87 protein-coding genes (1 of these 87 running past the window's edge) are annotated in these 115,343 nt (G+C 64.3%); 44 read left to right on the top strand and 43 right to left on the bottom strand.

All coding sequences use genetic code 11. The features are described 5' to 3' along the window. Positions 1-14 carry the 3' portion of a YgaP family membrane protein gene (locus BLR25_RS06815; protein ID WP_091935804.1) on the top strand. Its footprint begins 196 nt before the window's first position, so 14 of the gene's 210 nt are visible here — the last part of the coding sequence; the start codon falls outside the window, past its left edge; the stop codon is at positions 12-14. 10 nt (positions 15-24) lie between these two features. Next, on the top strand, positions 25-1,401 hold the full coding sequence (locus BLR25_RS06810) for a TolC family outer membrane protein (RefSeq protein ID WP_091936074.1): 1,377 nt from the start codon (positions 25-27) through the stop codon (positions 1,399-1,401). Between the two features lie 19 nt (positions 1,402-1,420). Here BLR25_RS06810 and BLR25_RS06805 read toward each other — a convergent pair whose 3' ends face one another. The 3 genes from BLR25_RS06805 to BLR25_RS06800 form a co-directional block, all read right to left on the bottom strand. Further along, positions 1,421-4,828: a response regulator gene (locus tag BLR25_RS06805; RefSeq protein ID WP_091935800.1), complete on the bottom strand. Its 3,408-nt coding sequence runs from the start codon at positions 4,826-4,828 to the stop codon at positions 1,421-1,423. A 101-nt stretch (positions 4,829-4,929) separates the two neighbouring features. Beyond that, the gene (locus tag BLR25_RS21760) at positions 4,930-5,058 is read right to left on the bottom strand and encodes a hypothetical protein (protein ID WP_281245569.1); all 129 of its coding nucleotides are present in this window, start codon (positions 5,056-5,058) and stop codon (positions 4,930-4,932) included. A gap of 78 nt (positions 5,059-5,136) precedes the next feature. After that, positions 5,137-6,132 carry a DctP family TRAP transporter solute-binding subunit gene (locus BLR25_RS06800; protein WP_091935797.1) on the bottom strand — a complete coding sequence of 332 codons (996 nt, stop codon included), beginning with the start codon at positions 6,130-6,132 and terminating at the stop codon, positions 5,137-5,139. 253 nt (positions 6,133-6,385) lie between these two features. Here BLR25_RS06800 and BLR25_RS06795 point away from each other — a divergent pair, with 253 nt between their 5' ends. From BLR25_RS06795 to BLR25_RS06765, 7 genes are all read left to right on the top strand, one after another. Further along, the gene (locus BLR25_RS06795; protein ID WP_091935794.1) at positions 6,386-7,984 is read left to right on the top strand and encodes a ShlB/FhaC/HecB family hemolysin secretion/activation protein; all 1,599 of its coding nucleotides are present in this window, start codon (positions 6,386-6,388) and stop codon (positions 7,982-7,984) included. A gap of 52 nt (positions 7,985-8,036) precedes the next feature. Beyond that, complete coding sequence (locus tag BLR25_RS06790) at positions 8,037-13,112, top strand: beta strand repeat-containing protein (RefSeq protein WP_176785780.1); 5,076 nt, start codon at positions 8,037-8,039, stop codon at positions 13,110-13,112. Beyond that, positions 13,069-13,830 (top strand): FecR family protein, encoded by a 762-nt coding sequence (locus BLR25_RS06785; RefSeq protein WP_091935787.1) that lies wholly within the window; start codon positions 13,069-13,071, stop codon positions 13,828-13,830. The genes BLR25_RS06790 and BLR25_RS06785 overlap by 44 nt, the downstream gene beginning before the upstream one ends. A 175-nt stretch (positions 13,831-14,005) precedes the next feature. Next, positions 14,006-14,425 carry a hypothetical protein gene (locus BLR25_RS06780; RefSeq protein WP_091935783.1) on the top strand — a complete coding sequence of 140 codons (420 nt, stop codon included), beginning with the start codon at positions 14,006-14,008 and terminating at the stop codon, positions 14,423-14,425. A gap of 158 nt (positions 14,426-14,583) precedes the next feature. Next, positions 14,584-15,300 (top strand): response regulator transcription factor, encoded by a 717-nt coding sequence (locus BLR25_RS06775; protein ID WP_176785779.1) that lies wholly within the window; start codon positions 14,584-14,586, stop codon positions 15,298-15,300. 47 nt (positions 15,301-15,347) lie between these two features. Further along, a complete protein-coding gene (locus BLR25_RS06770) occupies positions 15,348-16,193 on the top strand; it encodes a phosphate/phosphite/phosphonate ABC transporter substrate-binding protein (protein WP_176785778.1) in 846 nt (281 codons plus the stop codon). Positions 16,194-16,214: 21 nt separating this feature from the next. Next, positions 16,215-18,098, top strand: a complete 1,884-nt coding sequence (locus BLR25_RS06765) for an ATP-binding protein (protein WP_091935775.1) — start codon at positions 16,215-16,217, stop codon at positions 18,096-18,098. Between the two features lie 34 nt (positions 18,099-18,132). On the opposite strand, the gene BLR25_RS06760 is transcribed toward BLR25_RS06765, so the two are convergent. After that, the gene (locus BLR25_RS06760; RefSeq protein ID WP_091935771.1) at positions 18,133-19,422 is read right to left on the bottom strand and encodes an ATP-binding protein; all 1,290 of its coding nucleotides are present in this window, start codon (positions 19,420-19,422) and stop codon (positions 18,133-18,135) included. Positions 19,423-19,899: 477 nt separating this feature from the next. On the opposite strand from BLR25_RS06760, the gene BLR25_RS06755 reads away from it, so the two are divergent. Genes BLR25_RS06755 through BLR25_RS06745 form a run of 3 tightly spaced genes read left to right on the top strand, consistent with a single transcriptional unit; the run spans position 19,900 to position 27,722 of the window. Then, a complete protein-coding gene (locus BLR25_RS06755) occupies positions 19,900-21,036 on the top strand; it encodes a response regulator (protein ID WP_091936070.1) in 1,137 nt (378 codons plus the stop codon). A gap of 17 nt (positions 21,037-21,053) precedes the next feature. Continuing rightward, entirely contained in the window at positions 21,054-21,761 is a 708-nt protein-coding gene (locus BLR25_RS06750) for a histidine phosphatase family protein (protein WP_143009790.1), read from the top strand. 21 nt (positions 21,762-21,782) lie between these two features. Further along, positions 21,783-27,722: a PAS domain S-box protein gene (locus tag BLR25_RS06745; RefSeq protein ID WP_091935765.1), complete on the top strand. Its 5,940-nt coding sequence runs from the start codon at positions 21,783-21,785 to the stop codon at positions 27,720-27,722. Between the two features lie 6 nt (positions 27,723-27,728). Here BLR25_RS06745 and BLR25_RS06740 read toward each other — a convergent pair whose 3' ends face one another. Both BLR25_RS06740 and BLR25_RS06735 read right to left on the bottom strand, forming a co-directional pair. After that, complete coding sequence (locus BLR25_RS06740) at positions 27,729-28,964, bottom strand: caspase family protein (protein ID WP_091935760.1); 1,236 nt, start codon at positions 28,962-28,964, stop codon at positions 27,729-27,731. Positions 28,965-29,057: 93 nt separating this feature from the next. After that, a complete protein-coding gene (locus BLR25_RS06735) occupies positions 29,058-29,888 on the bottom strand; it encodes an amidohydrolase family protein (RefSeq protein ID WP_091935756.1) in 831 nt (276 codons plus the stop codon). 157 nt (positions 29,889-30,045) lie between these two features. Between BLR25_RS06735 and BLR25_RS06730 the strand changes: the two genes are divergently transcribed. Further along, positions 30,046-33,210: an EAL domain-containing protein gene (locus BLR25_RS06730; RefSeq protein ID WP_176785777.1), complete on the top strand. Its 3,165-nt coding sequence runs from the start codon at positions 30,046-30,048 to the stop codon at positions 33,208-33,210. Between the two features lie 11 nt (positions 33,211-33,221). On the opposite strand, the gene BLR25_RS06725 is transcribed toward BLR25_RS06730, so the two are convergent. The 3 genes from BLR25_RS06725 to BLR25_RS06715 are packed head-to-tail and all read right to left on the bottom strand — an operon-like array spanning position 33,222 to position 35,883. After that, positions 33,222-34,094, bottom strand: coding sequence for an AEC family transporter (locus tag BLR25_RS06725; protein ID WP_091935746.1), 873 nt, complete (start codon positions 34,092-34,094; stop codon positions 33,222-33,224). A 37-nt stretch (positions 34,095-34,131) separates the two neighbouring features. Further along, a complete protein-coding gene (locus tag BLR25_RS06720; RefSeq protein WP_091935742.1) occupies positions 34,132-35,097 on the bottom strand; it encodes a 2-hydroxyacid dehydrogenase in 966 nt (321 codons plus the stop codon). Between the two features lie 45 nt (positions 35,098-35,142). Next, positions 35,143-35,883: a GntR family transcriptional regulator gene (locus BLR25_RS06715; RefSeq protein WP_091935740.1), complete on the bottom strand. Its 741-nt coding sequence runs from the start codon at positions 35,881-35,883 to the stop codon at positions 35,143-35,145. Positions 35,884-36,062: 179 nt separating this feature from the next. Here BLR25_RS06715 and BLR25_RS06710 point away from each other — a divergent pair, with 179 nt between their 5' ends. Next, the gene (locus BLR25_RS06710) at positions 36,063-37,460 is read left to right on the top strand and encodes an NAD(P)H-dependent oxidoreductase (protein WP_091935737.1); all 1,398 of its coding nucleotides are present in this window, start codon (positions 36,063-36,065) and stop codon (positions 37,458-37,460) included. Positions 37,461-37,702: 242 nt separating this feature from the next. On the opposite strand, the gene BLR25_RS06705 is transcribed toward BLR25_RS06710, so the two are convergent. After that, entirely contained in the window at positions 37,703-38,878 is a 1,176-nt protein-coding gene (locus tag BLR25_RS06705; protein WP_143009789.1) for a methyl-accepting chemotaxis protein, read from the bottom strand. A gap of 587 nt (positions 38,879-39,465) precedes the next feature. On the opposite strand from BLR25_RS06705, the gene BLR25_RS20925 reads away from it, so the two are divergent. After that, complete coding sequence (locus BLR25_RS20925; protein ID WP_176785776.1) at positions 39,466-40,272, top strand: flagellar brake protein; 807 nt, start codon at positions 39,466-39,468, stop codon at positions 40,270-40,272. Positions 40,273-40,296: 24 nt separating this feature from the next. Here BLR25_RS20925 and BLR25_RS06695 read toward each other — a convergent pair whose 3' ends face one another. Then, positions 40,297-42,090 (bottom strand): sensor histidine kinase, encoded by a 1,794-nt coding sequence (locus BLR25_RS06695; RefSeq protein WP_176785775.1) that lies wholly within the window; start codon positions 42,088-42,090, stop codon positions 40,297-40,299. 342 nt (positions 42,091-42,432) lie between these two features. On the opposite strand from BLR25_RS06695, the gene pruA reads away from it, so the two are divergent. The 4 genes from pruA to putA all read left to right on the top strand — a co-directional run bounded on the left by pruA (position 42,433) and on the right by putA (position 49,852). Further along, complete coding sequence (gene pruA, locus BLR25_RS06690; protein ID WP_091935728.1) at positions 42,433-44,064, top strand: L-glutamate gamma-semialdehyde dehydrogenase; 1,632 nt, start codon at positions 42,433-42,435, stop codon at positions 44,062-44,064. Positions 44,065-44,197: 133 nt separating this feature from the next. Continuing rightward, complete coding sequence (locus BLR25_RS06685) at positions 44,198-45,484, top strand: MFS transporter (protein ID WP_091935726.1); 1,287 nt, start codon at positions 44,198-44,200, stop codon at positions 45,482-45,484. A gap of 255 nt (positions 45,485-45,739) precedes the next feature. Then, complete coding sequence (locus tag BLR25_RS06680) at positions 45,740-46,216, top strand: Lrp/AsnC ligand binding domain-containing protein (protein ID WP_091935723.1); 477 nt, start codon at positions 45,740-45,742, stop codon at positions 46,214-46,216. Positions 46,217-46,237: 21 nt separating this feature from the next. Beyond that, a complete protein-coding gene (gene putA, locus BLR25_RS06675) occupies positions 46,238-49,852 on the top strand; it encodes a bifunctional proline dehydrogenase/L-glutamate gamma-semialdehyde dehydrogenase PutA (RefSeq protein ID WP_091935720.1) in 3,615 nt (1,204 codons plus the stop codon). Positions 49,853-49,885: 33 nt separating this feature from the next. Here the strand turns inward: putA and BLR25_RS20920 are convergent, their stop codons facing one another. After that, complete coding sequence (locus BLR25_RS20920; RefSeq protein WP_143009787.1) at positions 49,886-50,353, bottom strand: hypothetical protein; 468 nt, start codon at positions 50,351-50,353, stop codon at positions 49,886-49,888. Between the two features lie 210 nt (positions 50,354-50,563). Between BLR25_RS20920 and BLR25_RS06665 the strand changes: the two genes are divergently transcribed. Continuing rightward, entirely contained in the window at positions 50,564-51,520 is a 957-nt protein-coding gene (locus BLR25_RS06665) for a LysR substrate-binding domain-containing protein (RefSeq protein ID WP_091935714.1), read from the top strand. Here the strand turns inward: BLR25_RS06665 and BLR25_RS06660 are convergent. Further along, positions 51,517-51,891: a response regulator gene (locus BLR25_RS06660; protein WP_091935710.1), complete on the bottom strand. Its 375-nt coding sequence runs from the start codon at positions 51,889-51,891 to the stop codon at positions 51,517-51,519. The genes BLR25_RS06665 and BLR25_RS06660 overlap by 4 nt on opposite strands. A gap of 257 nt (positions 51,892-52,148) precedes the next feature. Continuing rightward, positions 52,149-52,454 carry a DUF2934 domain-containing protein gene (locus tag BLR25_RS06655; protein WP_143009786.1) on the bottom strand — a complete coding sequence of 102 codons (306 nt, stop codon included), beginning with the start codon at positions 52,452-52,454 and terminating at the stop codon, positions 52,149-52,151. A gap of 262 nt (positions 52,455-52,716) precedes the next feature. Between BLR25_RS06655 and BLR25_RS06650 the strand changes: the two genes are divergently transcribed. Further along, on the top strand, positions 52,717-54,171 hold the full coding sequence (locus tag BLR25_RS06650) for a PAS domain-containing protein (RefSeq protein WP_176785774.1): 1,455 nt from the start codon (positions 52,717-52,719) through the stop codon (positions 54,169-54,171). Positions 54,172-54,183: 12 nt separating this feature from the next. Here the strand turns inward: BLR25_RS06650 and BLR25_RS06645 are convergent, their stop codons facing one another. Then, positions 54,184-55,797 carry a methyl-accepting chemotaxis protein gene (locus tag BLR25_RS06645; protein ID WP_091935700.1) on the bottom strand — a complete coding sequence of 538 codons (1,614 nt, stop codon included), beginning with the start codon at positions 55,795-55,797 and terminating at the stop codon, positions 54,184-54,186. Between the two features lie 250 nt (positions 55,798-56,047). On the opposite strand from BLR25_RS06645, the gene BLR25_RS06640 reads away from it, so the two are divergent. From BLR25_RS06640 to BLR25_RS06630, 3 genes are all read left to right on the top strand, one after another. After that, a complete protein-coding gene (locus BLR25_RS06640; RefSeq protein ID WP_091935697.1) occupies positions 56,048-56,488 on the top strand; it encodes an Hsp20/alpha crystallin family protein in 441 nt (146 codons plus the stop codon). A gap of 15 nt (positions 56,489-56,503) precedes the next feature. Further along, complete coding sequence (locus BLR25_RS06635; RefSeq protein ID WP_091935695.1) at positions 56,504-56,881, top strand: Hsp20/alpha crystallin family protein; 378 nt, start codon at positions 56,504-56,506, stop codon at positions 56,879-56,881. A 76-nt stretch (positions 56,882-56,957) separates the two neighbouring features. Then, entirely contained in the window at positions 56,958-57,464 is a 507-nt protein-coding gene (locus tag BLR25_RS06630) for an Hsp20/alpha crystallin family protein (RefSeq protein ID WP_091935693.1), read from the top strand. 37 nt (positions 57,465-57,501) lie between these two features. Here BLR25_RS06630 and cowN read toward each other — a convergent pair whose 3' ends face one another. Continuing rightward, positions 57,502-57,819, bottom strand: a complete 318-nt coding sequence (gene cowN, locus BLR25_RS06625; RefSeq protein ID WP_091935689.1) for a N(2)-fixation sustaining protein CowN — start codon at positions 57,817-57,819, stop codon at positions 57,502-57,504. A gap of 349 nt (positions 57,820-58,168) precedes the next feature. Here cowN and argG point away from each other — a divergent pair, with 349 nt between their 5' ends. Both argG and BLR25_RS21755 read left to right on the top strand, forming a co-directional pair. Continuing rightward, the gene (argG, locus tag BLR25_RS06620) at positions 58,169-59,515 is read left to right on the top strand and encodes an argininosuccinate synthase (protein WP_091935686.1); all 1,347 of its coding nucleotides are present in this window, start codon (positions 58,169-58,171) and stop codon (positions 59,513-59,515) included. A gap of 253 nt (positions 59,516-59,768) precedes the next feature. Next, a complete protein-coding gene (locus tag BLR25_RS21755) occupies positions 59,769-61,748 on the top strand; it encodes a methyl-accepting chemotaxis protein (RefSeq protein ID WP_091935683.1) in 1,980 nt (659 codons plus the stop codon). Positions 61,749-61,811: 63 nt separating this feature from the next. On the opposite strand, the gene BLR25_RS06610 is transcribed toward BLR25_RS21755, so the two are convergent. The 3 genes from BLR25_RS06610 to BLR25_RS06600 are packed head-to-tail and all read right to left on the bottom strand — an operon-like array spanning position 61,812 to position 65,345. Beyond that, positions 61,812-63,059, bottom strand: coding sequence for an NADH-ubiquinone oxidoreductase-F iron-sulfur binding region domain-containing protein (locus tag BLR25_RS06610; protein WP_091935680.1), 1,248 nt, complete (start codon positions 63,057-63,059; stop codon positions 61,812-61,814). Positions 63,060-63,069: 10 nt separating this feature from the next. Next, complete coding sequence (locus BLR25_RS06605) at positions 63,070-64,695, bottom strand: FAD-dependent oxidoreductase (RefSeq protein ID WP_091935677.1); 1,626 nt, start codon at positions 64,693-64,695, stop codon at positions 63,070-63,072. Next, positions 64,692-65,345 (bottom strand): 2Fe-2S iron-sulfur cluster-binding protein, encoded by a 654-nt coding sequence (locus BLR25_RS06600; RefSeq protein WP_091935674.1) that lies wholly within the window; start codon positions 65,343-65,345, stop codon positions 64,692-64,694. Before BLR25_RS06600 ends, BLR25_RS06605 begins: the two co-directional genes overlap by 4 nt. A 216-nt stretch (positions 65,346-65,561) precedes the next feature. Between BLR25_RS06600 and BLR25_RS06595 the strand changes: the two genes are divergently transcribed. Continuing rightward, positions 65,562-66,452, top strand: a complete 891-nt coding sequence (locus tag BLR25_RS06595) for a LysR family transcriptional regulator (RefSeq protein ID WP_091935670.1) — start codon at positions 65,562-65,564, stop codon at positions 66,450-66,452. A gap of 43 nt (positions 66,453-66,495) precedes the next feature. Here BLR25_RS06595 and BLR25_RS06590 read toward each other — a convergent pair whose 3' ends face one another. Then, the gene (locus BLR25_RS06590; protein ID WP_176785773.1) at positions 66,496-67,395 is read right to left on the bottom strand and encodes a polysaccharide deacetylase family protein; all 900 of its coding nucleotides are present in this window, start codon (positions 67,393-67,395) and stop codon (positions 66,496-66,498) included. Next, positions 67,385-67,582: a hypothetical protein gene (locus BLR25_RS20915; protein ID WP_143009785.1), complete on the bottom strand. Its 198-nt coding sequence runs from the start codon at positions 67,580-67,582 to the stop codon at positions 67,385-67,387. Before BLR25_RS20915 ends, BLR25_RS06590 begins: the two co-directional genes overlap by 11 nt. On the opposite strand from BLR25_RS20915, the gene BLR25_RS20910 reads away from it, so the two are divergent. Both BLR25_RS20910 and pta read left to right on the top strand, forming a co-directional pair. After that, positions 67,581-67,781: a hypothetical protein gene (locus BLR25_RS20910; RefSeq protein WP_143009784.1), complete on the top strand. Its 201-nt coding sequence runs from the start codon at positions 67,581-67,583 to the stop codon at positions 67,779-67,781. The genes BLR25_RS20915 and BLR25_RS20910 overlap by 2 nt on opposite strands. After that, a complete protein-coding gene (pta, locus tag BLR25_RS06585) occupies positions 67,778-69,877 on the top strand; it encodes a phosphate acetyltransferase (RefSeq protein WP_091935663.1) in 2,100 nt (699 codons plus the stop codon). Before BLR25_RS20910 ends, pta begins: the two co-directional genes overlap by 4 nt. A gap of 344 nt (positions 69,878-70,221) precedes the next feature. Here pta and BLR25_RS06580 read toward each other — a convergent pair whose 3' ends face one another. Next, positions 70,222-70,764, bottom strand: coding sequence for a DUF2799 domain-containing protein (locus tag BLR25_RS06580; RefSeq protein ID WP_176785772.1), 543 nt, complete (start codon positions 70,762-70,764; stop codon positions 70,222-70,224). A 542-nt stretch (positions 70,765-71,306) separates the two neighbouring features. Here BLR25_RS06580 and BLR25_RS06575 point away from each other — a divergent pair. Then, positions 71,307-72,473, top strand: coding sequence for a GGDEF domain-containing protein (locus tag BLR25_RS06575; protein WP_176785771.1), 1,167 nt, complete (start codon positions 71,307-71,309; stop codon positions 72,471-72,473). 44 nt (positions 72,474-72,517) lie between these two features. On the opposite strand, the gene BLR25_RS06570 is transcribed toward BLR25_RS06575, so the two are convergent. The 13 genes from BLR25_RS06570 to BLR25_RS06515 form a co-directional block, all read right to left on the bottom strand. Next, positions 72,518-73,657, bottom strand: coding sequence for a DSD1 family PLP-dependent enzyme (locus BLR25_RS06570; RefSeq protein ID WP_091935654.1), 1,140 nt, complete (start codon positions 73,655-73,657; stop codon positions 72,518-72,520). A gap of 31 nt (positions 73,658-73,688) precedes the next feature. After that, on the bottom strand, positions 73,689-74,651 hold the full coding sequence (locus BLR25_RS06565) for a threo-3-hydroxy-L-aspartate ammonia-lyase (RefSeq protein ID WP_091935651.1): 963 nt from the start codon (positions 74,649-74,651) through the stop codon (positions 73,689-73,691). Between the two features lie 47 nt (positions 74,652-74,698). Beyond that, positions 74,699-75,685, bottom strand: coding sequence for an ornithine cyclodeaminase family protein (locus BLR25_RS06560; RefSeq protein ID WP_091935648.1), 987 nt, complete (start codon positions 75,683-75,685; stop codon positions 74,699-74,701). Between the two features lie 24 nt (positions 75,686-75,709). Further along, the gene (locus tag BLR25_RS06555; protein WP_091935645.1) at positions 75,710-76,351 is read right to left on the bottom strand and encodes a helix-turn-helix transcriptional regulator; all 642 of its coding nucleotides are present in this window, start codon (positions 76,349-76,351) and stop codon (positions 75,710-75,712) included. A 273-nt stretch (positions 76,352-76,624) separates the two neighbouring features. Further along, the gene (locus BLR25_RS06550; protein ID WP_091935642.1) at positions 76,625-79,447 is read right to left on the bottom strand and encodes a hypothetical protein; all 2,823 of its coding nucleotides are present in this window, start codon (positions 79,445-79,447) and stop codon (positions 76,625-76,627) included. Next, the gene (locus BLR25_RS20905) at positions 79,378-79,980 is read right to left on the bottom strand and encodes a hypothetical protein (protein ID WP_143009783.1); all 603 of its coding nucleotides are present in this window, start codon (positions 79,978-79,980) and stop codon (positions 79,378-79,380) included. The genes BLR25_RS06550 and BLR25_RS20905 overlap by 70 nt, the downstream gene beginning before the upstream one ends. A gap of 207 nt (positions 79,981-80,187) precedes the next feature. Continuing rightward, the gene (locus BLR25_RS21515; protein WP_143009782.1) at positions 80,188-80,457 is read right to left on the bottom strand and encodes a hypothetical protein; all 270 of its coding nucleotides are present in this window, start codon (positions 80,455-80,457) and stop codon (positions 80,188-80,190) included. 42 nt (positions 80,458-80,499) lie between these two features. Next, a complete protein-coding gene (locus BLR25_RS06540) occupies positions 80,500-80,961 on the bottom strand; it encodes a GNAT family N-acetyltransferase (protein WP_091935636.1) in 462 nt (153 codons plus the stop codon). 6 nt (positions 80,962-80,967) lie between these two features. Then, positions 80,968-82,044, bottom strand: a complete 1,077-nt coding sequence (modC, locus tag BLR25_RS06535; protein WP_091935632.1) for a molybdenum ABC transporter ATP-binding protein — start codon at positions 82,042-82,044, stop codon at positions 80,968-80,970. Then, entirely contained in the window at positions 82,041-82,709 is a 669-nt protein-coding gene (gene modB, locus BLR25_RS06530; protein ID WP_091935629.1) for a molybdate ABC transporter permease subunit, read from the bottom strand. Before modB ends, modC begins: the two co-directional genes overlap by 4 nt. A 165-nt stretch (positions 82,710-82,874) precedes the next feature. Continuing rightward, on the bottom strand, positions 82,875-83,618 hold the full coding sequence (gene modA, locus BLR25_RS06525; protein WP_091935625.1) for a molybdate ABC transporter substrate-binding protein: 744 nt from the start codon (positions 83,616-83,618) through the stop codon (positions 82,875-82,877). Between the two features lie 16 nt (positions 83,619-83,634). Next, positions 83,635-84,429: a TOBE domain-containing protein gene (locus tag BLR25_RS06520; protein ID WP_091935622.1), complete on the bottom strand. Its 795-nt coding sequence runs from the start codon at positions 84,427-84,429 to the stop codon at positions 83,635-83,637. A 197-nt stretch (positions 84,430-84,626) separates the two neighbouring features. Beyond that, on the bottom strand, positions 84,627-86,195 hold the full coding sequence (locus BLR25_RS06515; protein ID WP_091935619.1) for a patatin-like phospholipase domain-containing protein: 1,569 nt from the start codon (positions 86,193-86,195) through the stop codon (positions 84,627-84,629). A 588-nt stretch (positions 86,196-86,783) separates the two neighbouring features. Between BLR25_RS06515 and BLR25_RS06510 the strand changes: the two genes are divergently transcribed. The 8 genes from BLR25_RS06510 (at position 86,784) to BLR25_RS06475 (ending at position 99,577) form a co-directional block, all read left to right on the top strand. After that, complete coding sequence (locus tag BLR25_RS06510) at positions 86,784-90,140, top strand: transglutaminase family protein (RefSeq protein WP_091935615.1); 3,357 nt, start codon at positions 86,784-86,786, stop codon at positions 90,138-90,140. Positions 90,141-90,159: 19 nt separating this feature from the next. Further along, the gene (locus tag BLR25_RS06505) at positions 90,160-92,697 is read left to right on the top strand and encodes a circularly permuted type 2 ATP-grasp protein (RefSeq protein ID WP_091935612.1); all 2,538 of its coding nucleotides are present in this window, start codon (positions 90,160-90,162) and stop codon (positions 92,695-92,697) included. A 5-nt stretch (positions 92,698-92,702) separates the two neighbouring features. Next, positions 92,703-93,605: a transglutaminase family protein gene (locus BLR25_RS06500; protein WP_091935609.1), complete on the top strand. Its 903-nt coding sequence runs from the start codon at positions 92,703-92,705 to the stop codon at positions 93,603-93,605. A gap of 232 nt (positions 93,606-93,837) precedes the next feature. Beyond that, the gene (locus tag BLR25_RS06495) at positions 93,838-94,722 is read left to right on the top strand and encodes a DUF4384 domain-containing protein (protein WP_143009781.1); all 885 of its coding nucleotides are present in this window, start codon (positions 93,838-93,840) and stop codon (positions 94,720-94,722) included. Positions 94,723-94,729: 7 nt separating this feature from the next. Further along, a complete protein-coding gene (locus BLR25_RS21510) occupies positions 94,730-95,350 on the top strand; it encodes an OmpA family protein (RefSeq protein ID WP_218122650.1) in 621 nt (206 codons plus the stop codon). Positions 95,351-95,356: 6 nt separating this feature from the next. Further along, on the top strand, positions 95,357-96,877 hold the full coding sequence (locus BLR25_RS06485) for a DUF4384 domain-containing protein (protein ID WP_091935603.1): 1,521 nt from the start codon (positions 95,357-95,359) through the stop codon (positions 96,875-96,877). A gap of 325 nt (positions 96,878-97,202) precedes the next feature. Then, a complete protein-coding gene (locus BLR25_RS06480; RefSeq protein WP_091936066.1) occupies positions 97,203-98,642 on the top strand; it encodes a circularly permuted type 2 ATP-grasp protein in 1,440 nt (479 codons plus the stop codon). Then, complete coding sequence (locus BLR25_RS06475; RefSeq protein ID WP_091935601.1) at positions 98,636-99,577, top strand: alpha-E domain-containing protein; 942 nt, start codon at positions 98,636-98,638, stop codon at positions 99,575-99,577. Before BLR25_RS06480 ends, BLR25_RS06475 begins: the two co-directional genes overlap by 7 nt. Before the next feature lie 14 nt (positions 99,578-99,591). Here BLR25_RS06475 and BLR25_RS06470 read toward each other — a convergent pair whose 3' ends face one another. Beyond that, positions 99,592-100,521: a LysR family transcriptional regulator gene (locus tag BLR25_RS06470; RefSeq protein WP_091935597.1), complete on the bottom strand. Its 930-nt coding sequence runs from the start codon at positions 100,519-100,521 to the stop codon at positions 99,592-99,594. Positions 100,522-100,642: 121 nt separating this feature from the next. Between BLR25_RS06470 and BLR25_RS21225 the strand changes: the two genes are divergently transcribed. Beyond that, positions 100,643-100,819 (top strand): hypothetical protein, encoded by a 177-nt coding sequence (locus BLR25_RS21225; RefSeq protein WP_176785770.1) that lies wholly within the window; start codon positions 100,643-100,645, stop codon positions 100,817-100,819. Between the two features lie 20 nt (positions 100,820-100,839). On the opposite strand, the gene pdxR is transcribed toward BLR25_RS21225, so the two are convergent. Beyond that, positions 100,840-102,273 carry a MocR-like pyridoxine biosynthesis transcription factor PdxR gene (gene pdxR / locus BLR25_RS06465; protein WP_091935594.1) on the bottom strand — a complete coding sequence of 478 codons (1,434 nt, stop codon included), beginning with the start codon at positions 102,271-102,273 and terminating at the stop codon, positions 100,840-100,842. Positions 102,274-102,380: 107 nt separating this feature from the next. Between pdxR and BLR25_RS06460 the strand changes: the two genes are divergently transcribed. From BLR25_RS06460 to BLR25_RS06450, 3 genes are all read left to right on the top strand, one after another. After that, positions 102,381-103,109: a glutamine amidotransferase-related protein gene (locus BLR25_RS06460; RefSeq protein WP_091936064.1), complete on the top strand. Its 729-nt coding sequence runs from the start codon at positions 102,381-102,383 to the stop codon at positions 103,107-103,109. Further along, positions 103,106-103,591, top strand: coding sequence for a pyridoxamine 5'-phosphate oxidase family protein (locus tag BLR25_RS06455; RefSeq protein ID WP_091935591.1), 486 nt, complete (start codon positions 103,106-103,108; stop codon positions 103,589-103,591). The genes BLR25_RS06460 and BLR25_RS06455 overlap by 4 nt, the downstream gene beginning before the upstream one ends. Before the next feature lie 175 nt (positions 103,592-103,766). Continuing rightward, positions 103,767-105,659, top strand: a complete 1,893-nt coding sequence (locus BLR25_RS06450) for a methyl-accepting chemotaxis protein (protein WP_176785769.1) — start codon at positions 103,767-103,769, stop codon at positions 105,657-105,659. Positions 105,660-105,720: 61 nt separating this feature from the next. Here the strand turns inward: BLR25_RS06450 and BLR25_RS06445 are convergent, their stop codons facing one another. Continuing rightward, positions 105,721-106,596, bottom strand: coding sequence for a glutamate cyclase domain-containing protein (locus BLR25_RS06445; RefSeq protein WP_091935582.1), 876 nt, complete (start codon positions 106,594-106,596; stop codon positions 105,721-105,723). Positions 106,597-107,068: 472 nt separating this feature from the next. Between BLR25_RS06445 and BLR25_RS06440 the strand changes: the two genes are divergently transcribed. Next, complete coding sequence (locus tag BLR25_RS06440) at positions 107,069-108,037, top strand: TAXI family TRAP transporter solute-binding subunit (protein ID WP_091935579.1); 969 nt, start codon at positions 107,069-107,071, stop codon at positions 108,035-108,037. A gap of 95 nt (positions 108,038-108,132) precedes the next feature. Then, a complete protein-coding gene (locus tag BLR25_RS06435; protein WP_245715490.1) occupies positions 108,133-110,721 on the top strand; it encodes a TRAP transporter permease in 2,589 nt (862 codons plus the stop codon). 184 nt (positions 110,722-110,905) lie between these two features. Here BLR25_RS06435 and BLR25_RS06430 read toward each other — a convergent pair whose 3' ends face one another. From BLR25_RS06430 to BLR25_RS06410, 5 genes are all read right to left on the bottom strand, one after another. Further along, positions 110,906-112,183, bottom strand: a complete 1,278-nt coding sequence (locus BLR25_RS06430; RefSeq protein ID WP_091935573.1) for a TRAP transporter large permease subunit — start codon at positions 112,181-112,183, stop codon at positions 110,906-110,908. After that, positions 112,180-112,743, bottom strand: coding sequence for a TRAP transporter small permease (locus BLR25_RS06425; RefSeq protein WP_091935569.1), 564 nt, complete (start codon positions 112,741-112,743; stop codon positions 112,180-112,182). Before BLR25_RS06425 ends, BLR25_RS06430 begins: the two co-directional genes overlap by 4 nt. A gap of 84 nt (positions 112,744-112,827) precedes the next feature. Then, positions 112,828-113,817 (bottom strand): DctP family TRAP transporter solute-binding subunit, encoded by a 990-nt coding sequence (locus tag BLR25_RS06420; protein WP_091935566.1) that lies wholly within the window; start codon positions 113,815-113,817, stop codon positions 112,828-112,830. Positions 113,818-113,953: 136 nt separating this feature from the next. Then, positions 113,954-114,790, bottom strand: coding sequence for a shikimate dehydrogenase family protein (locus tag BLR25_RS06415; RefSeq protein WP_091935562.1), 837 nt, complete (start codon positions 114,788-114,790; stop codon positions 113,954-113,956). Between the two features lie 13 nt (positions 114,791-114,803). Then, on the bottom strand, positions 114,804-115,343 hold a 540-nt coding region (locus tag BLR25_RS06410; protein WP_143009780.1), incomplete at its 5' end, for a sugar phosphate isomerase/epimerase family protein.

Here is a 115,343-nt window from a genome sequence, read left to right as displayed (position 1 = left end):
CGCCGGGATGCTGAAAGGATGCTCATGAAACGATTCCTGGGACAGGGTGCCTGGCTGCTGGCCGGTGCCTTGCTGATGCCGTCGGCCGGGGCGATCAGCCTGCAGGAGGCCTGGGAGGCGGCGCGCGATGCCGATCCCGAGTTCGCCGCGGCGCACGCCGATGCCGAGGCCGGTGCCAAGCGCCGCGACCAGGCGCGGGCGCTGTGGTTGCCGTCCGTGAGCGCCAGCGCCGCGTCGGGACGGGCGAACAGCCAGTCGACGACGCGCGACGCCGGTTTTTCGGCGCCGGGTTTCGGCAGTTCGCGCAACGTCGATTTCCAGACCTCGGTCAATAACGGCAGCTTGAATCGCTGGACCGTCAACGCCGTCCAGCCGCTCTACAGTCGCGACCGGCTGGCGCAAAGCCGGCAGCTCGACGCGGCGGCCGAAGCCTCGGACGCCGGCTGGCAGGCGGCGCGACAGGCGGCACTGCTGCGCACGGCCGAACGCTATTTCGCCGTCCTCCAGTCGGAAACGGCGCTCGATCTCGCGCGTCGCCAGCAGGTCGCCGTCGAACGCGCCCTGGTCGAGGCCAAGGATCGTTACCGTCTCGGCGACAAGCCGATCGTCGACAGCCACGAGGCGACGGCGCGCGCCGAGGCGGTACGCGCCCAGGTGCTGCTGGCCGAGAGCGACCTGACGCTGCAGCAGCAGGCGTTCGAAGACCTGGTCGGCCGCCGTCCGACCGATCTGTGGCGGCCACGCACCCAGGCCGGCGAGGCGCCCGGCACGCTTGAGGACTGGCTGCAGAAGGCCGTCGACGGTAGTCCGACGCTGCGCATGCTGGCTGCCCGCCTCGTTGCGGCGCAGGAGGAGGCGAGCCGCCACAGCGTCGCCGCCGCGCCGAGCGTCGATCTCGTCGCCCAGTCGGGGCGTGAACGTCTGGCCGGCAGCGGCGATTACGGCGCCAATGCCCTCAACGACCTGCGCACGAGCATGATCGGCGTGCAGGTGACGATTCCGATCTTCACTGGCGGCATGCGCAGCGCGCGTCAGGAGGAGGCGCTCAAGCTCGCCGACAAGACGCGCTTCGAGAACGATCGGGCGCGGCAGCAGGTCGAGCAGGCGACGCGCGCGGCCTGGCTCGGCGTCACCGTCGGCGCGACGCGGGTGAAGGCGCTGGAAGCCAACGTCAAGGCCAGCCTGGCGCGGCTCGACGCCACCCGGCTTGGCCACCAGGTCGGCGACCGGACGATGCTCGACCTCCTCAACGCCGAGAACGACGCGTCCAACGCCCAGCTCGAATTGCTCAAGGCCCGGCTGGGTGTCATCCTCGATCGTTTGCGCCTGGCGGCGTCCGCCGGAATGCTCGACGAGGCGCTGCTCGAAACGGTCAGCCGCAGCGCGCTGGCGCGGGAATAGAGGACGCGCCTGCCGGCACTCAGGCGGCGGGTGCGTCGGGCGCCCGCCATTTCAGCAGCATGGCTTCGAGCTGCTTGGGGTCGATCGGTTTGCCGAGGTGATCGTTCATGCCGACGTTCAGGCAGCGTTCGCGGTCGCTCGTCGTCGCATTGGCCGTCATCGCGATGATCGGCACCGCCGCCAGTTGCGGGATGCGTCGCATCGCCTCGGTGGCTTCGAGTCCGTCCATCTCCGGCATCTGCATGTCCATCAGGATGAAGTCATAGTCGGCCTGCAGTGCCATTTCGATGGCTTTCTTGCCGTTGTCGGCGATATCGACGCGCAGGCCGAGGTCTTCGAGCAGCGCCTGGCCGACTTCCTGGTTGAGGTCGTTGTCTTCGACGAGCAGCACGCGCTGACCCGCCAGCCGCGTGTTCCGGAATGACGTGATGTCGGCGGGCGCGGCGGCACCCGGCTGGGGCGTCTGCTGTTCGAGCAGGCGTCCCAGTGCCTCGCGCAGCACCGAGGCCGTGAGCGGCTTGATCAGCACATCGGCGATGGCCTCGCTGCCCGCTTGGGCCATCACCTGGTCGCGCTCGTAGGCGGTGATCATCATCAGCAACGGCGGCTGTTCGAGCGCCAGCCGCCGGACTTCCGTCGCGGTCTGCAGTCCGTCCATCTGCGGCATCCGCCAGTCGATCAGTACGGCGTCATAGGGGTGGCCGGCGCCTTCGGCCCGGTTGAGCATGAGCAGGGCTTCGCGCCCCGACGCCGCGGTGGCATTGGCGACCGACAGGCTGTCGAGCATGGCGCCGAGCACCCGGCAGGTGGTCGGGTTGTCATCGACGACGAGCACGCGCAGGCCGGCGCCGGCGAGCACCGGCACCGTCGGCGGGGACGCGTCGGCGGCGATCCCGACACGGGCGGTGAACCAGAAGGTCGAACCCTGTCCGGCGACGCTTTCGACGCCGACCTCGCCGCCCAGCAGCGCCGCCAGGTTGCGCGAGATGGCGAGACCCAGGCCGGTGCCGCCGTGCTTGCGGGTGATCGAACTGTCGGCCTGGTGGAAGCTCCGGAACAGCTGCTCGCGCTGCGCCGTGTCCAGGCCGATGCCGGTGTCACGGACCGAGAAGCGCAGCAGCACGCCATTGTCATCCTTCGCCATGCGGGTGACGCGCAGGGTGATGTCACCGCGCTCGGTGAATTTCACCGCGTTGCTCAGGTAGTTGGCGAGGATCTGGCGGATTCGCATCGGGTCGCCGACGATTCTCGGCGGCACGTCCGGCGCGATGTCGATGATGATTTCGAGCCGCTTTGCCGCGGCCTGTTCGGCGGACAGGTTGGCGACGTCGTTGACGGCGTCCTCGAGCGTGAAGGCGATGTGCTCGATCGACATCTTGCCGGCTTCGAGCTTCGAGTAGTCGAGGATGTCGTTGAGGATGCCGAGCAGGTGTTGTCCCGAGGCCAGCATCTTCTGCATCTGGTCGCGCTGCTGCGGCGCCAGTTCGCTGCGCAGCAGCAGGTGCGCCATGCCGAGGACGGCGTTCATCGGCGTGCGGATTTCATGGCTCATGTTGGCGAGGAAGGCGCTCTTGGCACGGTTGGCCGCCTCGGCGGCATCTTTCGCCTGCTCGAGTTCGCCGGTCCGTTCGGTGACTTCGTGTTCGAGGTGATGCCGATGCTGATCGAGTTCGGCGATGATGCGCTTGTGCTCGGAGATGTCGCGCACGATGCCGATCGCCATCCATTCGTTCTGGTAGCGCAGCACCGACATCGACACCTCGATCGGGAATTCCTCGCCGTTCTTGCGCCGCGCGATCAATTCCAGCGTCTTGCCGACGGCGCCGTCGTTATCGTCGTCACGCAGCCGCGCCAGTCCGCTTTCGTAACTCTGTCGATAGCGTTCTGGAACGACGTGATCGTGCAGGACCTGGCCGAGCATTTCGTCCGTGTCGTAGCCGAAGATGCGGCTCGCCGCGTCGTTCCAGAACTGGACGACGTCTTTCTCGTCGAGAATGACAATGGCGTCCTGGGCGGCGGCGCTGACCAGCCGGAAGCGGGCTTCGCTGTCGCGCAGCGCCTGTTCCGAGGCGACGCGCTCGCTGATGTCGGTGGCGATGCCGCAGAGCGCATAGATTTCGCCGTCGGGGCGGCGCAAGGGCAGCCGGGTCGTCCAGTAGGTGCGCGTCTGGCCGCTCGCCCGGTCGACGCGCGTCTCCTCGGCCTGGATTGTCCGCCCCGCTTGCAGCACCGGTGTGTCATCGATGGCGGCGGTGCCGGAGTGCGCAAGGAGTTCGTCGTCGCGGCGCCCGATGATCGCGTCGAGTTCGGCACCGAGCAACTGGCGCAAGGGGCGGTTGGCGTAGAGATAGGCGCCGGCGGCGTCCTTCAGGTAGATGAGGCCATTGACGTTGTCGAGGATGTCGCGGAGTTTTTGCTCCGAGGCCATCCGTTCGCGTTCGGCGGCCTCTTTTTCTTCGACGCGTCTGGCCAGGTGCCGGGTTTGCCGGTCGAGTCGCGCGCCGCCCCAGAGCAGCAGGGCGGTCATCGTCAGCGCCAGCGTCGCCAGGATCGCGATGTTGCGTTGCCAGGCCGGCGCGAAGTCGGAGATGGCGCGGCCGACGGTCATCCAGAACGGCGCGTTGTCGAATTTCTGGTAGGCGTAGACGCGCTCGACGCCGTCGAGCGGCGCGACGGTTCGATAGACGTACTGGGTTTGTCCCGGCGCGTCCTGCATCATGTCGCGGATCGTTTTCGAGACATTGCGGTTGCCGATGTCCTGGTTGGCGCCGCCGAGCGCCGGGTGGCGGGCCACCTGCGCCAGGTCGCCGGTGCGGAGATTGACGACGCCTGAACTGCCGAGGTCGAGGCCGGAAAACTGTTGTCCGATCATGTCGACCGGCAGGATGGCGAAAATGACGCCGACAAACGCGCCGCGGCTGTTCTGCAGCCGCCGCGCCAGGACGATGACCCATTCGTCGGTCAGCCGCGATTGCAGCGGTCCGGCGTAGAGGCGGCCCAATTCACCGCCCTTGGCGCGACGGAAGTAGTCGCGGTCGGAGAGGTCGGTCGGCGGGCGGTTCTGGTCGGCGAATCCGCTGTTGACCACGACGATGCCATTGGCGTCGGTAATGCCGATGCGCGATACCGCGTCGTAGTGAATGATTTCGCGATGGATCTGGCGGAGCAGCATGTCGGCGCCGGCCGGACCGCGATCGGCGGCATCGAGATAGCGGATGCCGACCGACAGCAGGAAGGCGTCGGTGTGTTCGAACGCCGTATCGATCTGCCGCGCCAGCACCTGGGCGGTGTTGGTCACCGAGATCCGGGCCATGTGGTAGCGCTCCTGCCACTCCTGCCAGCCGATGAAGGCCGAGAGTGCCAGAATCGTCGCAACGGAAAGCCAGGTCAGTCCGGTGTAGATCGAACGTTCGCAGGGCACGCGCATGTACTTCTCCACGGATGCCGTATCGGCAAGCGTCCTCCTGATGATGAATCAATATAGCCGGTTTGCTCTCCGGACGACACTACAATCGAGCGGCCACGGGCTCAGAATCCGGTTTCGCGCAGCAGCACCGACAGCGCGTTGCGCAGGAAGGGGCCGGCCGGCGCTTGCCAGGCGCCGCGGATGACGCGACCAGCATACTGCGACTTGAGTGCGGCGTGGCAACGTGGCACTCCCGCCGCCGAGACGAGTCGCCCGGCGGCGGGTTATGGCTGTGGCATGAGCCCGGCAGGTTTTGCCGGGGTGCTGGTTTACTTCCTGGCGGCCAGTGCCGCGTTGACCTTTTTCAGCCAGGCGTCGCCATTCCTGGCGATGAAGTCCTTCTCGATCTCGGGGCGCAGCTTGTCGCGGAATGCCTTGGGATCGACGTCGTTGACCTGCATGCCCTTTTGCTTCATCTCCTCTACGAACTTGGCCTCGTTTTCGTTCGAGAACTTGCGCATGGCGACCGCACCGGCGTAGGACGCCTTGAGCAGGATGTCCTGTTGCTGCTTGGGCAGGGCCTTGAAGGTCTTGAGGGTCATGACCTGGATCAGCGGGCCGTACAGGTGGTGCGTCAGCGACAGGTATTTCTGTACCTCGTAGAACTTGCGTGCGTAGATGGTGGCGATCGGGTGTTCCTGGCTGTTGATGCGGCCTTCCTGGATCGCCTTGTAGATGGCGCCTGACGGCATCGGCGTCGTTTCGGTGCCGGCGAGCTTCCACAGTTTTTCGTAGACCGGGCTGCCCGGCATGATCCGCATTTTCAGCCCTTCGATGTCCTCGGGGCGGGTGATCGGCTTGGTGTTGTTGGTGATCGAGCGGATGCCGTTTTCCCAGAAGCCGAGTCCCTTCAGTCCGTGCGGCTCGAAGACGCCGAGCATTTCGCGACCGAATTTGCTGTCCATCACCTTGTAGGCCTGCTCGACGTTTTCGAAGAGGTAGGGGATGTCGAAGATGTTGATCCGGCTGTCGAGTGCGGCGAAGTAGCCGGCGCCGCCGAAGAAGATGTCGAGTTCGCCTTTCTGGACCATTTCGATCATTTTCGGACCGCTGCCGAGCTTGCTGTCCGGATAGAACTGGAAGTCGATCTGTCCCTTCGACAGTTGTTCGGCGACCCGCGCCATTTCCTTGGCGCCGACGCCTTGCGAGCTTGCCATCGAACTCTCGAAGCCCATGCTCAATACCAGTTTTTCACCCGCCATCGCCCCGGCCGTGGCGATGCCAATTGCAATCGCCGCCAGAGCCTTGCCGAACCGCTTGTTCATCGCCCCCTCCTTGTCGGATAACCGTCGTGTTGTCGATGTGCTTCGATATTTATCTGTTTTCGGTAGCGCGCAGCCTGTCCGGGCTGTGCAATTTATGCAATGCAAATGAAGGCCGGGCAGGTACTTTGTATTGACATGGGCATGAACGGTGAACTAACTTTACACAAATTAGCAATGCTATTCGTATGGTTATATTTTTGGGGCGGCCGGTTGCCGGCGATTGCCCTTTTCTCGAGCGGATCAGGGTGGCGATATGGGCAAGGCAGGGGCCTGGCGGACGGGCGTGACATGCGGTTTTTTTCTGGTAGCCGCGTTGCCGCTGTCGGCGCAGGAAACGGCGAAGTTTTCCATCGATCGCTTCGAGATCGTCGGCAATAGCCTGCTGTCCGCCGACGACATCGCCCGGCGGATCGCGCCTTACACCGGGCCTGGCAAGGTTTATGGCGACGTCCAGAAGGCGCTGGAAGCGGTTGAGGCGGCCTATCGCGAGCGGGGTTTCGGCGCGGTCCAGGTGACCGTTCCCGAGCAGGAGATCACGCAGGGGGTTGTTCGTCTCGACGTGGTCGAAGCGAAGATCCGGACCATCGCGGTGAATGGCAACGCGCATTTCGACGAGGCCAATATCCTGGGCAGTCTGCCGAGCCTGGCGCTCGATACGACGCCGAACGCCCGCATTCTTTCCGAACAGGTACAGCTCGCCAACGAGAATCCGGCCAAGAAGGTCGATGTCGTGCTGGCGCAGGGCGAACAGGACGACGAACTCGATCTGCGGATCGACGTCAAGGACCAGAAGCCGTGGTCGGGCTTCCTGACGAGCGACAACACCGGCAACCTGTCCACCGGTCGCGATCGCAGCGGCTTCGTCCTGCAGCATGCCAATCTCTTCGACCGCGACCAGGTCGGGACCTTGTCCTACACGACCTCGCTCGAACATCCCGATCGCACCAAGGTGTTCGGCGCCAGTTACCGGCTGCCGATCTATGCCCTTGGCGACAGCATGGACGTGATCGTCGGTAAATCCGACGTTGCCGCGGCAACGGCGACGACGGTGGCCGGACCGCTGCAGTTCTCCGGCAAGGGGATGGTCTACGGCCTGCGCTACAACCACATCCTGCCGCGGCGCGGTGAATATTCGCATCGCTTCGTCTTCGGTATCGACCAGCGTGAGTTCGACAATTCCTGCACCTTGAACGGGCAGGCGGTGTGCGGCTCCGGTGGCGCCGACATCACGCTGCGGCCGGTCAGCGTCACCTATACCGGGCAGTTCGATCATCCGGGCCGGACGAGCCTGTTCAGTCTTTCGGCGGCGACCAACCTGCCCGGCGGGAAGAATGCCCGGCAGGAGGATTTCACGCTCAACCGGACCAATGCCAAGGCAGGCTACACGGTCTTCCGCGGCAATCTGTCGCACACGCAGAGTTTTGCTCGCGACTGGCAGTTCCGTGTGCTGGCGGCCGGCCAGTACACGCAGGACGCACTGGTCGCCGGCGAGCAGTTCGGCATGGCCGGATCGACGGCGGTGCGCGGCTTCAACGAGCGGGCCGTGACCGCCGATCGTGGCTACTACGGGACGGTCGAGCTTTACAGCCCCGATCTCGCGGCCTCGGCCAAGCTCGGCGGCAATCTGCGCCTGCTCGGCTTCTACGATCACGCGGCGGGCAGCTTCAACCAGTTCGCGCCGGGCGTTTATTCGGCCGCGCATATCAGCAGCGCCGGCGTCGGCTTCCGTTATTCGATGGGGCAAAAGCTGGCCTTGCGTGGCGATCTGGCCCGCGTCACCGACAGCGGGCCGAAGGACACGGCGCTGGAAGGTTCGTGGCGCGGCCATGTCGGCATGGTCATCGGTTTCTAGGGATTGCGATCCGGTCGGGGCGGTTCCCCGGGGATCGGAGAGGCGGGATATCATGAAGAAGCGGCATAGCAAATCGGTTTTCGCTCCACGGGCGATCGCCTTGGCCGTCGCTGGTTGTTTCAGCGCCAGCCTGTCGTTGGCCAATCCGGTCGGTCCGGTGGTGGTGTCGGGGAGCGCCGCCTTCGCGACGCAAGGCAATGTGCTGACGGTGACGAACAGTACCGGCGCCGTCATCAACTGGCAGGGATTCTCGATCGGCGCCAACGAAACGACGCGTTTCGTCCAGCCGTCGGCGGCGAGTTCGGTGCTGAACCGCGTCGTCGCCGCCGATCCGTCGGTCCTGCTCGGGACGCTGCAGTCCAACGGTCGCGTCTTCCTGATCAATCCGGCCGGCATTCTCGTCGGCGCCGGTGCGGTCGTCGATACGGCCGGTTTCGTCGCCTCGACGCTCAATCTTTCGAACAGCGATTTTGCCGCCGGAAAACTCAATTTCACGGCGACACCGGGTGCCGGTGCCGTCAGTAATTACGGCACGATCACGACGCCCTCGGGCGGTGCCGTCTATCTTGTCGGCACCCAGGTCGAGAACCACGGCATCATCAAAACGCCGAACGGCGAAACCCTGCTGGCGGCCGGTCAGACCGTGCAACTCGTCGATACGGCAACGCCCGGCGTGCGCGTCGAGATCACCGCCGACAAGGAGCAGGCGCTCAACCTCGGTCAGTTGCTGGCGGAATCCGGACGCATCGGCGTCGTCGGCGCCGTCGTCAGGAACAGTGGCCGGATTTCGGCAAGCAGCGTGACGCAGGCCGGCGGGCGCATCTTCCTCAAGGCGACGCAGGACGTCGCCGTTGCCGGCAACGGCAGCGTCGAGGCCACCGGCGTCACCGGCGGGCAGGTCGATATCCTTGGTAATGCCGTTGTCCTGGCGGATCAGGCGCGCGTCGACGTCAGCGGCGCGCAGGGCGGCGGGACGATTCGCGTCGGCGGCGACACGCAGGGCAAGGGGAGCGATGTTCAGAATGCCCTGACCACGACGGTTGGCGGCGATGTCGTGCTCAAGGCCGATGCGCTGACGCAGGGCAACGGCGGCAAGGTCGTCGTCTGGTCGGACGAGGCGACGCGCATGAACGGCAGCATTTCCGCGCGTGGCGGCAGCGAATCCGGCGATGGCGGCTTTGTCGAGACCTCGAGCCGGACGCTCGATTTTTCCGGGGCGCGAGTCGATGCCTCGGCCACTCGCGGACAGGCCGGGTCGTGGTTGCTCGATCCCGATAGTCTGACGATCAATTCGAGCGGCGCCAGCGCCCTGGGTTCGGCGCTCGATGCCGGGACGTCGGGCACGAATGTGCATCTGTACAACAACACGTCGGCCTATGGCAGCGTCGTCGGTGATGGTTACGGCAGTATCAACGTCAGCAGTCCGGTCAGCTGGACCAAGGCAAGCGAACTCTGGCTCGACGCCGCCAGTTCGATCAACCTCTACGCGGCGATCTCGGCCAGCAATTCGGCCGCGCGTCTCCGTCTCAACGCCGGTTCCGGCGGTATCTATCAATCGTCATATGGCTCGAACACGATCGGTGTGGCGAATCTCCTGATCGAATCGGCGGGCTATGTCACCCTGCCGTATCTGTCGGTCGACACGCTCGCGGGGGCAGTGACCAGCGGCTCGGCGTCCTTCTCGAACGCCAAGGCAATGAGGATCGGCAGCTACACGCCGACGGACGGCGGTGGGACGATCAACGGTTTGAACGTGAGCGGTTCGCTTTCGATCGATACCGGCGCGAATGGCCTGACCATCGATCGTCCGCTTGCAAGCGCCTCCATGGTGTCCCTGAACGCCGGTGCCCTGACCAACAATTCGACGGTGACGGCGAGTGGCAATATCAATGTCATGGCCGACAAGGTCGAGCTCAACGCGCCGACGAGCGCGACTTACAGCCTAGATGCGGGTAGTGCCGGAAACGTTAACATTTCGCCGCGAACCACGGCGCAGACCATTGAACTCGGCGGAAGCAGCAAGAACGCTTCGGCAACCGTGCAGAGTCTCACGCAGGCCGAGTTGCAGCGCATCCGGGCGAATTCGCTGACCATTGGCAGCTACGCCAATGCCACCCCGCCGGACATCACGGTGGTCGGCGACCTTGACCTGACGACCGGTGGCCTGAGCTCGCAACTCGCCTTGTATTCAGCGTATTCGAGCACGGTCGGTGGTACGGTGACGGTCAATGGGGTCGTTTCGGTGCCGAACGGCTTTTTTGCCAACGCCGGGACGTTCACGAACAACTCGGTCATTCGCAGCACGGCGACGAGCAGTTCGAGCGGTTCCATCCTGAACACGATCGGTATCAGCGCCGGCAAGATCAACCTCAACGCGCCAGCCGGGGCGACCTACAGTCTCGACGCCGGCAGTAACGGAGCGGTGGCGCTCGCGCCTTATACGGCCGACGCCCAAATCGAAATTGGCGGGAATACCAAGAACGCAGCGGCGGGCGTGCTCAGTCTCACGCAGGCCGAGTTGCAGCGTGTGCGGGCCAATTATCTGAATGTCGGCACCAATTATTGGATTGGCAACGGTTCCTATTACTGGAACCTTGGCAATTACTACTACTACAACTGGAGCGGCGGCGGCGCCGTCACGGTGGTCGGCGATCTCGATCTGACGACCGGCGGGCTGGTCAGCTCGCAGTACATGTACTATCCGGGACTTCGGATTTCCACCGGTTCGCAGGGGTCGGTGACGGTCAACGGCATCGTTTCCGCGCCGAGAAACATCTCGATCAGTACCGGAACCTTCACCAATAACTCGGTAATCAGGGCGGTCAGTTCAGGGGATTCTTCGAACGAATATTCCTGGATCTCCATCAACGCCGACAAGATCAACCTCAATGCGCCGACCAATGGCGCGCTCTATGGCGTCGATGCCGGTGTCGGTGGTTCGGTGTCGATTTATCCGAGCTACTCGAGCCAGACCGTCGAACTCGGCGGCTCAAGCAAGAATGGCAACAGCGGTGTGCTGAGCCTGACCGAAGCCGAATTGCGCAGAATCCGCGCCGACTATCTGAGCATCGGCAGTTACTACTACGTCAGCGAGTCTGCTTCGTACGGCGGGGCGATCAACGTTGTCGGCGACCTCGACTTGACGAAGAGCAACGACAGCGCGCTGGCGAGCGGCGGGTTGAGCAGCGGGTTGGAACTGTATGCCGGTCCGCTCGGATCGATCACCATTGGCTCGGGGGTTACCAAGGTGGCGGCGCCGGACGAAGTGCGTCTCTATGCCGGCACTGTCCAGAACACGGCAGCCACTATCCAGGCTCCCGGAAACGGCAGCGAGTCTCCATCGATCTCGATTGTGGCCGATACGATCAATTTCGGCAGCGGTCGGATCTTGACCGGCACCGGCGGTTCGGTTGACCTGTCGCCGATGAGTCCTTCGAGAAACATCCAGGTGGGTGGGAGCAAGGTGACGACCGCGCTGAGCGTGACCGAAGCCGAACTGCGGCAGCTTGCCACGGACAATACCTATCTTTCGATCGGGAGCGCTTATCTGGGCGGGCAGTTCGTGCAGGGGAGCGCACTTGACCTGACGGGTACTCAGGCGAGCATGGCGCTCGTTTCCACCGGTGGTTTCAATGTTGCCTATCCGATCACGACGCCGCATGCCCTCGTGCTGGCATCGAGTAACGGCGCCATCAGCCAGTCGGAATCGGCGAAAATCACCTCGCCGTATCTGGTCGCGCTTGCTGCGAGCGGCATCGCCCTCGATAACACGCTCAATCAGGTCAAGAACGTGACGATGCAGACGGCGACCGGGTCCGTCGCTTTCCGCAACCAGGCGTATGACGCGACGGGCAAACTCACCGTGCTGCCTTTGTCGACGCTGTGTTCGAACTACGACGTCGACTGTTACACCTATACCGACAGCCTCACCAATACGACAACGAAATATCTGTCGATCGGCAGGGCCGGCTATCCGGTCACGTCGTTCACGGCAGGCATCAAGACGAATCAGGGGAACATCACGCTCGCGAACCAGGGCAGCATCGCGCTGGCGGCGCCGGTTGCCACCAACAAGACCTCGACCGATGGCCTCGTCTTTATCGAAGCGGTCGGTACCGGTGCGGCAATCACCGATGAAGGAAGTTCCGCCGATGTCGTCGCCAATCGTCTCTACGCGACCGCCGATGGCGGCATCGGCAGCGCGACGAGGCCGTTGTGGACGCAGGTATCGCTTCTGTCGGCCGAAGGCGGTGCCGGCAGTCTGTACCTCGCCAATACCGGGGCCTTGACGACCGGCGGCATACGCGCCACCGGCGACATCTCGATCACGGCGAAAAGTCCGCTGACGATCGCATCGGTCGGCAGCGTGACGAGCACCGGCAATAATTCGATCACCCTGGTCGCCGGCGCCACCGGCAGCACGGCGACGACCGACGTGCTGACGATCGACGGACCCGTGACGACCTCGGGCGCAATCAAGCTGCGTGCCGGTAACGGCATCACTGGCACCCAGGTGCCGAGCGGATCGAACGTCGTGGCGACGGGCAATATCAATTCGATGACGACGGCGACACTGAGCCAGTGCCAGGCGGATGCGGGATTGCCGGGATGCTCTTCGGTGCTGGCGGCTGCGACGCCAAGCATTACCGAGCCTTCGGTGACGACCACCGTGCAGACGACGCAAACGCAGACGGTAACGACGCTCAGCACGACCGAAAGCAAGACGGGAGCATCCTCGACCTCGTCGGTGGTCGCCGCGGTTTCCTACACCGCAACGACCGCGCAGACCACGACGACAACGGCGACGACCACCCAGCCGACCCAGACGCTGGCCGGCGGCGTCGTCGGCGGCGAGACGTCCAACAGTTTCGGATCGACGTCGTCCGATAGCGGCAGCAGCAGTTCGAGTACGACGACCGTTGCCAGCAGCGCTTCGTCGTCGGGATCGTCCTCGAGCAGTTCGACCAGCGACAGTAGCGGTTCGAGTTCGGGTTCAAGTTCCAGTTCAGGTTCGAGTTCGTCCGAATCAGGGCAGTCGTCGAGCGGCTCATCGAGCGGCTCATCGCGCAGCGGAGATCAGAAAAATGCCAAAGGCAAGACCGGTTATGGCCAGTGCGTCATTCGTTAGCGTCCGGCGATTCTTTTTCCTGGCCGCCTGCTGTCTGGCTTCCGTCGCCGGCGCGCAGGAGGTCGTGATCGGCACGGTGACGCACCTGTCCGGGGTGTTTTCGGTGCAGCGCGCCGACGGTGCGGCCAAGATGCTCTCGGTGAAGTCGGAAATCCGCGAGGGTGACCTGCTCAAGACCGAGGACGATACCTATGCGCGCATCAAATTCGTCGATGGCGGCGAGGTTGTGTTGCGACCGAATACCCAGTTCAAGGTCGAGAAATACGGATTCGCCCCTGACGATGCGGACAAGGACAATGTCGCCGTCAGCCTGCTCAAGGGCGGCATGCGGGCGGTGACCGGTCTCGTCGGCAAGCGTTCGCGCGACAAGGTGAACTACTCGACCGCCGTGGCGACGATCGGGATACGCGGGACCAATCTGGGCGCCTTGTTCTGCCAGAACGATTGCGGCGGGATTCCTACCGTCACCGGCGCGCCGCCGCCCAACGGCTTGCACGTCGATGTCGCGCAAGGTGCGATCGTCGTCACCAACGGCGCCGGGACGCAGCAGCTGAATGCCGGTCAGTTCGGTTTTGTCGGAGGCCCGGCTCAGCCGCCGGTGATCATGCCGCCGAACCAGGGTATCCAGGTGACGATACCGCCGGCGATCGCCATCAACAGCGGTCGCGGGCTCAGTCCCGCCGCCGCCGCGGGCGGGTCGGCGGGCTGCGCGCCGTAAGCGCCATTGCCGCGCCGCCCTGGCGCTTTCTCTGCCCGAATGCCGGCGCCAAGCCGGCAAGCATAAGTGCGAACGCGTATGGATTTGCACGGATAGGCGGCGGATACTTGTTCGCACGTATATCAAAAGTGGATCCGGGCAGTGTCTCCGCGTCGGGCGGAAAGCAGGTATTTGAATGCCATATCAAAGCGAGTTCGAATCAAACGGCATCTATACGAAGTTCTATGGCCGTATTCATGCCGGCGAGATCGAGGAGGCCAGTCGGCGTTTGCGAAATCATCCGCTCGCCCTCGGCCGCATCGACTATTGCGTTTGCGATTTTCTCGACGTCGATGAATTTGTCATCACCGATTTCGAGGTGCTCATGCTCGCGGCGCATGACCATCAGGCCATCGACATCAATCCGGAATTGAGGATCGCCATCGTCGCCGCCGACGCGCGCGTCAAGGCGATTGCCCGCTTGTATGCCGGTTCGCCGTTGATGCGTCGCAATGCCGGGATCTTCGCTAGCCTCGACGAGGCGTACGAGTGGGTCGACTCGGCCTATGGCGCCCATCCGGGGAAGACCGGCTTCGTCGACGTCCGCGTCGCGTAGCGTTCCGTGACGTCCTTTCCCCGCCACTGCGCCAGCGGTGCTGTCTCGCGCTGCCGACGCTTCGGTGCGGGAATCGGCCGAACCGCTCGCGTAAGCATTGACGAAGCACATGCAGGCGGACTATCTTCGGTCTGGTCATGTATCTTGGTTGCATGCCAATGAAACGCACGATGCTCAGGGAGAGCTCGCCTCAATGTGACCCGGCGCCGGCGGTTGGACCGTCGGCGCCGGCGAGCGATACCGTCGCGCCTGGCGACGCGGCCGTGGCATGGGTCGTTGATGATGACAAAATCATTCGTCGGCAACTGGAAGGGCTGCTTGTCCGCGAGGGGCTGACAGTCAGGGCATTTGCGTCTTCGGCGGATTTTTTGGCCGAAGTCGACGATCGGCAGCCGGGCTGCATCCTGCTCGACGTCGAGCTTCCCGATCGTTCCGGCATCGAGTTGCAGGCGGATCTGAATGCCCGCAGCATCGGCTTGCCGGTGATTTTTCTTACCGGCCACGGCACCATCCCGATGGCGGTCGATGCGCTGCGCTCGGGCGCCGTCACTTTTCTCGAAAAGCCGGTGGCGGCGGGGCCGCTGCTGCAGGCGGTGAGGCAGGCGCTGGCGGTCGATGCGAAGAGCAGGAAATCGCGGGCGCGGGAGCAGAATCGCTTGCAGAAACTGCAGAAGCTGACCGGGCGCGAGCGTCAGGTGCTCGATCTGGTGGTGCAGGGCTTGTCCAACAAGGAAATCGGTCGTGTGCTCGGCATCAGTTTTCGCACGGTCGAGATTCATCGTTCACGTATCATGACAAAGCTGGAAATCGAGTCGGTCATCGATCTCGTCGAACTGGCCAGACCCCCGACGACGGAGGGTGTAGGCGGCCGATAGTCGCAATGCATCGGCGCGTGGCGGGGACAGAATATTCCGGAGAAATTATGGGACGAAGACTGCTTATCTTGATCGTGCTGGTGCTGACCTGCGGCCTCTGCGTCGCCGCGCCAACTGCGGCGACGCCGCAGGGAGCGACATCCTTCAGGATCGGCGTGGCGCCGCATACCAGCGCCCGCGTCATCCTGCAGATGTATCAGCCGTTGCGCGCCTATCTCGAGCGGACGCTCGGGCGGCCGGTGTCGATCGTGACGGCGGCCGATTTCACCGAATTCGCGAAGCGCGGCCTCCAGAACGAATTCGATCTCGCCATCACCACCGGACATCAGGCGCGCCTGTTCGAAAGCGATGCAGGCTATCTGTCGCTGCTGACCTACAAGGCCGATTTCAAGGCGGTCGTGCTGGTCGAGCAGAAGAGCCGCCTGCAGAAGCCCGCCGACCTCGCCAACAGTACCGTCATCGGTCTGTCGCCGTCGTCGCTGGTGACGATCTGGGGCCAGCACTGGCTGTTTCGCAACGCCATCCCCAATGTGCAGATGCGTTATGTCAGCGCCTCCGATAGCGCGGTGCAGCTGGTGCTCAACGGCGAGGGCAGCGCCGGCATGACCTCGCTCGCCAACTATCAGAACCTCAAGCCCGAGGTCCGCGATCGCCTGCGCATCCTGGCCGAGAGCCTGCCGCTGGCGGGCCGGGTGTATATGCTCAACAAGCGTCATGCCGAACTCAAGGACAAGATCGTCGCGGCGCTGTGGAGTTTTGCGGCAACGCCGGAGGCCGCCGAGTATTTCGAGAAATACAGCCTCGAAGGTTATCGCAAGCTCGAACCGCGCGAACTGGTGGCCATGGAGCCGTATGCCAACGAAGTACGCAAGACCTTGCGTCAGGAGAAATGACCGGATGAGCCGGGGGCGGCCATGATGCACGGACCCTTGCGGACGATCCGCGGCAAGCTCCTGCTGCTGGCGTTGTTCGTCGAAGCCGTGATGCTGTTCTTCCTGGTCAGCAACAGCCTGAGGTTGCTGCGCGACAACATGGGCGAGCAGGCGCAACGCAACGCCGAGCTGATCGTGCCGGTCCTGCAGGCGGCGCTGGTCGCGCCGCTGGCACAATCCGACTATGCGACGATCCAGGCGATTCTCGACGAGAGCCTGGCGACCCGGAGCATCAACTATCTCGCTGTCATCGATGCCGACGGCAACAAGGTGGCGAGCGTCGGCTTGCCGAAGAACGGCCAATTGCCGCGTCCCGACGCGCAGTTCGTTCTCGACGAGGACGAGAATCCGCCGCAATTCGACGTCCAGCGTCCGATCATGCTGGCCGGTCAGACGCTCGGCACGCTGCATTTCGGACTCGATCTGCGCCAGATCATCGAAGCGCGCAACAGCCTGTTGTCGCAGGGCATGCTGATCGCCCTCGGCGAACTGCTCTTGTCAGCCTGCCTGCTGGCGCTGATCGGGCGGCTCATGACGCGGCAACTGTCCCTGCTGACGGCGGCCAGCATCGAGGTCGCCGCCGGCAATCTGACGCCGCCGACGATGCCCGAGGGCGACGACGACGTCGGGCGTCTCGGGGCGGCCTTCAATGCGATGTCGCATGCCGTCGCCGAACGGGTGACCCAGCTGACCGTGGCGCGGGAGACGGCCGAGCACGCCAACCTCGTCAAGAACCAGTTTCTCGCGACCATGTCGCATGAGATCAGGACGCCGATGAACGGTGTCATCGGCACGGTCGGCCTGATGCTCGACGGCGACCTCTCGCCGCGCCAGCGGCATTATGCTGAAATCATCGCGAGCAGTGCCCAATCGCTGTTGTCGATCATCAATGACATCCTCGATTTTTCCAAGATCGAGGCCGGCAAGCTCGAACTCGAATCGATCGATTTCAACGTCTATCACCTGGTCCACGAACTGGAGCAGTTGTATTCGATCCGGGCTGCCGAAAAAAGCCTGGCCTTCCGCCAGACGATCGCGCCGGAGGTGCCGCGCTGGATCAATGCCGATCCGACCCGCTTGCGCCAGATTCTCAACAATTTCCTCGGTAACGCGCTCAAGTTCACCGTCGAGGGCGAGGTCTCCCTGAGCGTCTCGGTCGAAACCGACGATCCGGCCGAGTTCCGCTTGCGCTTTGCCGTCAGCGACACGGGCATCGGCATCAGCGACGAAGTGCAGCAGAAGCTCTTCGTCGCCTTCACGCAGGCCGATTCCTCGATGGCCCGGCAATTTGGCGGCACCGGCCTGGGCCTCGCCATCAGCCGGCAGCTTGCCGATCTGATGGGCGGGCAGGTCGGCGTCCAGTCGGGCGAGCGGGCCGGCGCGACCTTCTGGCTTGTCGTGCCGGTGCGGCCGGCGGCGCCGCCGGAGATCGTCGTCGTCTCCTCGCCACGCGACGCGGCGGCGGAGGGCCGGCCGTCCTGCCCGATCCTGCTGGTCGAGGACAATGCGGTCAATCAACTGGTCGCCCGCGGGCTCCTGCGCAAGCTTGGCTATTCCGATATCAGCATCGCGAACAACGGACAGGAAGCGCTTGAGGCCATTGCCGCCGGCAATTACGCTGTCATTCTCATGGATTGCCAGATGCCGGTCATGGACGGTTATGCCGCGACCGAAAAGCTGCGGGCGATGGGCTGCCGGGTGCCGATCGTGGCGATGACGGCAAACGTCGTCAAGGGCGAGCGCGAGAAGTGCCTGGCGATCGGCATGAACGATTACATCGCCAAGCCGATTTCGCTCAGCGTGCTGTCCGCCGTGCTCGAACGCTGGCGCGGCGCCGGTCAGGAGCCGCCGGACGCGTCGGCCTGAGAGGCGCGCCGGACGGGCGTCCGGCGGCGAAGCATCAGCTGCGGTTGCGGCCCTGCGGGCTGGCGTCGACCGGCAGCGTCATCGAGAAGGTCGCGCCCTTGCCGGGTTCGCTGACGACCGTGAGGGTGCCGCGATGCCGTTCGACGATCCCCTTCGAGAGCGACAGTCCGAGCCCGGTGCCCTTGCCGACCGGTTTGGTCGTGAAAAATGGCTCGAAGACCTTGTCGATCGACTCCGGTGCAATGCCCTTGCCGGTATCGGCGATCATGACGCGCACCTGGTCGGCACCGCAGGCTTCCGTCGTGATCGTGATCGTGCCCGTGCCTTCGATCGCCTGCGAGGCATTGACCAGCAGGTTGATGAACACCTGGTTGATCTGCGACGACAGGCAACGGACCAGCGGCAGTTCGCCATAGTGCTTGACGACCGTGCAATGGTATTTGAGTTCGTTCCGGACGATGTTCAGCGTCGATTCGAGACCGCGATGCAGGTCGCTCCATTCCCAGTCGCTGTCGCTGATGCGCGAGAAGTCGCGGAGATCGGAAACGATCTTGCGCACGCGTTCGACGCCGGCTTTCGATTCGGATAACAGCGTTATCGTGTCCTGCTGCAGGAAGCTGTAGTCGATCGCTTCTCGCTGTGCCTTGGCTTCCGAGAAATTCGCCGTGCCGACGCCGTTCTCATACGCGTCGACCAGCGAGAAAATGTCTTTCAGATATGCTTCAAGGGTATTCAGGTTCGAGCCGATATAGCCGACCGGATTGTTGATTTCATGGGCAATGCCGGCAGCGAGCTGGCCCATCGCCGACATCTTCTCGGCCTGGAGCAGTTGCCGCTGGACCTGTTCGATGGCCTGCGCGTCCTGGCTGACCTGGTTCTTGAGCAGCAGGTTGTTCTTGCGCAGCATTTCGCGTGCCGCGCGGGCTTCGAGCTGGGCGCGAATCCGCGACAGCACGATCAGGCCTTTCAGCGGCTTGTGGATGTAGTCGGCGGCGCCCATTTCGAGGCCGCGCTGCTCGGTATCCTCGTCGTGCAGCGCGGTGATGAAGAGCACCGGGATATCGACGGTGGTGTCGTTTTCCTTGAGTTGCTTGAGGACTTCGAAGCCGTCGATGTCGGGCATGAGCACGTCGAGCAGCACGAGGTCGGGGGTCGGTTCGGTGGCCAGCGCCTGCAGGGCCTTCTGGCCCGAGTTGGCGGCGCGCACGTGGTAATACGGATTCAGCAGCTCGCCCAGGGCTTCGAGGAAAATAGGCTCGTCGTCGATGATCAGGATGGTGTGCGCCTTCTTGCCGTTGGCGCGATCGATGTCGTTTTCATTCATGTGAAATGCCCGGTGAGAAGTCCGATCATGCAATCGTCTGGCAAAAGCATAGTGTCTATCATATTATCTTAGAGCCTATTTCGGTAGGGCTCGCGGGTCGCGTTGTCGATACGGGCGGAAGGATGCAAGGCGCAAGGCGCAGCGCATGGTTGTTCCATGCGCAAGCTGAGCAACGCCGCAGACGCCGCCCGTATCGGCAACCCGGAGGGCCGTTTCGTTGCGGGCGTATCGCTACGTTGTGGCCGATTCGTGGAGAATAACTCCACTTCATCGCCCACGCCTTGCGCTACATCCCGCAACGAAACGGCGCGGCCCACGATCCCTACCGAAATAGGCTCTTGGTTAAATAAGGCAACTGCCTTAAATACGGCAAAACCGCTATTCCCGGCGTTTCGAATCAATCGATTGTCGTACAATGATGTCTTCATACTCATGACGGCAGACTCGGCCGGTCGCTGGCGGCGTGCGGAGAGGGAAATGCTGCAGAAGCAGACCATCTTGATCGTGGACGATACGCCCCAGAACCTGACGGTTCTCGGCGAGTTGTTGCGCGAGCAGTACCAGGTGCGCGTCGCCAATTCCGGCGAGCGGGCGCTGCGGGCGGCCCATGGCGAGCCGCGTCCCGATCTCATCCTGCTCGACGTGATGATGCCGGAAATGGACGGCCACGAAGTTTGTCGCCGCCTGGGTGCCGATGTCGATACCTGTGACATTCCGGTCATTTTCATCACCGCGATGTCTTCGGCCGAGGATGAGCGGCATGGCCTCGATCTCGGCGCCGTCGATTACATCACCAAGCCTTTCAGTCCGCCGATCGTCCTGGCCCGTGTGCGCACTCAGCTTGAGCTCAAGGCCGCCCGCGACCGCCTGTCGCAGCAGAACGACTGGCTCGAAAGCGAGATCGCGCGGCGGATGAGCGAGAATCTGCTGATCCAGGAACTAAACATCCATGCGCTGGCCTGCCTGGCCGAGGCGCGCGACAACGAAACCGGCCTGCACATCGTGCGCACCCAGGCCTATGTCGATATCCTGGCGCGCCATCTCGCCGAGCATCGGCGTTTCCGCGCCGCGCTCGAGGGCAATCGCCTGGCGATGATCGTCAAGGCGGCGCCGCTCCACGACATCGGCAAGGTCGGCATACCCGATTCGATCCTGCTCAAGCCCGGTCGCCTGACGCCGGAAGAATTCAAGGTGATGCAGACGCATCCGGAGATCGGCGCGGCGGCCATCGACAAGGCGATCGACCAGTCGCGCGCGGCGGTCGATGTGTCGGTGGCGCAGCAGCATGTCGGCGCCTTCGATTTTCTTTACCTGGCCGCCGAGATTTCGCTGAGCCATCACGAAAAGTGGGATGGCAGCGGCTATCCGGCTGCGAAGAGCGGCGACGATATTCCGGTGTCCGGCCGCCTGATGGCGCTGGCCGACGTATTCGACGCGCTGATGAGCCATCGCGTGTATAAGGCGGCGATGTCGCTTGAAGAGACGACGCGGATCATCGTCGAGGGAAGGGCGCGCCACTTCGATCCGGATGTCGTCGATGCCTTTCTGGCATGCCGGGATGCGTTTGCCACGATCGCCGAACGCTTTGCCGATCCCGCCTCGGTGCCGGCGTGATGAGGTGCCGGCGGCCTGTGGCAGGCCAGTCTGGCGGGCGTCTGTGGCTTGTCGCCCCGGCCTTGCTGTGGCTGCCGGCGTCGGCATTCGCGGCGCCGGAGGCGCCATCGCACGCTGTATCGACGCCGCCGGTCGCGGCGGCACGTTTCGACGAACGGCCGGCCGACGCGGCGCTCATCGCCGAATTGCGTGGGGGCGGCTTCGTCCTGTTTCTCGTCAACGCGCCGACCGAGCGCGGCCCTAACGTCGCGTCGCAGGCCTTTGACGTCAATGACTGCAGCACCCAGCGCGTCGTGTCGCCGGAAGGGCGACGGATCGCCACGCAACTGGGCGAGGCGATGCGCCTGGCCCGGATTCCGATCGAGGACATGCGGGTCGGCCCGCTCTGCCAGGCGAGGGAAACGGCAGCGCTGGCCTTTCCCGGGCAGGTGTTTGCGGTCGATCCGAAGCTCCTGCATACGCCCTATCTGACCGAGGCCGACAAGCTGCCGATCATCGCCAACACGCGCCTGCTGCTCTCGCTGCCGGTGTTGCCCGGCGGCAACCGGATGCTGATCGCGCAGGCGCCCAACCTGATGGATGTGATCGGCTATTTCCCGCGCGAAGCGACGCTCGTCATCTTCCGTCCAAAGGGCGGGAAGGACGGCTTTGACTATATCGCCAGCATCATGCCCGCGTCGTGGCCGGCGCTGTCGCGCGCGTTGTCGCCGGCGTCGCCGCGTTGAGCCGGATTGTCGAGTGAGCCCATGAAACCGGAAAAACTCAAACTGCTGCCTTACCTGAAGGTCTTCTTCCTGCCGGCGGTGCTCATCGCGCTGTTGACCGGCGCCTTCAACCTGCTGTCCTTCGACCGTCTGCATGAGGATCATCTGGCCGTCGGCGCGCAGAGCATGCAGGATCTCGAACGGATCAACACGGTGACGGCGTTCAACCAGAACGTCGCGGCGACCCAGCACCAGGTGACGGAACTGCTCGACGCGGTTTCTGCCGGCCGGATCGATGCGGCCAACGCCTATCGGCAACGTACGGCGCTGATCAAGCGCCTGCCCGAGCTCGAGCAGGCCTTCGAGGGCCTGCGGCAGTTCGAGGACGAACAGAACTACCTGAAGGCGAAGGAAGATTTCGCCGCCTACAAGCGCTTCATCCTCGAAGCGACCGATCTGGCGGTCGTCGAGCCGCGATCCGCCCTGCATTCCGCCTATCTGGCGGCCAACCGCTATCTCTACCTGTCGGAACATACGCGCGATATCGTCCGCGGCGTTACCGACCGCTCGCTGGCGCGCAACGAAGCGCGCGAGCAGGCCTTTCATGCCCACGCCGTCCAGAATATGCTCATCAGCGGGATCTTGATCGTCGCGTTGATGGCCGTCTGGTTCCTGCTGATCCACCGTTTGTCGACGCGCCTGATGACGGTCGGTGCGGCGCTCGACGGACTCAGCCGCGGCGAGGTCGATCCGCAGACGCTGCCCGGCGTCGAGCGCATGGCGGCGCAGAAGAGCAGCATGTTGCAGGGACTGGCGGCGGCGGTGCTGGTGTTTCGCGAGACGATGCTGGTCCGTCGCCAGGCCGAATACGATCTTGGCGAACGCATCAAGGAGATCACCTGTCTCTACGATGTGACGCGCCTGACCGAGGACACGCACGCTCCGCTCGACGAAGTGCTCGAGGAGGTGGCGCGGCGGCTGCCGGCGGCGATGCGCTATCCGGAGATCGCCATCGGCTGCGTCGATTTCCACGGCGTGCGCTACGGCGCGCTGCCCAACGGCGAGCGTTTGGCGGTGCCGATCGGGGCGATGCCGGACAGCCGCGACCAGATTGCCATTACCTATGTCGGCCCGCTGCCGGCCGATGCCGGTGCAGCTTTCCTCGACGAGGAGCGGGCGCTCTTCGAGACGCTGGCCAACCGTCTGGCCAGCGTGTTGGAGCGCCGCCAGACGCAACAGGCGCTGACCAAGGCGCACCGCGCCTTGAGTACGGCCAACCGGTGCAGCCAGACGCTGATCCATGCCCAGTCGGAACCCCAGTTGATCGACGATTTCTGCCGGCTCTCGGTCGATGCCGGCGGCTATCCGATGGCCTGGTTCGGACTGCTGCCGGACGAAACGCCGGAAGAGGCGTTGGAAAAAGTGCCGCAAGGCGCTGGAACGACGCTGCACTCGGTCGTCGCGTATGGCGCCGGCAGCGATCGGAGCGAGACGGCAGCGTTGTTCGGCGACGGCAGGATTTTCGGCCTCGAACCGGCGCGGGTCGCCCTGCGCGAGTCGCGTACCGTCATCGTTCAGGACACTGACATCGATCCGATGTTTGCGCCATGGCGCGACGCGGCGCGGCAGCGCGGCTATCGTGCGGTCATCGCGCTGCCCCTGCGCGACGAGGCCGGCGCCTGCTTCGGCGTCTTCAATCTGTGCGCTGCCGAACACGACGCCTTCGACCGCGAGGAAGTCGCGCTGCTCGAATCGCTGGTTGACGATCTCGCGTATGGCATCCGCAACATGCGCCTGCAACAGGCGATGCGGGATAATCACGCCTTGACGCAGGCGGTGATCGACCAGGCGCCCGACGCGATCGAGCTGACCGATCCGACGACGCTGCGCTTCCTCGACGCCAACGAGGCGAGTTGCCGGATGCTCGGTTACACGCGCGAGGAACACCTGGCGCAAACGGTCAGCGACATTCAGGTCGTTCTGGCGCCCGATGAGCTGGCCGCCGTCCAGCAACAGATCATCGCGACCGGGATGTCGACGTTCGAAACGCATCATCGACGCAAGGACGGCAGCCTGATCGACGTGCGCGTGACCGTTCGCCTCCTGATGCAGCACGATCGCGACTACTTCCTCGCCATCTGGCGCGACATCTCCGAGGAAAAGCGCGCGCAGGCAGAGTTGCGCAAGCTCTCGCTCGTCGTCGAACAGAGTCCCAATCCCGTTGTCATCTCCGATCTCGATAGCCGGATCGAATATGTCAATCCGGCCTTCACGCGCATCACCGGTTACACCCGCGAGGAGGTGGTCGGCCAGACGCCGCGCATCCTCAAGTCGGGCAAGACGCCCGACAGCGTCTATCGCGACATGTGGGCGGCGCTGCTGCGCGGCGAGCCGTGGAAGGGCGAGTTCATCAACCACACCCGCGACGGCAAGGAATTCGTCGAATCGGCGCACGTGATCCCCTTGCGCCAGGCCGACGGCAAGATCACCAACTATGTCGCGGTGAAGGAAGACATCACCGCCGCCAAGCGCCAGGAGGACCAGTTGCGCAAGCTCTTCCTGGCGGTCGAGCAAAGCCCCGAGAGCATCGTCATCACCGACCTCGACGCGCGTATCGAATATGTGAACGAAGCCTTTGTCCGCAACACGGGCTACAGCCGTGAAGAGGCCTGCGGCCTGAATCCGCGCGTGCTCAAGTCGGGGCATACGCCATCGGCCACCTACGAGTCGATGTGGGAATCCTTGTCGAACGGGCGACCCTGGCGCGGCGAACTCATCAACCTGCGCAAGGACGGCAGCGAATACGTCGAATTCGCCAATATCGCCCCGGTTCGCCAGGAAGACGGGCGGATCACGCACTTTCTGGCGATCAAGGAAGACATCACCGAGAAGAAGCGCATGAGCGATGAACTCGAGCGTCATCGCGAGCACCTCGAGGCGCTGGTCGAGACGCGCACCGGCGAACTGCATGCCGCGCTGCGCGAGCAGAACGCCTTGTTCGAAGCGGCCAGTACCGGCATCGTGCTGCTGATCGATCGCACCATCGTCCGCTGCAATCGCCGCATGGACGAGATCTTTGGCTATGACGATGGCGAACAGATCGGCCGTTCGACGCGGATCTGGTATGCCGACAGCGGCGCCTACGAGCGTGTCGGCGACGAGATCTATCCGATCGTCGCGCAGGGACGCATTGACATCCGCGAGATGCCGCTGATCCGCAAGGACGGCACGCCGATCTGGTGCCGCGTCTCGAGCCGCGCGATCGATATCGGCGATTCGGGCAAGGGCCTCGTCGTCATTTTCGAGGACATCACCGCCGAACGCGAGGCGGCCGAGGCCTTGCGGATGGCGCACGAAGAACTGCGCGCGATCTTCGATTCGGCCACGGTCGGCATCGTGCTGACCACGCGCGCGCGCATCATCCTGCGCTGCAACCGCCGGCAGGAGGAAATCTTCGGCTACGGTCCGGGCGAATTCGACGGGCGGCCGACGCGTCTGTGGTTCCCCGACGAGGCCTCCTATGCGCTTGGCGGCGGCAGCGTCTACGACCAGATGGCGCACGGCGAGACGCACACCCGCGAACAGCAGATGGTGCGCAAGGACGGTTCGCCGGTCTGGGTGCGCATTACCAGTCGCCTGCTCGATCCGCACGACCCGGAGAGTTGTGCGCTCGGCATCTTCGAGGACATCAGCGTCGAACGTGCCGCCATGGAGGAAATGAAGAACGCGCGGGCGCTGGCCGAAGCGGCGGCGCAGATGCGCTCCGACTTCCTCGCCAACATGAGTCACGAAATCCGCACGCCGATGAACGCCATCATCGGTATGGCGCACCTGGCGATGAAGACCGAACTGACGTCGCCGCAGCGCGACTACCTGCGCAAGATCCAGATTTCGAGCCAGCACCTGCTCGGCATCATCAACGACATCCTCGACCTGTCGAAGATCGAGGCCGGCAAGATGGTCGTCGAGAAGATCGAATTCGATCTCGACCGCGTCTTCGAGAATGTCGCCAGCCTGCTCTCGGAAAAAGCGGCGATGCAGGGACTCGAATTCATCATCGACGTCGATGACGACATCCCGCGCAACCTCGTCGGCGATCCGCTGCGCATCGGCCAGATCCTGATCAACTATGCCAACAACGCCCTCAAGTTCACCGAACACGGCGAGATTGCCGTGCGCGCAACGGTGCTCGAACGCTCGTCCGACGCGGTGCTGTTGAATTTCTCGGTAACCGATACCGGCATCGGCCTGAACGAGGAGCAGCGCGGTCGTCTCTTCAAGAGCTTCGAGCAGGGCGATACCTCGACGACGCGCAAGTACGGCGGCACCGGCCTCGGGCTGGCGATCTGCCGGCAGCTGGCCGAATTGATGGGCGGTCGCGTCGGTGTCGACAGCGATCTCGGGCGCGGCTCGTCGTTCTGGTTCGAGATCCGCTTGCCGGTCGGCACCGGCAAAGCGCGGATCTTGCTGCCCGAGCCGGATCTACGCAACCGGCATGTTCTCGTCGTCGACGACAACGCCCATGCCCGCAACGTCGCCGTTGAGATGCTGCAAAGCATGACCTTCGTGGCCGTGGCGGTGGACTCGGGGCGCGAGGCGGCGGCCGAGATTTTGCGCGCCTCGGCCGAGGGGCATCCCTACGAGATCGTCTTCCTCGACTGGCAGATGCCGGAGATGGATGGCGTCGCGACGGCGCGGAAGATCCGCGAACTGAATTCGGTCACACAGCCGCATCTGGTGATGGTGACCGCCTACGGGCGCGACGAGGTGATGAAACTGTCGGCCGAAGTCGGGATCGAGGACGTGCTGATCAAACCGGTGACGCCCTCGCTGATTTTTGACGCCGTCATGCGCGTGCTGGGCGCCCCTCGGCTTGAGGAACGGAGCGCGCCGCAGCCTGACGACGATCCGGGGGCGAGCGAGTTCGCCGGCATTCGCGCGCTGGTCGTCGAGGACAACGATCTCAACCAGGAAGTCGCCTACGAACTGCTTGCCAGCATCGGCTTCGTCGTCGATATCGCCGAGAACGGCGCGGTCGCCTGCGCCCAGCTCGAAGCGGCGCTGGCCGGACCGGAGCCCTATGACATCGTCTTCATGGACGTGCAGATGCCGGTGATGGACGGCTACGAGGCGACCCGCCGCATCCGGCAGTTGCCGCAATGCGCCGAGCTGCCGATCGTGGCGATGACGGCCAATGCGATGTCCGGCGATCGCGAACGCTGTCTCGAATCCGGCATGAACGACCACATCGCCAAGCCGATCGATCCGGACGACCTGCTCGACAAGGTGCGTCGCTGGACGCGCCGGCTCGGCCAGGCGGCGCCGGTGGAAGTGTCGGCAGCGCCGCAAGCGCCGGTGGTCGTGGCCGCGCCGGCCGCGGCGTCGTCGCCGATCAAGGGCATCGATTTCGAGGCGGGCTTGCGCCATGCCATGGGTCGGCGCGATCTCTACGAATCGCTGCTGGCGCGCTTCGTCGCCGGGCAGACGCGCTTCGCCGAGCAGATGGAAGCCGCGCTGGCGCAGGCGGACTGGGCGCTGGCGGAGCGGCTGGCGCATACGCTGAAGGGCGTGTCGGCGCAGATCGGCGCCCCGGAAATCCGCGCCGATGCCGAACGCTTCGAGGCGGAGATCCGGCAGCGCCGGCCGGTCGAGGCCTTGCAGGCGGCACTGGCGGCCATCGACGGCAAGCTCGACGCTTTGCTCGCCGCGATTCGCGCGATCTTGCCGGAGCGCGCGGCGCCGGCGGTCGGTGCCGAGGTCGATGAAGTGCAGTTGCGGGAGGTCTGCCGGCAACTGGTGCGGCGACTCGAACGCGACGACTTTACCAGCGGCAGCCTGGTCGACGCGAACGAGACCTTGCTGCGTGCGGCGATGGGCGCGGCGTATCCGCCTTTTGCCGAGGCCGTGTCGAACTACGACTTCAGCGCAGCCTTGTCGCAACTGCTCGATTTTGTCTCGCGCGTTGGCGAGGATCTCGGCTGAGCGGAATCACTCGGCGAAGCGGAAATCGCCGGTCAGCGACGAGGCTTCCCACGGAACCTGCGTCTTCTGGGTGTCGGCAACGACACCCAGGCGCACGCGCTTGAACATTTCCTCGACCGAGAGTCCGCGCGTGCCCAGATGCTGGAGCAGGTTGCGCGTATAGACGCCGTTGCGGCCCTCGCCGTCGGCGGCGACCGAACCCGGCGCGGTGGCGTAGGCGATCAGCGAGCCGGTCGGCGCATCCATCTTCGCCAGACCCTGGGCGGCCGAGCGGAAACTGCGCGCGAAGGGATTGTTGCGGCAGGCGTCGAGGATGACGATGTTCAGGCCATTGGCGGCATCTTCCATCTTGCCGAGCACACGGCCGGCGTCGACGGTCTGGTAACGCGCGTCCGACTCGCTCTGCAGGCGGGCGCCGACCGGCACGAGGTAATTGACGCCGCCAACCTGCAGGCCGTGACCGGCGAAGTAGAACAGCCCGGTGCCGCCTTTCTTGAGACGGTCATAGAAGGCATCGATCGCCTGCTCCATCTGCGGCAGCGTCGCGTCGGTGCGCAGGATGACCTCGAAGCCCAGGCGCGTGAGTGCCGTGGCGATGTCGCGCGCATCGTTGGCGGGGTTCTTCAGCGGCGCTTCGCGATAGGTGGCGTTGCCGATGACCAGCGCGACGCGCCGGGCCGACGCGGTCGGCAGGGCGGATTTGTCGCCCGTCGCCGCGAGGGAGGTCGAGACGAGCGTTGCCGGCGGGAGCGTCATGGCGTCGACCGCCGGCGTCGGCGCCGCCGCTGCGGCCGTGGCCGCCGCCATCTCGGCGGCGTCGAGGCGGCGCGGAACCGCGGTGAATTCCTCGAATTTCTGGTAGCCGACGCCCTTGACGTCGTTCCAGATGCCGTGCACGACCTCGCCGTTGGTACGCGTCAGCGTGCCGGGACCGACGCGGCGGCCGCCCTCGAAGTGGCCTTCGAAGCGGGTGCCGTCCATCCAGGTGAAAGCGCCCTGGCCCTGCGCCTCGCCGTTGCGGAATTCACCGGCATAGCCCCAGCCGCCGAAGCCAATGACCGAACCCTTGCCGTTGACGCAGTCGCCGGCGACGCATTTGGCGGTGACGATGTCGGTGAGGTCGGCGCAGCCCTGCAGGCCGGCAAGCAGACCGGCGACGCACAGCGCGCGCGCGACGGCCGTTGCCGACGCGGCGTGCTTCGATGACGATTCACTGTCTGTGATTGGCGCAATGCGTTTCATGCGATTCCCTCCGATGACTTTCGCATCGATTCTCCCGATACTCCGATTTTAGCCTACTGGCATGGTGCCGGCAGCAACGGGACGATGCCAATGTCAGCCGGCGAAACCGAACAGGCGGCGCGGTGTCTCCAGAAGCACCTTGCGCCGGTCGGCGGCGTCGGGCAGCAGGCGCTCGACAAGCGCCAGCAGCGTGCCGTAATCGACCCGTTCCGGCGCCCGCAGGAAGGGCCAGTCCGATCCCCAGAGGCAGGCGTCCGGCGTGAAGGCGTCGAGGAGCGCCTCGACATAGGGCAGCGTGTCCGGGTACGGAAACGGCGTGCGGGCGAACTTCACGTAGCCCGAGAGCTTGACCCAGGCGCGGCCGCGTCTACCGAGGTCAAGAAGCGCCTCGAAGGCCGGCTGGTCGATGCCAGCGGCGATGTCCGGACGGCCGCAGTGATCGAAGAGCAGGCGCGTCTCGCAGGCGTCGAGCAGCGGCAGCAGCGCCGGCAACTGGTCGTCGCGAACCTGGATCTGCGCGATCATGTCGAGTTCGCCAAGGCGCCGCAGCAGGCCGGCGGCGTCGGCATACTTGTCGACGCCGAACAGCGCCGGATTGAGGGCGGCGCCGACGATGCCCTTGTCCTTGAGTCCGGCGAGTTCCTCGTGCGAGGCGTCGTTGCGCACGACCGCCACGCCCTTGAGCCGGCCACCGCCCTGGGCAAGCGTGTCGAGCAGGCAGCGATTGTCGAGATCGTAGCCCGAGTTCGGTCCGACGAGCAGGGCGCCGCTGACGCCGTAGGCTTCGCGCAGCGCCGCGAATTGCGCCGGCGTGCCGCGCTCCTGTCCGGCCGGGTGATAGAAATTTCCCTCGCCATAGGGGAAGCGCTCGGGGTCGAAGACGTGGCAATGGCAGTCGATTTTGGCTTCGTCGAAGATCGTCATGGCGGACCGTGAGTGTCGGGGCAGGGCGTGGTGATGCATCCAGTCTACTCCGGAATTGCTTTCGTCATCGGCCGCCGTCGCGGTGTTTGCCTTCGGGCGCCAAGACGGAGTACATTCGACTGGAAGAATCATTCACTGAACATAAATGGGAGGCGTGGTGAGGTCGAGGTCCGTCTGGATTCTCTCCGGAGCCTGGGTGTTGCTCGTCTGCGGCTCGCTGTGGGCCAACCTGGTCCAGCTCGATGCCTCGGAAATCGAGGTCGGCAACGCTGCCGCGCGTTCGCATTTCGAGAAGGACATCCTGGTACGCCGCTGGGCGACCGGGCATGGCGGCGTCTATGTGCCGCCGACGCTGGAAACGCCGCCGAATCCCTATCTCGCGGAACTGCCCGAACGCGACGTCGTGACGCGGGAAGGCAAGGCGCTGACGCTCCTCAATCCCGCCTACATGACCCGCCAGATCTACGAACTGGCCGGCCGCCAGTTTGGCGTGCGCGGCCACATCACCAGCCTGAAGCCGCTGCGGCCGGAAAATGCGCCCGACGAATGGGAGCGACAGGCGCTGTTGTCGTTCGAGCACGGTGCCACCGAGGCGAGCGAACGCGTCGTCGTCGATCGCCAGAAATACGTGCGCCTGATGCGTCCGCTGAAGACCGAGGAAGGTTGTCTGAAATGCCATCGCGCGCAGGGCTACGAGCTTGGCCAGATCCGGGGCGGCATCAGCGTGACGGTGCCGCTCGCGCCGTATACCGGCGTCTTCGAGCAGCAGCGGACCAAGCTGCTGTTCGGGCATTGCCTCGTCGGCCTGCTTGGGCTGCTCGGGCTGTGGGTGGGCTTGCGGCGGTTGCAGCGTGCCGAGGAGCGTTTGCGCGACAGCGAATCGCTGTTTCATACGATGTCCGACTGGACCAGCGACTGGGAATATTGGGTCGGTCCCGACGGTCGCTTCCGCTATGTTTCGCCCTCGGTGTTCGACCTGACCGGCTACCGCGCCGACGAAGTGATGCAGTCGCCGAAGATCGTCGCAGCGCTCGTGCATGAGGACGACCGGAGCGCGTGGGAAGCGTGTTTCGAGGACGGCGGTGACGCCGCGGCGACCGCGCCGCTGCGCTGGCTCGACTTTCGCCTTGTCCGTCGCGACGGCGGCATCCGCTGGGTGACGCAACGTTCGCGTCCGGTGATCGATAGCGACGGCACGTCGCTCGGGCGGCGCGTCTCGGTGCAGGATATCACCGAACGCCGGCAGACCGAGGCCGCGTTGCGCGAGCGCGAGACCCATTACCGTGTCATCTACGAGGCGAGCCAGGATTTCATCACGATCAATCGCTTGTCCGACGGCGTCTTCCTCGACGTCAACCAGCCCTATCTCGACGCGCTCGGCTATGCCGCCGGGGAACTCATCGGCCATACGCCGACCGAGCTTGGCATCTGGGCCAATCCGAACGACCGCGCCCGCTTCATCGAGATGCTCCAGCGGGAAGGGCGCTGCCGCAACCTCGAAGCCTGCTTCCGGGCCAAGGACGGCCATCACGTCTGGGCGCTGGCCTCGTCGTCGATCGTCGAACTCGGCGGCGTTCAGTGCATCTACTCGGTGACGCGCGACATCAGCGAACGCAAGGAAACCGAAGTCGCGCTCGCCGAAAGCGAAAAGCATTTCCGCGCGCTGTACCAGGCCAGCCAGGATTACATTTTCATCAACCGTCTGTCCGACGGCGTCTTTCTCGAGGTCAATCCGCTCTTCCTCGACGCGTCGGGCTATCGTGCCGAGGAAATCATCGGCCGCGCGCCGCTCGACCTCGACCTCTGGGGCGATCTTCTCGACCGCCAGCGTTTTCACGACGCCCTGCGGCATGAGGGAAAATGCCATGGGCTTGAGACGCGTCTGCGCAAAAAGAACGGCGAACTCGTCTGGTGGCAGTTGTCGTCCTCGGTCGTCGAACTCAACGGCATGACCTGTATCTACAGCGTCGGGCGCGACATCACCGAGCGCAAGCAGGCCGAGGCGCGGATCAACGAACTCGCGTTCTACGATCCGCTGACGCGCCTGCCCAATCGTACCCTGCTGCTCGACCGGCTCAAGCAGGCCTTGATCGGCAGCAGCCGCAACGGTCAGTACGGCGCGTTGCTGCTCATCGATCTCGACAATTTCAAGACGCTCAACGACACGCTCGGCCACGACATGGGCGACCGCTTGTTGCAACAGGTGGCGCAGCGCCTGCTGCGCAGCGTGCGCGCCGAGGATACGGTGGCGCGCTTCGGTGGCGATGAATTTGTCATCATCCTGTCCGGCTTGAGCGCGATCGAGGCCGACGCGGCGACGCAGGTCGAGCGCATCGGCGAGAAAATCGTCGCCGCCTTCGCCCAGACCTTCTACCTCAAGGATACCGCCTGCCAGAGCGCGCCGAGCATCGGCGCCAACCTGTTCCTCGGCCAGCAGGTCGATATCGATACGCTGCTCAAGCAGGCCGACATCGCCATGTACCGGGCCAAGGACGAAGGCGGCAATGGCCTGTGCTTTTTCGATCCGGCCATGGAGTCGCTGGTGCTCAAACACGCGGCGCTCGCCGAGGATCTGCGCGACGCCCTGCGCGAGCGGCAATTCCTTTTGCATTACCAGGCGCAAGTCTCGGGCGGTCGGCTGAGCGGCGCCGAAGTGCTGGTGCGCTGGCAGCATCCGGACAAAGGGCTTGTCTCACCGGGAGAGTTCATCCCCTTGGCCGAAGAGACCGGGCTCATCATCCCGCTCGGCAACTGGGTGCTTGAAACCGCCTGCGCCCAGTTGGCGGCGTGGGACGACGACCCGCTGCTGTCGTCGCTGACGATCTCGGTCAATGTCAGCTTCCAGCAGTTCCGGCAGGACGATTTCGTCGACCAGGTGCTGGCGACCCTGAGGCGGACGCGCGCCAATCCCGAACGGCTCAAGCTCGAACTCACGGAAAGCATGCTGGCCTCCAATGTCGATGCGCTGATCGAGCGCATGTATGCGCTGAAGGCCAAGGGCGTCGGCTTCGCGCTCGACGATTTCGGCACCGGCTATTCCTCGCTCTCGTACCTGAAGCGGTTACCGCTCGACCACCTCAAGATCGACCAGTCCTTCGTGCGCGACGTCTTCATCGATTCGAACGATTCGGCCATCGTCAAGACGATCATCGCGCTCGCTCAAAGCCTCGGCCTCGGTGTCATCGCCGAGGGGGTCGAAACCGAGGAACAGCGCGACTATCTGGTCAGCGTCGGCTGTCACGCCTGCCAGGGCTATTTCTTCAGCCGGCCCTTGCCGGTCGAGGCGTTCGAAACCTTCGTGCGCAAGTTCCAGCGAACCTAGGGGGAACTCACCTAGAGCCGCAGCGCCAAGGCCAGCGGGATGAAAAAGATCGCCGAGGCATTGCCGATCAGCACGATCGAGGCGACCTTGTCGGGCTCCTGCCGGTAACGTTCGGCCAGGATGAAGCAGGAAACGGCCGGCGGCAGCGCGCCGGCGACGAAGAGGATGTCGCGGTCGAGCGGGCTGAGGCCGCCGAATTCGCCGACCAGCCAGGCGACGGTCATGCCGGCCAGCGGCGTGATGACGGCGCCGGCGATGCCGATGCCCCAGGCATTGAGACGCGCCGTCGACAGGCGGATGCCGAGCGAGAAGATCATCAGCCCGATCGAGATGTCGCCGAGCAGCTTGACGGCGACCATCAGCGGCGGCCAGATCGTGATGCCGGAGAGGCTGACGCCGACGCCGAGCAGGGCGGCGGCCAGCAGCGGCTCGCGCCAGAGCATGGCGATACTGAAACGGCCGCTGAGGACCCAGATGCCGAGCGAGAACTGGATGAAATTGACGACGAGCAGGATGACCACGGCGGGACCGAGCGCCTGGTCGCCGAAGGTCAGCAGGAGCAGCGGCAGGCCCATGTTGCCGACGTTGTGCACCATCGACGGAAATACGAGCGTGCGCGGATCGTAGCCGAACAGCCGCGCCAGCGGCCAGGCCAGCAATCCCGAACCGATGACCATGATGGCGCTGCCGATCGCACAGGGCAGGTTATCGACGAGGTTGAAGGATTTTCCGGCCAGCGCCATGAAGATCAGCGCCGGCAGGAAGAATTCCATGTTCAGCCGGTTGGCGACGCCCATGTCAACGGGGTGGCGCCGGCCGTAGAAATAGGCGACGAGCACGATCGCCAGGATCGGGAAAACGATGCCGACGATCCGCATCAGCATGGGCGCGCCTTCGGCGAGGCAAGCAGGCTTGGCGGCATCAGTCGACCCGTGTAATGAGCGTGCCGTCGGCGAAGAAGCGGTCGAGATTGTCGATGACGCGCTGCGCCATCGCCCGCCGCGTTTCCTCGGTGGCGCTGGCGATGTGCGGCAGCAGCACGACGTTGTCGAGGGCGAGCAGTTCGGCCGGGACGAAGGGTTCGTTGGCGAAGACGTCGAGGCCGGCGCCGGCAATGCGACGTTCGACCAAGGCGCGTACCAGCGCCGGTTCGTCGACGACCGAGCCGCGCGAGACGTTGATCAGGAAGCTGCGCGGGCCGAGCGCGTCGAGCACCTCGGCGTTGATCAGGTGAAGCGTGCCGGGGCCGCCGGCGGTGATGACGACGAGGAAATCGGCCCAGCGCGCCAGTTCGACGAGCGAGGGTTCGTGCGGCCAGGTCGCGTCGGCGACCGGCCGGCGGGTGTGGTAGCGGATGTCCATGTCGAAGCCGAGCGCCCGGCGCGCGATCGTCTTGCCGATACGGCCGAGACCGACGATGCCGAGGCGGCCGCCGCTGACCCGGCGGCCGAGGTGGAAACTGTTCTGCCCGCGCTCGGCCCAGAGACCGGTGCGAACGTAACGGTCGGCTTCGGGCGTCGCCCGGGCGATGTCGAGCAGCAGCGCGAAGGCGGTATCGGCGACGCAGTCGTTGAGGATGTCGGGCGTGTTGCCGACGGCGATGCCACGGGCGCGCGCGGCCGGCAGGTCGATCTTGTCGACGCCGACGCCAAAGCAGGAAATGACCTTGAGCGCCGGCATCGCCGCGATCTGTTCGGCCGAAACGCCATAGAGCGCCGACGTAGCGACGCCGACGAAGCGGCCGCCCTGTTCGGCGAGGAAGGCCTTGGCGTCGGGGGCGTCGTCGAGGCGGCTGACGCTGTAGCGTTCGTCGAGCCAGTTTTCGAGGACTGGCAGCAGGCTGCCGATTTGGAGGATGGCGGGTTTTACGGCGGCGGTGGCGGTCATGATCGGTCTCGTGGAAAGAAGGGGATGGACGGGCGTTGACACGGTTTATTCGGGGGCGTTCGTTTTGGTCGCTGCGCGGCGCCGGCTGCTGCTTTTGCTTGTGGCGGGGTCGCTTGCAGGCGTCGCTGCGACGACCCGGCGCGAGACCTGCCAGCCGTTTTGGTGGTGGGCGCGCAACAGTTCGCGCAGCAGCGTGCCGTTGCGTTCCTTGAGTACGGCGAGGATCTGGTCGTGTTCGGCGATGGCGCGCTCCCAGCGTTCGTGGCGGTGGTTGCCGGCGTAACGGTAGCGCCGGATGCGCGCGCATTCGGCGGCGTAGATGCGCGACAGCACGCGGTTTCCGGCGGCATCGACGATGTGCTGGTGGATGGCCTGGTTGATTTCGAAATAGTCCATCAGCTGCTCGGCACGGTAGGCAGCGTGCATGGCCTCGTGCAGCGCCTCGATCGCGGCGATTTCGGCGTCGCCGATGCGCGCACAGGTGGCTTCGGCCGCCAGGCCCTCCAGCCCGACCAGGAGGTCGAGGGCTTCCTCGACCTCGTCGATCGACAACGCCGTGACCGTGGCGCCGCGATTCGGTGCGATCGTCACCAAGCCCTCGGCCGCGAGGATCTTGAGCGCCTCGCGCAAGGGCGTGCGCGACAGGCCGTCGAGATGGCCGACGAGTTGCGTGCCGATCTCGCGTTCGGAAATGCGCTGGCCCGGCGCCAGTTCGCCGGCGACGATCATCTGCCGCAGCCGTTGGGCGGCGACCTGGCTGCGATTGCCGTGTTCGGTGTGGGTCATGAAATGTCCGGGCGGCGACGAAGTGTCAGGGATGTAAATCTGATTATTGCATGGAATGTGTTGACATTGCTTTGTCGTGGCGTGTAAAAAGGCAAGAAACAACACAGATTGCATGCAATCTGCGTCCTTGAACGAAAGTAAACGATAGCGCGCCGAGGGCGCCGGGAAGGGGAAGCGGCATGAATCATCTGGACTATTTCGCGTCGGCGACGCGGCCGGTGGATACCTGTGTGGTCGGTAGCGGCGGTTTCGGTCGCAGTTTTCTCGCGCAGGCCCGGCGAGTGCCGCTGATGCGTGCCCGCATTGCCGTCGATGTCGATGCGACGGTCGCCGCCGCCGGCTTCGCCGCGCTCGGCCTGCCGGCTGACGCGATCGCCGTCTGCGCCAGCGCCGCCGCCGCCCGCGAAGCCTGGGAGCGCGGCCAGTACATTGCCGCCGCCGATCTTGCCACTGTCATCGACCTGCCATTCGACGTCCTCGTCGAAGCCACCGGCAGTCCCGAAGCCGGTGCGCGTCATGCGCGCCTGGCGATCGAAGCCGATCGCCATGTGGTGCTGGTGTCGAAGGAGGTCGACAGCGTCGTCGGGCCGATCCTGGCGCATCTGGCAACCGAACGCGGCAAGGTGGTGACGCCGGTCGACGGCGATCAGCCGAGCCTGTTGATCGGGCTGATCACCTGGGCGCAGACGCTGGGCTTCGACATCCTCGCCGCCGGCAAGTCGAGCGAATACGATTTCATCTGCGATGCCGATGCCGGTACGGTCGTCAGCGACGGGAAGACTTTTGCGGTGCCGGGGTTGCCAGACCATTGGCATGCCGGCGCGCGTGCCTACGGCGAACTGGCGCGCGACCGGGCGCAGACCTGTGCGGCCTTGCCGCAGCGCGCCGTGCCCGATCTCTGCGAGTTGCTCGTTGTCGCCAATGCCACCGGCTTTGTGCCCGACCGGCCCGATCTCCACGCGCCGATCGCCCGCATCCCGGAGGTGCCCGATTTCTTCGGCCCGGCCGATGAGGGCGGACTGCTCTCGCGCACGGGCATCCTCGACGTCTTCCACTGCCTGCGCCGACCCGACGAAGCGAGTTTCGCCGGCGGCGTTTTCGTCATCGTCGCCTGCGACGACGCGGCGAGCTGGGAACTGCTCCTGGCCAAGGGCCATGTCGTCTCGCGCGACGGTCGTCGCGCGCTGATTTATCTGCCGCGCCACCTGCTTGGGCTCGAAGCGGCGACGAGCGTGCTCGACGTCGCCATCCACGGCCGCTCGACCGGTGCCCGGTCGCCGCGTCCCTGCCTCGACCTCGTCACCCGCGCCACCCGGCCGCTGGCGGCCGGCAGCGTGCTGGCGATGGGCGGGCACCATCACACGATCGACGGCACGACGGCCGAACTCCTGCCGGCCGGTCCGCTCGGCGCCGACCAGCCGCTGCCGTTCTACCTGGCGGCCAACCGGCGCCTGGTGCGCGATGTCGCCGCCGGTGCGCTGCTGACGCTGGCCGACGTCGACATCGATCCGGCCTCCGAATTGCTCGCCCTGCGCCGGCAGCAGGACACGGTCTTCTTCGGCGGCGCACGGGACTGACGGACGCGAAGGGCTCGCGGCGCGGCGGCGCGTTCAAGGTCCTGATCGATATGCAGGTCGAACGCCTTGTCCAGGCGATGGCGAGTTTTTAGGGCAGACCGCGTTGTCTCAGCCGTATCAGGAGTCGCTGACCCCGGTGTTGGCGGCCAACTGGAAATAGGGCGGCGTAGCGCTGTTGCATGAAAAAAGGGCCGGCGGCGTCTGCCGTCGGCCCTTTGTCCTTGACCGGTTATGCCGGTGTCTCAGACCTTGAAGCGCCCGACCAGGGTCTTGAGGTCGGCGGCGGCGCCGGCGAGGCCGGCGGCGCGGTCCTGGGTTTCGCGCGCGACCTGGGCCGAATCGACGATGACATCCGAGATGTGGTGCATGTTCGCAGTGATGTCGGCAGCGGCGGCTGACTGCTCTTCGGAGGCCGACGCCACCTGGGCGACACGGCCGATCAACGGGCCGATCTGCGTCTTGATCGTTTCCATCGCCTGGCTCGACTGGCGTACGTCGGCGGTGCCGCTTTGCACGCTGGCGCCGCTCTTTTCCATGGCGCCGGCGACGTTCTTCACGTCGTTCTGCAGCGAAGCGATGATGCCCTGGATTTCGCGTGTCGCGGTCGAGGTCCGTTCGGCGAGTTTGCGCACCTCGTCGGCGACGACGGCAAAGCCACGGCCCTGTTCGCCCGCTCGCGCCGCCTCGATCGCAGCATTGAGCGCGAGCAGGTTGGTCTGGTCGGCGATTTCGCCGATCGCGACGACGATCGTGCCGATCTTGTCGGAGTTGGTGCCGAGGTCGCCGACCGCTTGCGTGGCGCTGGCGACCATCGTTTCGATTTCATGCATGACGCCGTTCATGCGCATCACCACGGCTTCGCCGCTCTCGGTCGCCTTTTCGGTTTCCGACGCTTTCTGCTTCATGTCTTCGCAGCTTTCGGAGATCGCTGCGATGATCGAGGAAAGCTGATCGACGGCGGTGGTGACCGAACGCGATTTGTCCGAGGCTTCGTCGGTGCCTGCCGCCATCTGTGCCGACGAGGCGTTGAGCACGGTGGAGGTCTCGGACAGCCGCTCGGCCGCGCGCTGGATATCGGCGATCACGGTTTTGAGGAACTGTTGCATGTCGTGCATGGTGTTGAGGACGGCGCTGAACTCGGTCTTACGCTTTGCCTTGACGGTGTTGGTCAGATCGCCCTTGGCCATGTCGCGCAGGTAGCCGGTGATGCGCAGCAGCGGTTCGAGGATCGAGGCGATGCACATGCCGGTGGTGATGCCGCCGGTGACGAGCGAGACAGCCAGCACGGCGTAGAAAGTCTCGGCCTCGGCATGGCGTCCGGCCAGTCCGGTGGCGACGATCGCCAGGCTGTAGAGGCCGCCGAGGGCGATGATACGGCCCCTAATGGTCAGGCTGCGGTAGAACTCGTATATGAACATGGGAAGGCCTCGTGGGGTCAATGGACGCTGGGGCGTAATGCCGATGGTTTCAGGCGGCGATGATAGAAGCACCGCGGACGAATGGCAATATGCAAGAAGCCTAGCCGCGGCATATGTCGCGGAGAGGCCACCGATGGCGATCGCCGCGGTGGTCGTGGGGGATGGGTACTGCTGCCCGCCTGCGTCGCGTCGGTCACTGGGGTGCTGGCTGGAAATCCCCGAGTTTTCGGGCGCTTGCGGCGATGCTGTGTTTGTTACGGACAGTACGATACAGCTGCGGCGGCCGCGCGCGAGAATGATGTTGGCACACGCCGAAATCCATTTCGGGGCCATGCGGGACGTACACGTGTCGGCGCGTCGGGCGCCGGTTTGAGGGGGGCTGCCTGGCGCGTTTCGGCGGGCGTCTGCCCGCCGACGTAGCGACGATTCGTGACGGCCTGCGTGAGGTCGCGCGGCTTTATTGGCGTAAATGACAAGGAATGGCTGCCACTTATTTGCACAAGTTGGTCGGAACAATTTGTATGTCATGGGGTCAATGCAGAACTACAATGGTGTGGAAGCCTTCGCTGACGGAGACCTCACGCGTTATGCCGACTCTCAATTCCGAAACTGCGGCTGTCGATGCCGCCACGTTGGGCACTCTGGCGCCCGAGACGGCGACCGGTGCGTCGCAGGAAGTATCGAGCCTCGACTTCGGCAGTGGCAGCGGTATTGCGGACGACATATTCAGTTTCGAGGCGATGCGCCTCAAGGTCGGCGACCGGATCCAAATGCAACTGCCGCCGCGTTTCGCGAGCGAGCGGGTGATCGTCCGGCTGATCGGTTATCTCGCGCCGCACAGCCTCCTGGTCACCCCGCCGCGCGACATCGACGGTTTTCGTCTGCCGATCGAGGAGAGCGAAGCGGTCTTCGTCCGGGTGTTTGCGAACGAGAATGCTTTTGCCTTCGAGTCGGTGGTCAGCAAGATCGTCCGGCTTCCTTTCGATTATCTGCATCTTTCCTTCCCCACCCAGGTGCGCGGCAGGAATGTGCGCAAGGCGCCACGCGTCAAGACGCGGATCATCTGTTCGTTTTCCGGCGCCGCACAAGACGGCGACAGTGCGCCGGGCGTGCTTGTGAATCTGAGCGCAAACGGCGCCTTGCTTGTTTCTCGCGGCGATTTTCTGTCGCGAGGCGATCAGCTCCGGCTGAGCTTCCGGCTCATGATCCACGGCATCGAGGTGCTGATGAACCTGGAGGCCGTCGTGCGCTCGCTGATCGCCGACGAAAGCGCGACGCGCCAGGAGACCTCCTATTTCGGGCTGGAATTCGTCAATCTGACGCCGACCGACCGGATGACGCTGCAGAGCATGGTCTATCAGCAGCTCATCGAGCAGCCGCAGGCCATGGCCTGACGCTGGCGGCGCCTTGGCGGCGGTTCAGGCCGCCGCTTTCCTGAGGCGCAGGGTGAACCAGAACAGGCTGCCGGTGCCCGTCCGGCTGTTGCAGCCGGCGTCGCCGCCCATTGCCCGGGCGATCTTCCGGGTCAACGCCAGGCCAAGACCGAGGCCGCCATGTTCGCGGGTCGACGAGTTGTCGACCTGTTCGAACAGCGAAAACAGGCGCGGAATATCCGTTTCGGCGATGCCTTGGCCGCTGTCCTCGACTTCGATGCGGATCAATACGCTGCGTTCGTCTTCGGCCTGCGTCAGGGCGCGCACCGTGATGTGTCCGTCGTGGGTGAAGCGGATGGCGTTGGAGAGGTAGTTGTCAAGGGCGCGCTGGATGCGGGTGGTGTCGCCGACGAGGTCCGGCAAGGGCGAGATGTCACCGACCTCGAGCGTCAGCTGCTTCGCGGCGGCGGCGGCGCGTTCGGCGTCGATGGCGGCGCCGATCAGTTCCGGCAGGAGCACACGGTCTTCGGCGAGTTCGACCGTGTCGGCGTCGAGTTGGGTGACTTCGAGCACCGTCTCGATCATGCCGGTGAGGTGGTGTCCGGCCCGCATCAACTTGTCGAGCCGATCGGTCTGGCCCGGTGAAAGCGGTTCGCGCCGGATCAGTGCGGCCATGCCGAGGACATGGTTGAGCGGCGTGCGCATTTCATGGCTCATGTTGGCGAGGAAGGCGCTTTTCGCCCGGCTGGCGGCTTCCGCCTCGTGGGCGCGGACGGCCAGCTGTTCGTTGAGTGCGTGACGCTCTTCCAGCAGCCGGCGCAATTCCTTTTCGAGCCGGGACAGTTCGGCGAAATTGCCCGCCAGCGTTGCCTGGGCGCGGTAGTTGCGATAGGCGGCGAGGCCGGTCACGACGATGGCGAGCGCAGCCAGTCCGATAATGATCAGGATGTTCTGCTGCCAGCTGCCGAGGTAGTCGTGGGTGGCCAAGCCGACGATGACGTAGAGCGGATAGCCGGCGATGCGGCGGAAGGCGTTGCTGCGCTCGACACCGTCGATGGCCGTTGCCGCAACGTAGCCGCCGCCGAGCGGATGCGCTTCGACGGCGCGGCGCAGTGCGGATGACACCTCGCTGCTGCCGACGGCATTGCGCGTGTCGGGGTAGCGGTGGATGAGCGCGAGGTCGAGCGTGCGCAGCGTCGCCGCGCCATGCGCCCCGAGCGAGGCCGGCGACAGGATGGCTTCGAACTGCCGGGTCGGCACCGAGGCGTAGATGGTGCCGGCGAACGTGCCGTCCGGATCGCTCAGGCGGCGCGCGAAAATCATCACCCATTCGCGCGTGACCGGCGAGAGGACCGGTCCGCTGACGACAAGCGCATTTTCGCCGCCTTGCCGGCTGCGCAGGAAAAAGTCGAAGTCGCCGACCAGCACCGGTTCGGCGATGCTGATGCCGTCACCGAAGCGGATGCGGCCGGCACGGTCGGCAATGCGGATCGTACCGAGCGTTGCCGAAGCATTGCCGAGACTGCCGAGATAAGCGTTGAGCTGCGCGGCGATGCGACTTTCGGCGACCGCCCGCGATTCGTAGAAGAGGCGTCCGGCCTGCAGCGCCACGTCGATTTTCTGGATGGCGTTGCCGGTGCTTTCCGCAAGCAGTTCGGCCATGTTGGCCGTGGCGATCGAGGCGCGTTCCAGGTGCCGCTGCTTCTCGAACCAGAAGGCCGCCGCGGCCAGGCTCAGGACGATGGCGATGATCGTCAGCGTGCCCAGCAGATAGGACAGGCGCAACGTCTGGGTGTCGGTGTTGGCAGAGAGTCGGTCGCTTGGGTTCGGATTTGACATGACTGGCTCCGTGCAAAGCGTGGGCAGACAGCGCAGTTCGCCCAATTGTAGCTGCTGATGGCATTTTATTTCCATGACTTTCGAGTATCGGCCGGAGGCTGTCAGGTGTCTCCGGAACAGGAACGTCCTGCGGGATTGTCTTTGGAATAAAAAACTGTTTGTGCGTCAAAAATAAGTACAAACAACCATAAAAAATCGTTGCGTTATTTATTGTCAACCAAGAAAATATAAAAACACAGTTAACGATGCTGTTTTTAATGCGTTTGCTGGATGTCTTGACGGCCGATGCCGGCGCGGATAGCGGAATTCACCATTCAATCAGTCAGGAAGGATCACAGGGCAATGAACAACGCGTATTTTCAGATCAGGTTTCCCCAGAACGAGCCGGTGAAGGCGTATATGCCGGGCTCGCCCGAGCGTGCTGCGCTCAAGGCCGAACTCGAGGCGCAGCGGATCGCGCCGGTCGAGGTGCCGCTCATCATTGGCGGTCGGGAGATTTTCCTGGAGCAGACGGCCGACATCGTCTGCCCGCACGACCACCGTACCGTGCTTGGCCGTTATTCGGTCGCCGGCGAAAAGGAATTGCAGTTGGCAGTCGAGGCCGCCGAGGCCGCGCGCGCGACATGGGAAGCCATGCCCTGGGAACAGCGCGCGACGATCTTCCTGAAGGCGGCCGATCTCCTGACCGGCAAGTACCGGGCGAAGATGTCGGCGGCCTGCATGCTCGGCCAGAGCAAGAACATCTACCAGTCGGAGATCGACAGCGTTTGCGAACTCGCCGACTTCCTGCGTTTCAATGCCTACTATCTGCAGGAGATCTACAAGCAGCAGCCGATCAGCCCCGATGGCTTCTGGAATCGCGTCGAGTACCGTGCGCTCGATGGCTTCGTTGCGGCGATCTCGCCCTTCAACTTCGCCGCGATCGGCGGCAACCTCGTGTCGGCGCCGGCGATGGCCGGCAACACGGTGATCTGGAAGCCGTCGTCGACGGCCGTCCTGTCCAATTACTACGTCATGAAGCTGTTCATGGAGGCGGGGCTGCCGGCCGGCGTCATCAACTTCGTGCCGTGTCGCGGCGTCGATTTCGGCCGCGTCGTCATCAACGATCCGCACATGGCCGGTTTCCATTTCACCGGTTCGACCGAGGTGTTCAACGGCATCTGGAAGCAGGTCGGCGCCAACATCGACAAGTACGTTTCCTATCCGCGCCTCGTCGGCGAAACCGGCGGCAAGGACTTCATCTTCGCCCATCCCAGCGCCGACGTCGAATCGCTGGTCTGTGCGATGCTGCTCGGTTCCTTTGAATATCAGGGGCAGAAGTGCTCGGCCGCGTCGCGCGCCTACATTCCGCAGAGCCTGTGGGAGGCCGTGCGCGCCCGTCTGGAAAGTGAAGTCGCCCAGGTCCGCATCGGCGACGTGCGCGACTGCACCAATCTCATGAATGCCGTCATCGACCGCAAGTCTTTCGAGAACATCCGTTCCTACATCGAGTTCGCCGAAGCGTCGAGCGATGCCGAAGTCATCATCGGCGGCGGCTGTGACGATAGCGTCGGCTATTTCGTCGAGCCGACCGTGATCCTGGCCAGGACGCCGAGCTTCCGGACGATGGTCGAGGAGATCTTCGGGCCGGTGCTGACCGTGTATGTCTATCCGGACGAGGAACTCGACGCGACGCTGCACGCTTGCGACACGGCGACGCGCTATGCGCTGACCGGCGCGATTTTCGCGCAGGACCGTCAGGCGGTTGTCGACATGGAGCGTGCGCTCAGTCATGCTGCCGGCAATTTCTACATCAACGACAAGCCGACCGGCGCCGTCGTCGGGCAGCAGCCGTTCGGCGGCAGCCGCGGTTCGGGCACCAACGACAAGGCGGGCAGCGCCGTCAATCTGTATCGCTGGCTGAGTCAGCGTGCGATCAAGGAGACGCTGGTGCCGCGCACGGTGGTCAATTATCCGTACATGACGGCGGAGTAAGCGCGCGATCACGGGGAAAATACCGCCGGCGCTCGCCCGCCGGCGGCAAGGGAAAACAAACGGGTCAGCAGTACTTTCGACGTTTTCAGGCGCCTGCGGGCGTTCCAATTCTTATCGATAGGGGAATGGGTCCATGGTTTCAATCAATAGCGAGCAAAAAAAGGCGCTGGCGGCGAGTCTCTTCGGCGCCGCCATCGAGTGGTTCGATTTCTTTCTGTATGGCACGGCGGCGGCATTGGTCTTCGGCAAGCTGTTCTTTCCGAATTCCGATCCGGCGGTCGGCCTGCTCTTGTCCTACGTGACGTTCTCGATTCCGTTCTTCATCCGTCCGTTCGGCGGCGTCGTCTTCGCGCACATCGGCGACAAGCTCGGCCGGCGCAAGTCGCTGATCCTGACGCTGAGCCTGATGGGCGGCGCGACGGTGCTGATCGGATGTCTGCCGACCTATGCGCAGTGGGGCTTCTACGCGCCGGCGGCGCTGATGACGCTGCGGGCGATCCAGGGACTCGGCATCGGCGGCGAGTGGGGAGGCGCCTTGCTGATGGCCGTCGAGAATTCGAACAAGACGACCAAGAGCCTGTTCGGCAGCGTGCCGCAGATGGGCGTGCCGCTTGGCATGCTGTTCGGTACGGCAGCGCTCAATTTCGTCGGCAATCACGTCACCGAAGCCGAGTTTCTCGAATGGGGCTGGCGCCTGCCGTTCATCAGCAGCGCCGTCCTCGTCGCCATCGGCCTGTGGCTGCGCTTCCGCATCAACGAGACGCCCGAGTTCGAGGAAGCCAAGAAAAAAGGCAAGCAGGTCAAGATTCCGCTGGTCGAGACGCTCCATCATCACTGGCGCGAGGTCTTGCTGGCGATCGGCCTGAAAGTGGTGGAAACCGCGCCCTTCTACATCCTCAGCACCTTCGTCATCACCTACGTCACCAAGAGCCTTGAATTGCCGAGGAACGTCGTGCTGACGGCGATCACCTGGGCGACGATCGCCTGCATCATCATGATCCCGCTGATGGGCCTGATCGCCGACCGCGTCGGACGCCGCCGCATGTACGGCTGGGGCGCCTTCATCATGATGCTCTATGCATTCCCGTACTTCGCGCTGCTCAATACGAAGGACCCGGCCCTGATCAGCGTCGCCACGGTCGTCGGCCTCGGCATCATCTGGACGCCGATCACCGCGGTGCTCGGCACCCTGTCGGCCGAGATCTTCGATGCCGAAGTCCGCTATACCGGCGTCACGCTCGGCTACCAGGCCGGCGCCGCGCTGGCCGGCGGTACCGCGCCGCTGATCGCGACCTGGCTGATGCTGCAGTACGGCGGTTCGTATGTGCCGATCGCGATCTATTTCATGGTCACCTGTGCCATCTCGCTGTTCGCGATCAGCTGCGTGCGTCGGCATCGCAGCCAGGTCGGACATTCCTAGGCAACTCTCCGCCGCCTCCGGTCGTGATCGGAGGACGATCGGCGGGCGGATTCGCGGGGCCGGCTGTCCGGGCCCCGTTTTTTTTGCCGGGAATAAACGATTTGTTTTTAATAAACTCCAAAAAAATCGAAAAATTCAGTGGAATTGTCTTTTTATAGGCGCTATAGTCTTTTCATAGTTCTGGTAACGCCAGTTTTTTTAGTGATGTGTTTTATCCGCCGTGTCTGTCGGCCGGCGCCTTAAGGGAGTCTCCGCATGCGCAAGCTCGATCGCACCGATATCGAAATTCTCGCTATCCTCCAGGAAGACGGCAAGACCACCAACGTTGCCCTGTCGAAGCGGATCAACCTCAGCGCGACGCCCTGTCTCGAACGCGTCAAGGCGCTTGAAAACGACGGGCTCATCACCGGCTATTCGGCGAACCTGTCGGCGGCCCAACTCGGCCTCGGGCTCACCGTGTTCATCGAGATCCTGCTCGACCGCACCTCCGAGGACGCCTTCCAGAAATTCCGCGCGGCCGTGCTGGGCATCCCGCAGATCCAGGAATGCCACATGCTGACCGGCGGTTTCGACTACCTGCTCAAGGTGCGCGTGCCGGACATGGCGGCCTACCGCAATTTTCTCGGCGACGTGCTGGCGAAGGTGCCCGGCATTCGCGAGACGCACAGTTATCCGGTGATGGAGGAGGTCAAGGATTCGTCCGCGATCAGCCTCGATCATTTGCGCGGCTAGCCGCTTTCCAGGAGTCCCTTCATGCATCAGGCATTGGAACGTTTGCGTGCCCGGATCCACGACACGGTGCGTCGCGACGAATCGCTCTGCGTCGCCGAGTTGATTGCCGCGTACCGGCAGCGTCCGCCCGAGGCCGCGCGCGTCGCGGTGCAGGCGCGCCTGCTGGTCGAGGCGGTGCGCGCGCAGCGCCGGCAAGCCAGCGGCGTCGATCATCTGATGCATGAATTCTCGCTGTCGAGCGAGGAAGGCGTTGCGCTGATGTGCGTGGCCGAGGCGCTGCTGCGCATCCCCGACGCCGATACCGCCGACCGCCTGATCCGCGACAAGCTGGCCAAGGGCGCCTGGGGGGATCACCTCGGCGGCCAGCCGTCGATGTTCGTCAGCGCTGCCACCTGGGGCCTGCTGATTACCGGCAAGCTCGTCGCCACGCGCAGCGACGAGGCGCTCGGCAATGCCTTGACGCGACTGATCGCGCGCTGCGGCGAGCCGGTCATCCGCAAGGGCACCGAGCTGGCCATGCAGTTGCTCGGCCGCCAGTTCGTCATGGGCGAGACGATCGCCGCCGCCCTCGAACGCAGCCGGCAGAACGTCGCGCGCGGCTATACCCACAGCTTCGACATGCTCGGCGAGGCGGCGCTGACCGACGCCGATGCCGAGCGCTATTTCCAGTCATATCTCGACGCCATCGAGGCGATCGGACGGGCCAGTCGGGGCGAGGGCGTCGTCGCCGGTCCCGGCATTTCGGTCAAGCTCTCGGCCCTGCATCCGCGCTACACGCGCCTGCAGCGCGAGCGCGTCATGCGCGAGCTCTATCCGAAGCTGCTGATCCTGGCCGAACGCGCCTGCGACCAGGACATTTCACTGACGATCGACGCCGAAGAGGCGGATCGGCTCGAACTGTCGCTCGATCTCTTTGAACAGCTGGTGGAGGCACCGCAGCTGGCCGGCTGGCAGGGACTCGGTTTCGTCGTCCAGGCCTACCAGAAGCGGGCGCCGGCGGTGATCGACTATCTCGTCGCGCTGGCCCGTGCGCATCGCCGCCGGCTGATGGTGCGGCTCGTCAAGGGCGCCTATTGGGATAGCGAGATCAAGCGCGCGCAGATCGATGGGCTGGTCGATTACCCGGTATTTACGCGCAAATTCCACTCCGATCTCTGCTACCTCGTCTGCGCCGGCAAGATGCTCGACGCCGCCGAGTCGATCTATCCGCAATTCGCCACGCACAACGCGCAGACGCTGTCGGCGGTCAGCCGGATGGCGGTCGAGCGCAAGATCGAGGCTTTCGAATTCCAGTGCCTGCACGGCATGGGCGAGGCGCTCTATGACAATATCGTCGGCCCGGCGGCGCCCGGGCGGCGCTGTCGCATCTACGCGCCGGTCGGCAGCTACGAGACGCTGCTGCCGTATCTGGTTCGCCGGCTCCTGGAGAACGGATCCAACAGTTCCTTCGTCAATCAGATCGTCGATGAGGCGGTTTCGGTCGACGCGCTGATCGCCGATCCGGTCGCGCATGCGATCGCCGTCTGCGGCGAGCGGCATCCGCGCATTCCGGTGCCGCCGGCGCTCTTCGGTACGGCGCGAAAGAATTCGCGTGGTTTCGATTTCGCCGACGAGCGGGCGCTGGCCGGGCTCGAGCGCGGGCTCAGCGAACTGCGCAGTATCGGCTGGACGGCGGCGCCGCTTGTTGTCGGAGCGCCCGCAGGCGAGGTCTCGTCGCGTCCGGTGCTGAATCCGGCTGACCGACGCGATGTCGTCGGTCAGGTCGTCGAGGCGACGGCCGGCGAGGTTGAGCAGGCGCTGTCGGCGGCGTCGGCGTTCGCCGCCGAATGGGCCGGGCAGGACGTCGCGATGCGTGCCGACTGTCTGCGCCGCTGCGCCGACCTGCTCGAGAAAAATGCCGTTGCGCTGATCAGCCTGGCGATCCGCGAAGCCGGTAAAACCCGCGTCAATGCCGTCGCCGAGGTGCGCGAGGCGGTCGATTTCTGTCGCTATTACGCCCGGCAGGCGCAAGCGAACCCGGCGGCGCCGGCGAATTCCGGGCCGGTGATCTGCATCAGTCCGTGGAATTTCCCGCTGGCGATCTTCGTCGGCCAGCTCGGTGCCGCCCTGGTCGCCGGACATCCCGTGATCGCCAAGCCGGCCGGGCAAACGCCGCTGATCGCCGCCTTCGCCGTTCGCCTCTTTCATGAAGCTGGCATGCCGGCGGCGGCCTTGCAGTTCCTGCCTGGCCGTGGCGATGTCGTCGGCAATGCGCTGGTCGCCGATGCGCGCATCGCCGGTGTGGTGTTCACCGGCTCGCTCGAGGTGGCGCGCCGGATCAATCGGACGCTCGCCGAGCATCCGGGCGAAGCCTTCCTGATCGCCGAAACCGGCGGGCTCAATGCCATGGTCGTCGATTCCTCGGCGCATCTCGAACAGGTGGTGCAGGACGTCATCGCCTCGGCCTTCGACAGTGCCGGCCAGCGTTGCTCGGCGCTGCGCCTGCTCTGTGTCCAGGAGGATATCGCCGGGCGCCTGCTGGCGATGCTGAGCGCGGCGATGCAGGAACTGTGTCTCGGCGACCCGGGGCGACTCGACGTCGATGTCGGCCCGGTCATCGATGCGCCGGCGCAAGCGCGCCTGCAGGCGCATGTCGATGCTTTCGTCGCGCGCGGCGGCTTGCATTTTTCGCTGCCGCTGCCCGAGGCGGCCGCGCAGGGCAGTTTCGTCGCGCCGACCTTGCTCGGGATCGATACGCCGCAGGATCTGCGCGAGGAAGTGTTCGGTCCGGTGCTGCATGTGCTGCGCTTCCGCCGGCCACAACTCGGCGACTTGATCGAGGCGATCAACGCAAGCGGATACGGCCTGACCTTCGGCATCCAGAGCCGGATCGAGGAGACCATCGACTTCGCCGTGAAGCGCGTCCGTGCCGGCAATATTTATGTCAATCGCAATATGATCGGTGCCGTCGTCGGCGTGCAACCGTTCGGCGGCGAGGGACTGTCGGGGACCGGTCCCAAGGCCGGCGGTCCGCTCTATCTGCCGCGCCTGGCCGGCTGGGCGGCGGGACCGGCCGAACTCGGCGCGCCGGCCGAGGGCGCCGTGCCGGTGGCCGAGTCGCTGATGCAATTGAACGAGTGGGCCTTGCGCACCGGACGCACGCGGCTTGCGCAACTCTGCGGCGATTACCGCGCGGCCAACCTGGCCGGGCATGGTCTGCGTTTGCCGGGACCGGCGGGTGAAGCGAACCGGCTGAGCTTCGTGCCGCGCGGAGGGGTGGCCTGTCGCGCCGACGATGACGCGGCGCTGCTCGAACAGATCGCGGCCGTGCTGGCGACGGGCAACGTCCCGCTGCTTGCCGACGATGCGCTGACGCAGTCGGTGCGGGCGCTGTTGCCGGGGCCGCTCGCGGCCATCCTCGTCGTGCGTCCTGAACCGCTCGACGAGGCGGCGCTGGCCGCTGTGCTATTCGCCGGCAAGGCCGCCGATCGACGTGCGCTGGCGCAGGCGTTGGCCGCGCGTCCCGGCGAGATCGTGCCGCTGCTGACGGTCGGGCCGAGGGGCTATCCCTTGGCGCGCCTCGTCAAGGAGCGCGTCGTCTCGGTCAATACCGCCGCCGCTGGCGGCGATACCGGGCTGATGATGCTGGGTGACTAAGAGCCTATTTCGGTAGGGCCCGCAGGCCATCGCTCAGCCTTCGAGAAGATCTGTGTCGGCGCCGCTGCAACCGACACACCAGTCGCCGCTGCGCGGGCGGGCGTTTTCCGTGCGCGCCGGCGTGCTACTCGGTGCTGGCGCGACGGTGGGGGTGAAGCGGCGGGCGGACAGCGGTCGCGGCGTCTGGCTCGATGCGGGCGGTGCGCCGAACATGATCCAGTCATCGGACCAGGCGGTGTTCATTGCCGTGTTGACAGCGGCGTTCGCGGCGCTCCTGCGCGGTGTCTTGCGGTTGGGGGTTGCCTCGGCGACGAAGCGGCGCACGGCGGTGACGATCGCCGTGTTCGGGTCGGGGTGGGCCTGACTTTCCATAGGGTGTGTTCTCAATTGACCGCAACCAACGCTCAATTGAGAACACACCCTAAGGACTTCGATCAGGCGGTAGTAGAGACTGCCGGACAGCGAGACCGGCAGGCAGATATCGGGCGATTCGTATTTCATGACGTTTCCTTAGGCGATTGAATCCCGGTGTCGCGGCATTCGCCTGTGCCCGGCGGCGACCGGCGCATGTCGTGTATTTCCCTTGCCCCCAATCTAGGCGCCTTGCACCGGGTAGACAAACGATGGTTTATAATCATTTGGGTTAGAAAAACTTAATCCCGTTGTATTTCTTCCGGGGTCTTCTTCCAGACCTTTCTTCGGGAGTCCATCGTGGCCTATCGATTGCCGCCCTTGTCCACGCTTCGTACCTTCGAGGCGGCGGCGCGGCACCTGAGTTTCAAGAAGGCGGCCGACGAACTGGCGGTGACGCCGTCGGCGGTCAGTCAGCAGATCAAGAAGCTCGAAGCCTGGCTGGGCGCCGACCTGTTCTTGCGCTTGCCGGAGGGTATCGCGCTGAGTGAGCAGGGCGCGGCGATGTTGCCGGGTATTCGCGCCGGGCTCGACAATTTCGCCGCCGGTGTCGAGCAGACGCGCCGTCCCCGCGCCTTCGACCTGACCCTCAGCGCGCCACCCTCATTTGCCACTCGCTGGCTCGTGCACCACGTCGCCGGTTTTGCCGCCCGTTGTCCCGATGTCGCCATCCGCATCGCCAGCAATCCCGACAATATCGACGGTCCGCGCACGCTCGCCGATCTCGCCAAGCGGCAGGCGACGCCCGGCCTCACCTCCGGCGAGGTGGCGATCCGCTTTGGCGAAGGGCACTACCCCGGCTATGCGATTGAACGCCTGCTGCAGCCGGAATACGTGCCGGTCTGCAGCCCGGCCGTGTTGCAATCGGGGCCGCCCTTGCGCACGCCGGCGGATATCGCGCAGCGGGTGCTGATCCATGACGAGATGATTCCGGCGATCGACAAGCGGCCGAGTTGGCGCGCCTGGCTGCACCGCGCCGGTGTCGTCGGTGTCGATGCCGAACGCGGGCCGCGCTTTTCCAATTCGGTGCTGGTGCACGAGGCCGTGCTCGAAGGCCAGGGCATTGCGCTGGTCATCCGCCAGCATGTCGAAAGCGATGTGGCGGCCGGGCGGCTCGTCATTCCGTTTCCAATCAGCTTGCCGTCGCTCTATTCCTATTTCGTCGTCATTGCCCGCGGCGATATCGACAAACCGGTCGTCGGACGCTTTCGCGACTGGCTCCGCGCCGAATTGACCTCGCCTCGGACAGGCGCCTAAGCCAGCGCCTTGCGCAGCACGGCGTCCACGTTGGCGAACAGCAGCGGCTTGCTCAGGTAGTCGTCGATGCCCGCAGCGAGGCGGGTTTTCAGGTCGCCGAGGATGGCGTTGGCGGTCGTCGCGACAATCGGGACGGTACAACCGTCGCGGCGAAGTTGCGTGAGTCCGTGTCCGTTCAGTTCGCGCATGACCCAGTCCATGAAGACGAGGTCATAGTCGCCGGCGGCGATCTTGGCCAGGCCTTCCTGGCCGTCGCTGGCGGTCTCGATGGTTTCGACGCCCAGGCGTTGCAGCATGTGGTTGAGTTCGAAGCGGCTGCCGCCGTCGTTGTCGATGATCAGGATTTTTGCTTCACGTCTTGGTGTTGCCATGTGTTTCCCAAAATTCAGGTGTCGGGCGCATGTCCGTGCTCCGCGGGTGCCTGCGCCGGGGCAAGCATGTGCGTGCCCGTGCGCCGTTCGTGCGAGGTCCGCAGCGCGCCGATGTCGAGCGCCATGGCCCAGGATTCGGTGGCCCAATGCGCCGCCGGATAATCGAGTCCGGACAGCCGCGACAGGCGAGCGGCGAGCTTAGGGGGTGTTCTCGATCGTGGGGCGGGTTCGTTCTTCCGGGCTTGGACGGCGCTTGCTTATGCCTTGCTCAGGTCGATCTGGGCTTCGGCCTGAAGCCAGTAGTCCTCGGGGTTGCCGCTGAATCCGCCACGTTCGGCGAGATAGTAGGCGGCTTCCTGGATGTGGTGCTGCCGGTTCTCGGGACAGATCGTTGCCGCGCTGACGGCTGCGACCGGCGCTTTAACGGTCTTCTTGCGCGAGGCGGTCGCTGTTTTGGCAGTGATCGCGTCCGGCGTGATGTTTTCCTGCGGTGCTACGGCCGGCGCTTTAACGGTCTTCTTGCGGGGGGGCGTCGTTGGTTTGGCAGTGGTGGCGCGCGGCATGGCTGTTTCCTTTTCAAGCGTTGAACATATGAACGCAAGGGTGTCTGCTCTGCGTTCAAAAGGTCCCGGATTGCCCTGGTTATGATCATGTCCTTGGCGTTTCATGAACCTTGCATGAGAATATACGTAAAATCGGCGAAACTTTCTTCGGTCGAAGTCGGTAGAATATTCATCAGTAATAGTGGCTTTGGGTCGCTTTTCGGGCGGTCGAGGCGGCTGGAAGGGAAGGCAGTGCGTGATGGAGTCATCTCATGACAGGTGCGTGAAGGACGGGTTGCCGGCCGTGTGCGCGACCTTCGTCGCCGAGAGTTCGTTCGGTGTTGCGTTCTGTGAGGCGATCCATGAGCAGGGCGTAGTCGTCGATTTTGTGACGCGTTACGCCAATGCCGCGTTCGAGCAACAGACCGGCATCAGCGGCGTCGTCGGCCAGCGTTTCCTGGAGACGCATCGCGATGTCGCGGATCGCCCCGAGACAGCGGCGTTCTTCGACGTGATCCGGCGGGTGCTGGCCGTCGGCCGGGCCGAAACCCTCGAACTCTACAGCCCGGCCATCCACCAGTGGATGTTCCTTGAGGTGGCGCGCTTGCAGCCGGGCTTTTTCTCCTGCCTGTTCCGCTCGATCAACGAACGTCGGCAGCGAGAGGAGCGGGTCAGGCGCCGTCTGTCGGACCAGAGCTTTCTGCTCGAGGGGCCGTCGGTCGGCTACTGGAAGGTCGTCGATCGGACCTTCGCCTGGACCAACCGGGCGTTCGAAAAAATGCTCGGCTATGACGTTGGCGAGCTGGTCGGCAAGAGTTCAAGCTGCATGCACGTATCGCCCGAGAGCTTCGCCGAAGTCGACACGAGGATTGCCGAGATCATGCGGAACGGATGTTTCGATGTGGCGCCGCAGTTCGAGATCGAGCTCGTGCGCAAGGACGGCAGTCACGGCTGGTTCGAGGTGGCGGTATTGCCGAAATGGGAGAAAGACCATCTCGCGCTGTTCGGATCGTGCATCGATCGCAGCGAATACCGCAAGGCGCAGCTGGCCTTGGCCGAGAGCGAGGAGCGGCTGGCGCTGGCGCTCTATGGTTCCGATGCCGCCTTCTTTGACTGGGATATCGCATCCAGCACGGTGATCCTCGACAAGGAGTGGATGCGGCTCATCGGCATTGCGCCGGAGGCGCTGGTCACCCGCCGCGAGGGCTGGCTGCAGACGGCGCATCCGGAGGATCGCGCGCTCATCGACGACACCTTCGAAGGTCTGCTCAGCGGCGCGCTGTCGGCCGGGGCCATGGAGTTCCGCTTGCAACACAGCAAGGGGCACTGGGTCTGGCTGCGATTCCGCGGGCGCGTCGTGCATCGCGAGTCGCGCGTGGGTGCCTGCGAGCCCTTGCGCATGGTCGGGTCGGTGGTCGATGTCAGCGACCGGAAGCAGAACGAGCGCGAGTCGGAGCAATTGCTGCGGCGACTGGCGCAACTCTTCCGGGCGTCGAATGCGGCGGGACCGTCAGCGTCGGCGTCGGGTGAGGGCGGGTCGGTGCTGGCCTTGCTGAGTCGCCGTCAGCGCCAGGTGTTCAAGCTGATCGCCTCCGGCCTGACCTCGGCCGAAGTGGCGGAAAAGCTCAATCTCTCCGAGGCGACCGTGCTGACGCATCGGCGCGAACTGATGCACAAGCTCAACCTCAAGAATGTGGTCGCGCTGACGCGGTTGGCCATCGACGAAGGCGAGATCTAGCCCGGCGCGCGGTCAAAGCCGGTAGGCGCTGGCGACGACCTTCAGTTCGCGGGCGATTTCGTCGAGATACTGCGCCGATTCGGCGCTGTTCTGCGCCGCCGCGTTGCTCTCTTCGGCCATCTGCGCGATGGCTTCGACATTGGTGGCGATCGTCGTGCTGGCCTGGCTCTGTTCGCGGATCGCCGCGGTGATTTCCTCGACCATCGAGACGGCTTGCCGGCTCGCGTCGGCGATCTTTTCGATGGCGTCGTTGGCGTTGCCGGCCTGGGTCACGCCGACGGCGACGCGTTGTACGGCGTCTTCCATGCTTGCCGCGGCGTCGGCGGCGACCGAGCGGATCGATTCGATCGTCGCGGTGATCTGCGTCGTCGAGTTCGCGGTGCGTTCGGCCAGCTTGCGGACCTCGTCGGCGACGACGGCAAAGCCGCGCCCCTGCTCGCCGGCGCGGGCGGCTTCGATCGCCGCGTTGAGGGCGAGCAGGTTGGTCTGGTCGGCGACTTCCTTGATCACGGCGACGATCGTCGAGATCTGGTCGCTGGCGTTTTCGAGCTCGCGGATGCGCTCGGCCGAGTGGCCGACCGAGGCAGCGATCAGGTTGATGTCGGAAACCGTTTGGGTGATGACGGCTTCGCCTTCGGTGGCGCATTGGCCCGATTCGGTCGACAGCGCGTGCGCCTCGCCCGAGCGTTGGCTGACATGAGAGATGCTGACCGTCATTTCCTCGATCGAGGCGGCCATGCTGCTGGCGGCGTCGCTCTGTTGCACCGAGGCCTTGGCCACCTGGGTCGAGGCCGTCGCCAGTTGCGCCGCGGCTTCGGATACGCGGGTGGCGCCCGAGGTGATGGTGACCAGGCTGGCCTTGAGCTTGTCGATCAGGCGGTTCAGCGCTTCGGCCACTCGCGCGATTTCATCGTTGCCGATGACTTCGGCATGGGCGGAGAAGTCGAGCTGGCTCTCGATGTGCTCGATGGCGGTCTGCATCGTCGAGAGCGAGCGGTTGATGCCGCGGATGACGCGGAAGGCGACCGTGACGATGATGACGAAGGCCAGCAAGGTGATCGCGATGATGGCGGTCTTGCCTTGCTGCGCCTGGGCCTCGGCGTGTTCGGCGTGTTCGATGGCGAGGCTTTCGTTGAGGGCGATGTGGTCGTCGATCAGCTTCGCCAGCGTGGCGCGTCGCTCGGTCATTGCTGCCGTCTTCTCGAAGGCGCCGGTCTTGTCGTTGGCGCGGGAATGCTCCAGTACCGCCGGCAGCAGGTCGAGATAGTCGGTCACGGCCTTTTTCTCGGCGGCGAGCAGTTCCCGTCCCCTGGCGGTGCGGACGTAGTTGCTTTCATAGTCGGCCAAGGACTTTGTCATGGCCTGCGACGCGGCCGAGATGGCCGTTTCCTGCGCGGCCATCTGATCCTTCTGCGTCGTGCCGATATGCCGGTACAGGCTCAGGGCGACGAGTTGCTGGTTGGCCTTGAGCTGGTAGACGATCTTGAGCGAAGGCAGCACCACCTTGTTCGAGTTCGTCAGCGCCGCGTCGATCCGGGCGGCGCTGTAGAAGCCGATGCTGCCGATGACGATCAGGGCGCCCAGCGCCCCCGAAACCACCCATTTCAGCTTGCTGGAAACATTCATTCGATTCTCTTGTCCCGGAATTCCGGCGCGTGCCGGCGATTGCAATATGGCGACCGAATATACGCCTGCAGCGGAATATTTTCTTCGTCTACAAGTGGTAGAAAACTCACCAGAAAGGATTAAAAATCTTGTCCGATCCGCGATGCCATCGCCATCCGATATCGGGGTCTTGAAATCATTTTGACGAGACCTATATAGGGATCAGGGATGCCGGTGGTCGGCGTCCGTTTCTTCGACAAGGAGACATTCCATGCTTTATCGAACCCTGTTCCCGCGCGACCTGTTCGCGGAACTCGACCGCATGCAGCGGGTGCTCCAGCAGTCCTACGATCCGTCGCCGAGCATCCGCGGCTTCGAGCGCGGCGGCTATCCGGCGCTGAATGTTGGCAGTACCCCGCAGTCGGTGGAAATCTATGCGTTCGCGCCCGGTCTCGATCCGGCGTTGATCGACGTGCAGATCGAAAAGGGTGTCCTGACGATCGCCGGCGAGCGCAAGATCGAGCGCCCGTCGGTCGACGACAAGACGACGCAGCATCTCGACGAACGCTTCGCCGGGCGCTTCCGCCGCGTCCTGACGCTGCCCGACGACGTCGATGCCAACGCCGTGTCGGCGCGCTATCGCGACGGCGTCCTGCATATCAGCATCCAGCGCCGCGCAGCCGCCCAGCCGCGTCGCATCGCCATTCAGTGAAAGGAGGGACCTGCCATGACCGACAAGACTGTTGCCAGCACTAACGCGCCTGCTCAGGGCGAGGTCGCGCTGCTGCCGCCGGTGGATGTCATCGAGGATGCTTCGGGCATTACGCTCTATGCCGATCTGCCCGGCGTTGCGAAGGACAAGCTGCATCTGCAGGTGGAAGCCGACACGCTGGAGATTTCGGGCGAGATGAGCCTCGAGATCCGCGATGGCATGGAGTCGACGCATGTCGAGGTCGGCTCGCCGCGATTCAAGCGCGTCTTCACGCTGTCGAAGGAACTCGATTGCGAAAAGGTGACGGCGGAATTCGACCAGGGCGTGCTGAAACTGCGCATTCCGAAAGCGATTCACGCGCAGCCGCGCAAGGTCGAAATCCGCGTCGGTTAGCCATTGTCGTGTCGCCGTCCGCGCGGGCGGACGGCGGTGTGGCAAGGGTGAAAGGAGCAGTGAAAGGAGCGCGTCCATGAAACTCGAAGCGATCAAGCAAGGGGTCAGTTCGTTCCTGGATTCGGTGGCGGAAGGCTGGCGTCACCTGAGCGAGTCGGCGACCAATGCGCTGACCCGCTTCAGCCCCGGCGCCGGTTCGAGCATGCCGCCGCCCGAGCGCGTCGATGACCCGTTCTACCGGCCGTCGCGCAGCTGGTCCCTGCTCGGCGGCGAAGTGTTCGAGGATGCCAATCGGATCGTCGTGCGGCTCGAGGTGCCGGGCATGGATCGTCAGGACATGACGGTCGAGGTCGACGACGCATCGCTGATCATCCGCGGCGAAAAGCGTTTCACCGCGGAAAGCGCCGAGGGGCGCTGGCGGATCATGCAATGCGCGTATGGCAGCTTCCGCCGCGTCGTGCCGCTGTCGGTGCCGGTACGGGCCGACGACGCCACGGCAAGTTATGCCAAAGGCGTGCTGCGCATCGAACTGCCGAAGGCCGGGCCGGGCGTTGCGCCGGCGCGGACGATCCGCGTCGAATAGCGGGCGTTCGATAGCTTGCTGACCCGGTTGCGCCGGGTCAGCAGCATTCTTCCTCGATGCGGTCGAGCAGGTCGAGCGCTGCCGTGTCTGCATGCGTCTCGAACAGTTCGCGGATCTGGTTGAGGTTGCTGTGGATCAGGAACAGCGCGTCGGGCTGCGGGCTGCTGCCGCCGGCAGCCTTTTTCTTGAAGTATTCCCAGAAGGCATTGCTGCGTCCGGGGTCGTCGATATGGCGGCGGATCAGGGCCATCAGTTGCGCTGCCTTGGCATCGCAATCGAGTCCGATGAAGCTGACATAGCGGTCGGGGGGCGTGGCAGGGGATGCTGGGGGTGGTGTCTTGCAGCGACAAGTCATGACGTTTTTGCTCGCGAGGGGATCGATGGGGCTTGGCCGGTCCGGACGCAGGCGGCGCGTGCCGGGCGGGCGACATGACGAGTGCTAGCAAGGAGCGTTCCGTTTTTTCCGGGCGGGCAGGGCGGTCGCCCAGCGCCCGCCGGCGCGGGAAAACGGTCATCGCGACCGTGGCCGACGATGTCGTTCGGTGTCGCATTTGTCGGGTTTGTCGGATTTCCGCCAAGTTTTCCCGCAATCACCGAGGGGCGGCAAACGGGGTTGCCGAAATGGCTTCTTAGTCGTTTTGACTTCGGCGCCAGGCAGGGTCCACGTTACAATAGCGGTATTTCACCTAGTGCGAGAACTCTCCGTGGCTGCAACGATTCTACAAAAGATCCCCGCCGGCGAGCGCGTCGGCATCGCCTTTTCCGGCGGTCTGGACACGTCCGCCGCTGTTCACTGGATGCGCGGCAAGGGTGCCATTCCCTGTTGCTACACCGCCCACCTCGGCCAGCCGGACGAGAGCGACTATGACGACATCCCGCGCAAGGCCAAGCTCTACGGCGCTGAAATCGCCCGCCTGATCGACTGCCGGCCGCAACTGGTCGCCGAAGGCATTGCCGCGATCCAGTGCGGCGCCTTCCACATCAAGACCGGCGGCACCACCTACTACAACACGACGCCGCTCGGCCGCGCCGTGACCGGTACCGCCCTCGTCGTTGCGATGAAGGAAGACAACGTCAATATCTGGGGCGACGGCTCGACCTACAAGGGCAACGACATCGAGCGCTTCTACCGCTACGGCCTGCTCGCCAACCCGGCGCTGCGCATCTACAAGCCCTGGCTCGACCAGGACTTCATCGATGAGCTGGGCGGCCGCAAGGAGATGAGCGAATACCTCGTCAAGCACGGCTTCGACTACAAGATGAGCGTCGAGAAGGCCTATTCGACCGACTCCAACATCCTCGGCGCGACGCACGAAGCCAAGGATCTCGAATTCCTCAACAACGGTATCAACATCGTCAAGCCGATCATGGGCGTCGCCTTCTGGCGCGATGACGTCGTCGTCAAGCCGGAAACCGTCACGGTGCGTTTCGAGGAAGGCCAGCCGGTGGCGATCAACGGCCAGACCTTCGCCAACGCCGTCGAATTGTTCTACGAAGCCAACGCCATCGGCGGCCGTCACGGTCTCGGCATGTGCGACCAGATCGAGAACCGCATCATCGAAGCCAAGAGCCGCGGCCTCTACGAAGCCCCGGGCATGGCCCTGCTGCACATCGTCTATGAGCGCCTCCTCACCGGCATCCACAACGAGGACACGATCGAGCAGTACCGCATCAACGGCCTGCGTCTCGGCCGCCTGCTCTACCAGGGTCGTTGGTTCGACCCGCAGACGCTGATGCTGCGCGAAACCGCGCAGCGCTGGGTGGCGCGCGCGATCACCGGCGAAGTGACGCTGGAACTGCGTCGCGGCAACGATTTCTCGATCCTCGACACGGTCAGCCCGAACCTGACCTACGCGCCCGAGCGCCTGTCGATGGAAAAGGTCGAGGACGCCGCGTTTACGCAGACCGACCGCATCGGCCAGCTGACGATGCGCAACCTCGACATTTCCGACACGCGTCACAAGCTCGGCATCTACACCGCCAGCGGCCTGCTCGGTGGCAGCAAGGACGGCAGCATTCCGCTGCTGACCGGCGGCGTCGAGAAGAAGTAAGGACAGAGCGCAGGGAGCCTTCTCCGCGGATCGTTCCGGCATCGCGCCGGAAATCGGACAGCATCCCCCGGACCGAACGGTCCGGGGGATTTTTTTCGCGCCGGATTTGGCCGTAGGTGATTCCCCTGCCTTTCGCAGCGCGATCAATCTTTGCTAACCTGTCATAAATGGTGTGCTCTCAATTGACCGCAATCAACGCTTGATTGAGAACACTACCCTAGTACATTGGCAAATTAGACCAGCGGAGGGAATTATGATCTCGTTCTTTTCGAAGCGTCGCTCGGGGCCGGCGGCAGAAAAGGCCTTGCCGGCCGTTTCCGGCGGTTTTGATATTGAGACGCCGGGGCAGGTCGAGGTCCTCGATGGCGGTCTGTTTGTCGGCTTCGTTCCGCCGCACGCGGATTTCCGGGCGGCGGCCGAGCGCCTGGCCCGGCATGTCAATGGCAAGGGCGCGGCAGCGCCGGTGTTTCTGGCGGTATCGTCGTCCGGCGCCTTGTGCAATGGCCGCACGGGCGGAGATCGCTCGGTGTATTGCAGTGCCGAGCCCAATAGCCGCGAAGGCAGTTATCTTCAGATCGGTTCGGAACTGATTGGCGCGGTCGAGGTGTTTTCTGTCAATCTGCGCCAGAAGGAAGGGAAAAGCGTTGCCGAACGCGTCCGGCTCCTGGCCGGCGAACTCGACCGGGTGCGGCCGGCGATGAAGATCAATGCGCAGGATACCTTCTGCCTGATCTTTTTCGATGGGCTCAGCGCGTCGGAGGGTTTCCTGATGCGCGCCTATTACGAATCCGGACGCTTCCCCTGTCTGGCCATCGGCGGCAGCGCCGGCGGCAAGCTCGATTTCTCCGGCACCTACATGTACGCCGACGGAAAATTGCTGAGCGGCCATGCCGTCATGGTGTTCTGCAAACTCAGGCCGGGCATCCGCTTCTCGCCGTTCAAGACGCAGAATTTCCAATCGACCGGTGCCAGCTGGCTGGTCGCCGATGCCGATCCGGTGGCGCGCGTCGTTCGCTCGGTCTTCTCGAAAGATGGCGAGACGCAGCGCTTTTCCGACGCCCTGGCGGCGCATTTCCGTTGTCATCCTGCCGAGGTCGGCGAGCGCCTCGCCGGTTATACCTTTGGCGTACAGGTCGGTAAGGAGATGTTCATTCGTTCCGTCGCCGCCTTCGGTGAGAACGAGACCGCGTTTTTCTGCGACATCGAGTTTGGCGATCGCCTTTACCTGTTGCAGCAAACCGATTTCATCGAGACGACCCGGAAGGACTGGCGGGCGTTCGTCTCGGCGCGGGGCGAGCCTCTGGTGATGCTGCTCAATGACTGCGTGCTGCGTCGTCTCGGCAACAGCAGCGTGCTCGGCAAGGCCGATTTCTTCGACGGCGTTCGCGCGGCGGGATTCTCGTCGTTCGGCGAGGTGCTCGGCATTCCGATCAACCAGACGCTCTCGGCATTGGCCTTCTTCCGCGCGACGGAGAGTTATGCGGATCCCTTCATCGATGCCTTCCCGGTTCATTATTCGAGTTTCTCTTCGCATTATTCGCAGCGTGCCCTGTACCGCTGGGAAACCCTGAGCGAACTGCAGCGGGAAATGGTCGAGCGCGTGATCGATTATGAGCGCACGATCCAGCCGGTGATCGACGTCTTGCCAGCGCTGGCCGAAGGCTTCAAGCAGCAGTCGACGAGCATGATGCGCGCGCTGGCGCTGATGGGCGATGTCGGCGCGACGGCGAAGCAGTCGCAGTCATCGCAGGTCGGATTGAGCGGCAGCCTCGACGATCTCGAGCGCCTCTCGAAGGATATCAGCGGCATCACCGGTGGCATCGGCCAGATTGCCGATCAGACCAACCTCCTCGCGCTCAATGCGGCAATCGAGGCGGCGCGGGCCGGCGAGGCCGGGCGCGGATTTGCCGTCGTCGCCGACGAGGTGCGCAAGTTGGCCCAGGCGGCGAAGGACCAGGCTGAGCGGACCGGTTCGAGCATCCGCGAGGCGGTGAGCACGATCCTGTCGATCCGGCAGATCGCCGATACAACCCTTGTTTCGATGAATGGCTTGATTGCAGCGAGCGAGAAGGCGGCCGAGCAAATGCAGCAGATGAACGATGAAGCGTCGCGCGAGCACGTCAAGGTGGCCGAGAACCTCAAGAGCGTCGATGAACTGGCGCAGGGGATGGTCGTGCTCAACGACCTGCTAAATCGGCTCGACCAACTGCAGGCAATGGCCAAGCGCCTGTAGAGGGGGGCGCCTCGGCACCGGATGCGGGCGTTGCGCCGCATCCGGGCCGCGATCTCCGCCGTCTCAGTCGGCCGTCGCGGCGATGCCGTATTCCTGCGGGAAGGTGTGCAGCGAGCTTTGCACGACGGTGACCGCGCCGTCGATCAGGCCGCAGCGGCCGCTGCCCGGCAGGATCTGGCAGAGGTGGCGCAGCGCCGCCAGGTCGGCCGGCGAGTGGCGGCCGCTGTCGACGCGTTCGAGCAGGCGGGCGAGCTGGAAGGTGCCGCATTTGCACGAGGGACACTGGCCGCAGGAACCCTTGGCGAAGAAGCCGATGTATTCGGCGACCTTGCGGATGATGCTGCTGCCTTCCGAAATGACGATCATCGCGCCGGTGCCGAGGCGTGACTGGCGTTCGCGCACCGAGTCGAAGTCGAGGGCGACGTCGAGATCCTTGCGCGTCAGCAGCGTGTTCGACGGGCCGCCGGTGAACACCGCCTTGAAGGCCTTGCCCTCAAGCATGCCACCGCCATAACGGTAGATGAGGTCGTGCAGCGAGGTGCCCATCGGCAGTTCGTACAGCCCCGGCGCCATGACGTCGCCGGAGAGCGAGTAGAGCTTGGTGCCGCTGGCGGCGCCGACGCCGAGCGCACGGTACCAGTCGGCGCCGTGGCGGATGATGTGGCTGACCTTGGCCAGCGTCTCGGTGTTGTTGATCAGCGTCGGGCAGCCGCGGACGCCGGATTCGGCCGGGAAGGGCGGTTTCTTGCGCGGGAAGGGGAAGCCGCCTTCGAGCGAGGCGACGACGGCGGTTTCCTCGCCACCGATGTAGCGGCCCGAACTGGGCACGACCTGAAGATCGACCGGCTGTCCGACCGCCTTGGCGACCTTTTCGAGCCAGGGGCTGTCCTGCCACTGCGCCACCGCCCGGCGCATCTCGCGCAGGCTGCCCTGCTGGTGCGGGTTGAGATAGAAGATGACGTGGCAGGCCCGGATCGCCAGCGCGGCGATCAGCGCGCCCTCGATGACCTGATGCGGCGTACGGCTGAGCAGCGTGCGGTCCTTGAAGGTGCCGGGTTCGTCTTCGTTGCCGTTGCAGACGACATATTTCTCGCTGCCGGCGGCCTGGGCCGCGGCCTCCCACTTGCGCGCGGTCGGGAAACCGGCGCCGCCCATGCCGCGCAGATCGGCGTCGGCGATGCGCTGGATCAGCGTCTGCGGCGCGTCGAGCGCAGTGGCGAGGCCCTGCGTGCCGCCCTGTTGCATCCAGGCGAAGAGATCGGCGCCGACCTGAATCGCCGGCTTGAGCAGTACTTGATTGAGTTTGTCCATGCGAGATCTCCTAGGCCAGCGACCGCTCGTTGCGGTGCAGCGGATAGTGGCCGGGGCCGGGGTAGAGGCGCGGCGCGCGCGCCTGGCGCGGCAGGCCGGACTGGACCAGCGTGCGCTGCCAGCTGTAGACGTGTTCGATGTCGCCGCGGCGCAGCGGACGCTTGCCGATGTCCTCGGCGGCGCGCTGTCCGGCGCGACGACCGAAGGCGATGATGTCGAGCAGCGCGTTGCCCATCAGCCGGTTGCGGCCGTGGATGCCGCCGCTGACTTCGCCGGCGCAGAGCAGGCCGGGGACGGTGCTGCGGCCTTCGCCGTCGATGACGACGCCGCCGTTCTGGTAGTGCAGCGTCGGGTAGACGAGCATCGGTTCCGTCGCCGGGTCGATGCCGCATTTGGCGGCCAGGTGCGCGAGCGCCGGCAGGTGGTGTTCGATGCCTTCCGGCCACTGCCGCGCGAGGCGCGGCGTGTCGAGGAAGACGCCGATGCGGCCGTCGCGTTCGATGCCGCGGCCGTCGGCGCATTCGCGCAGGATGGCGGCGGTGACGACGTCGCGCGGCGCCAGCTCGTCGATGAAGCGTTCGCCGAGACCGTTGATCAGCCAGGCGCCGCAGGAGCGGGCGGCTTCCGAAATGAGGCCGCCGGCGAGGCGTGACGGGAAGGCGATGCCGGTCGGGTGGTATTGGAAGGAGTCGAGATCGCGCAGTTTGGCGCCGAGGCGGTAGGCGAGCACCAGGCCGTCGGCCGTGGCGCCGTAGTGGTTGGAGGTCGGGAAGCCTTGCAGGTGCAGGCGTCCGCAGCCGCCGGTGGCTAGGATGACCGAGCGTGCCGAGACGACGACGAAGCGCTGGTATTCGAGATCGAAGAGCACCGCGCCGGCGCAGCTGCCATCGTCATGCGAGAGCAGTTCGACGGCCGGGCAGCGGTTGAGCAGGCGGATCGCCGGGTCGAGTTCGACCGTCTCGCGCAGGACGCGCATCATTTCGAGACCGGTGTAGTCGCGATACGAGAGAATGCGCGGCTGTGTGCAGCCGCCGGCCTGCTTGTAGCGCAGCGTGCCGCCGTCGGTGGCGGCGTCGGTGACGTCGAAGTGCATGCCGAGCTCGATCAGCCAGCGGATGGCGTCGGGCGCGTCGCTGGCGAGCTGGGCGACGAGCAGCGGATCGGCGCGATAGTGGCCGCCGCGCAGCGTGTCCTCGAAGTGGCGCTGCGGACTGTCGTCGCGGCCGAGCGCGGCCTGGATGCCGCCTTCGGCCATCACCGTGTTGCTGTCGCCGAGGCGCAGCTTGCAGGCCATGATGACGTCGGCGCCATGGCTGGCGGCGGTCAGCGCCGCGGCGGCACCGGCACCGCCGCCGCCGATGACGAGCACATCGGTGGAGAGTTGTTCGGCGCCGGCGAGGTCGAAACCGTCGATCAGCGCGTTGGCCTGCAGCAATTCGGCCAGCGTCGGGTGGCAGCGCTCGCCGGCATTGGCGCCGATCTGCAGCGTTGCGGCGGCGGCCGGCGCATGGTCCGGGTGGTAGCGTTCGAGCAGGAGTTCGCGCGACAGGCCCGATTTGCGCAGCGTCGGCGTGGCGCCCGAAGCCAGGCGGGCGAGCGCCTCGGCGTGCGGGATGGCGGTGGTGGCTTGCGTCATGCGCGTTCTCCTTGTGCGGTCGGGACGGCGCTCAGGTCGATGGCCAGTTCGCCGCGACGTTGCTGGTCGAGGCGGCGCAGCAGGTCACCGGGGCGCAACGTCTGTGCGGCGTGGGCGCGGCGCAGGAAGAGGCCGACGTGGTTCGGGCGGATGTTTTCCGGACAGGCGAGCGTGCACAAGTTGCACATGATGCAGGCATCGAAGACTTCGGCGGCGGCTTGCAGTTCGCCGCGCGAGGCGAGGGCGATGCCTTCCTGGACGGTGATGCCCTTGGGGCAGGCGCGGTCGCAGCCGCTGCAGTGGCGGCAGTTGCTCGCTTCCGGGAAGACGTCGCGCAGGTGTTTCATCCATTCCCAGCCGTCGCGGATGTCTTCGAGGCCGTAGCGGCTGACGCGGGCGGGCTGGTAATAGTCCATGAAGCTGACCTGCATGCCTTCCTCGGCCAGCGTTTCGCATGCCAGGCGGGTCGCCGTTTCGCGCTCGCCTTCCTTGCGCACCAGGCAGCGGCAGGCGCCGCAGACGCCCTGGCCCATGCAGCCGATGTTGGCGGTGACGGTTTCGTCGCCCTTGAGATGGGCCTGCAGGATGGAGTCGCCGGCCTGCGCCTCCTTCTCCTTGCCGTCGATACTGATTCTGAGGGTGTTGCTCATGGGGATGGTTTTCTCCTGCGAGTGGTGCCGTGCTCGGTCGAGTGGCGCCGGGATGATGGTTGGATTTAAAGCCTGTTTCGGCAGGGCTCGCGGCCCGTGATCCCTGTCGAAATAGTCTTTCAGTTGAATTCGCGCGGCAGTTTACCGATCGAATCAATAGTTGGAAAATACATATTTTGTATCCAACGATCGTTTTTATTTATCCAAGAAATCGCCATGGAATTGAAGCAGCTGAAATATTTTGCAGCGGTGTGCCGGCTCGGCAGCGTCACCCGCGCCGCCGAAAGCTGCCATATCGCCCAGCCGGCGATCTCGGTCGCGATCCAGAACCTGGAGAGCGAACTCGGCGTCCAGCTGTTCGAGCGCAGCCACAAGAAGATCAGCGTGACCTCGTCGGGCCGCGTCTTCCTGCGTCGCGTCGAGGACATCCTGGCGCGTACCGACGACGCCATCCGCGAAATGGAGGACCACCGCGCATCACAGCGCGGCGTCATCCGCGTCGGTATCACGCCGATGATCGGCGCGGTGTTCTTTCCCGAGATCGTCAGCCGCTTCCGCGAGGAGCATCCGTTGCTCGAACTCAACGTCATCGAGGAAGGCGCGCTGTCGATCGGAACGCTGCTCGACAAGGGCGAGCTCGATGTCGGTGTCGTCGTCGTTGCCGAGAAACAGCCGCAACTCGAAATGTCGCCGATCACGCGCAGCGAGATCTACGTCTGCCTGTCGGCCGAGCATCCGCTCGCGGCGCAGCGGCGAATCGCCTTTCCGCGCCTCGCCGACGAGCCCTTCATCCTCTTTTCCGAGGACACGCTGTCACGCCGCATCATCCTCGAGGAATGCGCCCGGCATGGCATCTCGCCGCACATCGTCTTCTCATCGAACCAGATCACGACGATCATCAGCCTGATCGAGCGCGGCGTCGGCATCAGTTTTCTGTTGGAGCCGTTGGTCCGCGATCATCCGAAGATCGTCAGCCGCCGCCTGGCGAAGCCGCTGTACCTTGAAGCCGGCATGGTGTGGAATCCGCGTCGCTACCTGTCGAATGCGACGCGGACCTTTATCGAGGCGATCCGCCGTTACACGCTTGATGCCACCGGCGCCGGCTGATCGCGGCGGGAAGGAGCGGGAAGGGGCGGGAAGGGGCAGCGCGCTAGCGCAGTGACGGCAGGAACTCGGGGTCCTCGATGGCGCTGAACTGGAAGCCTTCTTCCTTGAGGCGCACGATGATCTCTTCGAGTCTGGCGAGCGTGTTGGGATGGATTTCGTGCATCAGGACGATGCCGCCGCGGTGGGCGCGGACCGTCGAGACGACATGCTCGACGTAATTGTGCCGGTTCTGCGCGAGCACGCCGCAGGAGATGGCTTCCTTGGCATCGATGCTGCCGTTGCGGTCGAATGCCCAGTCGCAGGAATCGATGTGCCAGCCGACGATGCGATAACCCCGGGCGTGCAGCAGTTCGTTCGCTTCGCAACTTGAATTGCCATACGGATAGCGGAAGAGCCGCTTGACCGGGCCGGGCGAGGCCGGTTCCTCGTAGCGCAGGATTTCCTCGCGTTGCTGTTCGGGCGGGATGGCGTGGAAATTCGGGTGGCTCCAGGAGTGATTGCCGACCGTATGCTTGCCGCTTGCCAGGATCTTGGCCGTGAGCTCCGGATGCGCGCTGGATTTCTCGCCGATCAGGAAAAAGGTGCCGCTGATTCCTTGTCTGGCGAGGATGTCGAGGATGTAGTCGGTCTGTCCGGGCTCGGGGCCGTCGTCGAACGACAAGGCGACGCGGTCGGGCGGGGGCGGCGTCGAGATTTCCGATTCGTAGCGGCAGGTCTGGCGGAGGATCGCCGCTTCGGTTGCCAAACGCGTGTCGAGCCGCCTGAAATGATGTTCGCGAATGACGGCGGTTTCTTCGTCGCGCGTGTGGCGCGGTGTGGTGGTGGCTGCGAGCGGCGGCGCGGCCAGCGTCGGTGCTGACACGCAGGCGAGCAATGCCCAGAACGCCAGGGCCGGCACGCGGATTGCGGTCGATGCGCTGCGGCGGCCGGCGTCAGTCGTCATGCTCGCGGCGGATCGACTCGTCGAGCGCGCTATCGTTGCTGTCGTCCCAGTCCTGTTCGGCGTCGGCATTCCCGCCCATGACGCTGCGGCGATCACGGTAGGTTCTCCGGTCGATCTTGAGAAATACGGGGGGGATATGGCAGATGCGGCGGTCGAGGCCGCTTCGCCGGTCGGTCGGCACAAACATGATCGATCTCCTCACGCAGGGAAGTCAGGAGGGGAATGCTAAAGATAGCACATCGCTATTTTTCTGCAGTTTTTTCGTGATCGACGCTGTTTCAGGAGGCCTTGGTGGCGCCGCCGATTTTCCTGGCGACGGCTATGTTGCTATCATAGCGGGCTGGCCGGTCACGGCATTTTGCCAATTCAGGAGCACAGCATCATGAAAACAGAACTCGTTTCCCGCACGCTTTTCATGGCCTCAGCATCGAGCGACTTCAGCGCCACCACGGGCGCGCTCGGCCTGCTGCGGGCCCTCCAGCGCGAGGGCTTCAAGGTCGGCTTCGTCAAGCCGGTCGCCGATCTCAAGGCCGGCGACGGACAGCCCGACCGCTCGGTGCATTTCGCCCGGACGATCGCCGGGGTGACGGTGCCGGAGCCGATTTCCGCCAAGCGTGCCGAGGCGATGGTGCGTGCCAGCGACGAGGCGAGCCTGCTCGAGGAAATCGTCACGCTGGTCGAGGGCGCGCGCGGTGACTGCGACCTGATGATTGTCGAAGGCATCACCTGTGGGCCGGATCATCCCTTGCTGCTCGATCTCGATCCGGCCATCGCGCGCAATCTCGGCGCTGCGGTGCTCGTCACCGCCAACGGCCGCCGCGCCGAGGCCGCCGACGTCGTCGCCACGCTCGTCGATGCCGCGCACCGCTACGGCAGCGACGGCGGCCATGCGCTGGCCGGCGCCATCATCACCCGCGTGCCCGACGCCTCGTATGCCGAAACCATTGGCGCCGGCATCGCTGCGAGCGGTCTGCGCGTGCCGCTCGTCTGCGTGTCGCCGGACAATCCCGAACTGGCGGCGCCGCTGCTCTCCGACGTCGCGGCCAATCTCGGCTTCTCGATCTACCGCACCGGCGATCTCGAGCATTCGCGTATCGCCCAGATCATCGTCGCCTCGCGCGGCGTCGACAAGCTGGTCGAACGCCTCAAGCCGGGAACGCTGATCGTCGCGCCCTGCGACCGTTCCGACCTCGTCGTCACGGCGACGCTGGCCCGCCTCAGCGGCATGCCGATCGCCGGCCTGCTGCTGACCTGCGGCGAATCGATCGCGCCGTCGATCGAGCACTTCCTGAATCCGCGTTTCGGCGATTTGCCGATCGTCACGACGCCGCTCGAAACCTATGACGTGGTCGTCAAGCTGGCGGCCACCGACCGGCGCATCAGCCTCAAGGACCGCGAGCGCATGGAGCGCGTCATGGACCACATCGCCGATCACGTCGCGCTGGCGCCGTTGACCGGTTCGGCCGGGCAGTCGGCCTTCACCCACCTGACGCCGCCGATGTTCCGCCATCGCCTGATCCAGCAGGCACGCGTCGCCAGCAAGCGTATCGTGCTGCCCGAGGGCGACGAGCCGCGCACGATTCGCGCGGCGGCGATCTGCGCCACCAAGGGCATCGCCCATTGCGTCCTGCTTGGCGACCCCGCCCAGATCCACAGCATCGCGCTGACGCATGGCATCGACCTGCCGACGGCGCATCCGCTGCTCGAAATCCTCGACCCGGCGACGATCCGCAAGGACTATGTCGCGCCGATGGTCGCCCTGCGCAAGTCGAAGGGACTGACGGCACCTCAGGCCGAAGCTATGCTTGAAGACAATGTCGTACTCGGCACGATGATGCTGGCCGAGCGGCATGTGGACGGCCTCGTCTCCGGCGCCGTCCATACGACGGCGTCGACAGTGCGTCCGGCGCTGCAGCTGATCAAGACGACGCCGGGATCGAGCATCGTCTCGAGCGTGTTCTTCATGCTGATGCCCGACCAGGTGCTGGTCTATGGCGATTGCGCCATCAATCCCAACCCGAGCGCCGAGGAACTGGCCGAGATCGCCCTGCAGTCGGCGGGGTCGGCGGCGGCTTTCGGCATCGAACCGCGCGTCGCGATGATCTCGTATTCGACCGGCGTGTCGGGGACCGGCGACGACGTCGACAAGGTGCGGGCGGCGACCGAGATCGTCCGTGCGCGTCGGCCGGAGCTGATTGTCGACGGGCCGATCCAGTACGATGCCGCCAGCGTCATCGACGTCGCCCGCCAGAAGGCGCCGAACAGCCCGCTCAAGGGCCGCGCCACGGTCTTCGTCTTCCCCGACCTCAATACCGGCAACACCACCTACAAGGCGGTGCAGCGCTCGGCCAACGTCGTGTCGGTCGGTCCGATGCTGCAGGGTCTGCGCAAGCCGGTGAACGACCTCTCGCGTGGCGCGCTCGTCGATGACATCGTCTATACCATCGCGCTGACCGCGATCCAGGCCATCGCCGAGGCCTGACCGCAGTGAGGGCGCGACGCCGTTGGCGTGGCGGCGCCGTTCCGGGTATCCCGGGCCGGGCGCAGCGGGCGCTGCCGTCTTGACGGACCTTGGTGCTTGAATGGAAATGGCCGGTTCTGAACCCAGACCGGCCATTTTTATGTCGCCGGCAGCGACTGTTCGCCTCGGCGCTCTGTCGGGGAATGCGAGCCGGTGCGGAAGTAATGCGCCTGAAAACAGCGGATGGCCGATGCCATTCAAGCCGGGGGATGTCGCTTGCTCGGTCACCGCGATCGTTCCGGCGTATCCCCCGCATTGCCGCCCGACGCGGTCGGGCGGCCAAAGGCCTTCTGCCGGACGGGGAATCAGCGCAGGTTTTGCAACACCATCTCGGCGTTGATCAGCTGCCCTTGATTCCATTGCAAGTTGTGGGCGGCCACGCTTTGCTCTTCACGGATCCGGTCTTGCTCACGCTGAAAATCGTGGTAGAGGCGCTGGTGATCTTCATTCTTTCCACGAGACCCCAAGCGCTGCTCGAACTCGTGTTGATTTTTCCGCAACCGCTCTTCCAGCGAACCGAGGCGATACCGAAGTCTGGCGATCTCGTCTTTAAAACGATGGATATCAAAGCCAATGTTGTATCGGCGGCGGAATTCCTGATCTATCGCCGGAGGGCAAACGCCTTCGTAGACTTCGCCGCGCAAGCCGATTTGCGCGGCATTGCCCAGCTGGCAATAGGTTTTCAGGCCTTGGTCGCGTCCTTTCAAGTAGGCTGCCTGGTCAATCTGGATGTTGGCTTCCGCACAATCACTTCTGCGCTGGTTCAAAAAACTCAAGTTTTTTCCAAGCAAACCATCGGCTTGCCCGACATCGCTCCAGTTGGCTATTTGGCATTCTTTCGGGCTCATGGTCGAGCACGATACGAGTCCCAGGCAAAGAAGACTGACGCTCATCCATGAGCGATATGGGTCCATGAGTTCTCCGTCATCAAGTCAAAAAAGGAATCCGCTGCATCTTCGCGGCTTGATCGCCGTCGAAGCCCCGCCACATCGGCGGCATAGTTGGGTGTTGATATGAGGCAGGGGCATCGATAGTGCATCGACGCCGGCTGCGAAAATGATAACACCTGATTGCCGGTACGATGCGTATGTCCTAAAAAAACAGGCCTTTGTGACCTGCGCCGCATCGCGCGGTGAACTGCCAAGGGTGTCGTCTCGCTGGCGGGCGGATTTCAGCCATCGGCGTCAATGCGCGCGATCGCTGGCTGAACTTTTCGGCTGACGAATTATCAGAGCCGTTGCGCGTTTCGGAAAAGCCATGCGTGTTGTCTTGGCTGCGGGCCGGGTGTCCTGCGCACGCCTCGCGGGTTCCCCTCCGTGTCTCCTGAATATAAACTAGCCATTTTTCTCCGTCTGCGCCAACGATGTCTCCAGTCCTCGATATCCGAACGATGGTATTGATCTATGTCGGGATCAATATTGGGCAGACGATCGTCCTGTTCTACCTGTGGAGTGTGCAGCGCAACTATCCGCCGGCGCGGGACTGGGCGATCGGATCGTTTTCGTTCGCCACCGGCCTCTTCCTTTTCGCGCTGCGCAATGTGGCGCCACCGGTGTTGAGCGAAGTCGCTTCGAATCTTTTCCTGCTGCCCGGCCTGATGCTGTTCAATTTCGGCGTCGTCAAGGCGGCGGGGCGGGTACCGCCGATGAAGTTTGGCCTGGTCTTTTGCGCCGTCGCCTGCGCGATCCTGGCCTGGTTTGCTGTCGGCGATCCGAATTATCCGGTCGCCGTCATCGTCCACAATGCGGTGATCCTGGCCTTCTACCTGTACCCGGCTTACGTCTGTCTGAGAGCGAAAACGGCGACCGGCAACCACACCTTCCGCCTGATCGGGATTCTCTTTCTCATGCTCGCGCTTGCCTGCGCCTGGCGCGTGGCGGGCGGCGTTTTCGGCCTGACCTTCTCCTTCTCGCCGACCCTGCCGCGCCTGTTCTGGATCGCGACCTCGCTGATCTGCTTCCCGATGATCACCGTGTTACTGACTTTGCATACCTCGCAAAGGCTTCAGGAGGAAATTCACGCGCAGGCCCGCCGCGATGCATTGACCGGCGCCTACAACCGGCGCGCCTTTATCGAGTTTGCCGACAAGGAGTGGTCGCGCAGTCTCCGGCAGGGGGCGCCCTTGTCGATCCTGTCGGTCGATATCGATCACTTCAAGTCGTTCAACGATCTGCACGGCCATCCGACCGGCGACGCCGCGCTGGTGGAGGTTTCGAAATCAGCGCAGGCCGCCTTGCGGGCGTCCGATATCTGGTGCCGTCACGGCGGCGAGGAATTCATCGCCTTGTTGCCGGACACCTCGATAGGCCAGGCGCTGGCGGTCGCGGAACGGCTGCGCCTGTCGGTCGAGCGCACCACGATTCCTTCGCCGAGCGGGCCGCTGAGCGTTTCGGTCAGCATCGGTGTGGCAGAACGCACCGCCCGTCATGAGAGCGTGACCGAGCTTCTCGCCATTTCCGATTCGGCGCTGTATCAGGCCAAGGCCGCCGGACGCAACCGGGTCGTCGCCGCCGCGCAAAAGGCGCCGGCGCCGGTGCGCATCGCCTCTTCGGCCTGAGCGGCCACGGCGTTTTTCGGCAGTTTCCTGGTGGTGTCGGTGCCTTACCAGCCGTAGAAGCGCGGCCAGGTTTCGCTGCTGTCGGTATCGGCAGCGAGCACCTGATATTCGGGGAACTGCGCACCGGTGGCGCAGGCGTGGTTGGGCAGGATGCGCAGCCGGGTGCCGATCGGGAAGCGCGTCGCGATGTCGGCATCGAGACCCTGTTCGAGCGCGATGATGCCGTGTTCCTGGTTGGCGCCGCTCATGACGTAGCCGCCGAGTTCCTTGCCGTCGATGTCGCAGACGAGGCCGAAACCGTAGTCGTGCTTCTGCTTGGCCGTGCCGCGGTCGCGGCTCATCGCCATCCAGCCGGCATCGACGATGGCCCAGCCTTTTTCGCGCTGGTGACCGATGACCGTGGTCAGAACGCTGAGCGCAAGCTCGTCGCGACGGCAGACGCCGACGTTGTGCATGACGAGGTCGAAGAACACATAGACGCCGGCGCGGACTTCGGTGACGCCGTCGAGATGGCGGGCATGCAGCGCCGTCGGCGTCGAACCGATACTGACGCCGGGGCAGGCAATGCCGGCCTGGCGCAGGCAGTCGGCGGCGGCGACGCAGCCGGCCCGTTCCTGCTCGGCCATCGCTTCGAGCGCCGCCGGCGTGTTGAGTTCGTAGCTGGAACCGGCGTGCGTGATGACGCCGCCGATCGTCATGCCGCCGTCCTGAAGCGCGCGGGCCACGCCGAGCAGCAGTGCGTTGTCGTCGGGCTTGATGCCCGAGCGGTGGCCGTCGCAGTCGATCTCGATCCAGACCTCGAAGACCTCGCCCTGCGCCTTGCCGAAAGCGGCGATCGCTTCGGCGGACGCGACGTTGTCGGTGATGATCTTCAATTGGCAGCCGCGCCGGCGCAGCGCCGTGACCTTGCCGAGCTTGTCCGGTGTAATGCCGACGGCGTAGAGGATGTCAGTGACGCCGGCGGCGAAGAATTGCTCCGCCTCCTTCAGCGTCGACACGGTGATGCCTTGCGCGCCGGCGGCAATCTGCGCCTGCACGACCGGCAGGCACTTGCTGGTCTTGACGTGCGGGCGGAAGCGCACGCCGAGCGCGTCCATGCGCTGTTGCATGCGGGCGATATTGGCCTGCATGCGGCGGCGATCGACGATGGCGGCGGGGGTGTCGAGCGAGGTGAGTGATGTCATGACGTTGTCTTCGTTGGCAAGAGGTTGCGGATCAGGCGCCGAACAGCGCGCACAGGCGGTCGATGTCGACGTTGCCGCCGCTGAGGATGACGCCGACGCGCTTGCCGCGGAGTTCTCCGGCCATCGCTCGTGCCGCGGCGGCGCCCAGGCAGCCGGTCGGTTCGACGATCAGCTTCATGCGTTCGGCAAAGAAGCGCATGGTGTCGACGAGTTGCGCGTCGGAGGCGGTGACGATGTCATCGACCTCGCGGCGGATGATCTCGAAAGTGTGGGCGCCGAGGTGCTGCGTCTGCGCGCCGTCGGCGATCGTCTTCGGTGTCTCGATGTGCACGATGGCGCCGCTGCGGAGCGATTGCTGGCCGTCGTTGCCCGCTTCCGGCTCGACGCCGTAGATCTTGCAGGCCGGCGACAGCGCCCGGGCTGACAGAATCGAACCCGAGAGCAGGCCGCCGCCGCCAAGCGGGACGAAGAGCGCGTCGAGTGGGCCGACCTCATCGATCAGTTCCTTCGCCGCGGTTCCCTGACCGCTGATGACATCCGGATGGTCGTAGGGCGGGATCAGCGTCAGGCCGTATTGTTGCGCGAGATCGTTGCCGATTTTCTCGCGGTCCTCGGTGTAGCGGTCGTAGGTGACGACCTTGCCGCCGTAGCCGCGCGTCGCCGCCATCTTCGCCGCCGGGGCGTCGTTCGGCATGATGATCGTCGCCGGGATGTCGAGCAGGGCGCCCGAGAGCGCGATCGCCTGGGCGTGGTTGCCCGAGGAGTAGGTGACAACACCGGCCTGGCGCTGGCGCGCGTCGAACTTCGACAGCGCGTTGAAGGCGCCGCGGAACTTGAAGGCGCCCATGCGCTGCAGGTTCTCGCACTTGAAGAAGATCTGCGCGTCGGTTTCGCTGTTCATCGTGCGCGAGGTCATCACCGGCGTGCGGTGGGCGTGGCCGTCGAGGCGGCGTGCCGCGGCAAGTACGTCTTCATAGGTCGGCAGGGGTAGCATGGTCGTCTTCCTTTCGCGGATTGGCGTTTGAGGGTGTCTGATGGTCTTTACCAGGGCCAGTCGACGCGCGTGCCGGCGCCCGTCGCCTTGGCTTCCCGCAACAGCAGGTGGGCGACGGTCAGGTCTTGCAGCGCGATGCCGGTCATGTCGAAGACGGTGATGTCCTCGGCCTGGCGGGTGAAGCTTGTCGTGCCGGCGAGCAGATCGCCGATGGCGGTGATGGCGAGTTCGGGCGCCCACTGGCATTCGCCGATCTGACGGGCCTGGATGGGGTCGTCGACGAAGATCCGGGCGCGAGCGAGCAGTCCGTCGGGCAGTTCGCGCTTGCCCTGCGTGTCGGCGCCGACGGCGTTGATGTGCGTGCCGGGACGGACCGCTTCGGCATGAAACAGCGCCTTGCGGCCGGGCGTGGCTGTGATGACGATGTCACTGGCGGCAACAGCGGCATCGGCGTCGGCGGTGTGCGCCAGCGTGGCGCCGGCGGTCTCCAGGTCGGCAGCCAGCGCTGCTTCGAAGTCAGGCGCCGGGCGTCCGTCGCGGCTGACATGAATGACGTGGCGCAAGGTCGGCACGGCGCGCAGCGCGAAACGCGTCTGAATCTGCGCCTGTACGCCGCTGCCAAAGACGCAGAGCACGCGGCTGTCGGGACGCGCGAACAGGCCTAGTCCGAGGGCGCCGGCGGCGCCGGTGCGCAGCGTGGTGACGATGTTGCCGTCGATGACGCAGTGCGGTCGGCCGCTTTCGGGGTCGATGAGCAGGATCGTCGCCTGGTGTGGTTCGGCGCCGAGCGTGCGGTTCTGCTGCCAGAAACCGGCCGCCTTGAAACCGAGGACGCTGCGACTGTCGATGTCGCCCGACTTGATGCCGAAGACGGCGCCGTTACCCAGTCCTTCGCGCACGACCGGGAAGATGCGTCCGGCGCCGCCACTGTGCAGTTTGAAGGCGTCGGCGACGGCGTCAATGACCATGTGGTAATTGAGCAGGGCGGCGACCTGACGCGTGTCGAGGAGCAGCAGTTGAGTATTTTTAGGCATGGAATGTCCTGTTCGGCGGGCGGTTCAGGGGGTGAGTTTGCGCGTGTCGAGGTAGAGCGTCGTGCGTGAAATGCCAAGGTGCTGGGCTACGGTATCGATGGCACGACGCATTTCGAGCAGGCCGTTGTCCTTGAGTTCGCGCAGGAGCGCGCGGCGCTCGTCGGCCTTGAGCGCGCGCGGCGTCGTCGAGCGGCGCGCGGCGAAAGCGTCGATGTGGTCGAGTAGCGCCTGCGAACCGACCGGTGCCAGCGACTCGCTGACCTCGGCCGTTGCAGCCGTCATGCCGAAGCGGTTGAGGACGTTCTGCAGGTTCTGGAAGACGGTGAGGTCGACGTTGAGGCACAGCGCCGCGATGTAACGGCCCTTGCGGTCGCGGATGCCGATCGAGGTACTCTTGGCCTGGCGCCCGTCGGGAAAGCGGTTCGGGTAGTTGGCGATGACCTCGGGCGTCTCCGGATGTGAGACGCGCTGGCCGCCGAGTTCGGTCATCGGGTCGCCGATGTCCCGGCCCGAGAGATTGTTGTGGATGGCGACGATGGCATGGTCCTGCTGGGTGAGGTCATGCACGACGACTTCGCAGAATGGCGCCAGCGTTTCGCCGAGTCCATGCGCGATATGGCGGAGTTGGGCGAGGACGTAATCGTGGTCAGGGGAGGGTGTAGTCATGTTTTCATTTTGTTAAATAGTTAACGTAATGTCAACGGTTGTGCCGTACGGCGGGACGGATTGAGATTGCAAGCGCCGCCGATGACGGGGCGTTCTCGTTTTGTGATCATTGACGATGTTCGGCAGGATTTTACTTGTTGGTCCGGGTGTAACACTACGGTGTCGCTGTTGTGGGGCTTGCTGGCTCTCTGTGTGCGAGCGCCGAGGCGCTTTGCGGGAAGGACCGGGGCGGCGGCGTTACCGGCCGCTGCCCTGGGATCGTTGCTGGGGTGTTTACGTGGATTGCGCAGTGATCTCTTCAACGAACGCTGGCAGGAAGTCGTCTTCCAGGCGTCGGACGAGTTCCCTCGCCAGTGCGTTGAAAAGGGATGGACTGAGCGGTGGCAGCGGCTCAATAACCAAGGCCCGGGTCAATTCGGCGATCGCGGTTTCCACTTGATACTGGTACTGCGGTTGGGGTCCGTCGCTGGCCTTAAGTCGTCCGACCAGATCTTCCAGTTTTCTGCGGATAGTGGCTTCGTCGCTTGATGAAAGCCGATTCTTGAGGTCGACGACCCGATTGAGCAGCGACAAGGTGTCGCGGTTTGGAACGATGATTCCGTTCAAGTGAGCGATAAATTTTTCCAGCGCGCCGGATATGTCGGAAAGGGACAAGGACAGGTTGTTCCGGTTGATCTCTTCGTTATCGAGATGGGGGTACAGCTTTTCGAGGACGTCGGCCGTTGCCGAGTTGCTCTTGAGGAAGACAGGGCTGATGTGTTTAATGAAATTGTTATAAATGTCGGTGGCGCGCTTTAATAGTATTGCCGGGTTGGATTCCATCGAAAACGCGTGAATGTGCTCGAGTACTTGTATGACGCCGAGGGCTTCTCGATTGTCATGTCTTTCGGCGAAAGCGCGAAGGTCGCCGAGCATCAACATCCTTGTTTCCGGTTTCACTTCAATGAAATTTGAAGCGCTTGGCTTCGGATAGCGGGCTGCTTGCGGCCATCGATCATCGCCGATGACGGCAAAGTCCGCCTTGCATGACGGCGGTTTGTCAAGCGTGATCTCTCCTGTTGCAGACAGCGTCAGATCGGCTTCAACCAACAGACGACTGCGGTTCGGGTCGAGCCAGTGCGAATGATTGTCCTGGTCTTCGGCCTGGATAATTCCTTTCAGGGCGCATCGGTAGGTGAAACGGATTCCCGTGTCGTCGGAGGAAACAATCCTTGCTTCGCCTGACTCGAATCCGAGCGTGCCATATATTTCCGTCAGCACCGTTTCGTCCGGAAGGCGGAGCGTTCCGGATGTGTCGTGATCGAAAAATGTCCTGACACAGGTGGCCATGACGATCTTGTCCATGGACGCCAGGCTGTCGGTCAGCCGCGCAAGAAGAAAGTTCCGGTCACGATCGCTAAGTTCAAGCGCCAGTGCGGCTTGGAGATTGGAGTGAATGCTCGCGTCCAGGAACTCCGGGCGTTTTCGGGACGTGAACGAGATCTGTTTTCCGTTCGGTAAGATCAGCCTGGTTTCTGAATGTGTCAGCACATCGACGAAGCCGGGCGAGACCACGGGGGCGTTAGCTTCGATCCGCTCAGGGGCGACATGGGCGGGTTCATTGTTCAGGGCGTTTTGGAACGCATACTGGAATATGCCGTCAGCGTCGTTGCTGCGTTTCTGAAGCGCAGCAAGGAGTGCGTCGCAGGTTTTCCTTACGTGCGGATCATTGGCTGTGTCGACCCTTTGCCTGATTCCCGTGTCAGCCGAGCTCAGGCGTTCAAGGAGCGCCTGAGCTGCCGATGGCGACAAGCCTGCGACGCCGATATTCAGCATTGTGGCGAGATAGTGGTCGTAGTTCGCGAGCAGAGGCGCATGTTGAGCCACGGATTCTGAAATGGTCGCCATGACGTCGAAAGCCAAGGGGCCCTGCAATTTTTCCTGGTTTGCGAGAAAGGAGATTTGAGTGCGAATCGATGACAGCAGAGGAAAAAATGAAGGAGAGACGTTTTCGGCATGCTCAAGCGCACTCTGTATCTGAATTTTCTGGACATCCGTCAGATCGGTCTCCTTGCCGAGCTTGGCCAAAATGGCTTCTCGTGTGCGGAACAGGTGCTCATAAAAATCGCCTTCCAGATTCTCTGCGAAGGAACGCATTTTTTCGACCGGAATATCGTCAAGCTCGATCCAGACATTTTGGGTGACGACTTTGAGAAAGAGATGTGCGGCGCTTTTCAGGAATGGTTTCGATAAATCGTGGGGAGATTTGATCGTCGCGTGCGCGAGTTCTTCCAGCCTTGAAATGCTCGCCTGGTCATCGCCGAGCGTCGTGAGTGCATTGGTGAGAAGGCGAATTTTTTCGGAATGTCTTGTCGCCTCGCTTGGAGACAGTTGCTCGGAGAGGGATTTTTTCAGATCCGAGAGCGCGGTCATGACGCTGCCTGTTGGGCTTGTCCACGTCTCGCGTTCAGGGGCTTTGCGATTTTTCTCGCCAGCGCTCTGACGGTTGAGCATATGGCAATAAAATATCAGGGCATCTCTGACCGCTCCGATGATGTCATCTTTGGACATGGCGCCATGGGTATATTGGGTCATGGATTTACACCGGCTCTCAATCAGTTCCAACAGTGGCCTGAAGCCGCGTATTTGGGGGACCCTGATGTGCATTCCTTCGCATGAATCGTCGATTTTCTCAAACCAATTCAGATAGTTGCTGATCAAATTCTCGAATTCCTTTTTTGTATATGTCAATCGAAGGTCGTTCATCGCAGGCGACATCCACGGATGGATTTCCAGGATAAATTCCGTGCGCCTCATGTGATCCTGAATGGCCCGGTCGTTTTTTATCTGATTTGGCGTCCGTTCGGCGTGGGTGGCGCCGATGTTCGCTACCTTCCGAAGATTGAGCGATGTGCAAAATGACACCATCGCATTTGTCGTGGCCCGAAGAATGTTCTCCTTGGACAGATTGCCCCGGGCGTATTCAGGCATGGCCCTGCACCCGTCCGTAATCAGTTTCAACAGGGGCTTCAGTTCGGCGATCCGGGTCATGTCTTTCCCGGTGGGCTGGTGGTCGAGCGCTCCAGCCCAAGCAAAATAGCCGGCGGTGAGTCGCATGAATTCCTTTGGTCCAATGCTTGATCCGAGTTGGTGCATGATCGGCGAACCGTCCGGTTCGGTGATGAGGGCGCGGAATTCGTCGCTATTGAAGAAGTCCTGAATGGCCTGGTCATTCTTCGTCGGGTAGGGGGATTCTTCCGGAGGGGGGGGGGAATATTGGCACTCTCCTTCGTTCTTGTTTGGGCTTCTTCGATGATCTGTTTGACCTGGCGCGCGCTCAGCGGTTTGGAGGGGTCCGTGTGATGACGATTGATGCACTCGAGCGCAAGCTGTTTGCCAAAGTCATTTTTCATGTCGGTGACGAACTGGGAGACAAAGCTGTCGCGAGTTGCGTTCACCGTGGCGGGGCTGCCGTGATGCGATCCGGTGCCGTCAGTCATGGCGCCTTTGGCTCTCGACCAGCGTGGCGGAGGCGTTTGCACCGGTACAAATTGCGTTTTTTTATCTGTGCGCGTGGCAATGTAGTTGTCCAGATATTCCGGGCCGATCTTGTTGACGGCTCGGAGGTATTTGTCGGTCAGTCTGCACATGATGTTTTCCCCCGGTAATGTTGTGATTACAGCGTTTCATGATTTTTTCCCGCGGCAGCGAGATGCGGGTTTGGTCGAAAATTGGCCGATTTTTTGGGTGTCAGCGACTGCGGTTGAGATGTTTTATCTTGTCGCATCGGGATGACGGTGCTTCAGTAACGCGAGATCGGGAACAGTTCCGTCTTGCACGCGATCGGGAGCCGCGCGTTAGATCGGCGGCGTCATGATCTCGTTGCCGTGGTCAGGATCGACGAGTGCCAGGCACTCGCCGTTCGATGAAGGTATGCCCGGTCTTCGGGATGAATTCCTGAAGGCGTTCGGCAGGGGGCGCGCGGGAGAATCCCGATCGGATGCCTCGTGCGCGAGCAACCGGCTCGATCGGATCATCGGGGCGGGCGCGCCGACGCTCAGGGGCACGCGCCAGGTGAACCACAGGATATGTGAATGGAATGTCTCCTGGGTCTTCCAGGCAGCCATCAAGGGTGTGCGCTTTGCACACCGGAAGGTGATTGAGAGGGCTTACGCGCCGCGCGGCAAGGTTTTGCGCAGCACGCGCATCGCCGAATATTCGAAGCCCAGGTGTTCGTAGAAGGAGAGCGCCGTGCGGTTATCCTTGTCGGCGAGCAGCGTGATGCGTGGCAGGCCGGCGGCCGCCGCCCAGTCCAGCACGTGCTCGACGATACGACGGCCGAAACCGCGTCCGCGCCAGGTGGCGTGAATGACGACGTCTTCGAGCAGGACGACGCGGCAGCCTTCGGCGGTGCTGACGGTAAATAGCGCGTTGGCCATGCCGGCGACCTGTCCGTCGATGCGCAGCACGAAGAGCTGGCCGACGGCCGGGTTGTCGAGGATCGTGTACAGTCCGGCGAGTTGCTTGTCGCGGTCGGGCTGGAAATCGCTTTCGAGCGTGAAGAGTTCGGCGAGCAGGTCGGCCATCGGTTCGAGGTCTTCGTCCGTCGCCGTGTCGATGGTGGCATTCATGGCTATTTATCCGATCAGGGCGACGGCCTTGACCTGCGCCCAGACGTTCATGCCCGGGCAGAGCCCGAGCTGGTGGGCCGAGCGGCGCGTCAGGCGCGCGATCAGCGGGGTTTGGCCGACGTCGAGGCGTACCAGCGTCAGCGCCGGATGCGCGTCGTCGCCGAGGGCGACGACGGTCGCCGGTAATGCGTTCTGGATGCTGGTGCGCGTCGGCGCGTCATGGGCAATGCTGACGTCACGGGCGAGCACGCGTACCCGCACATGCTGGCCGAGCGCATGGCCGCCGTCGCGCGCCCAGAGAAAGCCGCCGGGGAAGGCGGCGCGGGCGAGCAGCCAGGGTTCGTCGCGGGCGTCGATGACGGCGTCGATGACGACGCCGGTATCCTCGCCGAGGCGGATCGGCAGGTCGATGCGCGCCAGCGTCTCGCCGAGCGGACCGGCGGCCAGCGCCTTGCCGGCGTCCATGACGACGAGATGGTCGGCGAGACGGGCGACCTCGTCGGGTGCGTGGCTGACGTAGAGAATCGGGATTTCGAGCTCGTCGTGCAGACGTTCGAGGTAGGGCAGGATCTCCTGCTTGCGATCGTGGTCGAGCGCCGCCAGTGGTTCGTCCATGAGCAGCAGGCGCGGCCGCGTCAGCAGCGCGCGCGCCATTGCGACGCGGCTCTTTTCGCCGCCCGAGAGCCGGGCCGGACGCCGGTCGAGCAGGCCGCCGATGCCGAGCAGTTCGATGACGGTTTCCGCTGCGATCTGCCGTTCGCCGGCAGCGATGCGACGCCGGCCGTAGTCGAGGTTGTCGCGCACCGACAGGTGCGGGAAGAGCGCCGCGTCCTGGAAAACATAGCCGAGCGGACGTCGGTGCGTCGGCGTGAAGATGCCTTGGGCATCATCCTGCCAGCAGTTGCCGTTGATGACGACGCGGCCACGGACGGCCGGTTCGAGGCCGGCGATGGCGCGCAGACAGGTGGTTTTGCCCGAGCCCGAGTGGCCGAACAGCGCTGTCACGCCACGCCCGGGCAGCGCCAGATCGAGGTCGAGCGCGAAGCCGGGATAGTCGAGTCGGAGGCGGATGTCGAGGCTCATGCGTCCGGCCTCCGCTGCATGCGGTTGAGAAGCAGCAGAATGAGGAAGGAGAAGGCGAGCATGCCGCCGGCCAGGGTATGCGCATTGGCATATTCCATGGCCTCGACGTGGTTGTAGATGGCCATCGACAGCACCTGCGTCTTGCCCGGAATATTGCCGCCGATCATCAGCACGACGCCGAACTCACCGATCGTGTGGGCGAAGCCGAGGATGGCGGCGGTGACAAAGCCGGGCCGGGCCAGCGGCACGACGACGCTGAAGAAGGCGTCGAGCGGCGTCGCGCGCAGCGTTGCGGCGGCTTCGAGCGGGCGCGGTCCGATTGCCGCGAACGCCTGTTGCAGCGGCTGCACGACGAAGGGCAGAGAATAGATCATCGAGGCGACGACCAGACCGGGAAAGGTGAAGGGCAGCAGACCCAGCCCGAGCGATTCGGTCAGCCAGCCGCCGGGACCATTCGGTCCGAGCAGGACAAGCAGGTAGAAGCCGAGCACCGTCGGCGGCAGGATCAGTGGCAGCGTCACGGTGGCGCCGATGACGCCCTTGAACGGACTGTGCGTGCGCGCCAGCCACCAGGCGAGCGGCGTCGCCAGCAGCAGGAGAAGCAGCGTGCTCAGCCCGGCGAGCTGCAGGGTCAGGACAATGGCGTTGAGGTCGGCGGTCAGCATGGCGCGAATCTTACCGCGACATCGGGCGGCAGGACAGGCAACGAAGGATAGCATGTCGCCCGATGACGCCGTTCGGTGTTCCGACGTCGATCGCCGCGGCGGCGGCGTCGACATGGCAAGTGCATAGGCCGGTCTTCATCGTCGTTGCGATCCCGGTGTCTGGCCTCAGAGCGCGTAGCCGTAGGAGAGGATCACGGCGCGCGCCTTGTCGCCCTTCAGGTACTTGAGCAGGGCTTCGGCGGCCGGTTTGCCGCGACCCTTGTCGAGCAGCACGGCGTCCTGGCGGATCGGCGAGTAGAGTGCGGCCGGAACGATCCAGGCCGAGCCGTCGGTGAGTTTGCCGTCCTTGGTGACCTGCGAGAGCGCGACGAAGCCGAGTTCGGCGTTGCCGGTGGCGATGAACTGCTGCGCCTGCGTGATGTTTTCGGCGAGGACGATCTTTGCCTGCAGCGCATCGGCGAGCTTCAGCGCGGCCAGTGTTTCGGTTGCCGCCAGGCCGTAGGGCGCCAGCTTCGGATTGGCCAGTGACAGGTGACGGAAATCGCCGCGCCGGAGAATCTCGCCTTTGTCATCGACGAGGCCCGGCTTGGCCGACCACAGCACGAGTTTGCCAATTGCATAGGTGAAACGGCTGCCGGAAACGGCGAATCCTTCCTTTTCGAGCTTCTGCGGCGTCTCGTCGTCGGCAGCGAGCAGGATCTCGAAGGGGGCGCCGTTCCTAATCTGGGCGTAGAACTTGCCGGTCGCGCCAGCGACCAGCAGGACCTTGTGGCCGCTTTCCTTCTCGAAATCGGCGGCGATCTTTTGCATCGGCGCGGTGAAGTTGGCGGCGACGGCAAGCTGGATTTCGTCAGCGAGTAGCGATGAAGAAGCAAGGAGAGCGAGGATGATCGACGATAGTCTGAGCATGACGGTACTTTCAGCGTTAGGAAGGGATGGCGAGGATGACGTGCGAGGCCTTGATCAGCGCGCAGGCGCGCACGCCTTCGGCGAGGCCGAGTTCGTGGATGCTTTCGTTGGTCAGCGTGGCGACGACGAGCTTGCCGCCGGGAAGTTCGATGACGACTTCACCGTTGACCGCGCCTTCCTGGCAGCGCACGACGGTACCGCAGAGACGGTTGCGGGCGCTGGTCTTGACCGTCTCGTCCGTGGTGACGATGACCCACGGCGCCTTGACCAGTCCGTAGGCTTCGAGGCCGGGCGTCAGGCCGAGATGGTCAACACTGTCGTTGGTGATGACCGCGGCAAGCGTATCGCCGCCGCCGATGTCAAGGACGACCTCGGAATTGATCGCACCACGTTGGAGCGTTTTGATGCGTCCGAGGAACTGATTGCGTGCGCTGGTCTTCATGTCGAATCTCCGGATGAGGGCGTAATACTGTTCAAAATCGTCCATGATCTGGCCGAGTGCGGCGAGGACGCGCTCGCGTTCCTTTTCGAGGCGGCGGTAGGCGACGATGATGCGACGGCCATAGGGGGTCAGCGTCGTGCCGCCGCCCTTGCGACCGCCGGTCTGGCGTTCGACGACCGGGTGCTCCGACAGATTGTTCATGCACTCGACGGCCTGCCAGGCGGCCTTGTAGCTCATGCCCATGTCGGTGGCGGCGGTCGAGATCGAACCCGTGGCATCGATACGTTCGAGCAGTTCGAGGTGGTCCCAGCGACGCCCGCGCGAGAGGGCGGCAGCGTAGGGATTTGTCTTGGCGGTCGGCGGGCTCATGTCGGCAAGCGCTCCAGAAGGGGAGAAGAAAGGGAATGATACCGTTATTACGTTACGCGACATAACGCATGCAATGAATATGCCAGTCGCGAGGCGTGCGACAGGAGGCGTGCGCGGCGGTGGCGGGCGAAGTGCCTGGCGTCTTTCAGTCCGTTGCCGCGCGGCTTGCGGCCGCTCCGGCGCGGGTGCCGCGCAATCTAGCGCTTGAGTGTGACCATCTCCGGCTCGCGGAGTGCGTCAGCCACGGCCGTCTCGGCGAGGTGGCGTCCCAGCAGGTAATACGCGCGGATCAAGGCCGGCGGATAGTGCATCCGGAAGGTTGGCGTTTCGGGGAAGCGATCGTCCTCGTCGGTGTCGGCATCGATCGTCACGACTTCCTCATGGAGTGCCGGATGGCTGCGTTGCAGTCGGGCCATGAAGGCGGCGACATTTTCGAGCGTCGGGCGAATCAGGACAAGCCGACCCCGCGCATGCGGGCAGCGATAGCCGGTGCTGATGACTGGCGCCAGCCCCGTGCGATGCCAATCCGAGCGGAAGGTGCAGCCCAGCAACTTCTCGGCCTGACGGGCGGCGAGAATCAGATCGTCGAAATCGCCCTGCGCCCGGGCGGTCGCGTGGCGCTTTTCCTTGCCGATCTGGGATACGACGATGGTCTCGACACCGCGTTCGAGCAAAGGCAGCAGCCCGAGATTGTCCGATTTGCCGCCATCGGTCAGGTGATAAACCGGGCGCAAGCCCTCGATGGCCGCCTGGCGCCCGTTGTCCTCGCGAAAGCGCAGGCGAAAGTCATATTGCAGCAGGAAGGGGACGCCGGCGCCGACGACGCCGGAAGAATGCGCCAGCATCAAGGAGAGGGTCGATCCGGGAATGTCTTTCTCTCCGCCGAAAATCGAACGTTGCCAATTGATGTACTGCCACAGGAAACGAGCGTCCCCGGAACGCAGGAAGAAGCCCGGGGCTTCGTCGTCGATCAGCGTGCCCTGGTGGTCCGGTGTGCTCTCGAACGGAAATTGTTCGCGGCTCGAGGCCTCGCCGGACGCCGAATGCGTCGAGTTGAAGATCGGGTAGGGACGTCGAAGGCTTTTTCTGGCGCATTCGCTCTGGAGTCGGCTGAGTTCGCTTTCGCCGAAGACGAAGTTGCAGTCGCCAAGATACGATTCCACGATGTCTTCTTCCCACATCAGTTTGCGCTCCTCGATCTTGCCGTCCTCGTTGATCGGCAGCCAGTGAAGCGCCTGTCGGTCGCGCAAGCCGGCGAGCGGGCCGGTGCATCCGGGCGCCGACGTTCCCGTGGCAGCGAAAGCGTCGAGGCAGTGGAATACATGATCGTCATCGGCGCCGTTGCTCCAGTAAAAACCGTTGGCCCAGCTGCCGCCGCTGACCGACGAGATGTAATCGACCTGTTCCAGCAAGGTACGCGCTTGCGGTCGGGCGGAATGCAGTCCGGCGAGCAGTCCCTGATGAAACGCGGCTGAACGGATGCCGCCGCCGGACATCGTCAGGCCGAGCAAATGCGAGGGGCGGGAGCCGATCGTGGCGTCGCCCCGCCGGGTGTTGATGTAGGCGTATTCGTGGGCGAAATAGCGGTCCGGGTCCAGGGGGCGTTCGTTCGCTTGCCGGACGAACTGGAAGGATGCGGCATCGTAAGCGCGGTCGGCCAGATTGACCGAAGCGCACCCGTTCGAGAGTACGGCGATCGCGACGAGTGTTGCCGGGTGAAATGCGGCGTGACGGACAGCGGTGTTCGAGTGATGTTTTTGTCTCATTTCCGCTCTATGCAGACAAAAAAAGGGCGACGCACGGCTGAATTATCGGCAATTAGGGGGGGCCGAGCGTGCGTCGCCAATTCATCCAGTATTGATCAGTTATCCGCTTATGTGTGCCAACTAAGTCACACTATTTGGCGAATATTTGCAATGTGGAGTGGTGGAATTGTCTTGATTGCAAGAATGGTCATTTGAAGTGAATGTGCTTTTTGCGCGCTTGTCGCGTTTTTGTCAAAAATGGAAAAAATGTAAAACATGACACGGGTCTTATGCGCTGCCGGTTTTCGGGACGCCGCCGGGGTGTCGGCGCGATGCGCGTCGAGACGGCCGGTCTGACGGCGCCGGTGGCGAACGCTCTTCCGGACAGCTGACACGCGCTGACACGCGGGGATGCACGGGCTGCAGATTTGCGTGGAGATGCGCCTCTCCCCCTTTGGTGCGTGCCGGCGAAGCGCCTGCACGGTCATGGTGCGGGGGCAATCGTTTTCGCGTGGCCGACCTGCGGCGACGGGGGCTCGCGGCCGGTTCGGCGGTCCTTGGCCCGGCTCTTGCTCGTATGCATTCGTTCTCAATGCGCGGAGCCCCATCGTGTCGATCCACGTCGCCCTCAACCACGTCACGCATTATCGTTACGATCGTCTGGTCGGCTTGTCGCCGCAGGTCGTGCGCCTGCGTCCTGCGCCGCATGCGCGCACGCCGATCCTCAGTTATGCGCTGAAGGTGACGCCCGAACAGCATTTCATCAACTGGCAGCAGGACCCGCAGTCGAACTACCTCGCCCGTCTCGTCTTCCCCGAGAAGACGCGGGAGTTCAAGGTCGAAGTCGATCTTGTCGCCGAGTTGTCGGTGATCAATCCCTTCGATTTCTTTCTTGAGCCGGGCGCCGACACGTTTCCGTTCGCCTACGCGCCGGAATTGCGTCACGAATTGCTGCCGTTTCTCGAAAAACTACCGGCGACGCCGCTCTTTCAGGCCTTCGTCGATGGCATCCCGCGCACGCCGCAGGCGAGCGTCGATTTTCTCGTGTCGCTCAACCAGCGCGTGCAGCGCGCCATCGGTTACGTGATTCGCATGGAGCCGGGCGTGCAGACGCCGGGCGAGACGCTGGTCAAGGCGTCGGGCTCCTGCCGCGATTCGGCCTGGCTGCTGGTGCAGGTGCTGCGCCATCTCGGCCTGGCCGCGCGCTTCGTCTCCGGTTACCTGATCCAGCTCGTTCCCGACGTCAAGTCACTCGACGGGCCGTCGGGGGCCGAACGCGATTTCACCGACCTGCATGCCTGGTGCGAGGTCTACCTGCCTGGTGCCGGCTGGATCGGCCTCGACCCGACCTCCGGCTTGTTCGCCGGTGAGGGACACATTCCAATCGCGTGTTCGCCGGAGCCGTCGTCGGCGGCGCCGATCAGCGGCTTTTCCGACGCGTGCGAATGCGAGTTCTCCCACACCATGTCGGTCGAGCGGATCGCCGAGACGCCGCGGGTGACCAAGCCTTATTCCGACGCGCAATGGGCCGCCATCGAGGGGCTCGGGCAGCGCATCGATGCCGATCTCGCCGCCGGCGACGTGCGCCTGACGATGGGCGGCGAGCCGACCTTCATCTCGATCGACGATCCTGACGGCGCAGAGTGGAATACCGAGGCGCTCGGTCCGACCAAGCGCCAGCGTGCCGCCGATCTCTTCCGCCGCCTGCGCGAGAAATACGCGCCGCAGGGGCAGGGGCTGGCGCATTTCGGCCAGGGCAAGTGGTACCCGGGCGAGCAGTTGCCGCGCTGGGCGCTCAATTGTTTCTGGCGCAAGGACGGCGAACCGATCTGGAAGAATGATGCGCTGATCGCCGACGAGACGCAGGATTACGGTGCCGACGCCGATCTCGCCGGGCGCTTCCTGCAAGGTGTTGCCGAGCGGCTCGATCTTGACGGTCAGTACATGTTTCCGGCCTATGAGGACGCCTTCTACTATCTGTGGCGCGAGCGGCGCTTGCCGGTGAACGTCGATCCTTTCGATGCGCGGCTCGACGATCCGCTCGAACGCGAGCGCCTGGCGCGGGTGTTTACGTTGGGACTCGACGCCGTCGTCGGGTATGTGCTGCCGATCGCGCGCAGTTTCGTGCGCGGCCGCTGGCAGACCGGGCCGTGGTTCCTGCGGACCGAGCGCTGTTACCTGATTCCCGGCGATTCGCCGGTCGGTTACCGCCTGCCGCTCGATTCGCAGCCCTGGGTCGCTCGCGCCGATTATCCCTATGTCAATGCGCCCGATCCGACGCAGGCAGTGCCGCCGTTACGCGCCTATCATGAGATCCGCACGACGCTCGACGAGCGCGCGCTGGCGGAAGGTGCGTTGCCGCTCGATATCGATGGCAGGGGCGCCAGCGGCCTGTTCGCGACGGCCGGCGCGGCGGCGTTCGAGCGTTGGCCGCAGCAGCACGAATCGGCCGCCTGGATCACGCGCACGGCGATGTCGGCGCAGGCACGCAATGGCGTGCTCTATGTGTTCATGCCACCGACCTCCTGTCTCGAGGACTATCTGGAACTCGTCGCTGCCGTCGAGGCGACCGCGCAGGCACTGTGCGCGCCGGTGATCCTCGAAGGCTACGAGCCGCCGCGCGACGCCCGCTTGGAGAAATTCAGCGTTACGCCCGATCCCGGCGTCATCGAAGTCAATATCCAGCCATGCGCCGACTGGGCCGAACTCGTCGAGCGCAGCACGCATCTGTACGAGGCGGCGCGCCTGTCGCGGCTGTCGACCGAGAAGTTCATGCTCGACGGGCGCCACACCGGCACCGGCGGCGGCAATCACTTTGTCCTCGGCGCCGCGACGCCGCTCGACTCGCCTTTCCTGCGCCGGCCCGATCTGCTGCGCAGCCTGATTTCCTACTGGCATAACCATCCGTCCTTGTCCTATCTCTTCTCGGGCCTGTTCATCGGCCCGACCAGCCAGGCGCCGCGCATCGACGAGGCGCGCAACGACGCGGTCTATGAACTGGAAATCGCCTTCCGGCAGTTGCCGCCGGTCGGGACCGAGGTGCCGCCGTGGCTGATCGACCGGCTGCTGCGTCATCTGCTCGTCGATGCCACCGGCAACACGCACCGCGCCGAGTTCTGCATCGACAAGCTCTATTCGCCCGACAGCGCCAGCGGCCGGCTCGGCCTCCTGGAAATGCGCGCCTTCGAGATGCCGCCGCACGCGCGCATGTCGCTGGCGCAGCAGTTGCTGTTGCGGGCGCTGATTGCGCGCTTCTGGAAGACGCCGTATGCGCCGTCCCGGCTGGTGCGCTGGGGTACCGAACTGCATGACCGCTTCATGCTGCCGCATTTCGTGCAGCAGGATTTCAATGACGTCATCTTCGAGCTCAACGATGCCGGCTACGCCTTCCATCCCGACTGGTTCGCGCCGCATTTCGAGTTCCGCTTCCCGCGTCATGGCGGTTTCGCCGTGCAGGGCATGGAGATCGAAGTGCGCCATGCGCTCGAACCCTGGCATGTGATGGGCGAGGAGGGCGCCATCGGCGGCACCGTGCGCTATGTCGATTCCTCGGTCGAACGCGTCCAGGTCAAAGCCATCGGCATGGCCAGCGATCGCTATGTGCTGACCTGCAACGGTGTGCCCGTACCTCTGCAGGCGACCGGCAGCGTCGGCGAATTCGTCGCCGGCGTGCGTTACCGCGCCTGGCAGCCGGCGTCCTGCCTGCATCCGACGATCGGTGTGCAGGCGCCGCTGAGTTTCGATCTCGTCGATACCTGGACGCGGCGTTCGCTCGGCGGATGCCGTTACCATGTCGCGCATCCGGGCGGCCGCAATTTCGAGCGGTATCCGGTCAATGCCTATGAGGCCGAAGGACGCCGTCTGGCGCGCTTCACGGTGCTCGGCCATACGCCGGGACGCATCGAGGCGGCAGAACCGGTGCATAACGCCAGTTTCCCGTTTACGCTAGACTTGCGCCGCCCATAAGCTTCCCCGACGCTCTTCCATGCCGCGCTCCCTGCTCGCGAATTATCCGCGCCAGACCGACCGTTTCGACGAGATGCTCGCCGAGAACGGTCAGTTGCGTCCGTCATGGAAGGCCTTCTTCGACCATCTCGACAGCGCGACGCCGGCACAGATGCGCCATCAGCGCGATTTCGTCCGCCGCCGCATTCTGGAAAACGGGGTCACGTACAACGTTTATGCCGATCCCAAGGGCGCCGACCGGCCCTGGGAGCTCGATCCGCTGCCGCTGATCCTGTCGCAGCAGGAGTGGAGCGGCATCGCGGCGGCGGTGACGCAGCGTGCGCGGCTCTTCAATGCCTTGCTCGGCGATCTCTATGGTGAACAACGCCTGCTCCGCGACGGCAACCTGCCGGCGGCGCTCGTCTATGGTCACAATGGCTTCCTCTGGCCGTGCCAGGGGATGCGTCCGCCCGATGACATCTGGCTGCATCTGTATGCTGCCGATCTGGCGCGTTCGCCCGACGGCCAGTGGTGGGTGATCGCCGACCGCACGCAAGCGCCTTCGGGCGCCGGTTACGCGCTGGAGAACCGCCTGATCGTTTCGCGTCTCTTTCCGGAAAAATTCCGCGAACTCGGCGTTCGTCATCTCGCCGGCTTCTTCGCCGCCCTGCAGGAAGGGCTGGCGCACTGGGCGAGCAAGGACGAGGACGGCGGCGCCCCGCTGGTCGTGCTGCTGACGCCCGGCCCCTACAACGAGACCTATTTCGAGCACGCCTATCTGGCGCGCTATCTCGGTTATCCGCTCGTCGAAGGCCAGGATCTGACGGTGCGCGACGACCGCGTCTATCTGAAGACGCTGACCGGCTTGCGGCGCGTGCATGCGATCCTGCGCCGGCTCGACGACGATTTCTGCGATCCGCTCGAACTGCGCGGCGATTCGGCGCTCGGCGTGCCGGGGCTGTTGCAGGCGGCGCGCGCCGGCACCGTGCTGGTCGCCAACGCGCTTGGCAGCGGCGTGCTCGAATCGGCGGCCTTGCCGGGATTTCTGCCCGGCATCTGCGAGAAGCTGCTCGGCGAGTCGCTGGCGATGCCCTCGGTCGGCACCTGGTGGTGCGGCGAGCCGACGGCGCTGGAGTTCGTCATCGAACACCTCGACCGGCTCGTCATCAAGGGCGCCTATCCCTCGCAGCGGCTGGAACCGGTGTTCGGTAGCGAGTTGCGCGGCGCTGCCCGCGCCGAGATGATCGAACGCCTCAAGGCGCGGCCGACGGCCTATGTCGCGCAGGAACTGGTGCGCTTCTCGCAGGCGCCGTCGTGGAGCGCGCCGCATGAGCGTCGGCTGATTCCGCGCGGCATCGCGCTGCGCGTCTATGTGGCGGCGACGCCGCAGGGCTACCGGGTGATGCCGGGCGGATTGACGCGCGTCACCTCGGCGACGCAGACGCGCTTCATCTCGATGCAGCGCGGCGGGTCGAGCAAGGACGCCTGGGTGCTCAGCGACGAACCGGCTGGCGCCTTCAGCCTGATCAAGCCGCCGATCGGCCGCGCCGATCTTGTGCGCAGCGGCAGCAACCTGTCGTCGCGCGTCGTCGAGAACCTGTTCTGGTTCGGCCGCTATGCCGAACGCTGCGAGGACATGGCGCGGCTGCTGCGCGCCGGCTTGTCGCGGCTCGTCGATGCGAGCGCCGACGAGGATCTCGCCGCGCTGCGCTCGGCCTACGAGACCGGGCGGGTGCTGCAGCTGCTGCCGGCGGTGGCGGGCAAGACGCCGGGCCGGCGCGAGATCGAGACGCAGTTGCTGACGGCGCTGTGCGCGCCCGAGTGGGGCGACGGCCTGGCCGGCGACATCCGCCGCCTGCTCTGGGTCGGCGCGCAGGTGCGCGAACGGTTTTCGCTCGACAACTGGCATGCCTTGAATCGCCTCCAGCACCAGCTGCAGGCGTATGCCAAGGCAAAGCCTTCGCTCGGCGAGGCGATGTCCTTCATCGACCAGATGCTACTGGCATCGTCGGCGCTGGCCGGGTTCGCCATGGACGACATGACGCGCGACGACGGCTGGCGTTTCCTGATCATCGGCCGGCGGCTCGAACGCCTGGTCTTTCTGGCCAATGCCATCGCCGCCTTCCTGCGCCTCGATTCGGCGCGTCAACCGGGCTGTCTCGAGTGGCTGCTCGAACTCGCCGACAGCATCATCACCTACCGCTCGCGCTACATGGCGCAGCCCGAACTCCTGCCGGCGATCGACCTGATCGTCTTCGACGACGCCAACCCGCACGCGGTGATTTTCCAGGTGGCGAACCTCGTCCGCTATGTCGACCGCCTGCAGCGCGAATTGCCGCATCCCGGCGGCGAATCCGAATGCCAAGCCCTGCGCGCCGCGCTCGAACGCTTGCGGCAGTTCGATCTGCACTGTTCGGCGCTGCGCGATCCCGAGGCTTGCGCCGCCTGCGGCAATTGTCCGGATCTGGCCGAGCTGCTCGATACGATCGCGCAGGATGCCTCGCGCTTGTCCGATCGGCTGGCGATGCGCTATTTCACCCATGTCGGCGACGTCGGTCGGCCGACCCTGGCGGCGTGAGACGCATGGATATCGCGCGCTATCACGTCATCCACGAGACCCGCTACGACTACGAGAGCCCGGTCTCGCTGTCGCGCCAGCTTCTGCACCTGACGCCGCGCGCCTGTCCGTGGCAGCGCTCCATTGCCCATGAGATCGTCATTGCGCCGACGCCGGGCGTCGATCGTGTGCGCGTCGATAGTTTCGGTAATCCGGTGCGTCAGTTCGCCATCGAGGCGCCGCACGGCAGCCTGCTGGTGCGGGCCGAGAGTCGTATCGAGGTGCGTTCGCGGCGGCTCGACGCGACCGCCTTCGCGGCGCCGGAATGGGAGTCGGTGCGCGATCGCCTGGCCTACGGCGTGCTGCCGGTCGAACTGGAGGCCAGCATCTATTTGTTCGAGTCGCCCTATACGCGGGTCAAGCGCGAGTTCGCCGCCTATGCTGCGCCGAGCTTCACGCCGGGGCGGCCATTGCTCGACGCGGTGCGCGACCTGATGCAACGGGTGTTCCGCGACTTTCGCTACGATGCCGGGGCGACGACGGTGGCGACGCCGGTGCTGACGGTGCTCGAACAGCGGCGCGGCGTCTGCCAGGATTTTGCCCATCTGATGATTTCCTGCCTGCGCTCGCTCGGCTTGTCGGCGCGTTACGTCAGCGGTTATCTGCTGACCCGGCCGCCGCCCGGAAAGCCGCGCCTGGTCGGCGCCGATGCCTCGCATGCATGGCTGTCGGTCTTCTGTCCCGATGTCTCCGGCGGCATCTGGGTGGATTTCGATCCGACCAACAACGTGCTGCCCGACCGCGAGCACATCACCGTCGCCTGGGGCCGCGATTTCGGCGACGTGTCGCCGCTGCGCGGCGTCATCCTCGGCGGCGATGCGCATCAGCCGGAGGTGGCAGTGACCGTGCTGCCGTACGAAGAGGAATAGGCCGTCGCCCCGCCTCGTTTTTCCGGTGCTTGCAGGTATTCATCCGGGCTGAGTCCGGTGCCGGCGGCAGCATGACGTTCGCGTCGTAATCGGTTTGCCAGACCCTGCCGGGCATGCTAGCGTTAGTGTGATGAGGCAGCGCTAATACGATCGTCTTGGCGATGGTCTTTGTTCATGGCAGCGGTAGCGGTCTCGACGCAGTGGAGAAGGCCGTTGCACGGGGAGGTGGCGCATGATTTCCGGTCAGTCGGAAGAAAAGCTTTTGGCATGGCGTCGCGGCAGCGCTTCGCGTGCCCGCCGGGGGGGGTCGATGCTCTTGGCGTTGGCGCTGATATCGCCGGCAGCGTCAAGCTTGGCCCAATCGCCGCCGCCGAGCGGCGAGGGCGATGCGGCGGCCAGCGCGCCGCAGCCGAAGTTCGCGCCCCTGCTCGGTTTCGTCGTTCAGCAGATCGGCAGCATGATGTTCCAGAAGGTGTTCAAGAACGAGATCGACGGCATCTTCAAGCCGCTGGTGGATATGTCACAGAATCTCATCGGCGTCGGGCCGGAGGCCGGGAACGGTCCTGCCAACGAACGGCTGGTGCCGACGATCGGCTACTCCATCGACCAGCTCGACCCCAAGTCTTTCGACGTGCTGCGCACCTCGTCGCTCAACGAAGCGACGGCGTCGCTGAAGACCGGCGATGTCTTTGCCATCCGCTATGCCACCAACCTGCCCGGTCAGGTGCGTCTCGAAAACATCGATCCCGCCGGCCAGATCAACGATCTCGGCGTCTACACGGTTTTTCCCGGCGCGACCAACCGGATTCCCTCGGACCACGGCATCAAGCTCGTCGGCCAGCCGGGCGTCGAGGTGATCCGGCTTTATTTCTTCCCCTGCGTGCCGGGCGGTCCCGACATGGAAGCGCTCAAGAGCGAATTCGGCAATCGCCTGCCGGCCTGTGGCGCGGGCCAGAATCCGCGCGTTGCGGCGGCGGCCAAGGGGGTGATCAAGACGCGCTCGCTGCAGAACCTGAGCCAGCCCGACAACAAGGTGAGCTTTTCCGGAGCGTCCGACTACGAGCGCAACGATGTCACGTCGACGGCGCTCATGATCCAGCATGTCAAACCCGAATGAGGCTTGAATGAAATCCATCGTCACCGTTTTACTGTTGTGCCTGGCGACGTCTTCCTGGGCGCAGCCGACCGCCGCGCCGGGAACCGAGGAAATCATCAACGCGCTGTCGACGAAGCAGCCGATCCGTTTCCGCAATCTCAATGTCATCAAGACCGAAGGCGCGGCGGAGACCCCGGCGGCCGGGCAGGCGCTGCCGGAATCGCCGGTCGCGCCTCCTGGTGGCGGGAGCTATGCACCGGCCGACAACGGTGTGGCCGCACCGATGGCCGCGCCGACAGCACCCGCCGCGCGACCCAGCATCTCGCTCTCGATCCTGTTCGAGTTCAACTCGGCGAAGATCACGCAGGAGAGCCAGTTCGTGCTGCGCAATCTCGCCAATGCGCTGGCCTCGCAGGAACTGCGCGGCAACTCGTTTCTGATCGAAGGGCATACCGACGCCAAGGGCGGCGACGCCTACAACATGCGGCTGTCGCAGCAGCGTGCGGACGCCGTGCGCCAGTGGCTGGTCGAGCGCGGGATCGCCGAGCAGCAGTTGTTCGCGCTCGGGCGCGGATCGCGCGACCTTGCACTGCCGCAGGATCCGTTTGCCGGCGAGAACCGCCGCGTCAGAATCGTCACCGTGCGCTGAAAAATCATGCAGATTACATTGCACCGCCTGATTGCCGCCATCGCCGCCATCGCGCTGGTCTGTCCCGTCTTCGCGCTGGCGCAGGGAAATCCGCCGCCGCGTGTCGGCCGCCATGCCCTGATCATCGCCATCGGTCAGTACGGGCCGAAGGAAATCCCGAGGCTCGAAGGCGTTCGCTTCGACGTTACCAATGCACGCAAGATGGCGCGCGCGATGGCCGTTCCCGATGAAAACATCGTCTATCTCCGGGACGGACAGGCGACGGCGGACGCCATCCGTGCCGCCATCGCCGGACTCGAACGCCGTATCGTCGCCGGCGACCGCGTCTTCATCTATTACTCGGGGCACGGCACCCGCTGGCTCGATGCGAGCAGTCCGCAGAATTATTGCGTCGAGGGCTTGCTCGCCAGTGACGGCCGTCCACTCAGCAACCAGGAACTCGGTGGCATGCTCAAGCGCCTCGCGCAGAAGACCGACAAGCTGTTCGTCTTCTATGACGCCTGCTTCTCCGGCGGGGTCGCCACGGCGCCGTTTTCGACGCGCTCGCTGCAGCACAACGGCCGTCGCCTGACGCCGAAGTTCACGCCGGTCGGGGCGCCCGAGAGTTGCTCGAAGCCGTCGAATTTCTCGACGCGTTCGCTGGCGCTGGTCATGCGCGAGCAGGGCAATACGCCGGACAACGTCGTGCATATCGCCGCGGCGCGGCCCGACGAGGTGTCGTTCGACAATCCCGATCAGGGCGGCTTCGCCACCGTGGCCTGGAGCGACTGCCTGTTCGGCGAGGCGCGCGACATCGACGGCAGCGGCGCGGTAACGGTCAGCGAGGTGACGCAGTGCGCGCAAAACCGGCTGAACAAGGATCTCGTCAGCTGGCCGGGCATCACCGGGCAGAACATGGTGATCGGCGGCAATGCCGATTTCGTGCCGAGCTGGATCGCTGCCGAGGCCAAGCCGGCGGCGAGCGCTCCGGCCGTCGCCGTGGCGTCCGCTGCGTCGGCCCCTCCGGCGGTTCCGCTCGCCCCCACACCGCCGGTGGTGAGCGTCAAGCCGTCGCGCGTGCTCGAGGAAATCTACATGCAGCGCGATGCGGCGCGGGCGATGCGTGTGGATGTGCCGAAGTCGACGCTGAAGATCGGCGTCGATGCCTTCGAAATGTCGATCACGGCCAATCGCGACGGCTACCTCTATCTCGTCATGGCCGGTTCCGACAACGACAGCCTCTACCTGCTCTATCCGAACGCGCTCGACGAGCAGAATGCCATCGAGGCCGGCGAGACGCGCCGCTTGCCGCGCCCGGGCTGGGCCTTCAGGGCGGGCGGTCCGGCCGGCGAGGATACGATCCTGGTGATGCTGACCGACACGCCGCGCGATCTTTCGCGTCTGCGGGCGGTCAAGGAAGGACCGTTCCTGAAAAGCCTGCGCGATGCCCAGGGCAACTCGTTGCTGCAGCAGACGATCGTCCTTTCGGGGAAAGCCGGCTCGGACGCTTTTGGCGCGGCGCTGATCCGCATCGGCGAAATGCCTTAGAGTCTATTTCGGTAGGGCTCGCGGCACACGATCCCGACCGAAATGGATGCTTAGTCCGTCTTCCGGCAGGCTGCGCACGCGCCGCCGGAAGACGCACCGGGCCGCCGCGCGCGATGCGGTCGGCATGAAGTGACGGCGATGCGGCCGTAATGCGACGGTGATGTGGCTGCGATGCGGGCGTGGCGTGCCCCGCCCGGGTGCGGGACGGCCGCTTTTGGTGCATCGTTCCTGCGTTGGTGCCGCAAAAGCCCGCCACTGCGGGCAATCCGCCTTTGGTACGCTTTCTGCTAGAAGGGTCATGGACATCTTCGCAGCGGTGAGGGCCATGACGAAAAAATTTTTCGATGAAATGCACGCGGCGGACGGCAGCGTCCGTCCGCATTACCGGGTCTATGACGAGTGGCTGGCGCGGACGCCGGCCGAGCGGATCGAGCGCAAGCGCGCCGAGGCCGATATCGCCTTTCGCCGCGTCGGCATCACCTTCGCGGTCTATGGCGAAGAGGCCGGCAAGGAGCGGCTGATTCCCTTCGACATCATCCCGCGCGTCATTCCGGCCGACGAGTGGAAGGCCCTGCAGGGCGGCTTGCGGCAGCGCGTCAAGGCGCTCAACGCTTTCCTCGGCGACATCTACCACGACCAGGATATCCTGCGCGCCGGGCTGATTCCCGAAGACCAGATCCTCAACAACGCCCAGTTCCGCCGCGAGATGATCGGCGTCGATGTGCCGGCCGGGATCTATTCGCATATCACCGGCGTCGACCTCGTGCGCGCCGGCGAAGGCGAGTTCTACGTGCTCGAGGACAATCTGCGCGTGCCTTCGGGCGTGTCCTACATGATCGAGGACCGCAAGATGATGATGCGGCTCTTCCCCGAACTGTTCGCGCGCCATCAGATCGCACCCGTCCAGCATTATCCCGACATGCTGCTCGAGAATCTGCGCACGGTCGCGCCGGCCGGCGTCGAGGACCCGACCGTCGTGTTGCTGACGCCCGGCGTCTATAACAGCGCCTACTTCGAGCACACCTTCCTGGCGCAGCAGATGGGCGTCGAACTCGTCGAGGGACGCGACCTCTTCGTCGATCACGACACCGTCTTCATGCGCACGACGCGTGGCCCGCAGCGTGTCGATGTCATCTACCGTCGCCTTGACGACGATTTTCTTGACCCGCTCGCGTTCCGCAAGGACTCGATGCTCGGCGTGCCGGGCCTGCTCTCGGCTTACCGCGCCGGCCGCGTCACGCTGGCCAATGCGATCGGTACCGGCGTCGCCGACGACAAGTCGATCTATCCCTATGTGCCGGACATGATCCGCTTCTATCTCGGCGAGGAGCCGCTGCTCAACAATGTGCCGACCTACATGCTGCGCAAGCCCGACGATCTCCGCTACGTACTCGATCATCTGCCCGAGTTGGTCGTCAAGGAAGTGCATGGCGCCGGCGGCTACGGCATGCTCGTCGGACCCGCTTCGACGCGCCAGCAGATCGAGGATTTCCGCGCGCGCATCGTCGCCGCGCCCGAAAAATACATCGCCCAGCCGACGCTGGCGCTATCGACCTGCCCGACCTTCGTCGAATCGGGCGTGGCGCCGCGCCACCTCGACCTGCGTCCCTTCGTCCTCTCGGGCAAGGACATCGACATGGTGCCCGGCGGCCTGACGCGGGTCGCGCTGCGCGAAGGCTCGCTGGTCGTCAATTCGTCGCAGGGGGGCGGCACCAAGGATACCTGGGTGCTTGAAAACAACGGACGGGAGAACGCATCATGCTAAGCCGCACCGCCGACCACCTCTACTGGATGTCGCGCTACACCGAGCGCGCCGAAAATCTTGCCCGCCTGCTCGACGTGACCTATCAGATGTCGCTGGTGCCGAAGCCGCTGGCGGCCGAAAACCAGAACTGGGGCGCGATCCTGGCGCTCAACAGCCTCGACGAGGCCTTCTTCGCGCGTTATGACGAAGCCAATGCCGAGAACGTGCTGCGCTTCATGGTGCTCGACCCCGACAACCTGTCGTCGATCTTCAGCTGTCTGCGCGCGGCGCGCGAAAACGCCCACGCGGTGCGCGGCACGCTGACCTCGGAGACCTGGGAAAGCTGCAACATGACTTGGCTCGAGGTGCGCGACCAGAAGATCGAGCCGATCCTGGCCGGCGGCATCGGCGCCTTCTTCGAATGGGTCAAGCTGCGCGCGGCAGTGATCCGCGGCGTCACTTTCGGCACCATGCTGCAGGACGAGGCCTTGAGCTTCATCCGGCTCGGCGGCTACCTCGAACGCGCCGACAACACCGCCCGTATCCTCGACGTCAAATATCATGTGCTCGGCGGCGGACATGGCGAGGAGGGGGCCAGCGATTTCTACCAGTGGGGCGCGCTGCTGCGTTCGGTGTCGGCCTTCGAGGTCTATCGCAAGGTCTATCGCGACATCATCACGCCGGCCCGCGTCGCCGAGCTGCTGATCCTGCGTCCGGATATGCCGCGTTCATTGCATGCCTGCCTGCACGGCGTCGTCAAGACGCTCGATGCCATCCGCAATCCGCAATCGGCCGAGACCGGACGGCTCGCCGGCCGGCTCTACTCGCAGATCCACTACGGCCGTATCGACGATGTGCTGGCCGGCGGTCTGCACGAGTTCCTCACCGATTTCATGGATCGCATCTATGAACTCGGCGAGGGGATTCGCCATGACTTCCTGATGCCGGAGTGCTGAGGCGGCGGGCGCCTTCAACTGCGGCGGCGCGATCCCGGCGCGCGTTGCGTCGGGCCGAGCCGTGACGCGGCCGCCAGTGTTCGCGCCGTCTTCATGAAGGCGAGGACTGCCGGGCTGGCCTGGGCGAGGTTGTGGACGGCGAGGCCGACCGAGCGCCGCGCCACCGGCGTCAGCGGAATCTTGACGACGCCGGGACAGAGGTCCATGACCTGGTCGGAGAGGGCCAGGCTCGAAATGATCGAGACGCCGGCGCCATGTTCGACCATCTTGATGATCGTCAGGATCTGCGAATAGCGGTGCTTGATCTTCGGGCGCAGGCCGGCGCGCTCGAACAGGGGTTCGATCTGCGCGGCGGCGCCGGCGGCGGTCATGATGAACGGCTCGTCGCAGAGGTCGGCGATGCGCAGTTGCGTCTGCCGCGCGAGTCGATGGCCGACCGGCAGCACGGCGACGAAGCAGTCCTCGATGAGCAGTTGCGTGTCGAAACGCTCGTCCGGCAGGACGACGAAGCCGACATCGACGCGCCGTTCGGCGATCCACTGGGCGACGGCGTCGTCGGGGCCTTCATCGACGAAGATGTCGATGTCCGGATACTGTTGGCGATACTGTTCGAGGATCTGCGGCAGGAGCAGCAGCGAGGACGAGGGGCCGAAGGAACCGATGCGCAGCACACCACGCTGCAGGCCGCGCACGGCCGAAATTTCCTGGCGCATCGCCTCGGCGATGCCGAGCAGTTCGCGGGCGCGCACGAGCAGCGGTTTGCCGATTTCGGTCAGGTCGATGCCGGCCTTGTTGCGTGAGAGCAGGGTCACGCCCCATTCGCGTTCGAGTTGCTTCAGGGCGTGCGAGACCGCCGACTGGCTGATGCCGAGCTTTTCTGCGGCGGCGGTGAAGCCGCCGAGTTCGGCGACCAGGACGAATATTTCAAGCTGGGTGAAGGTCATCGTGCTTTACCTCGTTACATGAGCGATCGCTTGTTTTTATATGATTATGAACAAGCAATAGTATATACACGTACCCCGGCCGACGGTGCATCCCGATCATGTTATTTCAGGAGAATCGATCATGGTACGCACACTTTCTTCCTCCCGGCACGATGCGTTCTGGACGCTGGCGGCGATCTCGGTCGCGACGGCGCTGTCGCTGTCGCTCTGTCTCGTTCACGGTGACTTCGGCGCCGCTCTGGCGCTGGTCGCCGTAGCAGCGCTCGACGTCGTCGCGGTGATCGCCGGAGCGCGCTAAGAGCCCTGCCGAAATAGGCGCTAAGCCGGCCGGCTGGCCGCCAGGCGCTCGACCACCGTCTCGATCTCGTCGTCGGCGAGCTTGGCAAAGCCGATGCGAAAAGCATTGGGCGCGCGAGCGGGGTCGAGCGCATAGTGGGTGCCGCCGGCGATGTGGACGCCGAGGTCGGTGGCCGCCGCGCTCCAGGCGTCGGCCGCAATGTCGTCGTGCAGCCGGGTCCAGAGGGCGAGGCCGCCCGACGGCGTGTCGACGACCAGCGTGTCGCCGAGTCGGCGGCGTAAAGCGTCGACGAGGCGGTCACGCCGCCCTTCGTAGATGCGCCGGGCCTTGCGCGCATGGCGGGCGAGCGTCCCGTCGGCGATCAGTTCGGCCATGGCAATCTCGAGCGGCGCGTCGCCCTGGCGGTCGATGACGTTGCGGATCTCGGCCATGCGCGCGACGATGTCCGGGCGCGCCACCGCATAACCGAGCCGGATCTCCGGCGAGAGCAGCTTCGACAAGGAGCCGATATAAATGACCGGCGCATCGGCTTCGGCGCGCGCGGCGAGCGGCAGTACCGGCCGGCCGGCGAAGCGGTATTCGTGGTCGTAGTCGTCCTCGATGACGGTGAGGCGATACCGCCGCGCGAGTTCGAGCAGTCGCAGCCGCCGCCCGGCGCCCAGCGTCGCCGTGGTCGGATATTGGTGATGCGGGGTGACATAGACGGCGCCGATGTCGTGGCGCTGCGCCAGCAGGCTTTCCAGTGCCGCGACGTCGAGGCCTTGCGCATCGACCGGAACGCCGACGATGTGTGCGCCAGCCGCATGGAAAGCCGCCCAGGCGAGCCGATAACCGGGATCCTCGACGGCGATCGCCTGGCCGGGCGCGAGGCTCGCCCGCGCCGCCAGGTAAATCGCCATCTGACTGCCGCGCGTGACGATCAGGTCGTCCGCAACTGTCGCGATGCCGCGTTCCTGGCCGAGGTAGCCGGTCAGCGCCTGGCGCAGTGCCGGCGTTCCGCGCGGATCGCCGTAACCGTCGGCGACGCCTTGCATGGGGCGCAAGATCGCGCGGCGGAAAGCGCGCGCCAGGTCGGCGGCGGGCAGCAGGCGCGAATCGGGGATGCCGTCCGAGACGCGCAAGGGCATCGTCGTATCGCGCTCGGCAGGGGCGGGCGCGGCCGTCCGGCGGGGCGGCGCCGGCACTTTGCCGAGGGCGGGCAGGTCGGGGGCGACGCGGGTACCGCGCGAGGCCTCGGCGACCAGCCAGCCTTGCAGGATGAGTTCGTGAAACGCCGCATTGACGGTGTTGCGGTGCAGCCCGAGTTGGGTCGAGAGCGCCCGCGTGCCCGGCAGCAGGTCGCCGGGACGCAGGCGGCCACGCTCGATGGCGCCGAGCAGGGCCGCCGCCAGGCGAAGATAGCGCGGCTGCGTATCGTCGCCGCCGAGTTCGAGGATGAGTTCGCTGCGTTTCATGACCGGACTATTAAAAATTCAGAAACCGGCCCTTACGACGGGTCCGGTGCCGTGATATTTTAGCCTCCGTTCGTTCCGTGCTGCGGGACGTTTTTGGAGAGTTTTTCGTGCAGCTACATTTTGTCGTTCATGAGGCGTTCGAAGCGCCGGGGGCCTTTGTCGATTGGGCCGCGGCGCGCGGTTTTGCCAGTACCTGGTCGCGCGTGTATCTGGGTGAGCCGCTCCCGTCGTCGCCGGCGGGTATCGATCTTCTCGTCGTGCTCGGCGGGCCGCAATCGCCGACGACGACGCTGGCCGAATGTCCGTATTTCGATGCGCGCGCCGAACAGCGCCTGATCGCCGCGTGCGTCGCCGCTGGCAAGGCGGTCGTCGGCGTCTGCCTCGGTGCCCAGTTGATCGGCGAGGCGCTGGGCGCGCCGGCCAGCCGGAGCCCGGAAAAGGAGATCGGCAAATTCCCGATCGCGCTGACCGCCGATGGCTTGCGTAACGAGAAATTCCGGCATTTCGGCGCGACGCTCCCGGTCGGACATTGGCATAACGACATGCCGGGGCTGACGCCGGTGGCGACGATCATCGCCAGCAGCGCAGGCTGTCCGCGCCAGATCGTCGAGTACATGCCGCTGGTCGTCGGCCTGCAATGCCATCTCGAATTCACGCCAGCGGTGATCGAGGCCCTGATCGCCGCCGAGACCGCGCTTCCCTCCTGGCAGCATCACCGCTTCGTCGAATCGGCCGAAGCCCTGCGCCGGCATGATTTCAGCGAAGCGAACGCGGCGCTGTGCGGTTTCCTCGATCGGCTCGTCCTCGCTTACCGCGACAGCGCGAGGCCGTCATGAGCGGCGTTGCGGAGATTGCGGCCAGGGCGCCGCGAAGAAGCGACCGCGCGGTGGCTGCCGAGGACGCCGCCGCCGTGCTGGCGGAGGGGCTGTACGGCGTGCTGTCTACGGTCGGCCCGGACGGGTTGCCCTACGGCGTGCCGCTCAGCTACATCGTTCGTGACAATGCCATTTACTTCCATTGCGCCACCGTCGGGCGCAAGCTCGAGCATCTCGATGCCCGGCCGGAGGTCTCGTTCTGCGTTGTCGGCAAGGTCAGGACGCTACCGCGCCAGTTCGCCACCGAATATGAAAGTGCGATTGCCGCCGGTCGGGCGAGCCGTGTCGAGGGCGAGGAAAAGCGCCAGGCGCTGGTCGGTATCCTGGAAAAGTATTCGCCCGAGTTCATGCCTGAGGGAGAGAAGTACCTCGCCGCCAAATTCGACGCGGTGACGGTCGTGCGCATCGATATCGACACGCTCAGCGGCAAGGCACGACGCTAGCACGGCCCGACGGAAAAGCGGTATCCCTGCCGTCGGAGGGGGTATGGCATCTTGTCATTTTGTTCTGGATTTCCCCCGGTTTTGCCGCTTACTATTCGCCGTGGAAGGCATACCCGCAATGAATTTATTCCGGGCGGGTTTTCCCGATTTCGGACTTTTATTGGCGAGGCCTCGAATGAACAGCATCAAAGGCAGACTGACATTCGCAATCGTGGCACTGGTGCTGTTGTCGACCGCTGTCATCGGCACGGTCGGATACTGGTATGCGCGCGGGATTATCGTCAGGACGATGGAAGAGAATCTGACGGTGCTTGCCAATGACAATGCCGAGAAGATCGGCATGTGGGTGTCGGAGCGCAAGGGCGAGGTATCCTTGCTGGGGAACTCCCCGCTGGTCAGCGAGGTTGGCGGCGAGACGGCGATGGCCTATCTCCGGACCGAGGCCCAGCGGATGACGCTGTTCCAGTCGTTCATGATGGCCTTGCCGAACGGCGACGCGAGCTTCACGACCGGACAGAAGGCCAACCTGATCGAGCGTCCCTATTTCAAGCTGGCGATGGGGGGGCAGGCGGTGCTCAGCAACCCCGTCGTCGCCAAGGATACCGGCAAGCCGGTGGTCGTTGCCGTCGGTCCTGTCGCCCGTGGCGGCAAGTCGATTGGCATTCTCGGCGGCGCCGTCAGTCTTGACGATGTCGTCAAGCTCGTCGGACAGGTCAAGTCCGGCCAGACGGGCTATGCCTACGTGGTACAGAGCGATGGACTCATCATTTTCCATCCGAGCAAGGATTTGGCCATGAAGGTCAATGCGATGACCGACACGTCCATGCCGCCGTCGTTGCGCGAAATCACCGGCAAGATGGTGACGGGCGTGAGCGGTATCGGCGCGTATTCGTTTGATGGGGTGTCCAAGTATGTCGCCTATGCGCCGATTCCGGGGACCTCGTGGAGTCTGGCGGTCAACGTGCCGGCGCGGGAAGTCCTGTCCAGGCTGGAAACCCTGATGTGGGTGACGATGCTTATCGCGTTCGCCGTCGTGTTGCTTTCCGTGGCGGTGTCTTTCTACATCGCCGCCAGCTTCACGCGTCCGCTCAACGTCATGAAGACCATGCTGCAGGACATTGCCAAGGGCGGCGGCGACCTGACCCGTCGCATCGACATCCAGGGCAAGGACGAGATCGCCGAAACGGCGCAGTATTTCAACACCTTCATCGAGAGTCTGCGCGGCATGTTCGCCGGGATTACCCGTGAAGCGGCGACGCTGACGCAGGGCGTGCATGACATCAATGACGTTCTCGCCCGCTTGGCGGACGAGTTTCGTGAACTGGCCGATCAGAGTTCGAGCAATGCGGCGACGGTCGAGGAAATTACCGTCAGTGTCGCGCATGTGGCGGAAAACGCCGGCGAGGCGGACGCCCTGGTCGGCAACACGAATCAGTTGTCGCGGGAGTCGGCCGAGGCCGTCGGCGACGTGGCGACGCAGGTCGGCCGCTCGGCGCAGGAAATCGACAGCCTCGCTTCGCTGCTTGAGCAGCTCAGCCAGCGCGCGCAGGAAATCAGCGGTATCACGCAGGTGATCAAGGAGATCGCCGACCAGACCAATCTGCTCGCGCTCAATGCGGCGATTGAGGCGGCGCGGGCGGGCGAGCAGGGGCGCGGTTTCGCCGTGGTGGCCGACGAAGTGCGCAAGCTGGCTGAACGGACCGGCACGGCGACGGTGCAAATCACCTCGATGACCGAGAGCATGCGCAACGAGACCAGTCACGCGGTCGAGACGATGCAACACACCATGCGCTCGGCACGCGATAGCGTTTCCGGGGCGGAACTCGCCGCCACCCGGATCAACGATATTCGCAGCAACATGGACGACGTGCGTGGCCGGATGAACGAGATCGCCCTGTCCACACGCGAAGAGCAGTCGGCGACGACGGCGATGGCGCGCAGCGCCGAGAATGTGACCCGCCGCATGCAGGCATCCCAGGTCGGCTTGCAGGAAGTTACCGCGAGCTTGCGTGCGCTGGATGAGGTGGCGCAGGGTCTGCAGGCCAAGTTCGGTTCGTTCCGTACCTGAGTCGCGCCGGCGCTGCCCTGTCTTCAGGACGGCGCCGAATGTCTGGCGTTGTGCGGCGAATTCAGGCGCGACCGCCGCAGGCGGCCGCGTAGAGGGCGTGGAGCGTTTTCGCGTAGTTTTTCCAGGCGATCCCATCCACCGACAATTCCGCCGTACCGGTGCAGCCGTCCACCGCGCCGGCGTCCCGAAGCGCTTCGAGGACGTTGCGTTCGTGCTCCGGCGCGCGCATCAGCGGCCGTCCGGCGAGAACAGCCAGGGCCGCGGCCAGGGCATGGCCGCCCCAGTTCGAGATGCCGGCGGGGATGACGAAATCGGCCCGTGTCGCACAGAAGATCTTCTCGCCGTACATGACGCGGTGGTGATGATCGGCGCGCAACCCCCCCATGCCGAGTTCGTTGCCGCCGTCGCCGATGGCGATGGTGGTGGCGCCGCCGGGCGCGAGCAGCGCGTCGGCGGCGGGCACGAGATCGTCGAGCACGGCGCCGCGCATGCTGTAGCGATGTCCGTCGATGGCGCTGCCGGGACGTTCGATGGCGACGACATGGGTCGGCCGGAAATCGGCGAGCAGCGCGGCGATTTCCCGGTCGGCCGTCGCCTGGTCGCGCTCCAGCAGCGTCACCGGCAGGTGCATGTCATAGACGCGCATGCCGGCGTCGAGCAGTCCGCTGCTGAAGCGGTCGCTGACGAAGACGACCTGCTGGCCGAGTTGGCGCAGCGCGTCGGCGATCGCCAGCGCACCGGGCGGGCCATCGTTCTCGCCGATCATCGCCGCGCGGATGCAGAAACCGGTGCAGATCACGCTGCGTTCACCGTTCAGCAGGCTCTCTGCCGCCTGCCGCAGTGATGATTGCGGCAGCGCAGCGCTGGAAAAGCCGCGCTGGCCGATGTCGTGCGCGGCCAGTGCGGCGAGCTTGGAAAATGTGCGGGAGGAGGGCATCGGGCGTCCAGGAACGGTTGGGCTGGATATCGCGAAGGGGTCAGCGCCGCGTGTCTTGCATGATCGGGAGGGCTTCTTGCTTGCGTTCGAATGCTGTCTTGCGTTGTTCCTGAGCTAGCAAGCATCGCGCCTGCCCCACCAGGTTCATCGTCCAGCATACCTGATCCGGCCGTTGGCGGGAATGAGGCGTCTTTTCAGGGGTAATGACAGTGCTGTATCGAATGCGCGTTGGCGGTGCGCGATCCTGGTGCTTCGGCACGATTGTTGTGCACGGTGTGTGAGGCTTGTGCTGCGGGAGAATGTTTTTGTTATTCATTTGCACTAATTTCGGAGAATTACGCTAAGCTCATCGCTGTGGTCCCCGATGTCCGTGTCTTCCGACGGACGCCGAATCAAGAAGTTGCATGAGCACGGCCTATGCCGTTCCGGTTTTGTTGTGTTGATTTTCGATTTTTCAATGGAGAACTCAACGATGAAAAAACTGACTCTGATTGCAGCAGCATTGGTGGCGGGCAGTACCCTGATCGGCCCGAGCGCCGTCGCCCAGCAGAAATTCGTGACGATCGGTACGGGTGGCGTTACCGGGGTTTACTACGCGGCAGGTGGCGCCATCTGCCGCCTGATGAACAAGGAACGCGCCAAGCACGGCATTCGTTGCTCGGTCGAAAGCACCGGCGGTTCGGTCTACAACGTCAATACGATCAAGTCCGGCGAGCTCGACTTCGGTGTCGCACAGTCCGATATCCAGTTCAACGCCGTCAAGGGATTGGCGCAGTTCAAGGAAGGCGGCGCCCACAGCGATCTTCGCGCAGTCTTCTCGGTTTATCCCGAGGCGTTGACGGTGCTGGCGCGCAAGGAGTCCGGCGTCAAGAAATTCGAGGACTTCAAGGGCAAGCGCTTCAACGTCGGCAACCCGGGATCGGGCACGCGCGTCACCATCGAGATGCTGATGACGGCGCTCGGCATGAAGACCAGCGATTTTTCGCTGACCTCCGAACTGAAACCCGATGAGCATGGCGCGGCGCTCTGCGACAACAAGATCGACGGCTTCGGCTATGTCGTCGGCAGCCCGGCGGCGAACATCCAGGATCCGACGACGACTTGCGGCGCCAAGCTCGTCGCCGTCAGCGGTCCGGCCGTCGACAAGCTGATCAAGGAGTATCCGTACTTCGCTGCGGCGACGATTCCCGGTGGCATTTATCCGAACAATCCCGACCCGGTCAAGACCTTCGGCGTGATGGCGAGTTTCGTCAGCTCGGCCAAGGTGCCGGATAACGTGGTGTACGCGATGGTGTCGGCGGTCTTCGACAACTTCGACGAGTTCAAGAAGCTGCACCCGGCCTTCGCCAATCTTGACCCGAAGGAAATGATCGGCAGCGGCATGTCGGCGCCGCTACACCCCGGCGCGGTCAAGTACTACAAGGAAAAGGGCTGGATGTAGGCCGGCGGCACGATTTGACATTGTCCTGAAGAACAGACGGCTCCATGGTGGGGCCGTCTTTCATCCGCGTTGTTGTTCCTGATGGGGGGCGCGCTGTGAGTGAAAAGGAAGTCGACAAGCCGGAAATGACCGATGAGGAAATCCGGCAAATGGTCGCCGAGTCGGATACCGGCGGGCGCCGGCCGAGCGGCGTGGTGGCGAAAATCATCATGGGCGTGGCACTGGCCTGGTCCTTGTTCCAGTTATGGATTGCCTCGCCGCTACCGTTCTCGCTCGGCTTCTTTGTGCTCAACGATACCGAGTCGCGCGCCATCCACCTGGCGGTGGCGATGTTCCTCGGCTACATGCTCTTTCCGCCGCTCAAGACCTCGCCGCGCGCCTGGATTCCGGTGCAGGACTGGGTGATCGGGCTGCTCGGCGCCTTCTGCGCCGCCTATCTCTACATCTTCTACGTCCAGCTCGCCGGGCGTCCGGGACAACCGACGACGCTCGACCTCGTCGTTGCCGCTGGCGGCCTGGTGTTCCTGCTTGAGGTGACGCGCCGCGTCGTCGGCTTGCCGATGGCGATCATGGCCATCCTGTTCATCGGCTACATCTTCCTGGGCCCGTACATGCCCGACATGATTGCGCACAAGGGGGCATCGTTCTCGAAAGCGATGTCGCACCTCTGGCTGTCGACCGAGGGGGTCTTCGGCGTGGCGCTCGGCGTCTCGTCGGGCTTCGTCTTTCTCTATGTGCTGTTCGGTGCCTTGCTCGATACCGGCGGCGCCGGCAACTATTTCATCAAATCGGCGCTCTCGCTGCTCGGGCACATGCGCGGCGGACCGGCCAAAGCCGCCGTCGTTTCGTCCGGATTGACCGGCCTGATCTCCGGCAGCTCGATCGCCAACGTCGTTACCGTCGGCACCTTCACGATTCCGCTGATGAAGCGCGTCGGCTACAAGCCACACGTTGCCGGCGCCGTCGAGACGGCCGCGTCGGTCGATGGACAGATCATGCCGCCGGTAATGGGGGCGGCTGCCTTCCTGATGGTCGAATACGTCGGCATTCCTTATACGCAGATCATCAAGCACGCGGCGCTGCCGGCGATCATGTCCTACATCGCGCTGTTCTACATCGTGCACCTCGAAGCTTGCAAGGCCAATCTGAAAGGCATTCCGCGCGAGGTCGTGCCGCCCTTGATGAACCGCCTGGTCAACTTCGTGATGACGATCAGCGGTGTCGTGATCCTCGCCAACATCGTCTATTTCGGTCTCGGCTGGATCAAGAACCTCGCTGGTCCGGCATCCGTCTATATCATCGCCGTGCTGATGCTGATTGCCTATATCGCGCTGCTTCGCTACGAGGCGCGTTATCCCGAGTTGCATATGGAGGACCCGAATTCGCCGATCCTGACCCTGCCGCAGCCGGGGCCGACGCTGAAGAGCGGCTTGCATTTCCTGCTGCCGGTCGCGGCGCTGATCTGGAATCTGATGGTCGAGGAGCTGTCGCCGGCGCTGTCGGCCTTCTGGGCAACGGTATTCCTGATGTTCATTCTCGTCACGCAGCGTCCGCTGAGCGCCTTTTTCCGCGGACGCGAGGACATCCGCGCACAGGCCGACCAGGGTTTTGCCGACCTCAAGATCGGCCTGACGGCCGGCGCCCGCAACATGATCGGCGTCGCCATCGCCACGTCGACCGCCGGCATCATCGTCGGGACCGTGACGCTGACCGGCATCGGCCTTGTCCTCGCCGAAGTCGTCGAGCTGATCTCGGCCGGCAACCTGCTGCTGATGCTGGTGATGGTCGCGGTCGCCTCGCTGATCCTCGGCATGGGCGTGCCGACGACGGCCAACTACATCATCGTCTCGTCCTTGATGGCGCCGGTCGTCGTCGAACTTGGCGCCCAGAGCGGCCTGATTGTGCCGCTGATCGCCATCCATATGTTCGTGTTCTATTTCGGCATCATGGCCGACGTGACGCCGCCGGTCGGGCTGGCCGCCTATGCGGCTGCCGGCATCGCCAAGACCGATCCGCTGCTGACCGGCTTCACGGCTTTCTGGTACAGCATTCGCACCAGCGTGCTGCCGTTCATGTTCATCTATAACACACAGCTGCTGCTGATCGGCATCAACAGCGTGCCGGAGTTCATCATCGTCGTCGTCTTCGCCGTCATCGCCAGCCTGGTCTTCGTTGCAGCGTCGCAGCACTGGTTCCTGACGCGCAATACCTGGCCCGAGACGATCGTCCTGCTGCTCATCGCCTTCAGCCTGTTCCGGCCGAATTTCTGGATGGACATGGTCTATCCGCCGTATTCGCGCGTCGCCGCCACCGACCTCATGCAGCTCATCGAGAAGTCGCCGGCCAATGAAAGCCTGCGCGTCTGGGTCGAGGGCGAGGATATCAACGGCAAGCCGGTCAAGAAGGGCATGCTGCTGCCGCTCGGCGAACCCGGGCCGGCGACAAAGCGCCTCGACGGCTTCGGCTTGCGCCTGCTGCCGCAAGGCGAGCAGGTCGATGTCCTGCTCGTCAAGTTCCGCAGCAAGGCAGAGAAGGCCGGCTTCCAGCAAGGGCAGAAGATCATCGCCATGGAGGTGCCGAACCCGCGTCCGGCGCCGGAATGGATGATTTTGCCAGCGCTCGCCGTGCTTAGCGTTATCGTCGTGCTGCAGCGGCGCCGGATCGCCAAGGGGGCGCCGTCCTGAATCGCGGCGTGCATGAAGCGAAGGCGCTGTCCGAGGGCAGCGCCTTTTTTTTTGCCTTTCGTGAGGCGGTCGCTGTAGGCGCGAGGACTCCTGTGCTTGCGCCGACGCGCGGCAGTCAGTCAGGCTGGAATAAAAAAAACGCCACCCGAAGGCGGCGTTTGAAGGAGAGTGCCCTGTCTGATGGTCAGGACATCCACTTGAGAGGAACCAGCACGAGTTCCGGAAAGAGGATCAGCAGGAGGAGCAGGCCGCTCTCGATGAGGAGATACGGCACGACCTGAACCATGAGCTCGTCCATCTTAACCTTGCCGGCGCCGCAGGCGGCGTTCAGCACCGTGCCGACCGGCGGCGTCAGCAGACCGATGGCATTGTTGAGGATGAAGATGACGCCGAAATAGACCGGATCGATGCCCGCCTTGAGCACGATCGGCATCAGCACCGGCGTCAGGATCAGCACGGTCGGCGTCAGGTCCATCGCGGTGCCGACGACGAAGACCAGCACGTTGATGGCGATCAGCAGCAGCAGACGGTTGCCCATCAGCGGCTCGAGCCATTCGGTGACTTCGCCCGGGATGTTGGCGATGGCAATCAGCCAGGCCGAGACCATGGCGGCGGCGATCAGGAACATGATGACGCTGGTCGTCTTGGCGGCCGCCATCAGGATGTGCGGGATCTGGCTGAGCTTGACGCTGCGGTAGATGACGAGGCAGAGGAAGAGCGTGTAGAACACCGCGCCGACGGCCGCTTCGGTCGGCGTTACGACGCCGCCCTTGATGCCGACCATGATCAGGATCGGCAGGAACAGCGCCCAGCTCGCTTCACGCGTCGCCTGCCAGACTTCGGCCTTGGTCTTCTTCGGGAAAACGACGACCTGCTGCTTGCGCGAGATGTACCACCAGGCACCGGCGAGCGAACAGCAGAGCAGGATGCCCGGGAAGATCCCGGCGATGAACAGCTTGACGACCGAGACGTTGCCGATGGCGCCGAAGACGATGAAGGCGATGCTTGGCGGCAGGATCATCGCGACGATGCCGCCCGAGCCAATCAGCGCCGCGCAACCGGCCTTGTTGTAGCCGGCTTCGCCCATCATCGGGATCATGATCGCGCACAGCGCCGCCGTGTCGGCGACCGCCGAACCGGAGAGACCGGCGAAGATGAACGCGGCGATGATCGCGACATAGCCGAGGCCGCCGCGAATGTGGCCGACCAGCGCCATGCCGAAGTTGATGATCCGCTTCGAGATGCCGCCGGCATTCATCAGCTCACCGACGAGCAGGAAGAAGGGCACGGCCATCAGCGCGAAGCTGTCGGCGCCGATGATGAGGTTTTGCGCCAGGATGCGAACGTCGTACATGTCCAGGTGGAACATGAGTGCGATGCCGCAGGCGATCAGCGCGAAGGCAATGGGCATGCCCAGCATCATCGCGCCGCAGAGTGAAAACATGAATACGGCGACGGTCATTTCTTGTCTCCCTGCTGGGCGTGGTGATCGGCATCCGCCGAGAAGTCGCGGTCGTCCTCGGATTCGCGCAGGACGACGAGCTCGTCGATGGCGCCCTTGACGAACAGTGCCCGGTAGAGCTTGAAGAAAACGATGCCGAACATGCCGATGCCCATGATGACGCCGATGCCGTACATGTAGGAGAGCGGCAGGCCGGTCGCCGGCGACAGCGTGTGCGCCGACATCGTCGTCATTTCCCAGCTGCCTTCGAACAGCGCGGCCAGGCAGTACAGGACGATGGCATTGCTCAGGATGTAGGCGATCTTCTTGCCTGTCGGCGGCAGTTTCTGCACGAGCGAAGTGAAGCCGAGGTGGGCGTTGTCCTTCAACGCGCCGATGGCGCCGAGGAAGGTCAGCCAGACGAAGAGAAAGCGCGAGAACTCCTCCGCCCATGGCAGGCCGGAGTTGAAGCAATAGCGCAGAAGCACGTTGAGGAAAATCAGTATGCCCATCAGACCGAGGCAGATCGCGAGAATCGCGTTGAAGCCCTTGTCGAGTTTTGCAGTGATAGGTGATGTCATGAAGTGAGTCCGGTTGGAGATGACTACACCGGAATAACGCCGGAAGGAATCCCCCCTTCCGGCGTCGTTCCGTCTTGCCGCTTCTTACTTGACGGCAGCCAGCATGCGGGCGACCAAGTCCTTGCCAAGCGTTTCCGAGTACTTGTCATAGACCGGCTTGAGCGCGGCAACGACCTTCTGCTGCTCGCCCGGGTTCAGTGCCGTGATCTTCATGCCACGCGCTTGCAGCGTGCCGGCACTGACCGTGTCTTCCTTGTCGTTCTCAAGACGCTGGAAGGTTTGCGCTTCCTTGGCGGCCTTCTTGACGGCTTCTTTCTCCTTGTCGGTGAGGCCGTCATAGAACTTCTTGCTGACCAGGAACGGGCTGGCGTTATAGACATGGCCCGTCGTCGTCAGGTACTTCTGGACTTCGTTGAACTTGTTCGAGACGACGTTACCGTACGGGTTTTCCTGACCGTCGACGACGCCTTGTTCAAGCGCGGTGTAGAGTTGCGAGAAGGACATCGGCGTCGGGTTGGCACCGAGTTGTTTCCAGGTGTCGACGTGGATCTTGCTCTCGAGCGTGCGGATCTTCAGGCCCTTGATATCTTCAAGCGTTTTGACTTCGCGCTTGTTGTTGGTCAGGTGACGGAAGCCGTTTTCCCAGTAGTTGAAGCCGATCATGCCAACCGCCGGCAGCTTGTCGAGCAGTTCCTTGCCGATCGGGCCGTCAGCGACCTTGAACGCGGTCGCCTTGTCCTTGAACAGGAAGGGCAGGTCGAAGACGTCGAATTGCGGCACGAAGGCAGCGATCGGACCGGTCGATACGGACGTGCAGTGGATCGTGCCCATCTGCAGCCCTTCGAGCGTCTGACGGTCACCGCCGAGCACGCCGTCGGTGAAGACCTGCACTTTGATCGTGCCGCCGGTTTCCTTCTCGAGGATCTTGCCGAACTCGACCAGACCCTTGCTCAGCGAGCGATCCTTGTTGGTCACGATACCGCACTTCATGACCTTGTCGGCCGCCATGGCGGCCGGTGCTGCGAGTCCCACCGTGAACGTTGCTGCGATGATCATGCTTAACATTTTTTTCATTTCTGCCTACCTCCGTGATAAAGATGACGGGGAATCCCCGGTTTGTGCTACGGAAACTAAGTTCTCTTTTTGCTCTGACTGCGCTAATTTCTGTAGTGCTTCTAGACCAACACGCTAAACCATCGACGCGTCGATATCAATATTGGATTTTCTGAACGGCACGCAATTCGTCGGGCGTAGCGGTGCCGAAGCCGAAGAATTCGAGATACGCCGGGATCATTTCGAAGAGCATTGCCGTGCCAATGACAAACGGGCAGCCGCGTTCCTTGGCGATCTGCAACAACGGCGTCATTTCCTGCTTCATGACGACTTCGCCGACAAAGGTCGAAGGCGACAGGTTGCTGAGGTCGAAAGGCAGCGGATCGTCGTCCTTCATGCCGAGCGGCGAACCGTTGACGATCAGGTCGAAGCCGGCGACATCGGTGCTATGGACGAGTTGCGTGTCGATCTGCGGATAGTATTCCTGCAGGCGCGACACCAGATTGACGGCGGCATCGCTGCGCGTCTTGTAGACCGAGATCGCGCCGATGCCGGCCGCGGCGAGCGAGGCGGCGATGGCCGAGCCGACACCGCCGGCGCCGACCAGCAGCACCTTGGCGCCCTGGCATTTGAAGCCGGCACGCTGGATGCCGCGGACGAAGCCCGAACCGTCGAACATGTCGCCGAGCAGCGAGCCGTCGGGACGCTTGAGGATGGCGTTGCAGGCACCGGCGATCTTCGCCGTGGTGGACACTTCATCGACGAGACCGACGGTCGTCACCTTGTGCGGCATGGTGACAAGGGCGCCGTGCACGTTGCTCATGCGGAAGATCGCCTTGAGCGATTCCGGGTAGTCCTCGGGCTTGACGCCCATCGGTACGACACGGGCATCGATGCCCTTGCTGTCGAACCAGGGGTTGTAGATCATCGGCGCCTTGAAGGCGGTCGTCGGGTAGCCGATATGGGCGATCAGGGTGGTTTTTCCGCTCAGCATGTTCTTTTCTTCCTCAGGCAATGGCGACACATTTTTTGGGTTGTTCGAGCGTCTCGCTCACATACTTCTTCGCTGCCTCGATACAGCGGAAGGCGTGTTCGGCGGTGCCGAGTTCCTTGACGCGGGCGAGGTGGGGGAGTTCGATAGAGAGGACGGGGACGGGTACGTGCCTGAGGATGGCGGCGATGTCGATGCCGCCTTCACCGGCGTAGAGACGCTCTTCGCGGAGGATGCGGATCATTTCGGCGCGATCGGTGGGGATCTGGCCCTGAGCGTCGCAGAGGTGGGCGAAGTGGAACCACTCGCGGGGCAGGGCGTCGAGATCCTCGGGCGTGTCGAGGGCGCGATGGAAGTGGTGCATGTCGATCATGAGACCGGCATTGGGGCGATTGACTTCGCGCAGGACCTTGACGGCGCCGGCGAGGTTATTGACGGCGGCGATGGGGACGTACTCGAGATCGACGGTGAGGCCGAACTGCGCGGCGAGGTCGCAGACCTTGGCGAACTTCTCGGTGGCGTATTCGAGGTTGGGGGTCCAGATCGAGGAGAGGAC

The organism is Propionivibrio dicarboxylicus (assembly GCF_900099695.1).
Lineage (GTDB): Bacteria > Pseudomonadota > Gammaproteobacteria > Burkholderiales > Rhodocyclaceae > Propionivibrio > Propionivibrio dicarboxylicus.
The sequence above is the reverse complement of the archived record's forward strand: the minus strand, read 5'-3'. Positions and strand labels throughout refer to the sequence as shown.

Excerpts from the sequence above, each read along its gene's own strand:
- BLR25_RS06605 (WP_091935677.1), bottom strand. The coding sequence starts at position 64,695 with ATGACGCAAGCCACCACCGCCATCCCGCACGCCGAGGCGCTCGCCCGC.
- BLR25_RS06645 (WP_091935700.1), bottom strand. The coding sequence starts at position 55,797 with ATGAATGTTTCCAGCAAGCTGAAATGGGTGGTTTCGGGGGCGCTGGGC.
- pdxR (WP_091935594.1), bottom strand. The coding sequence starts at position 102,273 with ATGAAACGCAGCGAACTCATCCTCGAACTCGGCGGCGACGATACGCAG.
- cowN (WP_091935689.1), bottom strand. The coding sequence starts at position 57,819 with ATGACTTGTCGCTGCAAGACACCACCCCCAGCATCCCCTGCCACGCCC.
- BLR25_RS06660 (WP_091935710.1), bottom strand. The coding sequence starts at position 51,891 with ATGGCAACACCAAGACGTGAAGCAAAAATCCTGATCATCGACAACGAC.
- BLR25_RS06505 (WP_091935612.1), top strand. The coding sequence starts at position 90,160 with ATGCCGCGCTCCCTGCTCGCGAATTATCCGCGCCAGACCGACCGTTTC.
- BLR25_RS06580 (WP_176785772.1), bottom strand. The coding sequence starts at position 70,764 with ATGAGCCCGAAAGAATGCCAAATAGCCAACTGGAGCGATGTCGGGCAA.
- BLR25_RS20915 (WP_143009785.1), bottom strand. The coding sequence starts at position 67,582 with ATGTTTGTGCCGACCGACCGGCGAAGCGGCCTCGACCGCCGCATCTGC.
- BLR25_RS06565 (WP_091935651.1), bottom strand. The coding sequence starts at position 74,651 with ATGCTACCCCTGCCGACCTATGAAGACGTACTTGCCGCGGCACGCCGC.
- BLR25_RS06720 (WP_091935742.1), bottom strand. The coding sequence starts at position 35,097 with ATGACCGCCACCGCCGCCGTAAAACCCGCCATCCTCCAAATCGGCAGC.
- BLR25_RS06440 (WP_091935579.1), top strand. The coding sequence starts at position 107,069 with ATGAAAAAACTGACTCTGATTGCAGCAGCATTGGTGGCGGGCAGTACC.
- BLR25_RS06575 (WP_176785771.1), top strand. The coding sequence starts at position 71,307 with ATGGTATTGATCTATGTCGGGATCAATATTGGGCAGACGATCGTCCTG.
- BLR25_RS06610 (WP_091935680.1), bottom strand. The coding sequence starts at position 63,059 with ATGGACAAACTCAATCAAGTACTGCTCAAGCCGGCGATTCAGGTCGGC.
- BLR25_RS06595 (WP_091935670.1), top strand. The coding sequence starts at position 65,562 with ATGGAATTGAAGCAGCTGAAATATTTTGCAGCGGTGTGCCGGCTCGGC.
- BLR25_RS06765 (WP_091935775.1), top strand. The coding sequence starts at position 16,215 with ATGATGCACGGACCCTTGCGGACGATCCGCGGCAAGCTCCTGCTGCTG.
- BLR25_RS06540 (WP_091935636.1), bottom strand. The coding sequence starts at position 80,961 with ATGAATGCCACCATCGACACGGCGACGGACGAAGACCTCGAACCGATG.
- BLR25_RS06420 (WP_091935566.1), bottom strand. The coding sequence starts at position 113,817 with ATGAAAAAAATGTTAAGCATGATCATCGCAGCAACGTTCACGGTGGGA.
- BLR25_RS06455 (WP_091935591.1), top strand. The coding sequence starts at position 103,106 with ATGAGCGGCGTTGCGGAGATTGCGGCCAGGGCGCCGCGAAGAAGCGAC.
- BLR25_RS06470 (WP_091935597.1), bottom strand. The coding sequence starts at position 100,521 with ATGACCTTCACCCAGCTTGAAATATTCGTCCTGGTCGCCGAACTCGGC.
- putA (WP_091935720.1), top strand. The coding sequence starts at position 46,238 with ATGCATCAGGCATTGGAACGTTTGCGTGCCCGGATCCACGACACGGTG.
- BLR25_RS06415 (WP_091935562.1), bottom strand. The coding sequence starts at position 114,790 with ATGCTGAGCGGAAAAACCACCCTGATCGCCCATATCGGCTACCCGACG.
- BLR25_RS06560 (WP_091935648.1), bottom strand. The coding sequence starts at position 75,685 with ATGCCTAAAAATACTCAACTGCTGCTCCTCGACACGCGTCAGGTCGCC.
- BLR25_RS06795 (WP_091935794.1), top strand. The coding sequence starts at position 6,386 with ATGGGCAAGGCAGGGGCCTGGCGGACGGGCGTGACATGCGGTTTTTTT.
- BLR25_RS06755 (WP_091936070.1), top strand. The coding sequence starts at position 19,900 with ATGCTGCAGAAGCAGACCATCTTGATCGTGGACGATACGCCCCAGAAC.
- BLR25_RS06555 (WP_091935645.1), bottom strand. The coding sequence starts at position 76,351 with ATGACTACACCCTCCCCTGACCACGATTACGTCCTCGCCCAACTCCGC.
- BLR25_RS06550 (WP_091935642.1), bottom strand. The coding sequence starts at position 79,447 with ATGCGACTCACCGCCGGCTATTTTGCTTGGGCTGGAGCGCTCGACCAC.
- BLR25_RS06785 (WP_091935787.1), top strand. The coding sequence starts at position 13,069 with ATGCCAAAGGCAAGACCGGTTATGGCCAGTGCGTCATTCGTTAGCGTC.
- BLR25_RS20910 (WP_143009784.1), top strand. The coding sequence starts at position 67,581 with ATGATCGATCTCCTCACGCAGGGAAGTCAGGAGGGGAATGCTAAAGAT.
- BLR25_RS06805 (WP_091935800.1), bottom strand. The coding sequence starts at position 4,828 with ATGCGCGTGCCCTGCGAACGTTCGATCTACACCGGACTGACCTGGCTT.
- BLR25_RS06740 (WP_091935760.1), bottom strand. The coding sequence starts at position 28,964 with ATGAAACGCATTGCGCCAATCACAGACAGTGAATCGTCATCGAAGCAC.
- BLR25_RS21510 (WP_218122650.1), top strand. The coding sequence starts at position 94,730 with ATGAAATCCATCGTCACCGTTTTACTGTTGTGCCTGGCGACGTCTTCC.
- pta (WP_091935663.1), top strand. The coding sequence starts at position 67,778 with ATGAAAACAGAACTCGTTTCCCGCACGCTTTTCATGGCCTCAGCATCG.
- BLR25_RS06430 (WP_091935573.1), bottom strand. The coding sequence starts at position 112,183 with ATGACCGTCGCCGTATTCATGTTTTCACTCTGCGGCGCGATGATGCTG.
- BLR25_RS06685 (WP_091935726.1), top strand. The coding sequence starts at position 44,198 with ATGGTTTCAATCAATAGCGAGCAAAAAAAGGCGCTGGCGGCGAGTCTC.
- BLR25_RS06775 (WP_176785779.1), top strand. The coding sequence starts at position 14,584 with ATGAAACGCACGATGCTCAGGGAGAGCTCGCCTCAATGTGACCCGGCG.
- BLR25_RS06655 (WP_143009786.1), bottom strand. The coding sequence starts at position 52,454 with ATGCCGCGCGCCACCACTGCCAAACCAACGACGCCCCCCCGCAAGAAG.
- BLR25_RS06745 (WP_091935765.1), top strand. The coding sequence starts at position 21,783 with ATGAAACCGGAAAAACTCAAACTGCTGCCTTACCTGAAGGTCTTCTTC.
- BLR25_RS20920 (WP_143009787.1), bottom strand. The coding sequence starts at position 50,353 with ATGAAATACGAATCGCCCGATATCTGCCTGCCGGTCTCGCTGTCCGGC.
- pruA (WP_091935728.1), top strand. The coding sequence starts at position 42,433 with ATGAACAACGCGTATTTTCAGATCAGGTTTCCCCAGAACGAGCCGGTG.
- BLR25_RS06445 (WP_091935582.1), bottom strand. The coding sequence starts at position 106,596 with ATGCCCTCCTCCCGCACATTTTCCAAGCTCGCCGCACTGGCCGCGCAC.
- BLR25_RS06590 (WP_176785773.1), bottom strand. The coding sequence starts at position 67,395 with ATGACGACTGACGCCGGCCGCCGCAGCGCATCGACCGCAATCCGCGTG.
- modB (WP_091935629.1), bottom strand. The coding sequence starts at position 82,709 with ATGCTGACCGCCGACCTCAACGCCATTGTCCTGACCCTGCAGCTCGCC.
- BLR25_RS06485 (WP_091935603.1), top strand. The coding sequence starts at position 95,357 with ATGCAGATTACATTGCACCGCCTGATTGCCGCCATCGCCGCCATCGCG.
- BLR25_RS06770 (WP_176785778.1), top strand. The coding sequence starts at position 15,348 with ATGGGACGAAGACTGCTTATCTTGATCGTGCTGGTGCTGACCTGCGGC.
- BLR25_RS06715 (WP_091935740.1), bottom strand. The coding sequence starts at position 35,883 with ATGACCCACACCGAACACGGCAATCGCAGCCAGGTCGCCGCCCAACGG.
- BLR25_RS20925 (WP_176785776.1), top strand. The coding sequence starts at position 39,466 with ATGCCGACTCTCAATTCCGAAACTGCGGCTGTCGATGCCGCCACGTTG.
- BLR25_RS06495 (WP_143009781.1), top strand. The coding sequence starts at position 93,838 with ATGATTTCCGGTCAGTCGGAAGAAAAGCTTTTGGCATGGCGTCGCGGC.
- BLR25_RS06735 (WP_091935756.1), bottom strand. The coding sequence starts at position 29,888 with ATGACGATCTTCGACGAAGCCAAAATCGACTGCCATTGCCACGTCTTC.
- BLR25_RS06425 (WP_091935569.1), bottom strand. The coding sequence starts at position 112,743 with ATGACATCACCTATCACTGCAAAACTCGACAAGGGCTTCAACGCGATT.
- BLR25_RS06570 (WP_091935654.1), bottom strand. The coding sequence starts at position 73,657 with ATGACATCACTCACCTCGCTCGACACCCCCGCCGCCATCGTCGATCGC.
- BLR25_RS06705 (WP_143009789.1), bottom strand. The coding sequence starts at position 38,878 with ATGTTCATATACGAGTTCTACCGCAGCCTGACCATTAGGGGCCGTATC.
- BLR25_RS06640 (WP_091935697.1), top strand. The coding sequence starts at position 56,048 with ATGCTTTATCGAACCCTGTTCCCGCGCGACCTGTTCGCGGAACTCGAC.
- BLR25_RS06710 (WP_091935737.1), top strand. The coding sequence starts at position 36,063 with ATGAATCATCTGGACTATTTCGCGTCGGCGACGCGGCCGGTGGATACC.
- BLR25_RS06475 (WP_091935601.1), top strand. The coding sequence starts at position 98,636 with ATGCTAAGCCGCACCGCCGACCACCTCTACTGGATGTCGCGCTACACC.
- BLR25_RS06600 (WP_091935674.1), bottom strand. The coding sequence starts at position 65,345 with ATGAGCAACACCCTCAGAATCAGTATCGACGGCAAGGAGAAGGAGGCG.
- BLR25_RS06780 (WP_091935783.1), top strand. The coding sequence starts at position 14,006 with ATGCCATATCAAAGCGAGTTCGAATCAAACGGCATCTATACGAAGTTC.
- BLR25_RS21515 (WP_143009782.1), bottom strand. The coding sequence starts at position 80,457 with ATGGCTGCCTGGAAGACCCAGGAGACATTCCATTCACATATCCTGTGG.
- BLR25_RS06480 (WP_091936066.1), top strand. The coding sequence starts at position 97,203 with ATGACGAAAAAATTTTTCGATGAAATGCACGCGGCGGACGGCAGCGTC.
- BLR25_RS06635 (WP_091935695.1), top strand. The coding sequence starts at position 56,504 with ATGACCGACAAGACTGTTGCCAGCACTAACGCGCCTGCTCAGGGCGAG.
- modA (WP_091935625.1), bottom strand. The coding sequence starts at position 83,618 with ATGCTCAGACTATCGTCGATCATCCTCGCTCTCCTTGCTTCTTCATCG.
- BLR25_RS06630 (WP_091935693.1), top strand. The coding sequence starts at position 56,958 with ATGAAACTCGAAGCGATCAAGCAAGGGGTCAGTTCGTTCCTGGATTCG.
- BLR25_RS06680 (WP_091935723.1), top strand. The coding sequence starts at position 45,740 with ATGCGCAAGCTCGATCGCACCGATATCGAAATTCTCGCTATCCTCCAG.
- BLR25_RS06810 (WP_091936074.1), top strand. The coding sequence starts at position 25 with ATGAAACGATTCCTGGGACAGGGTGCCTGGCTGCTGGCCGGTGCCTTG.
- BLR25_RS06520 (WP_091935622.1), bottom strand. The coding sequence starts at position 84,429 with ATGAGCCCGCCGACCGCCAAGACAAATCCCTACGCTGCCGCCCTCTCG.
- modC (WP_091935632.1), bottom strand. The coding sequence starts at position 82,044 with ATGAGCCTCGACATCCGCCTCCGACTCGACTATCCCGGCTTCGCGCTC.
- BLR25_RS06450 (WP_176785769.1), top strand. The coding sequence starts at position 103,767 with ATGAACAGCATCAAAGGCAGACTGACATTCGCAATCGTGGCACTGGTG.
- BLR25_RS21755 (WP_091935683.1), top strand. The coding sequence starts at position 59,769 with ATGATCTCGTTCTTTTCGAAGCGTCGCTCGGGGCCGGCGGCAGAAAAG.
- BLR25_RS06760 (WP_091935771.1), bottom strand. The coding sequence starts at position 19,422 with ATGAATGAAAACGACATCGATCGCGCCAACGGCAAGAAGGCGCACACC.
- BLR25_RS06725 (WP_091935746.1), bottom strand. The coding sequence starts at position 34,094 with ATGCTGATGCGGATCGTCGGCATCGTTTTCCCGATCCTGGCGATCGTG.
- BLR25_RS06800 (WP_091935797.1), bottom strand. The coding sequence starts at position 6,132 with ATGAACAAGCGGTTCGGCAAGGCTCTGGCGGCGATTGCAATTGGCATC.
- BLR25_RS06695 (WP_176785775.1), bottom strand. The coding sequence starts at position 42,090 with ATGTCAAATCCGAACCCAAGCGACCGACTCTCTGCCAACACCGACACC.
- BLR25_RS21225 (WP_176785770.1), top strand. The coding sequence starts at position 100,643 with ATGGTACGCACACTTTCTTCCTCCCGGCACGATGCGTTCTGGACGCTG.
- BLR25_RS06515 (WP_091935619.1), bottom strand. The coding sequence starts at position 86,195 with ATGAGACAAAAACATCACTCGAACACCGCTGTCCGTCACGCCGCATTT.
- BLR25_RS06790 (WP_176785780.1), top strand. The coding sequence starts at position 8,037 with ATGAAGAAGCGGCATAGCAAATCGGTTTTCGCTCCACGGGCGATCGCC.
- BLR25_RS20905 (WP_143009783.1), bottom strand. The coding sequence starts at position 79,980 with ATGTGCAGACTGACCGACAAATACCTCCGAGCCGTCAACAAGATCGGC.
- BLR25_RS06500 (WP_091935609.1), top strand. The coding sequence starts at position 92,703 with ATGGATATCGCGCGCTATCACGTCATCCACGAGACCCGCTACGACTAC.